This window comes from Streptomyces sp. CA-243310 (assembly GCF_050936775.1).
In the GTDB taxonomy this organism is placed as follows: Bacteria; Actinomycetota; Actinomycetes; order Streptomycetales; family Streptomycetaceae; genus Streptomyces.
In genome coordinates, this window is sequence record NZ_JBNJMF010000003.1 from 747803 (window position 1) to 861429 (window position 113627).

Consider the following 113627-nt stretch of genomic DNA (forward strand, 5'->3'; position numbering starts at 1 on the left):
GGCCCATTCGGGCGTCAGGAAGCCGTGGTTGGCGACGAACCGGCCGTCGTCGCGGGCCGTCGTCACGTACATGAGGTAGCCGTCGAAGGACCAGAAGTACCTGATGTGCGGGTTCGGGCTCCAGCCCGGCGGCGACGGGTACCGCGACAGGACTCTTGTCCGCTCCGCCGCCTGCTCGTGGGCCATCCACGACCGGACCCGCCCCGCGTCCTGGTACTCGTCCTCGGTGATCTGGACCCCGAATTCCCAGAGCCTGGGCAGCATCTCCCACTGGGCGGCCTCGTGGAGGTACTGCGCCCGGGTCCGGGCGTCCCCCCGGCGGCCGGCGGCATCCGCGTCCAGCCGACGGCTCACCAGCCCCTGCTCCTGGTCGTACTGCAGGATCCCCGCCCAATTGAGCTGTTCCCCGCCGGTCATGCGCGCCTCCCACCGGCCCCGTTGGAAACGGGCCCTCGGCGAACCCGGGCGCCGTTGCTCGGTCAACGGCCCCTTGCCCACCGAATGATCCCCGGCCCGCAGGGAACACACCAGGGGGCCCGGGCCTTCCCGCCACCGGCCGCCGCGGACCACGACGGCCGGTCCGCAGCCGTCCCGCCCGGGCAGCCCGGGAATCCGGCGCGGCCCCGGCATCAAGCCTGGCGGCCGGGACCGAACCGCGCTCGACCAGGGTGGCGGTGCTCTCGCTGGTTGCGTACAGACGACTGACGGGCCCCCGTCCCGATGGTTCGCTGGACGCCGGCTGGTCACGTACATGCCGATGGACGAACGCAGCCGCGCCCGCCCTGGACGGGTTGCCCGCCCTGGACCGGCTGCGCGCCCTCGCCCCGGCGGCCGGTCGAGCGCAGCGGGCCGGCGTCGTTCGGCCTTCCGGCGCAATCCTGGGCGCTCCCCCCGCACCTTCCCGTGAGGTGGGCGGTCCGGCGCCTAGGTTGGTCGGTCGAAGCAGAGCGTCGACCATCGGAGTCCTTGCATGAATGCGACCAGTACGTCGAACGGCATGCCCCGGCGTCAGTTCGTGGCGCTTTCCGGTGCCCTGGGTGCGGGTGCGCTGCTGGCCGGGGCAGGAGGCAGCGCGTCCGCGGCGGCGTGTCCGCCGCCCGGATCCGGCGGTTCGTCGTGCTGCCCCTGTCCGACGGATCCGCCGCCTCCCGGCGGCCCGAGCCCCTGCCCCCCGTCTCAGATGCAGGCCCTCTGCGGCAGTCCCGCGGACACCGACCCGCTGTGGCAGGACGTGCAGTACTGCACGCAGGGGATCGTCCCGCCCAGCGGGCACAAGGCGGACTGCCTCAAGACCACCCCCAACCATGTGGTGCTGCACGGCGAGCCCGTATCGACGCACAACTACCTGACCGTCCCGACCTGCCGGATCACTGGCATCGAGTGCCCGTTCCTCCTGACGCCCAACGTCGCGAACTACTGGCACGAGGCCTGGGAGAACGCCCGCAGTGGCGGCGACGTTCCCGTGCAATACCGCTACATCGGGCTGGGGATCAACTCGCAGGCCGCGCGGCAGCTCGACCAGCTGCACATCCACATGGCCGGCGTCCGAGACAGCACGCAGCTGCGGCTGCAGGCCCTGGACGCGGTGGGACGGGTCGCGACGAACCCGTCGCAGTGGGGGGACACCAAGTACCAGGCGCTGCTGACGGGAACGCAAGGGGACCGCACCTACCGGATCCTGCGGCTCCCGGCGTTGACGACAAACCTGTTCGCCCTGCTCAACACGAACGTGGTGCGGCGGTTCTCGCTCCAGATGGCGGGCCAGACTCTGGTCGTCGTGCCGAGGATGACCCCGACGGGCTTCGACGGCGCCTTCTACGTCCTCAACAGCGACGCCTCACTCCCCAGCGGCACCACCACCTGCGACCGCCTGCTCGTGTACTGACGCGGATGGCCTTGGACATCACCGGCATCACCGATATCACCGGCATCACCGGGATCGCCTTCGCCGACCTGGACCTCACCGGCGCCGGCCAGCCGTCCCCGACCGCCGACACCAACAGCACCGCCCCGGCCCGCGAGACCGCCCCGCTGCCACCGCCCTCGACACGAACACGCGGGTACATCCCGATGCGCTCGCCCACCTGGAGAGTGCTTCTTCCGTGCAGCCAACAGGACCTTATGCAGGTTCCATCGTTGCAGGTCAGAAGCACTCTCCGGCTATTTGATCAAGCCGTGGAGCCGCAGGCCGGGTGACTGCGAGCGGTCAGCCGGCGCTGCCGATCAGCTTCCAGGGCTCGTGGTCGGCGTCGGACCCGGTGCCCGGGGCACTGCCCCTCGTCTCCCACTTGGCCTTCCAGACCTTGCCGTTGTACTTGACCGTGGTCTGCTCGATCGGCCGGCCGGCCGGGGAGTAGATCTTGGTCGCGTCCCAGTTCCCGGCACTACAGCCACCGGCCGGCGGGGTCGCCGTGCCGAGTCCCTTGAGGTTGTCGTTCACCGGCGCGTACGCCGTACCGCCGATCGACAGACTCGTGTTCACCGGACCGGTGATCGGGAGGAAGTAGATGATCGGCAGATCGAGCGACTTCCCGGCCGGGATGATCTGGCAGTAGTCCAGCGTCGTGCTGACCCGGTGGAACGTCGTACCGGGCGTCAGCTTCCACTGGCCACCTTGGGCATCGGTCTGCCAGTTGGCGTCCTTGACCAGCGGTGACGTCGAGGCCGGAATGTCGAACGACAGCTTCGTGTCCTTGCCACCGCCGAGCGTGCGCCCGGTGTTGTTGGTGATCCGGACGGTCGGCTGCAACGGCCACAGGTTCGCCGTGGCGGTCGGGTAGTTGACCATTTCGACGCTCAGGTTGGCGGTCGCCGTCGGCGCGACGCCGCTGCTTCCGGTGCGCAGATTGTTGTCATAGGCGCCGATGTTGCCCAGCTTCTCGTTCAGTCGGGTGGTGAGCGTGTACCCCATCCCGCACGGGGTGTCCGGCTGGATGTCCGTCGGGCAGGAGTAGTCGCCGCCGAGCTCCCACATCATCACGCCGCCCGCACCGGTCGACTTGACCAGATCGGTGACCGCGTCGACGCCCTGTTCGTCCTCGGTCGACAGGAACACCTTCTTCTCGGCGTTCCACAGCCACGAGGTCTTCGTGGTGTCGTCCCAGTGCCGGGTGTATTGGCCCGTGCGCCGGTCGGTGACGTCGGTCTCCGGCTTCAGCCCGACACTGCGCGCATAGACCGGCGTGATGTTCTTCTCCAGGTTCTTGGTGTGCCACAGCGGGTTCGTCCCGGAGCCGAGCTCGCTGCCGTTGTTGGTCTCGTCGTGCCAGATGTTGTCGATGCCGAAGGCGCCGTCACCACAAGGCCGTTTGACGCCCGTACCCGGCTCGCAGCCGCTCGGCTTCCGCGAGGTGCCCCACAGACCGTTCGTACCGCCGGTGACGTTCTGCCAGCCGCGCGTGTAGTAGGGCAGACCGATGTTGACGCGCCCGGCCTGCATCGCGCCACGCATGTACTTCATCGCCCAATCGGTGTTGAAGTACCCGATCTTCCCGTACTCCGGAGTGGCGTACTGGTCGGCCAGTTCCGGGTCCTTGCCGTCGTCGAACAGCGCCGCGTTCGGACCCACGACGTCGTTCCAGGTGCCGTGGTAGTCGTAGGCCATCAGGTTGGTGAAGTCCTGGTGGTCCAGCGCGGTCTGGTTCGCCATCCCGCGGGCCAGGTAGCCGGAGGCCGACGACGCCGAGGTGAGCAGGTAGTACTTGTCGTCCGCGACCGAAGCCCGGTTCAGCGAGTCCCGCAGCGTCTTCATCAACGCGGCGTACGTCGTGGGCAGACCCTTGCGACGCGGGTTCGACACCGCCCAGTCGGTCGGATTGCCGGTGTCCTCGAGGACCGTGGGGTACTCGAAGTCGATGTCGACGCCGTCGAACCCGTAGGTCCGCAGGAAGTCCACGACCGAGCGCGAGAACGTGTCGATCCCGCCCTGGTTGACCGAGCCGTCGGCGTTGGTGGTCATCGCGTGGAAGCCACCGGAACCGGCCCAGCCACCGACCGAGATCAGCGTCTTCACCCGCGGATGCAGGCGTTTGTACTTCGTCAGCAGGTTGAAGTGTCCCTTGTAGGGCAGCGAGGGATCCATCTCGGCGCCGACCTCGCCGGGCCACTCCTTCCCGGTGGCGTTCGAATCGACCTTGATCTGGCTGTTCTCCACCGACGCGAACGCGTAGTTGAGGTGGGTCACCTTCGACCACGGGATGTTCTTCACCAGGTAGTGCGGCGTGCCGTCGGCGCCCGTGCGGCCACCGCTGAAGTAGCCCACGACCCGGCGGTCCCGGCCCTGACCGAGCCATTCCCGTCCGTCGCCCTGATAGACCTTGCAGTACGGCGTCTCCACGCCCGGCGTGGCCGCCAGACCGTCCGGCCGGCAGTCTCCGGACGCACCCGGCCGCGCACCGCCGTCGTCGCCACCGGGGTGCGGCTCCATCGGGTCACCGACCCCACCGTTGACACCGAGGTCACCGGCACCGCCGTCGCTGCGGCTGCCGTCGCCGTAGCTCGGCACCAGCCAGCCCTCGATGTCACCGGCGCCGCTCGCCGCGGCCGTCTTGACGGCGGACTTCGCCGTCGTACCGGAGCGGGTCATGGCGAAGTCCTCGATCCCGTCGCCGTCCAGGTCGGCGAAGGTCCCGATGGTGCCCTGGAACGGATCGTCGGCGCGGATCACGCCCAGCGACTTCCAGCCTGCCGTGACGCTCCACGGAGCGCCGGTGTTCTGCCAGGCCCGGACCTCACCGGTGGCGAACTCGACCCGGACCGTGTCGGCCTTGCCGTCACCGGTGACGTCGGCGAAGGCGACCTGCGCGCCGCGCGCCTGCCCCGGAGTGGCGAAACCCTCGACCTTCTCCCAGCCGCCCGGAGTCGGCATTCCCTTGCCCTTGTTCCGCCAGGCGGTCGGGAAGCTCATCCGGTCCAGCGTGATCAGGTCGTCGCGACCGTCACCGTCGATGTCGGTGAAGTACAGATCCGGCTCGTAGACGAGGTTGTTCGCGACGATCGTCGGGCTGTCCCAACTGATCCTGCCGCCGCTGCTGGTGTTCCGCGCCATCCGCATCGCGGGGATGCCGGTCGGCGAGTCGGGCGGCATCAGGATCCGGATGTAGTCGTCCTTGCCGTCACCGTCCAGGTCGGCGAAGTAGACCCGCTCCGGGGCGTTACCGCGGTCGGCCGGGCTGATGTCGCCCAGCGGGACCGCGGCCTTGCGCGGGTCGTCGTTGCGCCGGCCGGTGACCTTCCCGTCCGTACCGACCACCGCGTAGTCGGCCTTGCCATCGCCGTTCAGGTCGGGGAACGCGATCTTCGATCCGGCCGGGGCGGCGTCCCGGATCTTGCCGATCGGCTCCCAGGCGTACGAGCGGCCGCTGATCATGCGCTGCAGGACCGCGATCCGAGCGCCTTCGGCGAAGGCCTCCGCGATCTTCCGGTAGCCGGCGTCGGTCGGGTAGATCTCGTTGGTGATGTCCTGCGGGGTGACCGAGCCCAGCTCGACCAGCACCAGCCGTGCGCCGTCCTTGATCTTGGCGTAGGCGATCGTGCGGAGCGCGCTGTTGTAGGCGTCGATGCGGGCCTGGTAGGTCGGGTTCGTCGACGGCGGCAGTGTCCCGAGCAGGACCGTGGTCGTCGGCGAGGCCCGGTAGATCTCGTCCAGGAAGCCGCGCATCTTCCCGGCCGTCGCCGTACCGTCGCCACCGCCGGCCAGGTCGGCCGTGCCCGCGACCAGGGTCATCACGTTCGGCCGCAGCGTTCGCAGCGCGGGGATCGACTCGGCCTTGATGTCGTCGATGCCCTTGCCGTCGAACCCCATGTGGTCGGGATCGCCCCGTTTGCCGTTCTTCAGCTCACCGACGAAGTCCGTGCGCTTGAAGACGAGACCGGCCGCCGTGCCACCGACCACCGCGATGGCGGTCAGGCCCTTCAGGATGGTCTTCAGGTAGTCCCGGAAGCCACCGTCGTCGGTGCTGTGCACACCGGCCGTGATCCCGTCACCGGTCGGCATCACCCGGAGCTCATCGATCGACTGGTCGGCGCCGGGCGATGGCCTGGGACCGGGTGGCGGGCTGGTGCCGGCCGCATTGAGCTGCCCGGACTGGGTCGGCCGGTGGTCGGAGTTGCCCTCGGGCCGGACCGTGACCGTCAGCGCGTGGTCGAAGTGGGTGGTGGCGAAGTAGTCCAGCTCACCACCTTCCTGGTGGGTCGCCTGACCCGAGCTGTGAATCCGCATGGTCGGCGGGAAGCTGTCGCGCTCGGCGAGGTCGTCCGGGTCGACGTTGAAGTCGCCGCCGACCGTCGCGTTGTAGGTGACGCCGCGCTGGTTCCCAAGGGCCTCGATCTGGTCGTCGATGGCGTCCAGCAGCGTCCCGGAGTCACCGCCACCGCCGGACAGGCCGTGCACGGTGAAGTACCACTCGTTGCCGAACCGCGCACCGAGCGCGTTGCGGCCGGCGTCGACCGGGTTGCCGACGACGATCAGCTCGTCGGGCGCCTCGGTCAGGACGAGCGCGTTGTTGACCCGGCCGCCGATCCGGCGTGGGTTGGTCGCGTCGTCGGCGGTCTGCAGGAAGTAGACCTCACGGGTCGGGATGGTGCTGCGGTAACCGCTGTCGACCAGCCAGGTCCGGTGCAGCACGGTGAACTGATGCGCGCCGCCCAGGCTGTCGGTCGTGGTGAACGTCTGGTCAGGCTGTGCGGCACTGTTCTCGGGCGGGTGCGGGCCGACCTCCTGAAGCATCAGGATCGGCACCTGCAACGCCAGCCGCTGGACCGTGGTCCACTTGCTGCCGCTCTGTGCCCTGTTGTCGGCCCCTTGCATGTTCCAGGTGACCAGGGGCGTGGTGGCCGCAGGGAAATCGGCGGCGGCGGCCGGAACGACAACTGACGCTGCCAGCCCGGCCATCACCACCACCGCGGAGATTAATCGGCGGAACAAGAGTTCCCCCCTTCCTCACGTCCAACGACCCCGGAACAACCGAATCGTTGGAAGCTACATGGTTTCTCAACTGTAGCCTCGACCACCTGTGAGGCCCCGTCAGCTTGCCGACGACCCTCCGTGGCCTGGGTGGGTGACTGATTGCGGAGTCCGGGCAGGTTGAGCGCCCGTCTCTCGCGTCGATTGGGCGCGCGACGGCGGCCGGCGCCGAACTCCCGCCCGGAAAAGGGCCGGTGGCGGGCCCCGGCCGGACGGCCAGGCGGCACCCGTCGCTTCCCGCGCTCGGCTCGACCTGGAGAATGCCGGAGTATGAACTCTCCGTCACCCCGGGGCCCTGCGGGCAGACTTCTGCGCGCCGCGCGAGACTACCCGCGCCGCGCACCGCTCACCCTCACCTACGTCTGCCTGCTGCTGACCGCCCACGTCTGGATCGGCCACGGACTGTCCGCCGACCGGGCGGCCGCCGTGCTGGGCCACGTCAGTACCAACCTGGACAACCTGCAGGATCATCCGCTGTCCGCGCTGCTCGGCAGCGCGCTGTTCTTCGACGGCACGCTCACTGATGTCGCCTCGACCGAATTCGTCGGCACTTTCATCACCTTGGGCCTCGGTGTCTGCTGCTTCCTGGCCCGGGCGGAGCGCCGCTGGGGGAAGCTGCGCTCCGCAGCCGTGTTCCTCGGCGGGCACGTCGCGGCCACCCTGCTCACCGCCGCGGTGATCATCGTCGCGCTCCGTAACGGCTGGTATCCCGAGGACGTACGGCACACCCTGGACTACGGCGTCAGCTACGGGGCCCAGACGGTGCTGGCGATCAGCACGCCGGCCCTGCCCCGCCGCGCCCGCCTGCCCTGGGCCCTGTTCGTCCTCGCCTGGCCTCTCGGCGGCGCGGAGTGGAGCGGACCGCTACCGGACTTCACCACGGTCGGCCATCTCATTGCCGCGGCCATCGGCTTCGCACTGCCGGCCGTCCCCGGCTTCAGGCGGCCACGGGTCCGCGCCTCTGGGTTTCCCGCGGTCACAGCCGACGACGGTCATCACCGGGCCACTGTCGTGGAACCGGTGCCACCGGCAGCGGCAGCCGCATCACGGACACCGCCCAGCGGGTCGTGATCGTCAGTAACGGGGCAGAAGCAGGCGGGAGACGCGGGCAGCCGTGCTTCTCCCGCCGGAAGTCCGGTCAAGCGGGATACGACGCGCGGGCCTGAAGCCGGAACGTTCCCGCCAAGTCCCTGCCATCCCTGGTCGACCGGACCCTCAGGGAAGCCGAGCTCGGACGGCCCAGGCTCGTCGGCCCCGGCAAGGACGTCGACCTGCTGATCGTCCTCACCGAGGCCGCGCCGGAGCGCTACGGCCTCCCGGCCACCCCCATGCCGGCTCGTGCGGCGCCGGCGAACACGCAAGGCGTCAGATGCGGTGAACCGTGTGCAGCTTCTTCGCGTAGGTGCCGGTGCCGTCGAGGAGGGAAGCGCCTCCCAGGTCGGACATGGTGGGGCCGTTGCCGGTTTTGCGGCTGGAGAGGAAGCGGCGCTTGCCGGTGGTGTCGAGGCCGAGGTAGATGCCCACGTGGTCGACGGTGACCGTCGTCGTGTCGTCGCCGGAGTCGGCGTTGAACAGGACCAGGTCTCCGGGCTGCAGTTGCTGTGCGGCGGGCGGGTTCGTGCCGTCCGTCTGGTCGATCCGGGTGCCGGGGGTGTAGTCCACCATGTGGCGGGACTTGCGGGGGATGCGGGTCTTCGAGGTGTCCTCGCCGGCGGCCAGGGGCACGCCCATGTGATAGCCGTAGACCATGCGTGTGTAACCCGAGCAGTCGAGGTTGCCGACCTGCTTGCTCGAAGGCCCTGTTTGGGCGCCGTCGGGGAAGGTCCAGCCGAGGTTCATGTACTCGTGGAAGTCCGCTCCCTCGTAGCGGAATCCCTGCGGATCCAGGTAGCCGTAGCCGGCCTTGCCCATGACCTGTTTGCCCGTTGCGGGGGTGGCAGCGGTGGTGACCGCGGGTGCTCCCGCGAGGAACATGGCCGCGTGGGCCAGAACGTCGGGGGCCGGGGAACCGGCCCAGCCGCGGATGATCTGTTCCAGGGCAGCGGTCCAGGTCCCGTCGAAGGGCGCGGGGAGAACGCGTACCCAGGTGTCGTGGGTGACAGTCGGCGGTTGCTGCCAGGCCGCGGCGTCGACCTGGAAGCGGCTTACCAGCAGCTTGACGGGCAGGTTCGTGCAGCCCTGGTTGGCCAGGGCCCTCAGGCCCACCCGTCCCTTGGAGAAGGTGGAGTCCGTGACGTCCGCTGCCCAGCCGGTGGGCTCGGCGGTGTCCGTGCGCCAGGCCTTGACCTGGATGCGGGCGCCCTCGCGACGTACGCGGATCGTCCAGTTCGTGCCCGCCGGAACCGCGGTGGCGAGGGTGGTGGCCGTGGCCAACTGGGTGACGCTGTCCGTGACTTCCTTCTCGACGCGCAGTTCGACGGTGCCCGAGGTCAGGAAGGACAGCCTGGCCCGGTAGTTGTTGTGGGTGTCCTGGTAGCCGAAGGACAGGGCGTACGAACAGGCCTGGCCGGTCGGTACTTTGTCGAACCTCGCGACCGCGCGGACGTCCACGTCGGTGATCTCGTCGTCCCGGAGGGTGGCGTGGCGGCTCGCGAAGTCGGTGGTGAGCGCGATGGTGGCGCTGCCCGGCACCACTGAGTAATCGGTGTCGACGGGCCCCAGGGTGGACCAGCTGCCGCCGGCGGGGGACGTCCCCCAGTACTTGCGATCCGGGACAGGGAGCGCCTGGTCGGGGAGGGTGCGCTGAAAGTCGTCCGCGAAGGACTGCTTGTTCTCGATGAAGGTGCGCTGAGGTCCCGTCAGGACGACCGTGCGTGCGCCCTTGGTCAGGATGGCCACGCGCTGGGAGCCGGCGGTGACCTCCAGACGTTCCGGTGTTCCGGGCAGCACGCTCGTGGTGAAGGAGGCCAGGGAGACCTGCGTGAAGTAGGAGGGGTCCAGTGCGCCGATCGTGACGGAGGAGCGGGGCGAGGTGAGCGACCCGGGAGCCGCCGCGGCCACGGCCGAGCCTGCGCGGGAGGGAGCGGTCGGAACCGAGGCTCTGGGCGAGGCCGCGGCACTCAAGGTGCCGAGTGGAACGGAAGCGGCCGCGGTGGCGAAGACGGCGAGAACGTTGCGTCGAGAGGTATGTGACATGCGGTAATGATCCACTTGGGGTGTTCCTCAGTGACCACTGCCCCCTGGTGCCTTGAGTGACCACTGCTCCCCTGGGGCCTCGTTCGTCTGTCTCGGGCTGCGCTTGGCGGCGGCTCCCGCAGGTGTTCAGCCCGAGGCGGACTCCGCTGTCCAGGTGCAGGAGGACGCCCCTCCCCGCGGTGGGCTTCCGGAGCGTTCCGTGTCGCAGATGGTCAGGTCGGCGGTCGACCTCCCGTCGACACCATCAAGCCTCCCGTGCTTGCCGCTGTGGCGGTCCTGATCTGCGTCACGGGGACGCGGCCCCTGCCGCAGCAGCGGCCAAGCCCCCGCTGTGCCTGCCAGTGCTCCAGCAGCACCGGGTCCATGGACGGCGCCGCGTACAGCGGTCCGTGGCCCGACAACTGAGGCGTCACCATCTCCGTGCGCGAGCCCGCTCCGGGGGGTCCACCGTCTACTCCCACGCGTCGCGGGACACACCACGGCCGGTCAGGGAGCGATGATCACCTGGTAGGGCTCTCGGTTGAGGATGCGGGCAGACGTCGTGGCTGCGCCGACTTCGCTTCCCGCTTTCTCGTTCTGGGTCTCGGTGACGTGGGAACGCACACAGATGGCGGTGGCCTTGTTGCCCCGCATGACCTTGACGTTCGCGACATCCCACACTCCGCCAACCTGCTGAGGGAGGATGTCGACGCACATGGACCCGGGTTTGCCGCCCTCCTCGGAACTGGCGAATGGGTACTCGTCGCAACTGTCCTCCGGGACAAGGAAGTTGTCCTTCACGAACCTGGGGGCATTGTCGCAGGTGACAGTCCGCTTCTTCTCCGTATCGCCTGTTGCGTCACGGTGCAGTGGGCGTTCCTCGGTGCCGTAGTCGTTGGTGGGGTTGGTCAGGTTCTTCTGTGCCCATTCGTAGGTGACGGCGGCGGCCCCGTAGAGCGACTTGCGGATCGTCACGTCCGCCATGTGCCCTTCCACGATGCAGCCGGGCCATCGAAGGCCGTCCTGCGCGTCACAGCGCAGGGAGGGGCCGGGCCAGTCATCGTGCTTCGGCGGGAGAGGCACCCCGGCGCCGAGGATTTTTCCGTCGATATGGTACGAGGGCTGGATGTGCGGTGCCACGCCGCCCTTGCCGACCGGAGAGCTGTAGCCGAGTACCCCGTCGTGCCTGCCCATGCCGGCCTCACGCAATATCACGGCCGAGCCGCCCCAGGCGGGCCCCTCTGTCGTGCATATGCCGCTGCAGGTGGAGCTGACACCTATCGCCACGCCGTCAGGCATGTTCTCGATGTGGAGGGCATCGACCTGGACTGTCTCCTGCCAGGCTGCCTTCGGCGTCTCCTTGATGCCGGAACTGATGATGACCCCTACGACAGCGTGGCCCTTGACCTCGTTGCCCTCGAGGCGTGTGTATTCGGCGACACCACGCACGCAGTAGGCGAGGCGGTTGGAGACGATCGCGTCGGGGCGCTCGTCAGCACAGAGTTGTTCCGGGGTGCGGCCGTCGTGCTGGCCGCCGCCAAGAGCGGCGGCGCGGGTCGTGGGCGCGGCCGGCGCGGCCTGGCGGGCCATGCGGGAGACGACCCACGCGGGGGCGGGTCCCATCCTGAAGCAGGACCACACCAAGTCCCGGCCCTGGGGCACGGAGCCGGACGCGGGGGCCGTGCACGTGCCGTGGCCCTCGGGAGCGGCCCGGCTCGTGGCCGTGGCGGCGACGGCCGGAGAGCTGGTCAGGGCTAACACCGTCGCGGTCAGCGCGAGTGAGGCAAGCACTGCCAGGAGTGATCTCAGGCGTTTCAACGGGCTTTCCTTCAAGTCGGGTTGGCAAGCTTTGGTCCGGCTGGGGAGCAACGCGCACGCTACAGCGAGCCTCAAGAAGGCGGTCTCCCCTTCTGATCGCCACTGGCGCATTCTGCACTCCCGTCAATCCCGTTGTTGAAATAAGTTCAGTCGGGCCAGAGAGCGATCGACCACCGGTCGAATCGGGCCGACAACACAGGGGAAGACATCCATGCGCCGCAAAAGGCCAGTTGGCCGCTTACGCGGATCCATCACCGCCATCGTGAGCGCCGCCGCCGCGCTCACCACCGTGGGCCTCACCACCGCCCAGCCGGCCACCGCTGAAGCAGCCACCACCACCGCGGCCTCGGCTGTCAGCGCCGGACAGGCATGCACCGCGGCCGACCTCGGCAAGCGTCACCCCTTCATCAAGACCACCGAAGTCGTCCCCACAATCACCCACTTCAAGGGCTGGTACGTCACCCAGGGCACGACCGGAAGCCACACGGTCACCACCAGCACACAGACCACCATCTCGGTCTCGGTGGGCCTCAACGCCAACATCCAAGGCAGCTTCGCCGTCGAGACCCTCGGCGATGTGGGCGCGGCCCTGGGTCTGAACGTGCAGGTCGACTACTCCTCCACGTCCAGCGTGTCCGACACGGTGAACTGGAGCTTCTACCAGCCCGGCTACTACGGCGTGTACAAGGGCACCAAAAAGGTCACCGGCACCTACGGCAGCCTCCACTGCAACCGCGTGCAACAGGGCGACGGCAGTTGGGCGCTGAAGTGGATCGAAGGGGCCGACACCGGCAGCTACACCACCTACACCGCACTCGAAGAAGGCGCGGTGCGCTGCGAGGACAAGGTCCCCGCCGGCAGCATCATGCGCAAGGCTCAGGACCTCCTCGACTGCGGTTCCGCCACCGCCACCGCGGAGCACCCGGCCGGGTCGGTCCCTTCGGCAAAGGTTGACAAGGCCCGGCACGACGCCGAGAAGGCAGCCAAGGCCGAGAAAAGTGTGAAGGCCACCGCGAGCCCCGCCCCCGCCGGCACGCGGGCCGCCCTGAACTGCCAGTCTGATGTCTACAGGATCCACGTCCCCGGCAAGCCCCTGAACTGGAGCGCACCACTCCTTGCCAATGACGGCATCCGCCTGCGCACTTCCAACTTCACCAGCGCCCACCTGGACAACTGGCGGCTGTGCAACGTGACGGAACGCAATGGGGTTCTCGAGGCGACCCTGTGGAACTGGGGCAACGGCGGGTGCGCGACCATCCCTGCCGGCATCGCCAACCAGGAGCAGGCCTACCTGACGACGGCCACCTGCGGTGAGGACGACCTCCAGCGGTTCTACATCTACCGCGACGTGCCTGGCGGCTCGAGGATCGGCCTGCAGAACAAGTACACCGGCTCCATGCTGGGCCACGACCGGTACGCAGACGGTGAGCTGATCTGCCAGTACTCCAGCGGCAGGCAGGACGGTACGGGAACGTACGACCTGGTGAAGGTCTGACTCTCTCGTGCCTTGTCCACCTCGTCCTTGTCGCCCAGCTTCAGCTTCAGCTCACGCGAAGCGACGCCAGGACTTGTCCGGCCGATCATGGTTGTGGGCTGTCAGGCAGTGACGCCCGGGTGAGCACCATCGTGAAGCTCTTCGTGGCGCGGATGACACGTCGGCGGTCGAGACCCTCCGGACCGGACCGGACCGGGACGAGCATTCGAGTCGCCTCGTGTCATCGCCGGCCAGGACGATGACGGGTGCATCGTCTTCGGAGCTGTCGATGGGATGCGGACAGCGCCCGGCCGGTTCTGGTTGCGGCCAGTGACGGCCAGTCAAATGAATTACTGTCCAGTCGACTTCGAGCTATCTGGCTACTTCCTCGGAACGAGAGGGCGGACGGAGCGTGGCTATGATCAGATCATGGGACCCCTGAAACCGAATCTCATTGAGCTCATAGTCGGCCTGATCGCCTTCTGCCTGGTATTCGCCGTCCTGGCCAAGGTCCTGCTCCCCAGGATCGAGAAGACTCTCGCAGAGCGTGAAGAGGCCACCGAGGGCACGCTCGAGCGGGCCGAGGTGGTCCGGCGGGAGGCGCAGCGCATTCGCGCGGAGTACCAGGCAGAGTTGAGTGCCGCCCGTCACGAAGCCTCCCAGATTCGCCAGGCCGCACAGGAGGAGGGCGTCGCCCTCCTCGCCGCCGTTCGTGCGGAGGGGCAGACGGCGCGCGAGGAAATGATCGCTGCGGCCACCGTGCAGTTGAAGGCCGACCGGGTGATCGTCGAGGCCGAGTTGCGCGAGGACGTTCTCGGGCTGGCAACGGAGCTGGCTGGGCGTGTCATGGGTGAGCCGATCACCGACCTCGACCGTGCCCGCGTTGTCGCTGACGAGTTTTTCGCCGAGGAAGAATCCGTTGCCAAGAGCTGAGGTCACGTCAGCTGCAGCGAATCAGGGTTGATCGTTCAAGAAGTCATCATGGGGCGCATGCCGCCACATGAAGTTCTGGATTCTTCAAGGCAGGCCCGAATCCAATGGATTCGGGCCTGCCTCTTTGCGGCACCCACCGTGCGCGCACAGTTCAGCCCCAAGTTTCGGGCACCGGCCGGGATTTCAGTGCGTCGCGTTACCGGTCCTGAACCGGCGTGTTGCCGGTTCAGGGGGAGCCTGCTGCGCCAGCAGATGCCGCACGTGAATGCCGGCCCTCATGGCTGACTGCCTCCCAACCTCTGGACGGCACCCCCGACAGCCGGGGGGAGTCTGGGGAATCGTCGAGCTTACGGATGACTGGTAGCCATCCGCGGTCGGGTCCGCAGCGACCCGCACCGCGCCTTCCGGCTTGAGCACCGGGGTACGACAGCCAGAGCCCCGACGGCTTCGACCACGACATGGGGGCAGCACTCACCGCCTCCACAGACGCAACCGACGGGTCCGGGCTGGTCGGCAGCCCAAGTTCCCGGCTTCTAGGAGCCGACTGAAGAGGATGCCTGCTGGTAGGCAAGATCCGTCCGGTGCGCCGCCGCCCCCTGTCGGGAACTGCCGGTCGAACCGGGGGATGGGCCGGGGATCACACCACGGCAGTCGAGGAGGTGTCACGCGCCCCGTGCCGCCCCGACGCCGACCCGTCCGAATCATTGGACCGTCGGTCCGCGGCCGGCGACTCCGACCAGCTCGGCGCGCCCGATCCGCGGTCCGGCCCGACCGGTACCGCAGACCCGCTTCGACACACACCGTCCCGACACACACCGTCCCGGCGCACGGCGCCGTCATGATCAAGGTCGCCCCGGCCGACTGGAGGGAAGCGCAGGGGCGTTGGGCGCAGCTCGCCGCCGACGCCTGCCCAGGCGAAAACCCGACAGCGCTCCCCGAGGCGAGTTCGCGGGTGGTCAGCGCCGGGCGGTGGGTGTGATCCGTGCGTGCCCGATGATGTGGCCGGACATGGTGAAGGCCGCGACAGTGGGCGGGGTGGTCGCGGGCAGGCCGAGGGTCGGCACATCCAGCGCGTACACGTTGATCTCGTAGTGGTGCGTGATGTCGCCGCTCGGTGGGCAGGGCCCCAGATAGCCGGTCGTTCCGGAGTCCGAGGTGCCGGCCACCGCCCCCGCAGGCAGCCCGGTGTCCACGCCGGTTTGGTCGGCGGGGATGTCCCAGACGAGCCAGTGCCAGAATCCGGCTCCGGTGGGCGCGTCCGGATCGAACATGGTGATCGCAAAGCTGCGGGTGGTCCGCGGCGCGTCGCTCCACGAGAGCCGGATCTGCCGGTTGTCTCCCGTGCAGCCGAAAGCGTCGGCCCAGGTGTCGGCCGGGAACTCCGCACCGTCGCTCACATCGGGGCTCGTCACGGTGAAACGTTGCGCGGAATCGGGTACGCCCTTGCGGATCTCGGCGTAGCCATAGGCCGCCTGATCCGTCGGGGGTGCGGCCGGCTCGTGTCCTTCGGGCGCGGTCAGGGCCGCGCCTGCGGTGAGGGCGGCACCCGCGACGATGGCCGCGGCCGCACCGGTGAGCAGGGACTTCTTCATCGGATCCTCCTGGAGACAGTGAGCGGTGGATCGATGGTGCGCACCCGGGCGGGTACCCGAGAAGGCCCTGCGGATGGTGGTATGCGCGGTGCCATGCTCCGCTGTGGACAGCAGGCTGTGGTGCCGGGTGATGATGGGGTGTGGTGCATCGTCGAACAGAGCGGAACCAGGAGCTGGCGCAGTTCCTGCGTGCCATGCGGGCGCGGCTGCGGCCGGACGACGTGGGCCTGCCGAGCCTGGGGCGTCGCCGCACACCGGGGCTGCGGCGCCAGGAGGTCGCCCAGCTGGCAGCCGTCAGCGTGGAGTGGTACGTCCGGCTGGAGCAGGGGCGGGCGGGCGAGCCCGGCACGGCGGTGCTCGACGGCCTCGCGCAGGCACTGCGCCTGTCGCCCGCCGAACGCGAGCACCTGCACGTGATCGGCCGGGGCCGCCCACCGGTGCCCCGCCCCGTGTGCCTGCCGGTGAGCGAGTCCCTGCGCGTCCTGTTGGACGGGATCCCGCTCCTTCCCGCCTACCTCCTCGACTTCAGGCTCGACGTCCTGGCCCACAACAGCGCCGCCGCGGCGTTGTTCGGCGAGGACTTCGGGACCGGCGACGCGGACAACGTGGCCCGCATGCTCTTCCTGTCGCCCCGCGTCCGGGACATGCAGTTGGACTGGACTCATGTGGCCCGGGAGACGGTGGGCAATCTGCGAGCCACTCTCGCGCGCCACCTCGACGACCCCCGGCTCGTCGAGGTGATCGGGGAACTGCGGAGGGAAAGCGCCGAGTTCGCGCAGTGGTGGGACGATCACACGGTCAGGCAACGGGCCCACGGGACCAAGCGGATCAGACATCCCTCCGTCGGAGACCTGGCGGTCCGCTACGACACTCTGGCCACCCTGGACGGGGCCGAACAGGGCCTGGTCGTCGTCACACCGGCGGACGCGGCTGCCGAGCGATGCCTGCGCGCATTGATGGTCGATCGCGCCGGCTCCCTCAGCGGCCCGGGTCTGCGCACCCTCGCCGCACCGACTCAGAACCCCGAGGAGTCGCAGGGCAGCGTCCGGCCGGGGACGTCGCAACGCCTCCGGCCCGGCCGGCGGTGAACACGGTCCCCGCCGCCGGCGGCTGCCGCGGCCGGATCCCGCACCGCACATAGAGTGGCCTGATGGAGATCAGAGAGTTGCAGTGGTTCGTGGCTCTTGCCGAGTCGGAGCACGTGACCTCCGCGGCCGAGCGGCTCAACATCGCCCAGCCCACCCTGTCCCGTGCGCTCGCGCGTCTGGAGAAGCGGGTCGGTGTGCCGCTGTTCGACCGCCGCCAGAACCGGCTTCACCTGAACAAGTACGGCGAGGTGTTCCGGGCGCACGCCGTACGCGCCATCAGCGAGATCGACCGCGCCGAACAACGCATCGCCACTCTGATCGATCCCGACACCGGCACCATCGCCCTCGGCTTCCTTCACTCCTACGGCAGCTGGCTGATTCCCGGGCTGCTCGCCGGGTACCACCGGATCGCCCCCGCGACCACGTTCGAACTGAGAGGGAGCGCAGCGGACGCCGTCGTCGACGGGGTCCGGCGTGGCCGACTTGACCTGGGTGTCACCAGCCCGCGCCCCGCAGACGACGCGCTGCGCTGGACACCGCTCCGGGACGAGCAGCTGGTCCTCCTCGTGCCCGCCGAGCACCGGCTCGCATCCCGCGACCGGGTACAGGTGGCCGAGCTCGCCACCGAGTCGTTCCTCGCGCTGCAACCGGAGTTCGGCCTGCGCCAGGTGGCCGACCGGCTGTGCGAGGCGGCAGGTTTCACACCGCGGATCGTCATGGAGTCCACCGAACTCAGCACGCTGCGCTCACTTGTGGCCTCGGGGCTCGGGGTCGCCCTGGTGCCCGCCACGGGTGACGCGTCCGCTCACCACGGGCGCACCGTCTCCGTACCGCTCACCGACCCCGGCGCGTTCCGGACGATCGGAGTGATCGTGCCGGCAGGGGGGCCGCGTGCGGAGGTTGTGGCACGGTTCTACGACTACATCCGCTCCACCGCGGAGCACTCCGAGGAGTGAACCACTCGGCACCACCCCATCACCTGGGGTGATGCGTACCGCGCATGAGGTCGCCGGAAACGCGTCATTTCACAGGGGAGAGGCGGCGGCCGAGGATTGCGTCATGGGTACCAACACCGCCGTCGACGCTTCGCGATCCTGCGGGGACCGCCACCCGGCACCGGGTGCGGCTCTCCAGGCGGGCATTCCCGAGGCGGCCCGCACACCGACGTCCGCGCGCACCGCATCCCGTCAGGGTGTGGTCTGCGTGGCCGCCGAGAAGAACATGGTGTCCGAGGTGCGTCACTTTGCCTCGGCCCTGCTGGGCTTCTGGGGCGTGGCCGCCTCGGACCGCGAGTCCGCCGTCCTGATCATCGGTGAACTGGGCGCCAACGCAGCCCAGTACGGCCGTGCCGAGCTGGCCATGAGACTGTGCCTGGAGGGCATGACGCTCCGCATCGACGTATGCGACCTCGGCAGCCTCTCCGTCGTCCGACGGCCCGCCTCGGCGACCCGGCCGGCCGGGGAGGGCGGTCGGGGACTCGCGATCGTCGGCCGGCTCGCCGACCGGGTCGAGACCACGCTGTCCGAAGGACGGCACGCGGTCCGGGCCGATCTGCGCCTCACCACTCCCGGCACCCGCGGGGGGATGTGATGGCCCTCGGCCCCCGCCACGCCCGCTCGTGGCTGTTCACCCCGGCGGACCGGCCCGAGCGCTACCCGCGCCCGGACAGGCCCGGCGCGGACGCGGTCGTACTCGACCTCGAAGACGCCGTCGCCCCGGGCCGCAAGGCGCTCGCCCGCGACCACCTCACCCGGCGCGGCGCCGTCGGCACACCCGTATGGGTCAGGATCAACGACCGCAGCAGTGACCAGTGGCGTGACGATCTGGAGGCCGTCGCCGGCCTGCCCGCCCTGGCCGGAGTGATGCTGCCCAAGGCCCAGCACGCCGAACACGTCTCCGCGACAGCGGCCCTGCTCCCGGCGGGAACGCCCGTCGTCGCCCTTGTCGAGACCTCGCTCGGCATCGAGAACGCATTCGCCATCGCCCGGGAGCAGGCGACCTTCGCCCTCGCCTTCGGCACCGCCGACTTCCGCCGTGAGACCGGGATGGGCGACGCGCCCGAAGCGTGGGCCTACCCGCGTACCCGGCTGGTGATCGCCAGCCGGGCTGCGGGACTGCGCGGTCCCATCGACGGCCCCGCCATGCACCTGGACGACCTCGCCGCCGTTCGCGCCGAGGCGGACGCGAGCCGGGCGGGTGGATTCACCGGCAAGCTCTGCATCCACCCGGCGCAGACGGCCGCCGTGAACGCTGCCTACAGCCCCGTGCCGGAGCAGGTGGCCTGGGCCCGTAGGGTCCTCGACCAGGCCGCGCACAGCGAGGGCGCCGCGGTGCGCGTGGACGGAGAGATGATCGACCGGCCCCGTCTGGAGTATGCCCGCGACCTGTTGGAATTCGCCGAGGTGGCGGGCGCGTAGGGCGAGCGTTTCCCCGGAGCCCGCTGTGGGTGTGGCCGCGGATCGACGGTCGGTGCGTGGGGCGGGGGACCGCCGTTCCCTCCCTCGGGAACATCCGTGTGCTGGAGCTCCTGCAGGTGATCGCAGCCCCTGCGGGCCATCGACGCTGCGGGCCATCGACGCACATCGATCCCGCCACCAGGACACTCCTGCCGTGACCTACGACGCCGGCCATGCCGCCCGCGCGCAGGCGTGTACCGTCCGGCGCGCCGGACGGTACGAGGGCCGGACCGGCAGCCCGCCCCGCAACCGCGTCGGGCAGGTCAGCCGTCCAGGCCCGCCGCGGCTCTGGAGCGCTCGTCCCACACGGGCTGCACAGCATCGAACGAAGGCCCTTGACCACGCCGGTACACCATGAGCGTCCGCTCGAAGGTGATGACGATGACGCCGTCCTGGTTGAACCCGATCGTGCGAACGCGGACGATGCCGACATCCGGCCTGCTGGAAGAGGCCCGTGCGGACAGCACCTCCGACTGCGAATAGATCGTGTCGCCTTCGAACACCGGGTTGGGCAGGCGCACCCGGTCCCATCCCAGATTGGCCATCACGTGCTGGGAGACGTCGGTGACGCTCTGCCCGGTCACCAGGGCCAGCGTGAAGGTGGAGTCGACCAGAGGCCGGCCCCACACCGTCTGCGCGGAGTAGTGCCGGTCGAAGTGCAGCGGTGCCGTGTTCTGCGTGAGGAGCGTCATCCACGAGTTGTCCGTCTCCAGCACGGTCCGGCCGAGGGGGTGCCGGTACACGTCCCCGACCTCGAAGTCCTCGAAGAAGCGGCCCTGCCAGCCTCCTGCCGGGGCGCGGTACTGGTCGGGGCGGGGGAGATTCTCGTTCGTCATGCCCTCATCTTCGGAATGCCGGGCGGAGTTGTGAAATGACCGAATGCGCCATGTGCCATGCGTGGCGGGCATGACCGTGGCGCCGTCCCATCCCATGCACAGCACGTATGAGAGGGCGGTCATTTCGTCATTTCACACCGGTTCACGTACGGCGGACAGTTTCCCCACACATCCCGATTCCCCACACACCCGACCGCCCTCCGGAGGCACTTCATGCCCGAGCCGCATCCCCCGCACGGACTCGCCGGCGAACCTTGCGACGAACCGGAGGGCCGGCCACTCTGCGGCCTCGTCGTCGTCTCCCTCGAACAGGCGGTCGCCGCGCCGTTCGCGACCCGTCAGCTGGCCGACCTCGGCGCCCGGGTCATCAAGATCGAGCGACCCGGTACCGGAGACCTGGCCCGCGGTTACGACCGCACCGTGCGCGGCATGTCGAGCCATTTCGTGTGGCTCAACCGCGGCAAGGAGAGCGTCCAGCTCGACGTGCGCTCTCCCGAGGGGAACCGGCAACTGCGGGCGCTCGTCGACCGGGCCGACGTCCTCGTCCAGAACCTCGCTCCGGGAGCTGCCGCCCGTCTCGGCATCGGCAGCGCACAACTCGCCGCGAGCCACCCCGGGCTCATCACCTGCGACATCTCGGGATATGGCAGCACCGGCCCCCACCGCGAACGGAAGGCCTACGACCTGCTGATACAGGCGGAGGCCGGGCTGCTCTCCATCACGGGCACCCCGCAGAGCCCGTCCAAGGTCGGCCTGTCCATCGCCGACATCTGCGCGGGCATGTACGCCTACTCCGGCATCCTCACGGCGCTCTTGGAGCGCACGCGCACCGGCCTCGGCGCCACGCTGGAGGTCTCCATGCTGGAGGCACTCGGCGAATGGATGGGCTACGCCGAGTACTTCACCCGCTACGGCGGCACCGCCCCCGCCCGTACCGGAGCCGGCCACGCCACCATCGCCCCCTACGGCCCGTTCCCCACCAACGATGGGCAGAGCGTGATGCTCGGCCTCCAGAACGCCCACGAGTGGGAGGCCTTCTGCGCGATCGTGCTCCGCCGGCCCCGCCTGGCGGACGACCCCCGGTTCCTGGGCAACGCCGAACGCGTCGCCCACCGGGACGAACTCGACGGCATCGTACGGGACACCACCCTGGGCCTGAACGCCGTCGAACTCGTTGCCAGGCTGGACGAGGCACGCATCGCGCACGCGCGGCAGCGCACCATGAGCGAGTTCAGCGAGCACGCCCAACTCCGGGCGCGGGGCCGATGGGCCTCGTTCGACAGTCCGGTCGGGGAACTGACCGGGCTCGTTCCTCCCGTCACGGTCGCCGGACGCGTCCCCGCACGCCTGCGGTCCGTACCGGCACTGGGCGAGCACACCGCATCGGTTGCCGCCTGGATCGACACGCCCCTTGAGCGCTCACCCGAAGGAAGAACCTCATGTCCACGGAACTGACAGGCGTGCTGGTCCTGGCCGTCATCTTCGTCCTGGCCTCCGTCACCGGCCTCAACATGGGCGTTCTCGCACTGGCAGCCACCTTCCTGCTCGGAGTGGTGTGGCTCGGCCACCCGGCCAAGGAGGTGCTGGCGGGCTTTCCGGCGGAGATGTTCGTCGTGCTCGTCGCCGTCACCTTCCTGTTCGGCATCGCCCGCACGAACGGTACGGTGGACTGGCTGGTCCACTCCGCGGTCCGGGCCGCAGGCCACCGCGTCGCGGTGGTGCCATGGCTGCTGTTCCTGCTCGCCACACTGCTGTGCGCCACCGGTGCCGCCTCCCCGGCGGCGGTCGCGATCGTGGCACCCATCGGCATCACCTTCGCCGTGCGCAACGGCATGAGCCCCCTGTACGCCGGGCTGATGGCCGTCAACGGAGCCGCCGCGGGCAGCTTCGCGCCCACGGGGATCCTGGGCGGTATCGTCCACTCGTCCCTCGCCGCGAACCACCTGCACGTCGACGGCGCCGCACTGTTCGGGGGCACCTTCGCCATCAACCTGGCTGCCGCGCTCGTCACATGGCTCGTCTTCGGCCGCCGACGCGGGACGGCGCCCACCCGGGCGGAAGAGGCGGAATCCACCGCGGCACCCGACCCGGTACTCGGTGTCGAACAGGTGGCCACTCTGGTGGCGATGGTGCTGCTGGTCCTCGGCACCACCGTCCTCTCGCTGGACACGGGCCTGTTCGCGCTCACGCTGGCCGCGGCCCTGGCCGTCGTGTTCCGTACCACGGCCCAGCGGGCCGCGAAGGAGATCGCCTGGCCGGTCGTACTGCTGGTCTGCGGGATCGTCACGTACATCGCCCTGCTGCAGAAGCTCGGGGTCGTCGACTCCCTCGGCGAGACGATCGCCGCGGTCGGTGTCCCGCTGCTGGCGGCCCTGCTGATCTGCTACGTCGGAGGCGTGGTGTCGGCCTTCGCCTCCACCACCGGCATCCTCGGCGCACTGATGCCGCTCGCGGCCCCGTTCCTGGCCTCGGGATCCATCGCCACCACCGGCCTGGTCATCGCGCTCGCCTCGGCGTCCACCATCGTCGACGCGAGCCCCTTCTCCACCAACGGCGCCCTGGTGGTGGCCAATGCACCGGAGCCCATGCGGACGCAGACGTACCGCAGTCTGCTGCGCTGGGGCGCGGGTGTGTGCGTGATCGCTCCGGGCGCGGCCTGGCTCGCGTTCGTGGTGATCTGACCGAGGGCCCGAGCCGCTGCCCCGCGGCTCGGGCCCGCTGTTCACCCCACGAGATGACAACGGTGCAGCACCTCAGAGGGAATCCCTGACCTGCACCGACCCGTTTCGGATCATGGCGGGGCGGCGACGCTCGGCAGGGCCGTGCCGCAGAGCGAGGGGTGGGTGTGTGCGGCGCGCAGCACCCTGGCGGCCCCGCGGAGTGCGGCGGTGTGCGGTGCCGGGGCCACGCACAGGGGCGCCCGCAGCGTGTCGGCGAGCCGGTGGATGAGGTCGGGGATCAGTACGCCGCCGCCGGCCAGGAGGGCGCCTCGGTTCAGGGCGTCGTCTGCGAGTCCCGTGGAGTCCTGGTGGACCAATGAGGTGATCATGAGGGCGACCGTCTCGCTGATCTTCTGTGCGGCGTCGGTGCCGTGGGCATGGTCGGCGGTCCCCACGGCGGTGCAGCGGGCGTCGACGACGGAGCCCTCACCGAGGAGGACCACTTCGGTGAGGTGGGCGCCCATGTCCACCACGAGCAGCGGCCGCGCGAGGTCGGCGTCCGCGGCCAGGGCGATGGCGCGAGAGGTGGGCACGGTCAGGACGGCGCGCGGGCGCAGGGCCCGCACTGCGGTGCGGGCACGTTCCCGGTGGGCGGGGCCGTCCAGAACCGGTGTGGTGACCATGACCAGGGGGCGGGTGGAACGGGGCAGGCGGGGGCCGAGAAGCCGGTCCAGCATCCGGGCCGTACCGGCCACGTCCACGATCGCTCCGCGCCGCCGGCCGGGGTGGACCACCCCTGGCCCGGGAAAGGTGACGGTGGGCACGTCCAGGATCATCCCCTGTCCCGCGACCCAGGCGCGGGTGCGGGCGCTGCCCAGTTCCAGGGCCACGCCGCAGCACTGTCGGCACGGCGGCCGGGGCCGGTGACCGGCACGGGAGGGTGCGGCATCGGTGAAGGGACCGCCGGCGGTCATCGCCCGGCCTCCCGTACCTGCCGGCATCGGGCGCAGTGGCGTGCCTGCGGCACGATCATCAGGAGCTCGCGGCCGATGGGCCGCTGACACAGCTGGCATGCGCCGTAGCGGCCGTCCGCGATGCGCAGCAGTGCCGCCCGGACATCGACGAAGACCATGTACGCGTACGCGGAGGCGGCGAGCGCCGGACGCACCTCGGTCCGGTGGTCCTGAGCCGGTTCTGCGGCGGTGAGCCTGCGCAACTGTTCCTGGCGGAAGAGGAGCTGATCGCGCAGGTTCTCCCGCAGTGCGGCGATGTCCGCCGGCGACAGATCGGTGGTCTGCCGGGCGATGGTCTGGTGTTTCACGTTCTCACCCCTGGTGGGCAGGGCAGGGCGGGACGGGCGGCCGGGGCGGGGTCGGCATCAGGTGGTGGCGCGGTGCCGGCAGGGAACGCAGTACCGCGTGTAGGGGAGGATCTCCAGGCGTTCCGCGGAGATGAGCGCGGAGCAGGCCAGGCAGGTGCCGTAGGAGCCGTCCTCGATCCGGGCGACGGCGGCGTCGATCTCGGCGATGACCCGCTTGTTGGCCTCGGTCTGGGTGGCCACCAGGTGGCCTTCCCTGCTCGGGCCGCTGTCGAGGGCGCGCAGTTGCAGGGCGCGGCTGCTCCGGGCGTCTTCGAGGCGTTGGCGCGCGTCGGACGGGGTCAGTCGTGCGGAGCGCGGCCGGGCGTGGGATGCGGCCGGGGATGCGTCGGAGGGTACTGAGGAGGGCACTGGGGTTCCTTTCGTCGCCGCCGTCGGACGGGGCGGCTGCCCCATCTCGGTCAGCTCGACCCTGCCCGCCCCGCGATCGGAAGCCCATGGGTCGCATGCCCCATTTCCCCGTTTGCCGGGCCGCCACGGTCGATCAGGCTTCCGGCCTTCGATATGGGGTGCAACACCCATAGACAACCCGTCATATCGAAGACACAGTGAGCCGGATTGGGTGGCAATCCAAGATCGGAAGAGTGGGAGGGTTTCGTGTCGCTGTTCTGGCGAATCTTCGGGCTGAACGCCATGGTGCTGGGCATCGCGACGGCGCTGCTCCTCTGGGCGCCGGTGACCGTCTCTGTGCCGGTGCTGCTGACCGAGGCGGTCGTGCTGGTGGGCGGTCTCGCCGTCATGCTGGTCGCCAACGCCGCGCTGCTGCGCTGGGGCCTGGCTCCGCTCGGCAGGCTGGCCGGGCTGATGAGCACCGTCGACCTGCTGCATCCGGGACAGCGGCTGCCTCTACCCGGGTCCGGGTCCGGGTCCGGTGACGGAAGCACGAGCGGCGGCGGCGAGATGACCGAGCTGATCGGGACCTTCAACGCCATGCTGGACCGTCTGGAGCACGAACGCGCCACCTCAAGCGCTCGGGTGCTGCTCGCCCAGGAGGCGGAGCGCCGGCGCATGGCCCAAGAGCTGCACGACGAGGTCGGGCAGAGCTTGACCGCGGTCCTCCTGGTGCTGGGACGCGCGGCGAGTGCGGCGGACGCGCCGCTGCGCGAGGAACTGGAGCAGGCCCGGGAGGTGACCCGCGACAGCCTGGACGAAGTCCGCCGCCTGGTGCGCCGCCTGCGCCCCGGAGTCCTGGACGACCTGGGGCTGCTCAGCGCGCTGAGCTCCCTCACCCGGGACTTCGCCACCCACAGCGGCCTGAGCGTCGTGCGGCGTTTCGACAAGGACCTGCCCGGCCTGGAACGGGAGATCGAGCTCGTGCTGTACCGGGTGGCCCAGGAAAGCCTGACGAACGCGGTCCGTCACGCGGACGCCCGGCGCATCGAAGTGAGCCTGCTCCACGACGGCGAAACGGTGGTCCTGGAGGTCGCCGACGACGGCCGCGGGATCGCGGCCGCTCACGAGGGTGCCGGGATCCGCGGCATGCGCGAACGGGCCCTGCTCGCCGGAGCCGCCCTCCAGGTCATCTCCACGCCGGGCACGGGTACCCGGATCCGCCTTGCCACCCCGCTCGCCAGGGAGCCTTGACGATGCCCGACCCCGCCCCTCCTCCCGAACCCGTCTCGGCCCCCGCAGCGCCCTCCCCCCGCACCGGGCCGATCCGCATCCTGCTCGCCGACGACCACGCGCTCGTGCGCCGCGGCGTACGCCTGATCCTCGACCAGGAGCCCGACCTGCGGGTCGTCGCCGAAGCGGGGGACGGCGCGGAAGCCGTCCGCGCTGCCCGCACCGAGGACCTCGACCTCGCCGTCCTCGACATCTCCATGCCCCGGCTCACCGGACTCCAGGCAGCCCGCGAACTGGTCGTCCTCAAGCCGGACCTGCGGATCCTGATGCTCACCATGCACGACAACGAGCAGTACCTCGTCCAGTCGCTCAGGGCCGGCGCCTGCGGGTACGTACTGAAATCCGTCGCCGACCGCGATCTGGTGGGCGCGTGCCGGGCCGCGATGCGCAACGAGCCGTTCCTCTACCCCGCCGCGGCCGGCCCCCTGGTGCGCAGCCGTCTGGACCGAGCGGCGAGCGATGCGGGCGGCCCCGGGGATCTCCTCACGCCGCGCGAGGAGGAGGTGCTGAAGCTGGTCGCGGAGGGCCATTCGTCGAAGGACATCGCCCAGATCCTGTTCATCAGCGTCAAGACCGTGCACCGCCACCGGGAAAACCTGATGCACAAGCTCGGTCTGCGAGACCGGCTGGCACTGGCCCGGTACGCCATTCGCTCCGGACTCATCGAAGCCTGACCTCCGGCCGCTTGCCGCCCTCCCCACCCTCCCGCGTGCCTGCCCGCACCTGCTCGGTGATACCGCACATTTCCCTTGGCCATTTCGCACGTCGACACCCGGAAAGGGGCGGTACATGGATCCGGCACCCGGCGCCGCCCCGGCCGCTCCCCACCGGTTCGCGGCGGCGCCGGCGCTGCTCCTGGCCGTCCTGCTGACGGCGACCGCCACGGGGAGCGGGCCCGGCGTCCCAACGCCGGTGGCCCGTTCGACGGCAGCGGCCACGGCGACGACGCCCCCGGACCACGACCACGACCGTGAACGTGAACGTGCCCGTGATGCGGCCCGTCCCGGCTACGGGGAGCCCGTCGTCCGTCCGGCCCAGGCACGGCCCCGTCCCGCACACGTCGACGAGCGGCCCTCCCCGCCGGACCCCCGAACCGGGAACATGTGCGGTGCCGCCGCTCCGGCGATCACCGGCCCGCGCGTGCCGGTACCCACCCGCCCGCTTCTTTCGGACTGCTGCCCCGCCCAGGACAGTGGACGGTCACCTCCCGCGCCTCCAGGCACGTGACGACACCCCCTTCCCCCCGGCCGCGGCACCGGAAACAGCCGCCGCGACCTGCTTGCCTGGAGACAGACCTCTCGTGAAACGTCGCACACGTCGAGGCGGTACGTCGCGCCTGCGCACACTGCTCGCCCTCGCGATCATCGCCGGTTCGCTCGCCCTTGCCCTCACCACGCCGATCCGCCTGGGACTCGATCTGCGCGGAGGCACCCAGATCGTGTTGGAGACCCGCTCCACCCCCACCGCTCCCGCCGGCCGCGAAGCGACCGACCGCACCCTGGAGGTCTTGCGCGGCCGTATCGATGCGCTCGGCCTCGCCGAACCCACCCTCGTCCGCTCCGGCGACCACCGCATCATCGTGGAACTGCCCGGCGTCCAGGACCCGAAGAGAGCCGCGGACGTACTCGGCCGCACCGCACAACTCACCGTCCACGAGGTACTCGGCACGGCAGCCGATCCCTCCACCACCGACGCTCCACGCGCCGGGCCGGGCGCGGAAAGCGTTCTGCCCGACGACTCCGGGCAGTTCCTGCGGTTGAAGGCCGCCGGCCTGACGGGAACGGACGTCAAGGGCGCGGCTGCCCGGTTCGACCGGCAGGGCGGCGACGGGTGGCACATCACCATCGACTTCACCGACCAGGGCGGCGACGGGTGGATGCAGGCCACTGCCGCGGCCGCCTGCCACGGGGACGGCGACCCCCGGCGTCGTATCGCCATCGTCCTCGACGACCGGATCATCTCCTCGCCACAGGTCGGCCCGGCCGTCTCCTGCGCAGCAGGCATCTCCGGCGGATCCACCCGGATCACCGGTGCCTTCGGCGAATCCGAAGCCCGGGACCTCGCCCTCCTCATCTCCGGCGGAGCCCTCCCCGTGCCGGTCGAGACCATCGAACAGCGCACCATCGGCGCCGGCCTCGGCGATGCGGCGATCAGGGCCGCCGCTCTGGCCGCAGCCATCGGCAGCGCACTGACCGCGCTGTTCGTCATCGCCGTGTACCGCCTCATGGGCCTGCTCGCCACGATCGCCCTCGCCGGGTACGGCCTGATCTCCTACGCCGCCCTCGCCGCCCTCGACGCGACCCTGACCCTGCCCGGCCTCGCCGGATTCGTCCTGACCATCGGAATGGCTGTGGACGCCAACATCCTTGTCTTCGAACGCGCCCGCGAGGACTACGCAGCCCGCAGCCGCCCCAGTCCGCGCGCGGCCCTCACCGCAGGATTCCGCGGGGCGATGAGCGCCGTCGCCGACTCCAACATCACCACACTGATCGCCGCCGGCCTGCTGTTCACGTTCGCCTCCGGCCCCGTGCGCGGCTTCGGCATCACCCTCGGCATCGGTGTCCTGGCCTCCATGATCAGCGCCCTGCTGATCACCCGAGTACTGGCCGAATATGCGACGAACCGCCGTTGCGTACACCGTCGTCCCCGTATCACGGGGATCGCGGGAACCGGGTGGGTACGCGACCGCCTGCTGCGCCGCAGTCCCCACCTGATGCGGCGCCCGCGGCGCTGGCTGGCCGCCTCGGCCGTGCTCCTCGTCCTCAGCGCGTCCGGCATCCTCGTCCGCGGGCTCGACTTCGGTATCGAGTTCACCGGCGGCCGGCTCATCGCGTACGGCACCAGCCGTCCCGTCGATCCCGACCTGGCGCGCACCGCACTGGCCGACGCCGGGTTCCCCCGCGCGCTCGTCCAGTCCTCCGGTGCCACCGAGTTGGCGGTCCGGTCCGAGAACCTCACGGACGGCGAAGCGGCCACGGTCGCCTCGACCATCGGCCGGCTCGGCGGCGAAACCGAGGTGATCCGCGACGAGCTCATCGGGCCCACCCTCGGCGAAGAGCTGCGCCGCAACGCCATCGTGGCTCTCTGCCTCGCACTCGGCGCCCAACTCGTCTACCTTGCGATGCGGTTCCGCTGGATGTTCGCCACCGCAGCCGTCGGCGCGCTCGCCCACGACGTGCTCATCCTCATCGGTGTGTTCGCCTGGCTCGGCAAACCCGTCGACGGCGTCTTCCTGGCCGCCCTCCTGACCGTCATCGGCTATTCGGTCAACGACTCCGTCGTCCTCTTCGACCGCGTCCGCGAGCTCCTGGCAAGCGACCGCACCGGATCGCCGTCCCGCCTCACGAACCGGGCGATCCTCCAGACCCTGCCCCGCACCGTCAACACCGGGACGGGTGCGGCACTGGTCCTTCTGTCCCTCGCCCTGCTCACAGATGGCTCCCTCACCGATTTCGCCCTCGCCCTGCTCATCGGCCTCGCCGTCGGCACGTACTCCTCCGTTTTCATCGCGGCCCCCCTCACCGTCGAACTGGGCCCGTCCGAGAAGACGCGGAGGTCGCCGCGGCCCCGTCGGGGATCCCGCTCCTGACATCGCGCGGCGGCGCAGCGGGAGCCGTCGGTGCCGGCCGGTCGACACCTCACGGTCCCGGCACCGACGGGCTCCCGCCGTCCGCGGCGTGCTGACATCTGCGATCGAGGCGAGCCCAGTGCGGCAGCCGCCCTCGGATCGACGGGGCCGGCGTCACCTCGCAGACGGACGGCGGCGGTGGCGGGGGCGGCCCGGCCCGCGAGTTCAAGGCCGCAGGCGGAAGCTCCTCCGCCACCTTCCCCTCCACGGGAGGCCCGCCGGGGGCAAGAACGCGAAGTGCACCTTCACCAAGGGCGGTGACGACAACACGCAGGTCCCCGGCACCGCCGGACAGCCCGGCTCCGCACGCATCCCCTCGGGCGTCCGGGGCGGGCGGGCGTCAGGTGAGGGGGCCGGGCGGAACTTCTGGTTGGCGGTGTTGTGCCACTCCTGCGGGAGGACGGGTGCGTCGCTCCGGCTGCTCTGGCTGCCGATCTCCATGGCCTTGCCGCTGTGCCGGGACTCCAGGCGGGGCCGCGCGGGGACGGCGGTGTTCTCCTTCGTGTCCCAGACGATGTCGTTGCCGTCGACGTACAGGCCCCGGTACGGCACCTCGTAGAAGTACTTGAGCGTCCCGAACACGGCGAGGGGACCCAGAACAGGGAGCCCTCCTTGTGGAGGAAGCGTTCGTTGATCACTCGGCCGGTCTTACGCACGTGGCCGCGGTCCGCACGTGGCCGCGGTCCGCACGTGGCCGCGGGCCGCACACAAGGAAGCCCGACTTCAGCCACGGGCCCGCAAGGCCACGAAGTGACGCTCCCCTGCCGGTGACCCGTCGGTCCACTGCTCGACCGGTGTCCAGCCCGACTTCCTGCCGTGCACGATCAAGGCCCGGGATCCGACGGCCGCCCACGAGAAGACGGGGCCGGGCGTCATCTGCCCGGCATGGATCCGCACGCGGCGCCGCTCGTCGATGTCGGTGGGAGCGGTTTCCGCGATCAGCAGCCCCCTGAAGCGGACCAAACCGTGCACGCGTTCGAGCAGGCGACGAGGATCCCCGCCGATACCGATGTTCCCGTCGACCAGAAGTGCGGTGTCCCAGCCGCCTTCCCCGGGGAGCGAATCGAACACGGATCGACTGACCGCCGTGCCGCCTCGACAGACCGTGGAGATGATGGCCGTCGGACACACGTCGATTCCCAGGACACGCTGCCCGCGCCGGGCAAGCTCCTCGACCAGGCGTCCGGCCCCGCACCCGATGTCCAGCACACTGCCCACGCATCGGTCCACCACCGCCCGGTCAGCGGCATCAGCCTCCCCACACCAGCGGCGGATGTCCAGGGGCAGACACCAGCCCTCGGCATCCCGCAGCGTGACGGCGCCCGCCGATGAACAGAGAGCCTCGGCGTACGGGCCTCGCTGCCAGGGCTCTGGGCCGCCCATCGGCATCGAAGCGGCGGCGCTCACACACACTCCTGTCAGTCGTCGACTGCCGGCCCCATGACGATCGGGTGGGCGAACCGGTCATGTCGGTGCGGCAGCCATCGCAGGCTGTGGCGCCGGCTTCGGCTTGCCAGGTGCTGTCCCGGTCGACGTTAGGTCCGCCTGCCCGCGAATGCCTGCCGGGAGAACCGGACGGGCGACCGAGGGTGGGGACTGCGGGCGTTCGGGTGGCAGGCAGCGCGTTGCCAGTGCGGTGTCGCTTCGGACGCAAGCGCAGCGTGTCTTCTGGTGGAGCTCTGGTTGCCCCGGGATGGGTGGCTGTGGCTCATCACTGCCCGCCCCGGGGCCTGCCGTCACGTCGCCGGCCTCGGAGCGGGCAGTGCCCGGGCGCGCAAACACCGGCCGGGGCTCCGGATGGTCGTCGGCGTTGGCCGGGGTTCCGGGGACCGTCGAACAGGGGAGTGTCAACGTGAGTGACCGGCCCATCGGCGACTACGCGGTCCTTTCGGACTGCCGGTCCGCGGCGCTGGTGAGTTCGGGCGGGTCGGTGGACTGGCTGTGCTTCCCGCGGTTCGACGGCCCCGCGGTCTTCGCCCGGCTCCTCGATCAGGACGCGGGCCACTGGTCGATCCACCCGACGGGCCTGCCGGCCGAGGTGAGCCGCCGCTACCTGCCTCACACCCTGGTCGTGGAGACCACCTTCCGCACCCCCACCGGCATCGTGGTGCTCCGCGACGCGCTGGCCCTGGGCAGGCGTGAACGCGGACATGCCATGGGGGAGTCCTCGCCGGGAACCCTGCTGCGCCAGGTCACCTGCGCGAGCGGCCGGGTCGACATCGCCGTGGAGTACGCCCCGCGACCGGAGTTCGGATTGATCAAGCCGGTCTTCACCCGAGACCGCGGAGGACTGCTGGCCCGCGGAGGCGCCCAGGTCCTGATGCTCGCCACGGACCTCGCCTTCCGGCTGGAGGGATCGACAGCTCACGCCGAGGCCACCCTCAGGGCCGGGGACCGGCTCGGCTTCGCGCTCAGCGCCGAGTCGGCCTGGGGACCCGATCGCAAACCGTGGTCCCGACGCAGCATCCGCCGCCGGCTGGCCGACACCGAAGCGGGCTGGCGTTCCTGGTCCACGCTTCACTCCGCCTACACGGGCCCCTGGGAAGAAGAGGTCCGCCACAGCGGGCGGGTGCTGCGCGCCCTGACCTACACCCCGACCGGGGCGATCGTCGCCGCGGCGACGACCTCGCTCCCGGAGAGCGTCGGCGGCAGCCGCAACTGGGACTACCGCTACACCTGGGTGCGTGATGCCAGCCTCACCCTCCAAGCCCTGGCCACCGCCGCCTGCAAGCAGGAGAAGGCCGACTTCTTCGCCTTCCTCGCCCAGGCCGCCGCCACACAGTTGGAGCGCGGCGTCGACCTCCAGGTCATGTACGGCATCGGCGGGGAGCGCGACCTGAGCGAACGCACCCTGCCGCACCTGTCGGGCTGGCGGGACAGCAGCCCGGTACGCGTCGGCAACGACGCCTGGCGCCAGCGACAGCTCGACGTCTACGGAGAACTCCTCGACGCCGCTCACCAGACCCTGCCCCACGCCGAACTCCTGGACCCGCCGGTCCGCACCTTCCTGCGTCAGTGCGCCGAAGCCGCCGCCCGGCGCTGGGCCGATCCCGACCAGGGCATCTGGGAGGGACGCGGCCCAGCCCGTCACTTCCTGCACTCCAAACTCATGTGCTGGGTCGCCCTGGACCGAGCCATCGACCTCGCCCCCGCCCTCGGCGCCCAAGCCCGCGTCACCGACTGGCGGCACATCCGCCAACAGATCCGCGACACCATCGAGGAACAGGGCTACAACGCGCAGGCCGGCGCGTTCACCCAGGCCTTCGGCAGCCACCGCCTCGACGCCTCCGCACTGATGCTGTCCCTCACCGGCTTCCTCCCCGGCGACGATCCCCGCGTGCGCTCCACGATCGAGGCGATTGCCGGCGGGCTCACGGACTCCCGCGGTCTGGTGCGCCGCTACCTGAAGGACGACATCGACCACGACGAGGGCACCTTCCTGCTCTGCACGTTCTGGCTTGCCCAAGCCCTCGCCCTGGCCGGCCAGAACACACGCGCCCGCCAGATCTTCGACAACGCCCTCACCTACGCCAACGACCTCGGCCTCCTGCCCGAGGAAGTCGACACCCGCACCGGCGAAGCCCTCGGAAACTTCCCCCAGGCCTTCAGCCACATCGGCCTCATCAACGCGGCCCACGCGATCCGCGATGCCGAAGCCGCCCTCGAACAGCAAGCCGGCGCGGGCCTCGCCTGAGCGCGGATCGCCGAACCCTCAACCGCGGGGGTGGCGGGAACGCCAGTACGGGTTGTCGTGCGGCAGGGACCCGCTGACGCGCCCGTACATGCCGAAGGTCATCAGCAGCAGTCCGGTCACGAAGCTGAAGAAGACGTTCTGCAGGTGGAACGCGAAGACGTTGAAGCGGGTGTCCAGGACGGCGAGGCCGGCGAAGCCGGCCGCGAGGAAGGCGACGCCCAGGGTGATGTTGACGGTGGACGCGGTGTTGCCGCCGATCACCGCGCCGGCCAGCAGCAGTCCGCCCACGAGGAGGGAGGCCACGCTCAGCGCGCCGTTGCCGCCCAGGCCCATCACCATCCCCCCGCTGGTGCTGAAGAATCCGATCCGGTCGATCAGACCCAGAATTCCGAACATGATGAGGAACGCGCCCATGAGCCCCGCGCCACTACGGTAGACACGGCGCAACCGGTGATCGACCGGAAGATGGTCGTCGAGGACGACCCCCCGCCCGCGGCGGGCCTGGTTCTGCGTGACAGTGGCCATGACGATCGGGCCTCCTTCATCCCCCGTGTGTCGATGGCGCGGGCGGCGCCCACCGGTGGCGCTTGGCGTATCCGACGGCGACTGGTGGCGCGCACCGAAGTCCGCGAATCCTGAACCCGCCCAGCTCGTGCGCGGGTTGGGGTGTTCGAAGGTGGACTCCCTGGCGGCGCGGGCCTATTCGGGGTGGCTGTGGGTGGTGGAGCCGCCGTTGCCGTACCCGCCCATCTGGTGCGGGCGCAGACCGCCCTCGGGGAATCCCGGCGACTCGTGCTCCTCGCGCACTTCGTACACGGCCCCTCCGACGGGCAGGTGAGGCTGGCTGTCGAGACCGGGCGGCTGGGGTTCGTGTGCCCGGATCCGCCGGCCCAGCACAAACGAGCCGATCAGGAAGCCGACGACGAGAAGACCGACGATCAGGAACCAGGCGATGTTCGTCAGGGTCCGGTCCATTGCGAGGTCGTACAGGCCAGAGTCCATACCTCCACAATGGCCCACACACGCTCATTCGTGACGAAAATCTATGAGACGGAAGTATTACGGCACTTCGCTCCAGTGGAGTGACGATGAGACCCCCGGGGCACAGGAAGCCGACGTGGTGGCCACACCGTGGGAGGCCGGGTGCATGGCGCGCCCTCCCTGCCAGGAGCCCCCGATGAGTTCTGCCACTGCCCTGCCCGACCCGATCGGGTCCCGCCGGTGACCCGCCGTGCGACCGGCTGCCGGGTTTCACCGCTGTTCGTCATGGGCGCGGTCCTCCTGCCCGCAGGGGGATTCCCGTACTCGGTGCCCGGCGGGCACCAGGGCATCCTGGCCGCCGGGGCACTCGTCCTCGGGACCCTCGCCGCCTAGCCGTTGTATGTCTTGAAGCTGATGACGGCGTTCGCTTCACCCTGCCATGTGACCGAGACCTCCACGGTGTCGATCCGTCCGGCCGAGGGCGGCACGAAGAAGAAGGTCTGGGGGGCGGCTGCCTCGCTCAGGACGGGCGGTCCGTCCTGGCGGGACGGCAGGCCGGTGAGCCAGTCGCGGACATCGGCGCGAGGCATGTGGAACGTTCCGGTCCAGGCGGTCGCGTAGATGCTGCTGTCGATTTCCGTGCAGGCCTCCTCGTCCAGGTGTGCCGGAGGCTTCCAGCCGATGCTCTTCAGGGCCTTCGCGCATGCGGCCGGACGTCTTTCGATCACCTCGGGCTGTCCGAGCACGTAGAGCACCCACAGCGGCAATCCGATCGCCGCGACAGCGATCAGCGTCGTCAGGAACTTCCGCCATAGCGGCCACGGCGGGGCCGGTGGCGGCGGCCGCCACGGTCGCAGTTTCGGCGCCCCCACGTAATTGCTGAAGTCCACCACGTGCCGGCTGCCCCCTGATCGATTTGAATGCGTTCAAGTTGAATGTGTTCAAGATTCTTGCACAGGTGACGGCCGAGCAGATGATCAGGGTGTCGACCAACTCGTCCTGGCGGGACCTGCCCGACGAGCTCGGCTCCCCTCGGTCTCCTCGATGTACCGGGTACTCCCGGAAGCCGGGGCCGCCGGGGTGGACGACGGCCTGCCGCTGCGGCCCAAGCCCACCCGCATCCGCCGGCCCGAAGACCCCGCTCCCGGCAGGGCGACCAGCCGCTGATCAGCGCCGAGCTGGTCACCGTCCAGCAGCAGCTCCACAATCCCCGCTTGTGGTCGGTCGCGGCCCGCCTGATGGCCCTCACTCGGACTACGCCGGGTGGACGTTGTCGCGATCATGGAGGCGCCGGCTGACCAAGGCGCAACCGTGCTGTGCCTCGAAGCCTGCCTGCCTCGCCTGCGTGAACTGGGCTTCAACTCTCCCGAGTGACGAGGCATGCCGGCGGGAGCGGAGCGACAACTCGCCGTGTGTGGTCACCGGGGGCGTACCGGCTCCAGGTTCTGCGGGCCGCGATGGCCAGGCGGGGGGCGGTCTTGTCGTGGTGGTCGAGTGCTTTCGCGATGACGGGGGCCGGGGCTTGAATGCGGAGCAGGTAGCCCTGGCCGCGTCGTACGGTCACCCCGTGGTCGAGCGCCGCGCGCTCTGCGGTCTCCAGTTCGGTGGTGCTGAGGAAGGCGGCTACTTCGCCGGGCATGTCGAGGACAACGGGCAGCTCCAGAGCCGGGGCGTCTTCCGCGATGGCGATCCGGCCGGGCATGAAGCCGGCGACCGCCGTGCGGATCGCGCCGCGGCTGACCTGGTCGCATTCAACCCTGGCTGTCAGCAAACCCTGTCGTCATCCACCATCGGATCTGATGGGCCGACACTTGCCGGTCGCGGTGTCAGCGGGCAGGTCCGCCGGGCAGCGGCGAGTCCGTCAGCGGCTGACGAGAAGTCCGTCCACCAGGGCGCGGAGTCCTTCCTGGTAGGTGTCCTCAGCGGTCAGCGGCGCCCAGCGGTCCGCGGCCTGTGCCAACCGGGGTAGCTCGCTCGGGTCGAGATCGGCGAAGACTTGCTCCCGGTAGGTCGCACGTCCATCGTCTGCGCGCCGTCGGGCCGCTGTTGTCCTGACCACGATCTCTCCCGCGGTGTAGTACCAGATCGCACGGTAGCCGTGCACGGACCGGTCGAGTGAGAGGCCGCATTCGAGCAGACCGTCGACGATCTGCTCGACAAACCACAGCGCGGATGTGGACATCAGGTCGTCGGCGGTCAATACCTCGACGATCCAGGGACAGGCGGCGAGCGCCTCGTGGATTGCGGTGGCGGCAGCGACGATCCGCTCGCGAGGGTGGGCGGGCAGTTCGGATCGGCGCAGTGTGTGTGAGGCGTAGTCGTCCAGCAGCAGGACGAGCAGTTCTTCCTTGTCGCGCACGTGGTGGTAGAGGGCCATGGGCGTACTGCCGATCTCCGCGGCCAGCCGCCGCATGGTCAGCCGGTCCACTCCTCCCTCAGCCACGATCCGGCCGGCTGTCTCGATGATTTCCTCGCGAGAGATACGGGGAGGTCGGCCCATGGTTTTGCGCGGTGTGGACGGTTGCGGCATGACCCCATCATCCCCCAGGTGTCGACAACGGCCACCCTCTGACGCTAACTTTCCTTACATGTATAAAAACTCCGGAGAAAGGCCTGGCGTGGTGCTGGCGGCAGCCGCTGTCGCCCAGTTCGTCTTCGCCTTGGACATGTCCGTGGTCAACGTCGCGTTACCCGCGATCCGCACCGCCCTGCGGTTCGCGCCGCTCGACCTGTCGTGGGTCGTGCACGTGTACGCACTCACGTTCGGCGGGTTCCTGCTGCTGGGGGGACGGGCCTGCGACCTGTACGGCCGGCGCAGGATGTTCGCCTTGGGGCTGACCGTCTTCGGGCTGTGTTCGCTGGCGGGCGGACTGGCTCAGGTGCCTTGGCAACTGATCGCCGCCCGTGCCGGGCAGGGCCTGGGCGCCGCCGCAGCTGCGCCGGCCGCGCTGGCGATGCTCACCACCACGTTCACCGAAGGCCCCCAGCGCGTGCGCGCGCTCGGGGTGTGGAGTGCGGTGAACGCCGCAGGCGGCGCGCTGGGCGTGCTGGCAGGGGGACTGCTGACCGAGTACGCGGGTTGGCGCTGGGTCATGCTGATCAACCTGCCCATCGTCGTGGCGGCTCTCGCGCTCATCCCCGCAGGGGTGCCCGCCGGAGCATCACCTGCCCGGCGCGAGAGGCTGGACGCGCTGGGCGCCGTCCTGGCGACAGGCGGAGTCGGGCTGCTGGTGCTCGGTGTCGTCCGCACCGACGTCCTTGGCTGGGGCTCCCCGGTCACGTGGGCGTCCCTGCTCGCCGCGGCCGTGCTGCTGGCCGCCTTCGTCTTCGCCGAGTCAAGGGTCGCCGCACCGCTGCTGCGCCTCGGCCTGCTGCGCAGCCGTTGGGTCGCCGGAGCGAACGTACTGGTGTTCCTGGCCGCGGCCGGGCAGTTCACGGCGTTCTACTTCGTGTCCCTGTACATGCAGCAGGTTCTGGGCCTGGGTGCCGCAGCAACCGGCATCGCATTTCTGCCCTTCTCCCTGGGCCTGGTCGCGGGAACCATCGCCGCGACACGCTTCACCGCGGCACGCACCCCCCGTGTGTCCCTGGTGCCCGGCGCCCTGCTGGCCGCCGTGGGCCTGGCCTGGTTCGCCCTCATCAGCCCCGACGGCAGCTTCCTCACCGATGTGCTCGGCCCGTCCCTCGTCACCAGCGTCGGTGCCGGACTGGTCCTGGCCCCGGTCGCCGCCGCCGCGACCACCGGCGTTGCTCCGCGCGAGGCCGGCATGGCCTCCGGCCTCATGAACAGCTCCCGCCAACTCGGCGGCTCCGTCGGTCTGGCTGTCCTGGCCACCGTCGCCGCGCGCCGCACCGGCGCGACCACCGGCCCCACCGCACTCAATGACGGCTACGCCTTGGGCCTGGCCATCGCCGCCGCCATCTTCGTGCTCGCGGCGGTCGTGGCGATCGGCGTGCTGCCACGCCGCCGTACCGTCACACCCCCTCCGCGACCCACCGCCCCCACCGAGAACCAGTTGGAAGGAACACCTTCATGATGACGACCACCGCCGTCGACCTCTTCGCCTCGGCGCTGCATTTCCATCCCGACGGCGAAGTCCTGGCCGCCGAACGGCAGATGACACGCAGCGGCTCCGGCGCCTGGCAGATCGCCACGTTTCACGTCGAGACCGATGCTGACGTGCACGCCGACCACTGGGAGGTGCACCCGGAGGCCGAGGAAGCCGTGTGCTGCCTGACCGGCGGCGTTCGGCTCTACTTCCGTCCCGACAGGCCCGGAGGAGCCGAGGACATGGTGCAGTTGCAGGCAGGCACCGCCGTGATCGTCCCGCGCGGCCGCTGGCACCGCCTGGAGCTGGAGGCCCCCAGCGACCTCATGTCGATCACCCTTCGCAACGGCACTCGCCTCGAAAAGCGCACCGATAGCCTCTGAGTCGAAGTCGGCCGGACAAGAAGGTCCGTCACCCCGTGCGCGACGTCGCCCAGTGCCCTCCCGGTCGCGGCACAGGGCCTGTCGGCTTCGGAGTTCGCTCACTGACCGAACCGCGCCCCCGACGTGTATCGGGCTGGCTGACCGCCGAGTCGGCGAGGTGGGTGCCGAAACAGGTGGACAGATTCGTTCCGAGACGCGGTCTTTGAATGCCTATGCGAAGAATCGTGCGGAACGGCTGTTGCGGAATTCTCTGCTCCGGTGGGGTGGCGGGCCACGATGACGTGCAGTGTGTGTAGGGCGCAGGCGAGGGTGACGGAATGTTCAGGGTCGGTAATCGGCCTCGTCGGGGCTGTGACGCGCCCGATTGCGGGTCGAGAGTCTGTGCTCTCGGCCCCGGTGGGCCGGACATCGGTACCGATACAGGGTGTACCGGCGCCTCGACTCGATGTCGGGCAGCTCAGGCTGGGAGGTGAGCCATTGGAGCGTCTACGACGGCGCCGGCACCTACCTCACCCGCCCGAAAGCAGATGTACCGCGCGCGGAGTGCTCCTGCGGCTGGACCGGAACCCGGCACACCGTCGACTGGACGACAGCAGGGGAGGCCCCGTTCCACGAGAGCGGACTACCCACCGCGAAGCGGTGCGAGGACGACTGGGACACCCACATCCGCGACGTCGCCAACACCACGATCCCCCTCCCCGCAGAGCTGGAAGCCCTCTGCCAGACCGGGACCGCCGCGATCGAGACTCGCCCAGGACTCACCGACCGCAGCTGTCAAAGCCGCCCGCACCCTGGAACTCATCGTCCCACGCCCCGCGCATTGGTCGGCCCAGGACGCCCGCGACCAGGACCCGCAGAGGGTGGCCCGCCGATCTGGGCTTGTCGGTGGACGCGACCCGCAGCCTGTTGGCCCGCTTCGGGGGTTGACACTCCCACGGCTGACCGGCGGCCACCGGCCCACGCCCCGGGTCATGCCGTGGGTCCCGTCCCGTGGTTGTCGGCCGGGCGGCGAGCCCGTGATCCGCGGCGGAATCGGTCTAGCAACCGGCGGTGCGGATGTCCTCGACATGGGTCTCGCGCCCTGACGTCACGGGCACGCGTGCTTGGAGATCGAAGAGGCGCTCAAACGGCGGAACCGCCATCCGGGAGCTCAACACGGAGCGCCTCCCGCGCACTTGCCGGCGAACACCATCCGCCCCCTTGAACGGCCCCGACGGCTGCTATGGTTCCGCCGATCATCATCACCTGGGGGGCAACACATGGACATCGGTCTCTTCCTGCTGGCATTCGGTCTGGTCAGCGCCATATCCGGCGGCTGGGTCGCACTCAACGTGCGTGACTCGGCCACCGCTCTGAATCACTGGGCCCAGGCCAACGCGGAACTGCGCCGGCACGCCCAGGGGAATCTCGGCCCCGAGACCCGGAGCGCTTCGGCCACCATCTTCCGCTATCTCGGTACGGCGGTGGGCCTGAGTGGGACCGTTCTTGCCTTGGGAGGCCTGGCGATGGTCCTCTGACCACTTCAGGCTCCACGCCTACAACCTGGCCGACTTCGAGGTATCTGCCCGCGTACGTGTCGTGTTCGCAGGCTTCACGGCCGCCCGTGGGTTCCTGAGGCGGGTAGGGACGCCCTTCCCGTTCTGGCGGTCAGATCCACAGGGTTCAGCAGCTTCCATCACTGCCGTCCGAGCCGGATGTGCCGTGCTGGTTCGCCGCAATGCCTGCTACAGCCGTTCCGGCCTCGTCCTCGCGCACGCTCTCACCGAGACAGCCACTGCCCCGACGGTCAGGACTTCCTGCCCTCGCGGTCCTTCCTCCGTGCGGGGCACCCGGTCTAAACAGGAACCGGCGGCCGTCGCCGCCGTAGGCGGGAGGACAGATGCGCAGTCAACGTGAGTCGAACGTCGAAGGGCCGGCTGCCGGCCGGACGGAACGTCCGGGGTGGCTGTCCGCGCCCTCCTTCGCGCAGGCCGCGGCGCAGCGGGTGGCGGCGGGCGGGGCGCTGACGCCGCAGCAGGCGGCCGCCCTGCAGGGCGCTGCGGGCAACGCGGCCCTGGTGCAGCGGCTCGCGCGGGACCGGGAGGACCCGGGCGCGGAGGCCCATCGGCACGGCGACGGCTGCGGCCACGCGCCCCTCGTCCAGCGCAAGTCGGCGGTCCTGGACGTGCTGGACACTCCCGGCGTGCCCCTCGACGGCCCGCTGAAGACCGAGATGGAGGGCCGCTTCCAGCGGAACTTCTCCCATCTGCGGCTGCACACCGACACCCGGGCGCAGGACTCGGCGGCGGAGATCGGCGCCGAGGCGTACACCTCGGGCTCGCACATGGTCTTCACCCCGGCCGCGCTGCGCAACAAGCGCACCGTCGCGCACGAGATCGCGCACACCATCGACCAGGAGAACGGTTCCGTGCCCGGGACGCCCCAGGGTGACGGAACGCGGATGTCCGCTCCCGGTGACGCCGGGGAGCGCTCGGCCGAGGCCAAGGCGGACGAGGTGATGAGCAGGCCGGTCGTACCGTCCTCGTCCGCGGCCGGGCAGGCCGACGGCATCGCGGCCGAGGGGCCGGTGGGAGGCGGGCACGGCGCCGCGGCTCCGACCGGGGCCGTGCAACGGACCGTCAAGATCGTCCTGGCCGACGGCAACGCCACCGACATGCGCACCCGTGCGCAGAAGGACGGCGCCCAGACCGATGCCGACGGGCTGCTGGCCTTCCTCCTCCAACAGGTCGCCGGAGAGGGCACGCTCTCCTCCGACGAGACGGCCGCGCTGCGACGCCATCAGGACACCGTCAAGGAGCAGTTGCACAAGTGGGTCTCCGGCGTCCCCGGTACCCGTGGCCCCAAGTCCCACCCGGACTTCGGGTCGAAGCAGCAGGACCGTACCTACTCGGGGTACAGCGACCTGGCGCGGGCGCTCGTGGGCTGGGTGGAGGCGAAGGACAACCGCCACCGGGAGAAGGAGCTGGCCGAGGAGGTGAAGAACAACAGCGATGTCGAACTGCACCTGGAATCGCTGTTGTTGCGCGTCCGGAAGTGGGTCGACGAGCAGCAGAGGAACGCGCCCGCCGACGAGAGCGGGCGGTGGGACGACGTGCAGCAGCAACTGGACACGGGGCTGACCCCGGGACAGGGGCACGACGGACTGCACGAGTTCGGGCACTACCAGAAGTACTACGACCGGGTGATCCAGGCGAAGATGGACATCCCCGAGCCCGTCCGGCAGCGGCTGCGGACCGCCATCAACGGCGGTATGGGGAAGGTGCTGAACCAGCCGACGCGGTTCACCTTCCGCGACAAGATCATCGTCCTGCACGACCTCATGGAGTTCTTCGGCCCGCGCAAGCCGTGGAACGCCGAGACCGCCGGCAACGGCACGGTCCCGGACGAGGACGGGATGAACCTCACCACCACGGAGATCGACGCGGACGGGAAGCGGACCGGTACGACCGAGGACCGCGGGCAGATGGCCTTCCTGATCCCGGGCAACCGGGTCCGGCCCATTCCCTCGACCCGCGCGGAGTACGCCGACAGCACCAAACTGGCCCGGCGGCACCACCTGCCGGTGTGGGCCGGGTCCTCGTTCACCGCCATGCGGATGCTCGGCCTGACCAAGGCCGTCGGTGGCACCATCGCGGAACTCAGCGCGGTGGCCTGGGGCACGTTCGCCTTCTGGCGCCTGGACTACGACCACACCTCGAACCTCGCCTACCACCCCTTGCAGGAGGTGATGGACATCGCGCAGAACTACGGGGTCCCGTACAACATGCTCGACCCGGAGAAGGACCTCGACCGCCACCGGAAGGGCAACACCAAGCGGGACCTGATCGCCGGCATGGGCGCCCTCGACCGCGAGCTGACGGCCGCCGAGCAGGACGTGGCGGACCTGATCGCCCAGTTGAAGACCAGCGCCGACCAGGGCCCGGAGGCCGCCACCGCCATCGCTCAGGTCCTGGAACCGATCCGGCAGTACCACCGCGACATCCAGGCGATGCACGTCCGGGTACGCGGGTTCCTGGGAGAGGTCCGCGCACTGGACGAGGGGTCGGGACCGGATGCCCGCAGCACGCTGCTCACTCAGCTCCGCGAGTATCCCTCGATGACCCACGAACTCGGCCGCCTGCACGACGGGATCCTCGCCCTGCGCGCCCAGGTCATGCTCCACCTCGTGGAACCGGAGACCGCCGTGCCGGACGCCGCTCCGGAAGCCGGGCCCTCACGGCACGACTACGACCCGGCGATCGGCGTGGGCATGGAGCCGATCATGGTCAAGAGGCGCCCGAAGAAGGGCAGGAAGAAGCGCCCGTGACCCGGCACATCTGATCCCTCACCGCCCGCCAACAGGGCCGATGGAGCGCGTCGGCGGCCCCGGGCCCCAACAGGCTCCCAAGCGTTGCGCGCCTCCCGGGGCCCCCGCCCCTCCGGGGGCCCTACACCCCGCGATGCTCGGTGGCGGGCCGACATGCGGCAGCTGGTGCCCGAGCAGGCCCAGGCAAGGGACGCGCGGGACGAGCGAGAACTGGGCGAGCGCCACGGTGTCGCCCAGGCCGCGATGCGGGAGATCAGGAACTGGCGTGGCCACGCGGCTCTGGCGCAGGCAGAGCAGCAGCAGCGCCGGATCCTCGCCGAGACGCACCCCGAGCTCCACAAGGCCGAAGCTGCGGCCCGCATCTTCCACGCACGCCTGGTCGAAGCCCAGCCACAGCCACAGCCACAGCCACAGCCACAGCCACAGCCACAGCCACAGCAGCGGCGGCGGCAAGCGCCGCCGCCGGCTGCCGTGGTGACGTCATCGCAGCAGCGCGGGCCCCGGGCGAGGTACTGAGAACGGCTCCGGGCGCTACAGCGCGCAGAGCCGCAGCAGTTTCACCGATGGATCGTGCCGGGCCCGAGGCTGCGACGGCGCCCGTCTTGGCTTGTGCGCCCACCAACCACCAGTAAGGCCCGTGGGGACGGGCGCCGCGCACGAGGTCGGTGATCGTCACGGCGGGGGTTGAAAAACATCCCGGCAGGCTTCGGGCGGAGACGGCGCGGCACGGTCTCACCAGGGAATCGGACCGTCCTCGGCCGAGAAGGCGCCCGTCGGCCCGTCCTCGCCCGCCGTCGCCAGGTCAACCGCCACGGCCGCGCCCTCCTCCGCCGTGCGTATCCCGGAGTGGCGGTTGAGGTCGGTCGCGCAGTAGCCGGGACTCACCGCGTTGACCAGGATCCCTTCGGCGCGCAGTTCATTGGCGTAGAGCACGGTGATCGCGTTGAGCGCGCTCTTCGAGGTGCAGTAAGGGAGGAGGATCGAGGAGTAGGGGGACCACGGGCTGCCCGGGTCGGCCAGGTGGGCGAGGGAGCCGAGTTCGCTGGACATGTTGACGATGCGTGCGGCGGCGGAGCGGCGGAGCAGGGGGAGCATGGCGTGGGTCACCGCGATGACGCCGAACACGTTGGTCTCGTAGACCTGCCGGACGGTCGCGGCTGGGGTTTCACTCGGCTTTTGCGGTCCGGCGGCGACCGCGGCGTTGTTGACGAGGATGTCGAGGCGACCGAACGTGGCGTCGATGTGCCGGGCGGCGGCCTGGACCGAGGCCTCGTCGGTGACGTCCAGCGGAACGAACCGTACGTCCGCGCCGCCCGCGCGAAGCTCCTCGGCCGCCGCCTCGCCACGCTCGGCATTGCGGGCGCCGATCAGCACGGTGATGCCGAGGGCTGCCAGCCTGCGCGCCGTTTCCTTGCCGATGCCCTTGTTCGCACCGGTGATCAGAGCAGTCTTCTGCGAAGTCGTCATGGCACCCAGCCTCCCCTCACCCACGGGCGGCAGGGAAAGACCAGAAGACTCTGGATCTATAGTCCACGGATATGAGTGAGCTGGAGGTGCGGGAGCTGAGGTACTTCATCGCGGTCGCCGAGGAACTGAACTTCAGCCGGGCCGCGCAACGCCTGGGGATGGCACAGCCCCCGCTGTCGAAGACGATCGCTCAGATGGAGTCCCGGCTCGGGGTACGCCTGCTGGAGCGCACCACCCGGCAGGTGAGGCTGACCAACGCCGGTCAGGTGCTGCTCGAACAGGCCCGGATCGCGGTCGACGCGGTGCACGCGGCGGCCCGGCGAGCACGCCGGGCCGGTCAGCCGACACCCCGGCTCGTCGTGGCGGTCAAACCGGGAGGCGATGCCGGGTTGCTGCGCGAGATCCTCGACGCCTACCGGGGAACGGGTTCGCATCTGCCGCCGCCTGAAGTCGTCGTCGGCGGCAGCGGAGAGCCGATCGCCATGCTGCGGGACGGCCGTGCCGACGTGGCGCTGCTGCGCAGCCCGTTCGACGGTCAAGGGCTTGATTCCCAGACACTCGTGGTCGAACCGCGACTGGCCGTCCTCCCCGCCGCGCACCGCCTGGCCGGACGCCGGCGACTGCGACTGACCGACCTCGAGGGCGAACCGGTCCCGCGCTGGAAGGGGGCCGCGCCCTCCACCACCGCCTACTACACCGGATATGACGGCGCAGGAGCAGGCGAGGGCCACACAGGCTTGGCGCCGGCCGACGCTCCCGAGGGGCCGCTCGTGGCCAGCGTCGAGCAACTCCTGGAGGTGGTCGCGCTGGGACAGGCGGTGGCGTTCCTGTCACGCTCCACCACCGAACGGCACCAGCGCCCGGACATCGCATACCGGCCGGTCACCGGCCTCAGCCCCAGCGCGGTCATGGTCGCTTGGCCGGAGACCTCGCGATCCCCAGCCGTCGCCACCTTCGTCCAAGCCGCCCATGACGTCGCCGCCCACCACCCTGACCACGTGACCGCACTGGCCTGACCGGCGTACTCAACCCCCGGTCGCCCCGACCCGAGTGAAGCGAACCTGTCCATCGACCACCGGGCGGTACACCGGAACCTGTCGTGGGCGGCAGCGCACCGCCCTGCGGGGTCGTCGTCAGCTCTCCGGCTGGTGCGGGATTCGGGGAACGTCAGGCTGCTGCGGCTGTGCGTTCCGAGTCGGCGTGATCTGGGTGGCCTTCTGTGGTATTCGGGTGGCGCGGGCGGTCGCGAGACCGGCCAGGAGGCCCAGGGGGAGGGCGGAGAGCCATATCAGGGCCGGAGGTCCGATGCGGCCGAGGGCAAGTCCGGACATCGGGCCGATCGCGGAGCCGATGTCCTGTGTGGTGGACAGGGCGGCCTGGTAGGTGGCGCTGTGCCCCGTGGGGGCGTGGCGGCTGATGAACGCCGAGGTGGTGGGGCCGTAGATCATCATCCCGAAGGAGGTGATGAGAGCCGCCGCGACGAGGACGGGGTAGCCGAGGCCGGCGGCGGCGAATCCCGCAAGGCCCACGCCTTGGAGGGCTGCGCCCAGGAACAGCAGCCGGCCGGTGTCACGGCGACGGGCCCAGCGGCTGACCGGTAGCTGGAACAGGATGATGGCGAGGGCGTCGACGGCGAACAGGGCTGCGTAGGCGGTGGGGCTGATGGAGTCCACGCGGTTCAGGAGGACCAGACCGTCGGCTTCCCACCAGGTGAAGGTGATGGTCAGCAGGCTGCCGCCGAGTATCAGCAGAGCCAGCCTGCGGTCGCGCAGGATGTGGGTGAACGAGTTGTACACCTCCTTGGCCTCCCCGCCGATTCCCTCCGCCGGGGTTTCGGGGCCCAGGACGCGATCCGCGGGGACGGCCACGAACACGGCGACTGCGGCGCCGACGAGCAACACGCCCGCTGCCGCGAACACGCTCGACAACGAGAAGGTGACGGCGACCGCTCCCAGGATCGGGCCGATCACGCCGCCGATGCTGGAGACCACGCGGGTCAGTCCGTAGGCGTGGTGGAGGTCCTCCTCCGCGTGCAGGTCGCCGATGAGTGCCGCGATCGTCGGGTGGAAGGCCGACTCGAAGAGCCCTGCCGCCAGGAACAGCAGGACGGCGAACACCGCGTGGTGGACCAGGAAGAGACTGCCGTAGCCCAGAGCCATCCCCGTCGTGGAGAGCAGCAGCATGCGACGGTGCCCGATCCGGTCGGCCAGGGCGCCCCCGGCCAGGCCGCCGGTGAACTCGCCGACGGCCTGGACGAGGAAGAGGGCCCCGGCCGCCGCTCCGCTGAGCCCGCCGACGCGGTGCGCCCACAGGATGACGAACGGCAGCATGATGCCGTTGGCGAGCGCGCCGAGCAGCCGCACTGTGAGAAGTCCCCGAAACGCGAAGGTCACCTGACGTGGAGTCGGTCCGCCGCCGACCCCGGGCGCCGCGGCGCTCACGTGAGGTCCCCCTGAACGGCGGCCGGTCGACTGTCGGAGGTCGGGCGGGCCTGTGCGGGTCCGGCCGGGTTCAGGGCCTGCAGCGGCCTCGTGTGGTGCTGTGTGGAGTGCATGAGAGCTTCTTCCGCCATCGAGGGCAGTCGGGCATGACGCAACCGCCCATCCAATTACGTGACATGGTGTCTCGAAAAAGGCTAGCACCATTCCGAGGCACGGTGTCTTGATAAGCTGATCCCATGCAGAGCACCCCCCAAGAGCACGCTTCACCCGGGCGCCCCCGCAGTGAAGCGGCGCGGGTCGCCGTCCTCCACGCCGTCGACGACCTGCTCGTCGAGCAGGGATACGCGGCGATGACCATGAAGGGAATCGCCGAGCGGGCCGGCGTGGGACGCCAGACCGTCTACCGGTGGTGGTCCACCAAGGCCGAGATCCTGCTCGAAGCCAGCGCCTGCGACGCCGCGCACGAACTGGCCACGGAACCCCGGGCCCGTCCCACGGACGACCTCACCGCATTCCTCGAAGCGCTGACGTCCTTCCTCACCACCTCGCCCGCAGGCCTCGCCTACCGGGCCCTGCTGGGCGAAGCACAGCACGACAGCGCCGTACGCGACCTCGTCCGCACCGCCGACCTCCTCTCCACCGCAGCCCAGGCCGTGCTCGCCCGCATCGGCCCGCACGCCGCCCACATGCCCCCCGCGCCGCTGGCCGCGGCCCAGCTCACCGGGCCCCCCGTCACCGTCATCCTGGAGACCGGCAGCCCACTGTCACCCGCCCTCCTCGCGGACCACGCCGAAATCCTGTTCCGCGCCTGGACCGCGAAGCCGGCCCACTGACCCGCCCTGATCCGCCCCTGCCGTGCGCCCGGGCATCGCCGAATCCGCATCCCGGCTCGCGCCGGCGCCCGTGACCAGGGCCCGGCGTTCACACGGACTGCTCGCCGTCGCCAGGGTCCCGCAGGGACCGACGGCCCGGTTCCTGGGGCCGGAAGAAGGCGTAGCGGCCCAGACGGCAGCATCCCGTTCGCAAGCTGCCTCAATGCGGGCATCAGCGGCGGCGCGCCGGCCGGGCCCAGCCGGTCCAGGGACAGCTTCCCGTCCTTCACCGACACTGCGGTGTTCGTGGGGAGTCCGGCGATGCTCTGGTGGTCGGCGCCGTGCAGCGCGGAGGCGAGTTCGGCGAGGACGAGTTCGGCGTAGGCCTGTTCCGCCCAGTCGCGAGGACTGGTGTTCGCCGGTGTTCATCTTCGACCGGGCAAACCCCGGCGCGCACCGTTTCCGAGACCTTGGAACACGTCAACACCCACCAATATTCGAGAGATTGCCGTGACCGTCGCCGTCGTTCTGCTCACCACCGCACTCGTGACCGTCGTCGCTTTGCTGGCAGGAGGGTGAGCGCAGCCACGTTGGATGTTCCCGTGGGGCGGGCATGGCATGGCCGGCACCGGCGTGCACAGCATGGCGGGCTGACGGGGGAGGGCGTGGCCGGCCGGGTCCCGCGGGCTGCCGCGCTCTGAGGTGCGGTTCGGGGTCGGCGGTCACGGTGTTCGTCGCGCGGCATCCGCCGCCGCATCCGCCGGTGACCGGCTTCCCGAGGCGCTTGACTCCGCGGCGCATCCGCTCTCCGTGCGCGGCCGACACCCCGGCCTCGACGGCCGCCTCGCCCCGGGGAACTGGGCCTCCGGTTGCCCATGCCCCGCAGGCCCCCGACTCGGTGCGGACACGTCACGGGGCCGGACCCCCAGGAAGGTCCGGCCCCGGTTGGCGGGGGCGCGTCGCCCCCGCGGTTCATGTCGATGCCGCGCGGCTCACCGCCGCGTCACCATGCGAGCTGCCAACGGGCGCGATCTCCGATTCCGACTAGAAGTTGCGCACGTGCCACTTCTGGTACACGTTCTCGGCTTGAGCCGCGTCCTTGCTCCAGAGGGTGAGCCACACTCCGCTGTCGAGGGTGTTGCCCTTCGGCGTGATGGCCTTCCCGTAGGCGTTGAGGATCCTGCCGTCGCTCTGGGAGAACTTCTGGACGTCACTCGCCGGATCGCAGGTCCACAGGGTCAGCAGCGCGCCGTTGACGTTCGCACCGTTCCCCTGCGGGGTGAGGCACTTTCCGCTGGCCTTGTGGACGAGGAGGCCGTTGTCGAGCTTCCACCTCTGGGATTCCGAACCCGTGCACGGCCAGATCGTCACCGGGGTGCCGTTGTCGGTCTTGTCGCCCTGAGGCGTGGCGCAGATGAAGCCGGGCCGGTAGGGATCCACGAGCCAACCGAAGCCGGAGGAGTCGACCCGCCCCGCGTACGGTTCGAGCGAGTACACCACTCGTTGCCCGCCCAGGGCTTCATTGAGACCCCACAGACGTTGAGCCCGCCAGTCCCAGGAGAGGCCCTGGGGCAGCTTCGGCGTCTGGGAGATGACGCGCGGCGCCTCACCGGGCTTGGCCGTGTGAAGACAACCGTACTTGTCGTTGGTGTCGCCCATCGGGTATCCGGTGGCGGGACAGGCGCCCGTCATGAAGTAGTTGCCGGTCGCCCCGTCCCGGGCTATGCCGTTGATGCCCCAGACGGGGCTCGTCAGAATCTTCCCCGACGACACCACCAGGGGCGACTCCGGGCTTGCCGCGAGAGAGGGGAGGTCCCAGTTGACGATCCGCGCACCGCCCTTGTCGAGGGCTTCCACCGAGATCATCTTGTGCGTGTAGCGGTCGACGCTCAGGTTGCTGAGGCACAGCGGTCCGAGGGCGGGATTGCAGGCCCGATGCCCGCCCGAACCGAACGGTTGCGGGTCGGTGTCGATATCGGCGTTCTTCTTCGTCGTGTATCGGGCGACGAGGGGAAGTGCCCACCGGTGCCTGCGTGCCGAACTCTTACCGCCGGACAGACCGGTGGCGGTGCTGCTCGTATCGCTCATGCGCCAGAGGTTGCGCAGGTCGTAGACCTGAAGCTCCATGCCGTTGGCGACGAACAGTTTGTCCTGGTACCAGGCGATGCCATCCGCGTGGGAGAAGTACGTCAGCGGCTTGAAGCCGCCGTTGATCGGCTCGACGAGCGCGATGTGGCCGAAGGAGACCGAGTTGTTGAACGCCTGCGTGAGGGTGACCCGGCTGTACTCCTCGACGGTGGTCGGCGTTCTGCCCTTGACCCACGTCCCGAAGTACCAGGACGAGACGTTGAGGGAGGAGAGTCCCTGGTAGAGACCGTCGTCGGTGGCGGCGTGAGCCCCGGCGAAGCCCTGCGGCATCCAGCCGCCCGCCGCATTCGCGTAGTTGCTGTTGTCGAGCTCGGAATCCCAGCAGTACCCGTCGTAGCGCATGGTTCCGTTCAGGCCCGTGCCGTGGCACAGGCCGGGAACACCGTCATGTTCGCTCAGCACCTCGGACACCGAGGCCTGCTGCACGCCGGCCGCCACCGCCGAATCGATGAGGCTCTGTTTGTTGCCGCCTACGCGGGTGAGGGTGAACGACCCGTCGACCTCGGCCAGTGGAGTGGCCGCGGCTGCTTGTTGCATCGGTATGAGCAGGGTGGCGGCTATCGCCATCCCCAAAGACAGGCCAAACAGGCGCCGCACGCGCCCGAACACAAGTTTCATCACGAAAGACTATGAGGGCTCCCTCCATGCCCCTGACCTCCACCGTCTCACTCCCATAACGAAGTGGAGAAAAGATCCAGTGTGCTGACCCGATATCAGCCATCGCGGTGGAACTCGCCGCCGGACCGTTCGATCGTCGTCTCGGGTTCTTCGTTCCGAGGAAGGCCGGTTGACACGGGAAGGAACGCCCTTTCGGGCAGTGCGTCCCATCCCGCCTGGGTGGTCAGGTCGAACCCGGCAAACCCGCCGAATGCTCTCAGGCGCGCGATGGCGCGGAGCTGTTGGCGGGCTTCGTCGCGGTTCATCGAAGTCTTCTCGTTCGGTTTCGGGTGGAGGAGGCCCGCCCATGGCGTCCGCACGTCCGTCATTCCGCACCTCCGTCATGACGTCAATCGGGCCGTGGGACGGCCCCTGGCGAGCCGAAGGTCAGAGGATGCCGGCGTGCATGTGCTGCGCGAGGTTGTCGAGGGTCGCCCGGAGCAACGGGCCACGGACGGCCGGCAGGCGAACCAGGGTGTGCTGGAAGGTTCCCGGGCCGGCCCGGAAGAGGCGACGAGGGTGTGGCGCGGGTGGGTCGACGTCGTCGCGCGGTACGCCGTCGGGCAGACGGCCCGACGCGGGGACGGGCGGCTCGGGCTCGGGGAAGGCCGGCCGCAACCACATGCCGAGTGGCACCGGCACGCGGTACGCAGCCGGCCTGGCCCGGGGCCCACACCGCTCCCGTCTTTGGATGGGTCGGCACGAGGAGGACGTCGGAGCCTTCGATGGGAACCGGTCGTCCTGGTCCGGCCAAAACCGCGCGCCGCGCCTGCGGACCCGCCGGCAGCATGGTGTCGAGCGCGTGTCGGAACACTTCCCGGGCCAAGCCGTCCGGGACGGCGACCGGATGACCTTCCGAGGCTGCCATGAGTGGGCCAGGGCCTGGCCGGCCGCCGCCTCCCACTTTGGGCTCAACGACCACCAGTGGTTCTCCCAACTGCCCGACTCCAGGCGCGACCCCCACCGGGCGATCGGCTCGAAGGGGGGAGTGGCCTTCCCTTCGATCATCAGCTCCGCCCAGGAAAGCGGAGAGGCTCGGGTCCGCCCACGGGGAGACTGACTTTGTCCACGAGAACGAGTCCCGGCTCACCTCTGTGGTCCTGGTGTAGCGATTTTCGGTGCTGGAGAACGGCTCGCTGGACACAGGACGATCCTCTACCTTGAGCCGGAGCGGGATGGCGCGCATTCCCGCAGGCTGCGGTGCCGTGGCAGAGCGGCCCATTGCGATCGACGTGGGCGAGGTCCCCACTCACGTCGACTGACGGAGACGGGGCGGGCCTGCCTCCATCTGTCCGCGGGTTCAAATCCCGTCGGCACCGCAACCGACTGCGGGCTGGACCACCAGTGGTCCAGCCCGCGCAGCGAGCCCCATCTGCTGATCGGATCGATCGGGGGTGTGCCTTTCCCCCACCAACTGTGCCGCCCAGGAGACCATTACGGTGTCGGCGGGGAGGCGGTGTACGGCGTCCGGCGCGAGCCAGACCGCCTGCCAGAGCGAGCAGTCGTCGATCCGGATCGCCACGGGCAGGCCGCACGCCTCACAGGCCATGTTGGGGCCGTCACCCCAGTCGAGGCGGCAGCAGTAGCAGTAGCCGCCGCCTTCCTCCGGGATGAGCACGGTGCCGCGGGTATCTCCAGGTGCGACGACAACGGTGCCGGGTGCGGCGTCGGACAAGGCGTAGACCGGAGCGTGGATGCCTCGGGCCGCCGCTTCGTCGGGATCGATGTCCTCCCACATCCGCCACGGCGGCCCCCAGGGCTCCGGTTCCACGGCGAACGTGCCCGGCTCCATGAGTACCGGGAGCTGAATCCCGTTCCCGTACTTCTGATGGGCATGAACCGGCAGGGCCACCTGGGACAACGCGGTGGTCAGCTCAGCGCCGCACCCCGCACACACGAAAACGAACAAGCATCCTCCGTCTGGGAAACGGAGGCAACATCGCAGGTCGGCGACGGCCGGCCAATCCATTTCTCGGGGCGGGGGCGTCCGGGTGATGACGATCCGTCACGCCAACAGGTCGCCGCCCTCAGCGGGCACTGCCGAGAGGCACGGGTCTCCGGTCTCCCATCGACCCAGAAGGGGTGGATGTCCGTGGCGGTGATGGTGCATGTGGCCTGGCCTGGCCTGGCCGGTCGCGCCGTCGGTGTCGACGGTGAGTTCGCGCAGGTTCTTGTCGCCTTCGCCGACGATCAGGTGGGTGACGGCGCGGCCTGCGGTTTTGCCGGTTTCGGGATCGGTGGCCAGGACTTGCTCGCCGACCCGGATGTCCTGGATGGGTTTGTTCGTACGGTCGCCAATGAGGATCGGAGTGCCGGGTACGAAGCTGTGCTTCTTGCCGGTCAGGCACGGCGGGTTCTTCTTGCGGAGCTTCTCGAGGACCTCCTCACCCTTGGCCAACAGTTTCTTGGCTTCGGCGGATTCGTCGAGGAAGTCGTTGAGGCCGGTGACGATGCGCTTGAGGGTTTTGTCGATCGCCGGTATTTCCTTGATGATCTTGACGGCCTTGCCCCAGGGAAGGGCGCCGACCGCGGCCCAGAAGCAGCTCTCGAAGTCGCCTTCTTTGAAGCAATTCTTGATGTCTTCGAAGAGGAGGTCGACGATGATCTGACCGCCGTTCTCGACGAGGAGGTCGAGGAAGCCCTTCTTGTCCAGCTGGCGGGCCGCCTCCCACTGTTCCGGCGTGATGCCGGCCGCCTTCAGCGCCGCGATCTCCGCTTCGGTCAGCTTCGGGTGCTGGTCGCCGCCCTCCTTGACCTCTTTCGCTGCCGCTTCGCGGGTTTGCCTTGCTGTTCGAGCTCGTACTCCTCGGCCTTCTTCGCCGCTTCGTCCGCTTCGTCCGCCTCGTGGGCGTACGTGTTGGCGTTCTTGGCCGCGGCTTCCGGGGACTTGGCGTGGCCCTCGGCCGACTCCGCGAACTTGTTGGCGTCCGCGGCGGCCTTCTCCGCCTGGGCGGCGGCGCCCTGGGCGACGCCGGCCTCGTGCTCGGCAGGTTGGCGGCGCTGTTCGCGGCGACCGCGTGGCTGTCGGCCTCGGGGGCGGCGCCCCGGGCGCGGGAGGCTTCCGCTTCCGCCTGGTTGGCGGCGTTCGGTGAGGTGGTCGATGACGAAGGCGTACGCGCCGTCGACGTCCGAGACGGCGATGTGCGGGTGGAGGTCGTGCGTGCCGGAAGCGACGAGGGATTCTTTGAGAAACTCCTCTCCGACTTCGTCCAAAGCGAGTTCTCTTGGCCTCACTTGCTGCGACCGGCCCATGGGGGGCGGTCGTAAGGAGAACCAACATGACGAGCTTCACCCTGCGGGCCACGCCCTGCCTCAACTGCGCGACGCCGGTGGACCTCCTGGACGTGCCGGTCGCCGTCGAGACCGAGGACGTCCCGGTGTACAGGGACGCGACCCGTTGGTGCGGTCCCTGCATGCGCTACATGGACGACTGGGAGCGGTTCTACCTGCTCTACCAGCCGCGTGTGCACCGGTTCTGCCTGGCTCTGCTCAAGGGGATCCTGCCGGACAACGAGGACTACACGCAGGCCGCGGACGACATCGCGCAGGAAACGATGATCATTGCTTACGCGCACTTTCAGGACTGGGACAAGCCCGAGCGGGCCCTGTGGCGGACGGCGCGACGCAAGATCTACAAGAAGTGCGCGACCTACCGCTTCTTCACGAAGGACGGCTTCCCCGTCACCGTCCGGTACAGCGCGAACCCGATCGAGGACGATCTCGCCGCCACCGTGACATCAGATCCGACCGAGGCCGTCATCGACAGGGTGGTGCTGTACTCGGCCCTCGCCGGGCTGCCCATCGGGCCGCAGGAGTCCCTCATCGCGCACAAGGCCTTCGACCTTCCCGCGGCCGAGGCGGCCCGGGCACTCGACCGACCTGCGACCACCGTCAAGTCCCAGGCGAAACGCGGTCTGGAACTCCTTCGAGAAGCCGCCGCCAAGGGCGCCTTCATCCTCCTCCCGCCCGCCGGCGTCTACGGACTGTTCAAGGCCCTTGAACAGATCCCTCTCGACACGGTCGCCAACGGCGCGCTCGATGTCCTTGCCCAGCCCCACATCTACGTGATGGCCGTCGGCGCCGGAATGAAGTACGGCTACGCCTACCTTCGCGACGTACGCGACCGCCGGAACAACCGCCGTAGGCACTCCGAGCCGGGACGCAAGCACGACCTGAGCTAGCTAGGCCGGCGGCGCCCCGCGGAGGTGACGCAGGAGCTGCTCCAAGGCGGACCAGCTCTCAGCGGTCTCGCCATCGCCGAGAGCGTAGTAGAAGCCCGGACGGGCGCTCGACCCCAGTGGCATCGGACGGTCCTTGAGCGGCGTCCTGCTCGCGGTGTCACGCCCCGCCTCCTGGACCTCCGCGGGGCCCAGCACGAAGGCGTAGGGCAGCGGAGGGCGTTCGAAGTGCGGCGGAGCGCTCAGGTCCCGGCGCGCCTCGCGCAACTGACACAGCATGGTCGTGAGTCCGTGCCGGGTCACCAGCTCGTCGGCCAGTTCCGGCAGCGCTTCCAGGGGGAGCTCCTCATCGGGGCCGTAGCCCAGGGCGAGGGTGACGTCCTCCTCCACACCCTCCGGGGTGCGGATCACGCGCAGGGTGGCGCCGGCGGGCCGGTCCGGGTTGCCGACGACCACTGTCCAGGTGGATCGGGGGGCGCGCTCGTAGGCCAGCTCGGTCAGCTGCCGTCGCGACCAGGTCAGCCCGGCCGGCTCCGAGGTTCCCCAGCCGGCCGGCGGCCCACCGGTCAGTGTCTGCCACGCCGCTTCCAGCGCGCCGCCGAGAACGAGGTCCGCCACGGGGCGGTGCAGAGTGCGGAAGGAGAGGATGAGCTGACGCTCGTCGGTGGGCCCGTTCTCCGTGAAGGTGTCCGCCACCGGACTCTCGCCGCTCTCGTCCCGGGCCGGGGTGAAGGCGTCGTCCTGCCAGGTCAGTACCGCGCCCGTCAGTCCGTCGTAGTAGCCGCACCGCTCGTCCTGCACCACCCAGCGCGAGGGCAGGGATTGCAGCAGCATGTGGGTGGGCGGGGAGAGACGGCAGTGCGGCGGGGTGACGATCTGCAAGGACCGGTCACTTTCCACGGTGGCCCGCAGTACCTCGGAGAGCCAGCTCGTCATGGGGACCACCGGGCGGTCCTGGAGTACGACCGCGGCCGCGTCGGTGAGCATGTCGACGGACGGCTGGGCGGCGGCGGGGGCAGGTACGGCGGTGATGCCCGAGACGTCGACCGGGCGGGCCGAACCGACGGTGCCGGGGGCGTCCGGCGGCCAGACCCTGCCGCCCAAGAGCATGGTCATACGTGCGGCGAACGCACCCGCGAGCTGCTCCGCCTGGGAACGCCCGCGGCGGCGCGGGCCTCGACCCACCATGCCGGGCCGTCGCCCGATGGCTCGGCGCCGGGCCCCAGCAGCCGGGCCGCCTCGCCGGGCACCTGGAGCATCAGCGGCACCTCGATCGAGACGAGCGGCCGTCCCTCGGCGTCGCACAGTTGGACCACGGCGCCCTCGCCGGCGGTCTCGACCCGCAGGTCCGGCCCGCCCGCGTGCAGCCCGCCAGGACGGCCGGCGCGTCCGGCATGCGCTCGGTGAGCGCGATCACGTCCTTGGTCATGCCACATCCCCCTGCTCATACGCCCACGTCGCTTGAATTTTCGACGCCCGGCTCTCTGACGCAGCCGGCTGGATTTCCCCAACCGCGGCCTTCAACAGCGACCTTGACGCTGTCGGTTGCCTAACCCCACGCCGTATCAGTGAGGTCCGGTCCAAGCCCGTCAATGATGTCGGGAGCCTGGAGTCCGTAGCCCTCCGCCAGCCCGTAGTACGTCGGCTCACCAGGTTCCGCCGGGATTCCGAGCACCCGTTCAAGTTCCTGGATTGCCGAAGCGAGCCGCGGTGCATTGTTGGCCTGGATGGCAGGGTGGGGTTCGCCTCGGAAATCGCACTGCCCCCAAATATCGTGGTGTACGGACAATTCAATCCAGAGGTCCGTCTCTTGAGGGGCCACGATGAGTTCCACGAGACGGTACTCACTGTGTCGTTCTCCGTCCGCGTCGAACCAAGCGCCCGGCCCAAGCACGAGGATTCCACCGATCTCTGCCTGCGGGTGACCGGTCGGTCGACAGGCGCGGATTGCGTCGGGCAGTGCGGGTGCGTCGAGTGAACGCGTGGTCAGGCGGCTGTGAACGCCGAGGCCGCCCCTACCGGTCTGGAACCAGTCCCACTCAAGTGAAGCCGGCACCAGCAAGGCGTGCTTCTCCAGCACCGCACACATGCGCGACGCGGTCATGAGCGCGAACTCGAGACCGGGCTCTTCGACGTCCTCCAGGTTCCAGGACCACGAGCCGCTCTCTTTGGGTGCGCGCATCAGCATGGTCGGCAAACTCCTCAAGGTTTGACTGCATTGGTCGGATAGATGGTGACAGACCCGTCATCGAAGCCTGATGCACAGCCGGGATCATGTTTTTCTGCTTCACCTGGAAAAGGAGACCCTCAGGTTTCTTGAACCCCGGGATATCAGAAGATCAGCCGCTGGAAATGTACTCCGCAACGGTACTCCGCAACGGCCGCCCTGTGTTCGGACTTCTTCAGCTGCGTCAGCATACGGCCCTGATCCACTGGCGGAACTTTGAGGTCAGTGAGAGCGGCAGCAACGGTGGCCTCGTGCGCAGGGTCCATGGGTCCACTGGGCTGCTGGCCTATCCGGTCGCGTTCCAGAACGACCCCGGGCTGCAGCTCCGGTATGTCAAGGCCGCTGCCCGGGCCGTCGCCGGTACCGCCCCCGTCACCCGAGGACGGGCCGTCGGCACCTCCGGTGGCGCTCGGCGGCTTCCCGCCGTCGCCGTGGCCGTCCGCGGCGTGACCGGAGTGTCCCGGGGCGTCGGGGCCGCCTTCGCCGGGGGTGTGCGAGCCACCATTTCCGCCTGATGGGCGAGGCGAGTCCGCACCGCTGCACGCGGCGGGCCTTGCGCTGGGCCGGCCGGTACCGCGGGGATGCCCCGGGCGCCGTCGAGCGATCGGCAGCGGGCGAGGAACTGGTGGTGGACTGCGGGGACGGTGGTCACGCGCAGGGTGTAGCCCTGGCCGCGCCGTACGGTCATGCCTTGGTCGAGCGCGGCCTGCTCGGCGGGCTCCAGGTCGGTGGTGCGGGAGGTGGTCGGCGACCTTGCCCGGCATGTCGAGGGTGACCGGCAGCTCCGCCTGTCTGTCGTCAAACCCCGTCAGCACGAGCACGCGTGGGAGATCCGGGACGCGTACGAATACCACGAGTACGACGACGCGGAGTGGGGGCGGAAGTTCCGGACATTCCTGCACGGCCGGGCCCGGACGCGCAGGGGGCCGGCCAGGGCGGTGATGAACTCGCGGGCCCTCGTAGAGGTCAGCCGCTTCGGGGCCCCGTCGCGCACCGCTTCCGGGGAGTGCACTGGGCGGTGGAACCGGATGCCCGGCACGAGAACGGATCGGCCCTGCGGTCAGGATCGGGCTGGGTGTCTCGCGCGCTCAGCCCGATCCCAACGCTCTATGAGGCTCTTGCGGTAGTCAGGAGGAACGGGTCGTATTCGTCCACCTGCGACGGTCGAAACGACATGGGGACCGAGCTCTCCGCAGCGGGCTGGAAGCAGGTGACGGCAAAGTCGATGTCCTTGGCGGTACCCAAACGGGATTCGGCCGGGTTGCCAGTGTCTGCAAAGGAGACCCTGCCCAGGTCAACCGGGATGTTGTCCCACGAACCGCCTCCCGGCGAGACATCGCAGGAGGTGTTGGTGAGTTCGCCGGTGAACAGCGTGCCGCCGTCCGCTGCCTGAGCGCAGGGCGCCACGACCAACACGGTGCCGAGGGCGAGAAGAGCCGGTGCCAGGATTCTTGTGATCACGGATTGACCAACGAGTCTCCCCACCGGGCGTCACTCACCGCCACCAGCCAACCTCTGCGGGCGCTTTGCTGCGGCATTCGAGCTCGCCGGCGGTTCCCGAAGTCGGCACTGGCAAGAAGTGCAGAATCCTGCGCAGCATCTTGGCTGCCACGGACGGTCACCGAGCTCTTTCAGAGTGGCCAATGATCGGGTGACGGGCCAGCGTCCCGCAACTAACAAGGCTCCGGTGCCGTTGAGAGAGATGCTCGACGTCTCAACTCAACAGCTCAGAAGCCTCGTTGGTTGCCCGACCTGCCGCACTCGACCTGCCTCATGCTCTGGTCGAGTGGGTATCGATGCTCATCGTCACCCGTGAGGGTGACCGACGCTGCAAGCTCCCGCCCCACCAGCGCGCCCTCGTCGGCCTGGTCTCAGGTCGTGGCCGACCCCACCGGCAAGCTGCTGTGGATCTCACCCGCGCTGCCCGGTCGCACCCACGACCTGACCGCGGCCCGCACCCACCGCATCATCCGGATCTGCGAACGCCAGGGCGTCCCCGTGCTCGCCGCCCGCGTTTACCCCAACCGGATGACAACCATCGCCGCGGCCATCCTCACCCTGGAACGTCAACGCTCATGAATCTCATGGCCGTTCCAGAGTGAGGACGGATCGGCAATGGTCGTCATCCGGTTGGGAACCGTCTCACGACCAGACAAGTCGACCTTCGGTGAACCGACAGACCGGGTAGCTGCCATCGGCGATCCTCGTCAGCGTCTCCGCTACGGAGTCGAAGTAGTGGGCCATCGATTCGTACTCGCCCGTGACCGTGATCTCACCCACGAACCAACGGCCGACGCGCCCGTCCCGCGCATCGATGAACTTTCCCGTCCAGCCGTCCTGGTCCGACAGGAACGGGATCCACTCGTTACGCCAGAACGGATTGTCCGGCTGGTCCGGAGGGTCGAATCCACCGGGCATGGAGCGGTTCGCGTAGAGCCTCTCCATCGCCCGGATGCCCAGAAAGAAGCTTCCCTCGTCGGGGAACCCGTCGAAGCCGCAGCATGCCACTTCGTCGTCGACGTCTTCCTCCGGCAGATCCAGATTGTTCTGCAACAGCCACGTCCGCAGGTCCCCATGCAGGGAGATCCCCATCCGTTCCTCGGCTGCCGCGAGCATCTGCTCCGTAGCGGGCCCTGGCAGATCTGCGTGATCGGCCGGCGCGTGCTCCCGAAGAAGGCTCATCACACGCGACCAACTCTCAGCCACACTCATCGCCCTCTGCCCTCCGTCCTCTCTACAGGGATGTCTCCGTCCGACTACGCGCGCCACTGCGGAGGTTGGAAGTATCGGCCGGAGTACCTTGCAGGGATGGTACTTCGAGCGTGTGTTCCATCCCTCCCCACGATCATCTTCCGCCCCGAAGCGCAGGGGCGGCCACTCAGCGAAGTGACCGCCCGCAACCTTTCACAGACAACCCACTGTGCCCGGCGGGCCCAGCCGAGGAGCTCCCAGGACTCACACGAGGGTCACGGCATCACCCTGGGGTGGCGAAGCTGAAGACGCTCACTCTCATAGATGTTCATCCGTGAGAGTTCTGCGAGAGCCCCCGAAGTGATCACGTTTCTGCAGGTCGTCGTTCGTTGAAGCCTCTCGGAAGCTGCATGTTGTGCGAGGCACTGCTGAGAGGATTCCCGGATGGATCTCGCACCCGATCGGGCCGCATTGGCGGTATGACGTCACGAATGCCCGAACTGCGACGCGCCCGCCGGCTCCGCCTGCCGCACCCGCGGCGGGAAGGCGGGAAGACTGCCGTCGAGGACCACACTCGAACTTCGATGTCACACGTTCAAGAATCGATGACACAGAAGACTCGCCGGGTCGTTCACGGGCCGCCTCCTGTCGCCTGGCGCTCCGGGCTCGGTCCTGACCTGTCTTCGGGGGTGAACTCCATCAGGAGCAGGGCGGAGTCGTCGTCGTGCGGCGCACCCGTGAAGGCGGCCACGTCGGCCCGCAGCCGGCCCAGGGCCGCCTCGGGGTCTGCTTCCTTGAGTACCGGCCCCGCTCGCTCACTCACCGGGTAGAAGTGTCCCGCACTGTCCCGTGCCTCGCTCAGGCCGTCGGTGTAGAAGAGGATCCGGTCCCCGGCGTGCAGGGTCAGCTGTGTGACGCTGTCCTGCTGATCGCCGGGTTCCGTCAGCGCGGAGAGTCCGAACGGTGGCAGCGGGACGGCCGATTCGAGGAGCGTGATCCTGCCGTCGGAAGTGAGCAGCAGCGGTGCGGGATGACCGTGGTTCAACACGACGAGGTCTCCGACGGGGCTGATCTGAGCGATGAGGCCGGTAACGAAACGCTCGCCGTCGGTCCTGCGCTCCAGAGCCCCTTCGATGCGGCGGCCGACGTCCGACAGGTCGACGAGCTCGGGCGCGGCCTCCCGGAACGCGGCCAGAACCACGGCGGCGCAACGTACGGTGCCGAGTCCCTTGCCCTGGACGTCGGCGATGACGAGGCGGACGCCGTGCGGGGAGGGCACCGCCTCGTACAAATCCCCTCCGACACGGGTGGCGTGACTGGCCGAGACGTACGAGGCGGCCAGACGAACGGGACCCATCGTCGGCGGGACGGGGACGAAGAGCACGTCCTCCAGCGTCTTCGCCACTTCCTGCACGTCCACGAGGCGCCGTTCGGTCCGCAGCCTGGACCGCGCCGCGTAGGCAGCTGCCAGTGTGACGTAGGCGATGGCCACCAGTGCGACATGCATCCGCAAGGCGCCGAACCGGTCCGCCTTCGCCGCGAAAGCGAGGCACAGAGCGATGGCCACGCCCCCCATGGCGAGGACGTTTCGTACGGTTCCCCGCGCGGCCGTGATCGCCGGCCCCGCGGCGTACACCGGCAGCAGGTTGTACTCCGGACCCGTGACCGCGTCCACGACAGCGACGCCCAGCATGGTCGCCAGCGGCAGCGCGATCGGTGAAGCAACCGCCGCCCTCATCCGGCGCAGCACCACAGCCGTACCTCCCGGGCTCACCCGCCTGTGGCTTCCGCTGTCCGCCCAGCCCGGGAGGACACCAGAGGGGCGGGGCCGCGCGGCCGCCTGCCGACCTGCCTGCCGGCTTCAGCATACGAAGGGCATCACGAATACATGGTGAGGAACCGGGCGCGCCGGGGTGTCGTCGTGGTGGCCGAGCATGCGGGCGATCACGGGTGCGCGGGCCTGGAGAACGCGGTGGCGGATGGCCGCCGCGCGTCCTCGCCGGGTGGGGGAGCCCAGGTGGTGTTGGACGACTCTCTGCGTGAGCACGTACGTGGGGGTTCGCGACGCTCTCGGGACGTGCTGCTGGTGGAGCGTCAGCTTCAGCGAGGTCGGCTCGCTTGTCCGGTCTGTGGTGCGGTCCTGGCGCCGTAGGAGCACGGCCGGGCCCGGGAAGTACGGGGTGATCTGGGGGCGAGGCTGTTTCTGCGGCCTCGCCGTACGCGTTGCTCGGGCTGCGGCGTCACGCACGTGCTGCCGACTCCCACACCGGTCGACTCGAGTGGGCCGAAGCCCGCATCGAGGCCCTCGAACTCCACGCACACGACACCCTCAAGCCCGCGACCGCGCTCTACAGCGCAGCACTCACCGAGGCACCGCCGGCTCGGCCACCAGATGATGAGGATCGTGGCCTGGACCCGGCCCGGGCGGCCCAACTGGATCTGCTGGGCGGGCGACTGCCGGGCGTACGGAGTTGATCCGCAGACGGGGGTGCCGACCGCGTGCACGAGCGACCGCACCACGGCCACCTGCCTGGTGAGCAAGCGGGTCGACCCTCAGGCCGCCGCGCCGTTCGCGTCCCGGATCCGCACCTCGCCGGCCGATGCCACCCCCAGGGCGATGGACCAGCTGTACGTTCCCGCCGGGCACCTCGTGATCCTCACGTCCGACGGCGTACACGACCAGGTCGCCGCAGACGCAAGAGAAAGCCTGGTACGGGAACACCAGCATGATCCACGGGCCCTGGTCGTCTCGCTGGTGGCCGCGGCCGCGCCCGACGAAGAGGGGTACCACGACGATGCGACCGCTGTAGTCCTGGCACCGGCGTGACGTCCATCGGCGTTGGCTTCCGCCTTGATGGGGATCCTTGAGAATCTTCAACCCCTGCTCGGCGTGCCATCAGACCTGATCGACGGATCTCCCCGGCCATTCCGAGCCTGTCTTGGGACGGGGCACCCAGGGCAAGGGACCGCCCGATGGCCCGTCAGGGTCCGGGTGGTGTAGTTGCACATGCCGTAGCGGCATGTGGTGTCGTCGAGGGCACCACAGCACGAAAGGCCCTGTCTGCGATGTACCCCTCCGCCACGCCTCCCCGCGAGGTCAAGATCGGCGATGCCGCCGCCTTCGCCGGAACCACCCCGCGCGCCATTCGCCACTACCACCAGATCGGTCTGCTGCCGGAGCCCGAGCGAGGCGGAGACGGACGCCGCCGCTACGGCTACGACGACATGATCCGCCTGCTGTGGATCCGCAAGATGTCCGAAGCCGGCATCAGCCTGGACGACATGCGCGCCGCCTTCGACGAAGCCCGGGACGTCGAGGATGTCCTGGGCCGGCTGGAGGAGACCCTGGCCGCCCAGGAGGCCGACATCAAGCGTCAGCGCGCGGCAGTCCAGCGCCTGCGCGCCGTGGGCAGCCCACTGGGCCTGCTCTCCCCGTTGGTCACGGACCGGCTCAGCCACCTGCCTGCCGGCGCACTGCGCCCCTCCGACCTGGACACCCTGCTGGTCACGGAACGGATCTTCGGGCCGCTGGGAGCCGCAATCCAGGCCAGCGTGTTCATCACCCTGGCCACCCATCCCGACCTACGGGCCGAGGCAGACCGCCTCGACGCGGCCGACGCCGCCCTCGACGACACCGTCGACCCCCACGACCCGCGGGTCGATGAACTCGCCGCGCAGCACTGCGCCCACCACGAGGCCCTGCACCAGGCCATTGAAGCGGCCGGACTGGAGGTGGCCGAGGAGAAGCTCTTCGATATCTACGACGCCGAGGCGAGCGGGGAGGACGACGTCGAGATGAGTGCCTTCGAAGCGGTGACCAAGATGCCCTACGGCTTCTCCCCGGCCCGGACGCGGTGCATGGAACTCACGGCACGACTCCTTTACGGGGACCTCTCCGCAGGCAGCTGAGCGAGGTCAACCTCGACATGGCTGCCCGCCTCAACCTCTCGCAGACCGCGCTGCCCGGCCCCCGCACTGCGGGCGAGGGAGAACGCCGGGCTCATCGACCTGCCCCTGACCCGGTCGACCAGCGAGCTGGGGTCCCCAAGAACTCGTAACACGATCATGATCGCGCGCTCTTGAGGTGTCTGAAGCGGATGAGGCTGCAGGCGAGGGGGATGAAGGCGTCGTGGAGTTCGGTGCGGCGTTCCCAGCGGACGGCGAGGCGTTTGAAGTGGTGGGGGGAGGGCGAAGGTCTGCTCGACGACGTAGCGGAGTTTGCCCAGGCCCTTGATGTTCGGGCAGCCCCTCCGCGAGATGACGGGTAGGATCCTGCGCTTGCGCAGTGCGTCGCGGTTCGGGTTGGAGTTGTAGCCCTTGTCGCCGAGCAGGGCTTCGGGCCGTCTGCGGGGCCGGCCGGGGCGGCCTGCGACGGGTGGGATGCCGTCGATCAGGGCGAGGGTTTGGGTGACGTCGTTGACGTTCGCCGCAGTCGTGATGACCTTGAGCGGGGTGCCGCGTCCGTCGCAGATCAGGTGGTGTTTGCTGCCCGGTTTCCGCCGGTCGACCGGCGACGGACCGGTGTCGGCGCCCCCTTCTTCGCGCGGACATGAGAACCGTCCACGCACGCGTGACCAGTCGAGCTCCCCGGCCGCGTTCAGCTCCGCGAGCAGGACCCGGTGCAACTGGTCGAAGACCCCCGCCTTCTGCTCAGCGAGTGGGGACAGGTGTCCGCGATGAGGTCCTCGCCACCGGCATTCTCGACCGCCTCCTCCACCACTGCGACGTGATCTCCATCAACGGACCCAGCTACCGGCTCAGGAACCGGCTCAAGGCCATCGAACAGGACACCGACGTGGCCTGGACAGGCCGCGTCGACTCGGCGGCCGGGGCACGATCAGTCGTCTTCGAGTCGCTGGAAGACCGTGGAGAACTCGTCGTTCTCGATCAGTCCAGCAATCACCTGGGTCATGCTGTCGATGCCGGGATCCCGGACGATCAGGCCGTCCGACACCCAGAAGTAGCGGCCGCCGAGAGCCTCGTCGGTTCCTGCCCAGGTCTGCATCAAGCGTTCGACCTCAGCCACCGTGAAGACGGTCGCACTCCACCGGGAGCCGTCCTCGAGGTCCACGAAGACATCGACGTTGCACACCAAGTCCAAGTTCTCACCTGTGCTGGGCAGGAACGAGGCCTCGAAGACCTCCGCGCGAACCCGGTACCACGGACCGTCCCAACCTCGTCTGACCGAACCAGGTGATGCGCTGTGACTCATCGTGCGAGTGTCTCCGGCCGGCCTGCCGATCTCAACCAGGTTCCTCAGCCGTGCTCCTGCCCGCGACACAACTGGAAACGTTCATCCGTACGCGACTGGGGAGCTTAGGTCGTACGCCGACAACAGTCTTCGCGCCATCGCACGTGACCTTAAGCTCAGCCGCGGAACGGTCAACCGCTTCGCAATCGCCGCGGACGTCGATGAACTCCTCATCGCAGCCATCCACCGGCCCACCCTGATCGACGATTACCGCCTCTACCCGCACCATCGCTGGTTGGAGGGCTGCACCAACGCCTCCGCGCTCACACGGGAAATCCAGCGGCTGGGCCCGCAGCGACGTCACCACCGTCCGCCGGCGCCTGAATCCTTACCGCAACGGCGCGATCCCGGCGACCGCTCCCTCGCCACACCTGACCGTCCGCAGGATCACCGACTGGATCATGCGCCGCCCCGAGCACCTCACCGATCTTGAGCAAAAGAGTCTCGACGAGCTGTGCGAGCGCAACCGCGCGCTGGCGACGACCGTCGAGTACGCACGCCGCCTGGCGCGGATGATCCGCACCCGCCGCAGCGAACACCTCGCCCTCGACGTCCGGATCGCCGATGTCCGCCTCGACGGCCAACGCGAACTCCGAACCCTGGCCAACGACATGCGACGCGACCGCGCAGCCATCAAGGCCGCCCTCGCCACGACCTACACGTCGGGAGCAGTCGAGGGCAACGTCACCAGGATCAAGCTAGCGGCAGCGTCTGGCCGTCCCGCTCGCGTTGGACGTGATTGTTCGGCAACGAGTTTGCCGTGGAGGTGGGTGACGCTGGTGCATCCTTCGGCGAATCGGCGCTCCAGGTAGGGCTTGTAGGGGTCCAGCCTGTTGTGACGGGGCCGGTTCTCACGGATGGTGTCCTGCCAGCATGCGGCCTTCGCACACCTGAGTACGGTGTTGAGGCCCCAGCCCAGGTGCCGGGCAATCACCCGGCGTGAGAACCGGAGCGCCGACCCCTCTCATCAAATCGAGCAGTTTTACGATGCAGGGGTGACCGGCGAGAGCACTTTCCCCGACGACCTCCTCCAGCTCCAGGAGCGCCCACGCCGAACACCGCGCCCACCTCGCCGACCTGCCCTGGAGCTTGGAACCCATCGCGGGTTGGACGCGCGGCGAAAGGTTCTCCCACCGCGGCGACGTCCCCGACAACCTCGGCTGGCCGAGGCGGCGTAAACGACATGCAGGACCCCCTGCTGCCCGTGCCCCCGGCCCTGGACCAGCTCCTGGTCATACGCCGCTGGCTGGAGCTCACCCTTGCCCGCGTCGACGAACGGATCACCGCGGTTCGCACCGTCGACGAACAGCGCGCCCACCGCCTACCGCCACCGGAACCGCCCCGCTGGTGGATCGAATACGGCATCGGCGCCGACCGACGGTCCGACCGCGTCCACACCGGCGCCTGCAATGTCACCAGCCGCGGCCGCTCCGCCACCCGCGACATGATCCTGGAGGTACTGCTCCACCGACCGGTCGATCTGGCGGATCGCCGGCGCGAGGGGAATGGTCTGCTCGAAGTGCTCGCGGCCCTGCTGGCCGCGTTCGACCTGAGTGTGGTTGACCTGGTGGTTTATGCGAATCGCCGAGCGTCACGCTTGTCACCAAGCAGTTGCGCGGGCAGTGGATCACCACGCGTGGCGTCGAGGCCGTCGCGACTGCTTGGTGTCGGCGATGGATGCCCCTGAACGTCATGGCGACCTGATTCCGCTGGGGCCGTGGGGTGAGCGCGGACGGGTCCGGGGCTCGCGGATTGCGGTCGCTTACCCCGCTCCGGCGCATGCCTCCGCCTCTGCCAGGTACCGCGCCACCGGGCCCAGGGTCAGCATTCCGCTGGCGGCGCCGGCGTGTTCTGCGGAGGCATCACGCAGGGCAGCCGCAGCGTGGGCGGCGATTCCGCGTTCTCCGAGGCGTACGGCGGCGCGGGCGGTCAGGCACCACATGGCTTCCTGCATGTGGTCACGCGGTGGTTCGGGCGCCGCGGTGAGGGCGGTACGGGCCTGCTCGCCCCGGTTCTGGGCGAGCAGCACGAGGGGTCGCGTCCAGGGCCTGTACGGGCCCCAGTCGAGGTGCGGGTCGGTGGGCGCGGGCCGGTCGTGCAGCAGGCGCAGTCCCAATAGGGCGAGCGGGAAAAGGCCGCGGTGCAGCCCCGGCATTCCGGCCGTCCGGAGGGTGTCCTCGGCAGTGCGGTAGTGCGCTGCTGCCGTGGCGGCGGTCGGCCCGCCGGGTTCGGTGCTGCGGGCGGCCGTGGCCCGGGCTCTGAACCAAGCGGTGAGGACGGGGACGAGGGGCGCTTCGGTGGTGGCGGCGAGCTGGTCGGCTGCATTGGCGTGCGAGGTCGCGGCGTCGAGGTTGCCGAGGGCCGAGGCGGATTGTAGGCGGACGAGTCGGCCGAGTACGGCGAAGTTCGGCAGCTCGTGCCGGGTCGCCAGGTCGAGGATCTCGGCGCCGATCCGGTCCCGTGCCGCGGCGAGCCCGGGGCGGGTGAAGGACTGAAGGAACATCCCGTTGAGGGCGAAGGCCAGCAGGGCCGGATCGGCCAGATCCCGTGCCAGCTCCTCGGCCTGACGCGCCGCCTGCTGCGCGTGCTCCAGCTCGGTCCCGGACAGATCGGCGCTGCGGCTCTCGACGGCGACCGTGGCCAGGAGGCGGGAACGCAGTTCGGCGGGGCCCTCTGCGCCGAGCCCGGTGAGGGTGCGCTCGGCAGCCGCGACGACGGCGCGGGACTGTTCGGGGTCGTCGGCCCGGCTCCAGATGGCGGGGACGTCGTAGGCGCCGATGATCCGGGCGGTCAGGCAGAGGTCTCCCGTGCGTTCCGCAGCCTGGATGGCGACGAGGCGGTCGCGCCGCGAGTGGACGAGGGCGTCGCCGCCCGCCAGTGCGAGGGTGCGGGCCAGATCCACGGTGGTGCGCGGGCCGAGCCGGACACCAGGGCCGGTCCACGAGGTCCGTGCGTCTTCGGGAGGCGCGGTCCCGTTGAGGATGTCCGTCTCCAGGCGCTGGAGGTCGGCACTGGGGTCGAGTCCGAGTTGGTCGACGAGCATCGTGCGGGCGCGGCGGAGGGTGGCAAGCGCGCCGGCCTGGCGGCCCGCGCGGTACAGCGCGCGGGCAAGGAGCCCCCAGGCCGGCTCGCGCCACGGGTGTTCGGCGACATGGGCACCCAGTTCGGCGACGAGATCCGCCCCTTCCCCGGAGTCGAGGAGGATGCGGGCGCCCAGTTCCACCCCCTCCAACCTCAATTCCTCCAGCCTGGTCCGCTCGCGCTGCGCCCATGCGGACCCGGTCACATCGGCGTAGGCGGGTCCGCGCCAGGCCGCGAGTGCCGCGCCGAGGTCGGTCACCGCGGCGGGGTTGCGGCGGGCTCGGGCCAGGGTGTCCTGGAACCGGTGGACGTCCACGTCCTCGCGCGGCAGACGCAGCGCGTAGCCGGGACCTTCGGTGACGATGACGCGCGGCGGATTGCGGGGCGGTCGGTCGGGTTCGAGGGCGCGGCGCAGCGCGGCGACGAAGGTACGCAAAGCGCCAACGGCGCGGGCAGGCGGATCGGTCCACAGGTCATTGACGAGGGTGTCGGTGGGGACCATCCGTCCCTCGGCCGCGACGAGCCGGGCGAGTACCTCACGATGGCGGGGTCCGCCCAGGTCAACCGGGCTGCCGTCTTCGCGGAGGGCCCGCACCACACCGAGCACATCGATTCGCATGACCCCATCCTCAGTGCCAGGGGCCGGCTGCGCCCAACCGTACTGATCGGTTGCTGATCGCCGTCGCCCAAGCTGATCCGGTCAAGTCCCCGACCCGCAAGGATGGTCCCTCATGACGCTCACCATTCCCGGCTTCGATCACATCCGCCTGCCCGGCGCGGACGGTGTGGAGCTGGCTGCAGCTGTCGGCGGCAGCGGCAGCCCGGTCGTGCTGTTGCACGGATTTCCCCAGACCCACCTGATGTGGCGACACGTCGCCGAGCGGCTCGCCGACGAGCACACGGTGATCTGTCCTGACCTGCGGGGCTACGGCGCCAGCGACAAGCCCGCGGCCACCGACCCCGATGTGTACGCCAAGCGCACCATGGCCGCCGACGTCGTGACCCTGGCGGCGGCGCTCGGCCACGAGCGCTTCGCCCTCGTCGGCCACGACCGGGGCGCCCTGGTCGCCTTCCGGGCAGGGTTGGACCACCCGGAGACCATCACGCACCTGGGCATCCTCGACATCGTGCCGACGCTCGACATGTGGAACGTCCTGCATGGCACCTCGGCGGCGGTCGGATACCACCTCTTCTTGATGGCGCAGCCGCCGGGCCTGCCGGAGGCGATGATCGCAGGCAGTGCGGACGCGTTCTTCGGCTCCTTCCTCGACGCCTGGGCCAACGACCCGACGGCCATGCCCGAAGAGGTGCGTGCCGAATACCTGAGCGCGAGCGCCGCGGCAGTGGCGTCGATCGTCGCGGACTACCGGGCCTCGGCGGACATCGACGTCACGCACGACCAGGCGGACCTGGACGCCGGGTCGCAGCTGGCCATGCCCGTGACGGTCGTCCAGCAGGACTGGGGCGCGCAGCTCGGCTACGACGCTGCCGGTGTGTGGAAGGCGTGGGCGCCGGACCTGGACCACCGGCTGACCCGCGCCGGGCACTTCATGGCCGAAGAGGCACCCGACGAGATCGCGGCGGCGATCCGGGGCCTGCTGGCCCGATGAGCCTCCTGCTCTCGACTCGTCGGCTGGGCCACGGTCGGTCGGCGAGCGTGTCGATGACCAGGCTCCAGCGGGCGGGGCTGGTGCTGTGGGCGGTGAGATACGCGGCGCGGCGATGGTCGGTGGCGACACCAAGCAGGCCGGCTACAGCAGCGGCAGCGCTTGCCGATCACGGTCACGGCGGGCAGAAAGCGTGATGAGGTGCTGCACAGCGCCAGCCGCCAGGCACCGAGCAGGGCGCCCAGCACGGGGATGATCGCAGTTGTCGCAGGATCCCCCTTGCTGGCCTCCTTCGGAACTACCGGATGAGTGCTCTGCCCGAGGCCGGTGTTATCAAACCGGATCAAAAACCCAGGCTCCGGTCGCGCGCCGCGGTTCCGAAGCCAGCCCGACGGTTCCCCGGCTTCGGGGCCAATTGGGAATCACACACGCCGCTGACCTGCGAGCTTCTCGCAGCCGCTGGTCAACTCGTGGATCGTAGACACAGACCATCGACAGGGCCCGCGCAGACCTGCACGTACGCGGACTCTGTCCACAAGTCGGGGCTCAGAGAGTGCTGTCGTGACGAGCAACGACACACAGCAGCCGGCCCCGGACCGCGGCAAGGTCCCGGCGGCCCTCGCACGGGCGGAACGCGAGGTCTCTACTCGGCCCGCACCGAAATCCGCAAAGGCTCAGATGGAGTTCCTCCTCATGCGCGCGAAGGGCTCGACCAAGGCCCTGGCCGAGCGTCTGGGCGTCTCGCGTCCACGGTGGAGCGCTACCGCGCCGGGACCCTGACGACCCCGCAGAAGCGTCTCCAGGCCGCCCTGGTGGAGGAGACCGAATCCGAGCGGCAACCGCAGGTCAGGGCCCAGTTACGCGAACAGGCATCCACCGCCAGCGGCATGATGGTGGACGTCACGGCGCACTTCGGATTCGTCGGCAAGGGCAGCTCGGACGACGAGCGCGAGCGCTCCATCACCACGGACATCTCACCCACCTACGCCAAGCAGATCCTGGAGCTCCAGGCGGCCGGAGCGACGGACGAGGGCCTGCATCCGCTCGTCGAGGCCATCACCGATATTGTGCCGACGCACGGTATTCGTCACACAGGCGCGCTTGTTGTTACCGGCGTAGGGAGTACGTGCGGTGCGACTGTTCGGCTTACCAAGCAGACCGGCGTGTGTCCCTCGGCGTAGCCCGCCCGAGACGCACTGCCGGGCCGCTCTGGTCGCCCCCCTGTTTCAGTTGTGAATTGTGGCGAGCCAGTCGGTCAGCAGGCTGTTGACCTCGTCGGGGCGCTCCTGCTGGATCCAGTGGCCGCAGCCTTTCAGGATGTGGGAGGCCGACAGACGGGGGAGGGTGGTGGGGTAGGCGTCGATGGCGTCGGACATCCAGGTGGTGGAGGCGTCCAAGGCACCACCGATGAACAGGGACGGCTGCGTGAGCGGGGCTCCGCGGTGCGGGGCGAGGTCTTCCCAGTCGCGGTCCATGTTGCGGTAGCGGTTGAGGGCGCCGGTCAGGCCGGTGCGCTCGAACTCCCCGGCGTAGATGTCAAGGTCGTCCTTGCTCAACCATGCCGGGAGCGGGCCGGTGGGGAACCGGTCGTGCAGCCGGCCTCCGCGGGCGACGAAGTGCGGGTCCGGGTCGTCCTCGGCGGGCATGGTGTCGGCGGACAGGGCCGTGTAGAAGCCCGCGAGCCAGTTCCGGACGTCGGGCTCGATCTCCGCCTCGGCGCGGCCGGGCTCCTGGAAGTAGGAGACGTAGAACTCCTGCTCGGGGCCGCCGATCTGGCCGAAGACGTCGGTGGGGCGGGGGCCGCCGGGCGGCGCGTAGGGGACGCTCAGCAGGCCGACGGCGCGGAAGATTCCGGGGTGGAGCAGTGCGGAGGTGGCGGCGATGTTGGAGCCCCAGTCGTGGCCGACGACCACCGCGTTCTCCTCGCCGAGGGCGTGCACGACGGCGACGTTGTCCTCCACCAGGTCGAGCATGCGGTACGCGTCGGTCGCGGCGGGCTGGGAGGAGCGACCGTAGCCGCGCACGTCGATCGCCACTGCCCGGTACCCGGCCGCGGCGAGGGCCGGGAGTTGGCGGCGCCAGGAGTACCAGGACTCGGGGAATCCGTGTACGAGCAGGACCAACGGGCCGGTGCCCTGCTCTACCAGGTGCAGGCGCCCGGCTGGGGACTCGACGGTGCGGTGGCGGAGTGCAGCGGTCTGCTCGGATCGCATGGGGACTTCTCCTCGGTTCGCGGGCGGTCGGCGGAACCCATCGATCATGCGGCGCCGCGGCCAGTCGACGCGATCGGTGTTGCCATTCTGGCAAGATGGCAGGACAGGGCGGTGAAGCGGTACGACGGGAAGGAACGGGGACGGTGGCAGGTGACGACGTGACCCGCATGTTGGCGGCGATGGGTCCGCGGCTGCGGGTCGTGCGCGAGCGCCGTGGCGTCACACTCGCCGATGTCAGCCGCGCGACCGGCATCTCGCCCAGCACGCTGTCGCGGATCGAGACCGGCCGGCGCAAGCCCACCCTGGAGGTGGTGCTGCATCTGGCGAAGGAATACGCAGTCGCCCTGGACGAGCTGACCGGCACCGCACCCGCCCGCGCCCCCGCCCCCGCCCCCGCGGCCGAGCCCCGCAGCACGTCGCCGCACAGGCTAGGCGACGACAAAACGGTGCTGCCGCTGACCCCGTACGTCGGCGGCCTGCACGCCCACAAGCACGTCCTGCCTGCCGCCGCAGAGTCACCCGGACGGCCCCGACAGGTGTCCCACGAGGGCTACGAGTGGCTGTGCGTCCTGTACGGGCGGCTGCGGCTCGCCCTCGGCAACCAGGACCTCGTCCTGACTGCCGGAGACGTCGTCGAGTTCGACACCCGTACCCCCCACGGAGTCGCAAACGCCGGATCCACCGGACCGGTCGAGTATCTGATCATGTTCGGGCCCCAAGGAGAACGTCCACGGCTACGCACCCCTCCAGCCGCCGCCCGCGGGACCGGTGACAGGCAGATTGCTGAATGAACAGTTGTGACAAGCCGCGTGCCTCGTCGGTGACAACCACGCTGCCTCGTTGGCGTCAGCGAGGCGGAGGCTATAGCGGACGTCGTCGGCCAGGACGGCGGTGCCGTCGTCGGCGCGGACCAAGAGCCCGACGCCGAGCAGGCCCGCGACGGTGCCCGCGGTCGGCTCCTCGGGGTCGGCGGAGACGGACCCCTCGTAGGACGCCTCGAACAGCACAGCCGCGTCCTCATCGCTGAGCACGTCGTGCCGGAGCGGCCGGTGGTGCGCGTCGTGTGGGTTGCGCCAGACGTCGGTTGCCCGGAAACGTCTGATCAGCCGCACTGCCGGTCACTGGACGACCGACGCTGGCGAGGCCCGCTCCCCGCACTACGCCGAGCCCAGGGAGTGGAAGCCGCGTGGAGGCTATTTCTTGGCCTCCACCTGCCGGTCGGCGGCGGACAGGATGCCGTTGACGACGCTGTCCACGTTCTCCATGGCAGGAGTGATGGGCGCGACACCGAAGATGATGCCGGTACCGCGCTTGCCGGGGTCGTTCGGATGCTTCGGGTGTTCGATCTCGTGGAGACCCCGAGCTTCGACGTATCGCCGGATGGCTTGCTGCGCCCCGGTCAGTGCCGCGCCCACCGCACTCGGTGTCGCATCGCGTCCCACGAGGACGAAGCTGAACTCATCGCCGCCGTGGCGGAAGCGGGAGACGTCGGCGTCCAGGCCCAGCACCGCCTGCTCGGCCATCGTCGACATCGCCGCGTACACCTCGTCGGCCCGCTGCCTGCCCCGCTCCTTCGTCAGTCCGCCCAGATTGCGCAGGTCGACCTCGACATAGACGCCCCTGGCACCGGTCTTGGCCAGGTGTCGGACGGCATTGCTCAGCGTGAGGCGCCGATCGGCCGCCTTGTCGAACCCGGTGAGCTCGTCGACCTCGTCCGCGCCGCTGCCGGCCAGCAGCTCGGCGGCGCCGTCCGGAGAGAGCCCGTAGGTGTCCACAGCCGTCCTGAGGAAGTTCTCCTTGCGTTCCTGGGCGGAACTCTTGAAGGCGGTTCCCCGGCCGTGGCTCGGCGTGGCAGGTGCCTCTCGTTCCTCGTCGGCAGGAACGTCGGCGGACTTGATCGGACGGATGTCGTAGCGGATTCCGCTCCCCTTCTCGGCGAGGTCGCGCTGGTACTTCGGGTGTGCGACCTCGTCGAGACCGCCGACCGTGGCCTGCCTCTGGATCTCTGCCTGAGCGGCCATCAACCGTGCCTCGATGTGGCTGCGCCGCACCTCGTCGCCGACAACGACGAACTCCAGGTTGGGACCGAATCGGAATTTCGAGACGCTTCCGCCGACCTCGTCCATGGCCGACGAAACACAGCGCGTGAAGGTGTCGAGCACGCTGTCGGCGCCGTTGTGTCCCATCAGCGCGTTCAGGCCGCCGAGGTTGCGCACCGACACACTCACCGTGAACGCGCCGGCCGTGCGCTCGGACGTCCCGCGCACCCGCAAAGCCTCCGCCGCTCGCACCTGCTCGGCGGCGCGTCGCATGGTCGCGTCGTAGTCGGAGGGCTTCTCGAAGTCGCTCTGCAAGCCGCCGACCGCGGTGACATGGAGGTCGTGTGCCTGAGCAGGGGACAGATTGTTCCGATCCCCGGTGGCCAGCCGGTGGAACTCCTCCTGTCGCACCTCCGACTCTTTCGGAAAGGGCTTGTCCCGGGCCTGACCGACCATGCGCGCCACAGCGGTGTTACCCGCCGCGCGCTGCAGCGCCAGGATTCCGGCAGCGGGCCCCGGCAGTCGGGGACGCTGCAGGTGCTCAGGGCCGTCGGCCCTGTCTCTCTCTTCTTTTCGCACGTGCAAGAGCACTCCCGTGATGGTCGACACCACATCACTACCGATGGACGCCGTCCCAGGGGAAGGACCGGGAAGGCACCCATGAGAGCAGCAAGGGCACGCTTTTCCATCACCGCAGCCCCGCAACCCCGAGGATGTGAGGCGCGCGGGGCTGCGGTGATACGGGGCTCCAGGGAGTGTGCCGATCGGCAAAAATCTCGGGAGAGGGCGGCGTGACCCAGTCACTCGTCCGGCGGGCTGGGTTGAGAGGACCTGTGTCGTTAGGGAGGCCCTTGCGTGATACCCCCAACGATCACAGATGGTGATGGCGAACCGATGCTTGCTCAGGAATAGGTGACAGTCGATTACGCGATCACACCAGGACCGAAGTCGTAAGACCCGCCTTCGCGTCGTACGAGCCGCCGACACTGGGACCTTCTGCTCGCGGTCCTTAGCCGACGGGGCGGAGCGGTACTGGTCGGCCGCGACCTCTACAAGGAGGCCCACCCCCAGTACGACGCCCTCATGCGCGAGAACGACCTCACGTCCGGTGTCCGGGCACGTCCCGACGTCCTGCGATGGGAGGCCGAGGTCGAGGCGCACGTACGCCTCAACCGCTTCGACGCGGTCCTGGAAGCCCCCATCGCCGACCTGGCCGAGGCCATCGCGACGGTCCGCGTCTGGCGCGCGGCGGCAGAGGGTTGTCCCGTAACCGATCTTTGGCAGCGCGAGAGTGGCTGGCCGGGATCGCATCCCAGGTTCCCTTTGGGGAGGCACTGACCTCGGTTCACCCCTGCGACCGCACGACACGGCAGCGGGTGGCAGACACCTCCTCCCGACAACGTGCGGACCTCCCGACCTGGGGAGATGAGCCGGGCCCCTGTTATCGTGCGCCGATGTCAACGATCAAACAGTTCCAAGTGACCTTCGACTGCGCGGAGCCTGCGCGCCTCGCCGCCTTCTGGTGCGAGGTGCTGGGGTACGTCGTACCGACGGTCCCGGAGGGCTTTGCCACGTGGGAGGAGTACCACCGCTCGCTGCCGCCCGAGGATGAGATCTACTTCGCGTGCACTGATCCCTCGGGTGTGAGCCCACGCTTGCTCTTCCAGCGAGTTCCCGAAGGCAAGGTCGTCAAGAACCGGGTGCATCTCGATGTGCGGGCCGGCGCCGGGCTCGTGGGTGAGGAGCGCCTGGCCACACTCGAGGCCGAATGCGCGCGGCTGATGGCGCTCGGCGCGAAACACGTGCTGACGCAGCGCGCCGATGGCGTCAACGAGTCGTGCATCACGATGCAGGACATCGAGGGCAACGAGTTCTGCCTCGCCTGATTCTCCTCCGAGACTGCGAGGTGGGGAGCCGTCTCCGGCCTTGGGGAACAGCGGGGCAGCCGATATCGGCTGCCCCGCTGTTCCCCAAGGCCGGTCTCCCGCGGGCCTCTCAGGTCCCGCATGCGGCGGGAGTCATCCCGTGAGGGCGAGGTTGTGCAGGCGGGCAACCGTGCATCGCGTGGCGTACACCGTCGCCTCTCAAGCAGCAGTCGCGCAGGATCTTCCAGGTCTTCATACGGGCGAAGGCGTGCTCGACGCGGGCGCGAATCCGTTTGCGGCTCTTGTTGTGGGCCTCCTTCCAGTCGGGCAGTTCCTCGCCCTTGCGTCGGCGGTGCGGCATGATCAGCCCGGTGCCCAGGTAGCCGCCGTCCGCGATCGTCGTAGTGTTGCCGACCGCCCGCTTGGCATCGGACTCGACCCAGGCCAGGCAGTCGTTGCGGTTCCCCGGCAGCGGCCGGCCGACCACCACGACCAAGCGGGTGTCGGCGTCGATGACCACCTGGTGGTTCGTCGAGTAGCGATAGTTCTTCGACTGCTCGGCGGCCTGGTGGTCGCGGGTGGGTACCAGCGTCCCGTCCACGATCAGCACCGCGTCCTTGGCGAAGCGCCTGCGCGAGCCTGGGGCCGAGGTGGTCGATGACGCGATCGGCGGTGGACTCGGACACTTCGAAGAGCGGCGCGAGTTGGCGCAGGGTCAAGTTGCTGTGCCACTACGCGGCCACCCCCTGGACGGCGAGTTGCTCGTCCGGGAGCCGGAGGCGGGCCGGCTCGGCTTCGAGGCGTTGCAGCGCCGGGCCGCCGCCCGCGCCCGCAACGTCGCAACCCTGGCCGCCCGGACACCGGCCTGCTTCGTGGCGTTCGACATCCTCCAGGCCGATGGCGTCGAACTGCTCGCGCTGCCGTACCGGGAGCGCCGCCGGCGCCTGGAAGTCCTCTTCGCGGCCTGTGCTCTGACCGCTCCATGGACGCTGTGCCCGATGACCACCGATGCGGTCAAGGCCCGGGAATGGCTGGAGACCTGGACCGAGCTGTCAGGCGTCGAGGGCCTGGTGATCAAGGGGATGAGTCAGCGCTACCTGACCGGTTCCCGGAGCGGGCGGCCATGACCAACCCGTGTCCCGGAGGGCACCAGCCGCCCGGGACACACCCCTGCCCTTCGTAGTCCAGGCGAGAGGGCAGCCGCCGACTTTGACGACGCGTCGGGCGCCCGATGAGACCCCCGCCGCGCTCTACGACCCTCTCGGCCTGATCGAGCAGAAAGTCGCTGCAGCATCTGCCGGCTTCCGTGTACGAAGGACCCGTACGGGCAGGCACGAAAGGGGCCACAAAGGGAATGGGTGTCGCCGACGCTGGTCTTTGACACCGAGACAGTGGCGGGATCGGTCGGTCGCGCGGGAGGATGCTGACCATGACGATGGACAATCAGAGTCGCCCCTGCGGCTGCCGGTGCGGGGGCGTGCCGGCTGGCGGAAAGTTCTTGCCGGGCCACGACTCGAAGATCGTGCCTCAACTTGAAGCAGACCACGGGAGCCTGATCGACTTCTGGGCTTGGTACGAGAAAGCGATGGTCGGCATATCGCCCGAGCCGCCCGCCAGCTGAACAGCGGTCGTCGACGCATGTACCCCTGTCCGGCGCTGACCTGCGACGGTCCAACTGCGCTGTCAGAAACGACGCAGTGGTCCAGGGTCAGTGGCAATCGGTCCAGGTTTGCTGTCACAGGTCACCAGTGAGCCTTTTCCATCCTCCCGAGGAGGCGAGCCGAAGAACGAGGATGGCCGTGGTGATGCTGTACCCCCAACCGGGGTCAGGGCGACACGCGTCGCTGCGACACAGGCCTTCCAGTCGATGAACGCCTCCCACGATGTACGGGAAAGCGGAGTGATCGCCCTGGTTCCTGCGACCCGGCACAGCAGAACGCCCACGCCGAAGGCGTGGGCAAAGGGAACTCCCGAACCACGACAGCTGACGCAGACGCTACAGGCCGGCACGCTCCGTCACCACGGGAAACGCCCCCCGGACCGCACCACGACATCGGTACGCGAACCCGCCGGTATCCGGCGGGCACATACCGTCTCAGTCCGCCGGCGGCGGGTCCGTCACCGGCGCGGCGGCAGCGCGATATTCGGCGTTGAGGCGCTGCGCTTCTTCGAGCTGATCCTCGAGGATGACGATGCGGCAGGCGGCCTCGATGGGGGTGCCCTGGTCGACGAGTTCCCTGGCGCGGGCCGCGATCCGCAGCTGGTAGCGGGAGTAGCGGCGGTGTCCACCCGCGGAGCGGAGCGGTGTGATCAGGCGGGCGTCTCCGATGGCGCGAAGGAAGCCCTGGGTGGTGCCGAGCATCTCGGCCGCCCGACCCATCGTGTAGGCGGGATAGTCATCGTCGTCCAGGTGACCGCCCAGCGGGCCGGTCGGGGTCTCTGCCGTCATTGCACCTCTCTGTGAAACGCGTTGAGGGGCCCCGGCGCCTATGGCACCGGGGCCCCGAAGGAACTGTTACACCATCTGCCGACCCTGATACCGCGTCGGCCTTCTGTTTCCGCATGCCCGACCTGAGCTTCGTCGGGGGTGCGGGGATCGCGGTTGCTTGACCGGAGACCACCTCACTATCGATGTCCTGCGGTACCCGGACTCGACAATCCGTCCGGGCGATCCTGATGGCGCCAATTCCTCCGTTCATCCCTCGGGATCAACTGCTTACCAAATGGGGACTACATACTGCTGGAACTGCTGGTGCTGCTCCACTCGATACTGCTGGTACTGCGAACTGCGTGTACTGCATGTGGCCTCACCGAGCGCCACTCTTCGGCAGCCAGCCCCGTCGCCCATCGTGCGTCTGCTCTGGCTTGGAACCCCACTGCCGAACCTCCCGGTGCGCGCCCGCAGCCGACGCCTTCACCGAGGTACCACTCACTTCACTGCCGGGTACTGCCACCGCGTCAACTGCTGTCGGCGGCCCCTGATGACTGCGGGCCACCCGGTCCGGTCGCCAGTCCCGTCGCCGTCCTGCAACCGCTCTGGCTTCGAAACTCCGCCACCGCACCGTCCTGCGTACTGCGACTACTGGTACTGCTGCCCGGCAGTTCGTCTCTGCCGGGCCTTGCGGTCTCTCTGGGCTACGAGAGAAACCATAACCACAGCCACCACCCAATGTCTACCCCAGCCAGCGCAGGTTTTCGCGCGTCCGATGGAGAGGTAATCAGCCCCCGTCGGGAGGTCTGCACGTCGGGCATGACGCTCGGCCTCGTGCGGCGCGTGGGCAGGCATGCGCCGGACCGTTACGGAAACCGAGCCGCATGCGCCTTGACGGGCTTCAGCTAATGCCGTTAGCTGTTAGCTAACAACATTAGCCATGGAGGATGTCATGACCGAGCACCTGAATATCGCCGGCAACACGCTCGCCTACGACGTGACCGGGCAGGGCCCGCTGGTTGTCCTGGCGCACGGCATGGGCGACAGCCGGCACTCCTACCGGTTCCTCGTACCGGCCCTGGCCGACGCCGGATACCGGGTCGCCAACGTCGACATCCGCGGCTGCGGTGACTCCAGCCTCGACTGGGACGGCTACAGCCGCACCGACATCGCCGGCGACCTCGTCACCCTCGTGCGCCACCTCGGCGGCCCGGCCGTGATCATCGGCCAGTCGATCAGCGGCGGTGCCGCGACCATAGCGGCCGCCACCGCGCCCGAGGCGATCACCGGCGTCATCGAGCTGGCGCCGTTCACCCGCGCACAGTCTTTCGACCTCGGCGGGCTGATCAAGGTGAAGCGCTTCCGAGCCGGTTACCTCCAACTGGCGCAGGTCATCATGCGGGGAAGTCTGGCGAACTGGAAGAAGTACCTCGACGTGGCGTTCCCCACCAAGCCCGCCGACTGGGACAGTGAGCTTGCGCGCATCGTGGCCAAGATGAGCGAACCCGGCCGGATGGAGGTCCTGCAAGCCATGTCCAAGTCCAACCCGAGCGACGCAGGTGCGCAGCTGCCCAACGTCACCTGCCCGGTGCTGGTGATCGAAGGGAGCGCCGACCCGGACTGGGCCGTCCCGCGAGCGGAGGGCGAGCGCATCATCGCCGACCTGCCCCGGGGCCTCGGTGAGCTGGTTGTCATCGACGGCGCGGGCCACTACCCGCACACACAGACGCCCGACAAGGTCCTCGACCTGGCCCTGCCCTTCCTCGCCAAGACCCTGGCCAATGCCTAGGGCCCGCCTCACCCCGGTATTGGTCACCGAGGCCGCCGCCGCGCTGGTCGACGAGGTCGGCTTCGATCATTTGAGCATGAGCCTGCTCGCCGAGCGGCTCGGGATCAAGACTCCCTCGCTCTACAAGCACGTCACCAGCCAGGCCGACGTGGCTCATCGGATCGCCGTTCTGGCCATGACGGAGCTCAGTGATGCCATCCGGGACGCCACCCAGGGCCGGGCGGCCAGTGATGCCCTCGCCGCCGGCTCGCAGGCCATGCGGACTTACGTGCGCGAACATCCCGGCCGGTACGCGGCGGGCAACGCCGCCCGCCCGACCGGCCCCGACGACCCGCTCATCCCGGCCGTCCAGCAAGTGCTCGCCTCCTGGGCGGCCATGCTGCGCGGATACCGGCTGGATCCCGGCCAGGAGATCCACGCCATGCGGATGCTGCGCAGCGTCCTGCACGGCTTCGCGACCCTGGAGGCCGCCGCCGGGTTCCAGATCGACGCGTCCGTCGACGACAGTTTCACCTGGATGGTCACCTTTATCGATCACGGCCTGCTCGCCCTCACCACCAGCCGGCCCAGCCCAGATCGCGGCCCCCGGGACAACACCCTGACATAGGCACATGGCCGTCTCCGCCGCCGGTAGCCACTGGCTCGCTGAACCGCCAACCCTTTGAGGGCGGCTTCGGTCTTCTGGCGGTGGGCTGCCACCGCGAGTTCGGAATCATCAAGTCCGACCTCACCGCGGCACGCCTCCAGATCGCAACCTCGACCAGAAGGGTGAGGACCTGGACGAGGAGTTCGACCGGAGCCAGGCCCAGTTCATCGCGCTGCTCACCCAGCTTGTCGGACAGCGCCCCAACCGCGGCTGACCATCACCGGCCGAGCCCCGCCTCTTCTGCGGCTCCGAACCTGCGCTCTGGTTCGGGGCCGCTGTACGTCCACGGTCAGCGGCCGGGGTACTGCTGTTCCTGTCGGGCCCGGCGAAGGGTCTGCCGGCCGGCGCGGGCCTTGTATTCGCCTCCGATCCACCGAACGGTCGATCGTCCGGCAGGAGGCAGGTCTGCCATGTGGTGGGCGATGTCGACGTAGAACCGGTAGTCGCCACCCACAGTCAGGACTCGGAGGCGATCGATGGTGGCGGTGACCGAGTCGGTGTCGCCCCGGACCGCGTGGTGGAAGACACTCCGTCAACGCAAGGCCTCCGAGCCGATCACTGGGAAAACGTTCCCCGGTCAGCGCGACCGCCGCGCCCAGAAGTCGGCGAATACAGAAAGCGGGCCGCCCCCGGCTGAGGGCGGCCCGCACTTCCATGAAGGGGGTACAGCATCACCACGGTCGTCCAGGCCATCCTCGTTCTTCGGCACGCCTCCGCAGGAGGATGGAGAAGGCTCAGTCACTTCGGCAGATCGGCGGAGAGGAAGGGGGCAAGGAGCGCGAACAATGCGTCGGGGCGGTCGAGGGGGATGATGTGGCCGCAGTCCTGGAGATGGTGTCCGACCAGGTCATCGGCGATGGGGCGGAGTTGGCGTTCGAGCCCGGTGCCGACGGGGTGAGAGCCGACGGCCATGGTGGGCATGGTCAGTCGAGCCGTCGCGACGGTGTCCTGGAGTTGCTGTGCGCTGGTGGGCAGGGCCCGGTAGTAGGAGAACGCGCAGCGAAGAGCCTCGCTCCCGGTGTACGCGTGGACGAAGGCCGCGCGGATGTCGTCGGGTACTCCTCGCCCGAGCGTCCCCGAGTCGAGGAAGAAGTCGACGTACGGGGCCTCGTTGCCGGCCAGGGCGGTCTCGGCGAGGCCGGGGACTGCGTGGAAGCCGAACCACCACGGGGCGGCGCCCGCGACGCTGTGTTCTGCTCCGGGCAGGCGGCCGAGCAGTGCTTCCATCACGACCAGGCGCCGGACGAGGCCGGGTCGGCGCAGCGCGAGCAGGACGGCGGGGGCGGTGCCCGCGTCGATGCCGACCACTGCTGCGGAGGGCTCGCCGAGTGCGTCGAGCAGCCCTTCGGCGTCGGCTGCGAGGGTGCCTGCGTCGTAACCCTCGACGGCACGTGCACTGGCACCAAGGCCTCGCAGGTCCGGGGCGATGACCCGGTACCGTCCGGCCAGTCGGCCCATGATGCCGCTCCAGAGTTGCCAGGTGTGCGGGAAGCCGTGCAGCAGGAGAACTGCGGGTCCGTCCCCTGCGATTGCGACGTTGAGTTGGACGCCGTTCGTCGTGATGCGGCGCAGTTGGTGTGTGGTGGGGACGGGCATGGCGGCGGCTCCTGCGACTGGTTACCATTGGTGACCACAGAACGATAGGTAACCGTCCGATCGCTTGCTAGACGGCACCTTCAGGGAAGGTGGTGAGCCACAGGTGACCACGCCGGGAGCCCGGGCCGCCGGTCGTGGGGTACGCGGTGATCTGTTCGATCCCCGGTGCCCGACGCGGCAGTTGCTGGACCGCATCGGTACGAAGTGGACGTCCATGGCCGTCAAGACGCTCGCTGATGCCGCACCGGACGAGGTGCGCTTCGCGGAGCTGAGACGCCGGATGCCCGGCGTCTCGCAGAAGATGCTGTCCGTGACGCTGCGAAGCCTGACCCGCGACGGGCTGGTGTCGCGCCGGGTCGAACCGACCGTACCGCCCCGGGTCTTCTACCGACTCACCAGACTCGGGCTGTCCCTTGAAGCCGCGCTGGCGGGGCTTCGGACCTGGGCGGAGGAGCACATGGCCGAGATCGACCGCGCCAACGATGCAGACGACCGGGAGATCGATGAGGGGTAGGCAGGCCGGTTCCGCGCTCAGTACTGGTTGGCTTGGGTACTCGATGTAGCCGGCGTCGCCGCCCTGCCCCCTTCGGTGCGTCGTACCATCCCTGGCCTGCGGCCGGCCGTGCGGCGCCGCCTCACCGAGGAGATCTACGCCCGGGCTGGCCGTGGCCACCACACCATCCGTGACGCGTACGCCGCAGCTGTTGCCTACGCCGTGGAACACGCCGGACTGCCCGCCCCCAAACTCCTGGTCCGACGGCGGCGAGCTACGCCAGATCGTCATCACGGCGAGCAGCTGCTGATCCTGTGGGACGACGAATGCGCCTGGCAGTACGCCGCAGTGCCCCCGACGGCTCCAACAACCCTGCCGAGCCGCTCGGGGCGGCCCGCTGGACCTGCCGGAGACGGTGGCCGAGACCGTCCGTATCCACCTGCGCCGCGACCCGATTCTCCCGCTGCCCGGCCCCGACTGGCATCCGCCGGTCGGCTACGACCCGACTCCCGCCCGTACGACCTCTGCGCCGACGTCAGGCCGCGCGCGGCGAACAGCACCCTCCAACCTTCGGCGACGCTCCCGATAGGGCAGGTGCAACAGCTCGGTGCCGTCGGCTTGGAGAAGAGCGAAAACGGAGCAGGCGGGGGTTCGAGTCGCCAGGGCGGCGGCGCCGCGGGCGCGGGCGGGCGGCGCTGGAGCGCCTCGAAGGACGGCCGGCCTTCCGCCGGATCCCAGACGAGGAGCCCACCGTCCAGGACCAGACCGTGGGGAAGCTGCTCGATGGCGGCCGCGACGAGGTCGGGGAACGGGTCCTGGACTAGCGAGCCCCGTCTCGTTCGGCCATGGCCTGGGTGTTGAGCTTCCCGAAGCGCTCCGTATTCCTTTGCCGAAGAAATCGAGCAGGAGGCGCGGGAAGTTGGTTCTCGCGCGGCCAGGAGGTTGGGAGCGGTCAAGCGCCGTGGCACCTGACCGTACCGGCGAGGCCCAGAAGGTCACGCGGGCAATCGGGCTCTGTCCCGGCAGCAAGTACGATAGTTCGTCGGCGTGTTGCGGTCGGTGTGTCGCGTTGCGGGAGTCGCTGAAAGGCGCGGATTGTACTCCGCCCGTGATACCCGATGATCCGGTGTGTGACTGCACACATTTCCCTTACATCTCTCCTGCGGTGGTGCGGCTGAGGCGGTCCGGAAGCGTTGGGAGCGCCGCGGCCCTTGTGCCATCAGGGCGCGGGGACCGGGGGAGTGTCGCGTGGCGACTCGGTCCGTGTAGTCCTTCGCGTGGAATCAACCTTTCCGGTGTCCGGTTGGAGCGCTCGCTAATCCAGGCAAGCCGACTTGTGGTCGAAGTTTGGCGGAAAGTAACGCATGGATGTGCAAATGTGTTTCCTGATCGGACAGGAATCAGCAAATCCGTTTTGACGGTCTCTTTGCGATCTTCAAGACTGCCCCTCCGGCCGCCCCGCGCCCTCAGTAACTGTGTGCGGGAGCTAACAGGGGGATCCGAAAACAGTATGAAGAAGCACCACTCGAACTCCGCCCGCGTGCGGATGGCGGTCACCCGAGGACTGGTGACCGCAACAGCTCTGGCCTCCGTCACCGGCATGGCCGCGCCCCTCGCCGTCGCGGCTCCGTCGGGCACCGTGTCCGCGGCCGTCGGGATCGGCACCACCGAGAAGCAGCGGGTGGACGCCGCCTCCGTGGTGCGCCTCGAACCCGGCCCGGACGTACTGCTGCTCAGCGACAACGACTTCATCCACGCGCTCTGGCAGAAGGCCCGGGACGGCGGGGAGAACTTCGAGTCCGTACGACTGGCAGCCGAGGCCGCCATGATGAGCGAGGTGGCCGAGGATCACATCCGGTTCATCTCCACCGGCATCCACGCCGCGTACGCCGTCGACAAGCAGCGCGAGAAGGACAAGGCCGACACCGCCCGCGCGGCCCGCCTCGCCAAGTCCCAGGCACTGATCGCGGTCGGCATCCCGAACGGCCCCGACCTGCTCGAACTGAGCGACGACAACTTCATCCGCGCCGTCATGCGCCACGAAGCCGCCGGGCCCGAGGTCCGCGCCGCCGCCGCGCGGGCCCTGGCCGGTGACGCCGCCGCCTGGCAGGAGTTCATCATCAACGGCGCCCGTGAGGCCCACCGACGCGACGTGGCCAACGAGCTGAAGGAACTGGAGGCGAAGAACCGCGCCGAGGCCGAGCGTCGCAGGGAGCTCGCCGCACGTATCGACAGCGCCGCCCTGTTCCGCCTCACGCCGTCCGAGGCCATGCTCGCCCTCGGCGACGACAACTTCATCCGCGAACTCCTGCGCACCGCACCGGCCGACTTCAAGGACAGCGAGCTCTTCGCGGCGGCGCAGCGCGCGGTCCTCAGCCCGGATCCGGCCGTGTGGAGGCAGTTCATCCACACTGGCGCCGAAGAGGCGTACAGGAAGGACGCCGAGGCGCGTCGCAAGACCGTCGCCGCCGCGAACCGCCGGCTCGCGCTGCAGGTCCAGACCGCCGCCGAGAAGACCGGGATGAACCCCAACCTGGTCGCGGTCGCGAAGAAGGCGTTGGCTGGCAGCGACGAGGAGGTCGCGCGGTTCCTCAAGGAAGACAGCCTGTACCGGGCAAAGCGGCAGTCTCTGCAGCCGGCGAGCGGCAAGCCGGTCGGCTACATCGTCCGGCAGTCCGGCGTGGATGCCGGCGAGGCGTTCCTCGCCCCGGTGTCGGTGAGTTCCCAGCAGGCCGACCGTGAGGACGCCACCTGGATCGTGGTGTCCGCGCTGGGGGGCCAGCCGGGCTGCTACTCCTTCGAGTCGGCCCGCAAGCCCGGTTACTACCTGGCCGAACAGGACCTGCGGGTCAAGATGATCGCGAACGACGACAGCGTGCAGTTCAGCAAGGACGCCACTTGGTGTGCCAAGAAGGGTCTGAGCGGCTCCGGCACGTCCTTCGAGTCGGCGAGCCGGCCGGGCCGCTTCCTGCGGCAGTACTGGGGCGACCTGTACGCGGCCAACAAGGCGGGCGGCAAGAACCGCTACGACGCGGAGAAGGACTTCACCCAGGACGCGTCCTGGAAGCTCACCACCCCGCTCGCGCCCTGATCGCAGTCGGCCGATTCCTTTCCTGCAGACCTGAGTAGAACGGAAACCCTCCATGTCTCGGATCGTCCGATCCGTCCTGGCCGTCGGGGCCAGTGTCGCCGTGCTCGCCGGCGGTGTGACCGCTGCCGTCGCCGACGAGCAGCCCACCCCGGTCGCCGCGATCGCCGCGGCCCCGCCGGCCGTACAGCTCAAGGTCGAGCACACCGGTCAATGTCTCGCCATCCCCGCCGTCAGCCTGCGCAACGGTGCCAAGGCCGTCCAGTCCGCGTGTGCCGACGGCGCCGACAACCAGCGGTTCGACCTCGTGCCCACCGGCGCCGGCACCTTTGAGCTGCGGGCCGTGCACAGCGGCAAGTGTCTGGAGGCCGAGAACTCCGGCACGAGCGCCGGCACGCTCGTCCAGCAGTGGTGGTGCGTGGAGGCGCCGCAGCAGCGCTGGCGCCTGGCCATGGTCGACATCGCCAAAGAGCTGTACGAGCTGCGACCCGCCCACACCCCGCCGAACGTGAACCGCTGCCTGGACATCGCTGCCTCCGGCAAGGAGGACGGTGCGAGCGCGCAGTTGTCGGCCTGCAACGGCAAGGCCTCCCAGAAGTGGCGCCTCCAGCCGATCACGGCCGCCTGAGCACCCTGAACACGCGAAAGGAAACAGATCCCAACATGTCTCGGATCATTCGGACCATCAGGGCCGCCCTGGCCGTGAGCGCCACCGTCGCCGTGCTCGCCGGCACCGCGACCGACGTGTATGCCGAAGGAAGCCCCGACGGCCGCACCGCCGCGGGCGAGGCCGCCGCGGCGGCGCGCGAGGCCGCCCTCAACGCGGCCGCCGCGGCGCAGGAGGCCAAGTCCCGCGTCGGCATGCCGCAGACGGTCATCCAACTCACGGCCGCCCACAGCGGCAAGTGCCTGGACATCGAAGCCGGCAAGACCACCAACGGCATCCACGTCCAGCAGCACACCTGCGGCGGCACCACCGCCCAGCAGTGGACCGCCGTCGCCACGGCGGGCGGGAGCTTCGAACTGCGCTCCGTCCTCAGCGGCAAGTGCCTCGAAGTGGAGAACGGCGGCACCAAGCCCGGCTCCGTCATCCAGCAGTGGGCGTGCGCGGGCAAGGAGCATCAGCGCTGGCAGCTGATGCTGGTCGACCCCGTCCGCAAGCTGTACGAGCTGCAGCCGGCGCACGCCGACGGCATGTGCCTGGACGTCCCCGGCGCCAAGGAAGACGACGGCGTCGACACGCAGCTGTACACGTGCAACCGAACGGCCGCCCAGCTGTGGCAGGTCCAGCAGGTCACGTGAGTCTCGGCTCGGGGCGCGTGAGCGCGTCCACCGAGCTTCGTGGAGGGGGCGGGGCCGGCTGTGTCGCCCTGCCCCTCCACTGCTGAGAACACGTTGAACACGTTTCTGGTTTTCCCAAGGGGGGTTCTGAGTTGAGTGGTCAGTGGTGGGGCACGCGGGCGCTGGGCGTCGCTGTGTTGGCCGGCGGGATCGCGATCGCGGGCGTGGGGCCCGCGTGGGCCGATGCCCGCACCGGAACGGTCACCGCGCCGTTGCCCGTCGTCGCAGGCAAGTCCGCCGTCTTCACGGTGCCGGCCGGCGCAGACGGGCAGGCACTCTCGCCCGAGCTGACCGCCGCCATCGAGGAGGCGCGCCGACAGGTGACGTCGATGGCGAAGACGCACCCGGCCGCCGAGGTACGCACATCGGCGTGGAACGCGCTCCGCAGCTCCCGCGGGGATGAGGCACTCCTGGAGTGGTTCGCACCCGGTGCCGGCTTCGACTACGCGAAGCAGCGGGCGCGGGAGACCCGTGCCCGCAACAAGGCGTTCTGCGAGCGGGTGGCCGCCACGCACACGGTGGGGTTCTCCCCCGAGGTGCGGGCAGCCGCGACGCGGGCGTTGAAGGGCAGCGCCGCCGAGCAGGCGGCGTTCGTGACGACGGGATACGCGCAGGCACAGCAGCTCGACCGGGCGGCGCGCGAGTCCGGGGAGCGGCAGCGGCTGGAAGTCACCTCCAAGGAAAAGGACTTCGTACGCGACCGCGCTGATCAGGATGCGGGCGAGCAGGTACGGGTCGCAGCGCGGTGGGCACTGCGGCCGGGCGCCGCGGACACGGACGTCGCGGAGTTCTTCGGCTACGGCTGGGCGACCGGCGCCGCGCTGGACCTGGAGGCCTACCGGACGCGGGTCGCCGATACGGAAGCGGTCCGACAGAACACACTGACGCGCCTGGTCAGGGAGGCCACGGACGCCGAGGCCGCCGTGCGGGGCGCGGCGGACGGGGCCAAGGCCCGCGCCGATGCGGAACGCGCCTGGAAGGCACTGTCCGAGCACTCCGATGCGGCACGGCGCGCATGGCTCACAGAGCAGGCCGCCGCGACCGCCCAGGCGGAGAACTGGCGGGCCGTCGCGGCCCTGTCACGCGAGTCGGCGCAGGAGCTCTGGAAGTCGATCTCGGCCACCGCGGAGACCAACGAGAAAGCCTGGTCCAGCGAACAGAGCCGGGCGCAGGAGGCGGCGGCGTTCTGGCAGACCATGCACGACCGGGCCCAGGACGGCGAGAACCGCACCCGCGGCTGACCCGAGAACGCGTGGCCGGCCTGGGGCCGGCCACGCCGCCCTGTACCAAGCCGACCATCCCCATCCCGTCCTGACCAGGGCGGGCAAGGGCTGCACGGCATTCGACCATTCCGCCCCTGACCAGGGTGGGCAATTTCCTGATTCATTCGTCTAGGGGGTTTTCCCGTGTGGGGAAGTTTCCGGCCCAGGGCCGGAAGGCCACGCCTCGGCGTGGCCGCGAACGTACGAAGAGGCGTGTCCATAGCGGTCGCCTTGGCGGTGCTGGGCACCGTCACCGGCGAGGCCGCTGCCGCGACCGCCGCACGCGACGAGAAGCCGTCGCTGACGCGGACGGTGCAGTCGTTGGACCAGCTGGTGGCGGGGCTGAAGCCGAAGACCGTCGCCGCGCCGTCGGCCGTCGGAAAGTCGCAACTCGACCGGATGAGCGACGAGCGGGACCGCCAGCTCGTCGAGGACTTCGTCGAGTTCGACGAGGACGAAGAGGTCCGCGAGGCCGCCAAGAAGGCCCTCGCCAGTTCCGACCCGAACGCGATCCGGGACTTCCTGCAACATGGTGTGGCCGAGGCCCGCCAGCGCGCCAAGGACAAGAAGGCCGGAGCCGACGTCGAGACCCGCCGGCAGATCGAGGCGCTGCGCGGCACCGGTGGCTCGTTCTTCAACACCGAGGTCGAGCGGGTGCTGAAGGGCACGCCGCAGGACCGCTCCGACTTCCTGGCCTTCGGCGCGGAGATCGCCAAGCAGCGTGACGAGGCACAGAACCAGAACGCCGCCAAGCGCGCGGAGGAGTTGCGCAAGCGCGTCCAGATGCTGGCGTCGGTGGGCGGCCCCGCGGTGAAGCGGGCCGCGCAGGCCGCGCTGGACGCCAAAACCGACGCGGCGATCACGGAATTCCTGGAGAAGGGCTACCAAGCCGCGTCGCAGCAGGACGCCGACGACCAGGCCGCGCACCTGAAGGCGCTGAAGGAGGCCACGGAGGCCGCGGAGAAGCTGCGGGATCTCGCCCGCAGAACCGCTGTCGCCGCCGAGGCCCGTACCAAGCTGATCGCCGTGCACGGCGACGCCGTCAGGGCGCTGGAAGACGCTTCCAACGCCATGTCGTCGGCGGCATCCGCCTCCCGCGAGGCGGACCGGATGCTGGCGGCCGACCGGGCGGGCAAGCGGCTGTCGAACTACGACAAGGTCAAGGCCGAGGTCGCGCGTCAGGTCGGGTACGCCCAGGACGCCGCCAAGGCGGCGCAGGTCGCGGCCCTGCGGGCCAAGGTGCAGGCCGATGTCCTGGTGCAGACCGGCCTGGAGCACGGCGTCCAGTGGTCCGAGGTCGCCTCGGGCATCGCCGCCGCGGCGGACGCCGCGTGGAAGGCCGGTCAGACGGCTCAGCACGCGGTGGACGCCACCGCCGCCACCGCCGCCGGCCTGAACGCCAAGAACCAGGCCGAACTGCGCCAGCAGCAGGCCAAGTTGTGGCGGGCGAACGCCGAGGAGCACGCTCGGGCCGGGGCCCGGATGGCCGAGGCCGCAGACAAGCAGGCGAAGATCGCCGCGACCGCCGCGGCGCGCGCCAAGGACGCGCGCGTGGCGGCCGAGCAGGCGGAACGCGAGGCGTGGGAGCACGCCCGCAAGACCCGCGAGAACCGCATCGAGGCGGAGCGTCAGGCGGTGATCGCGGCCGAGCAGCGCAAGATCGCCGAGCGCGAGCGCGACCTCGCCGCGGCGGCCCGGGCCCGAGCCGAGCACGAGCGGGACATCGCCGCGGCGGCCCGTGCCCGCGCCGAGGCCGAGGCCCGTACGGCCTCCGCCGCCCGTGCGCAGGCACAGGCCGCCGCCGCGACGGCGGCGTCCGCGCGGGCGGACGCCGCCCGCCAGGACGGCATCGCCGCCGAGTCGGACCGCCAGGCACGGACGGAGGAGACCAACGCCCGCAACGCCCGTGACGCCGCGCGCGCGGCCGAGCAGCGACACCAGGCACAGGAATCCCGTGCCCGGGCGACCGAGTCGATGGCCGCCTCCGGCCGCGGCACGATCCACGCCGCCGAGGCCCGGGCCGCCGCAGACGCGGCGCGCGCCGACGCCGACACGGCCGGAACGGCGGCCGGTGAGGCCCGTGGCGCCGCCGACACCGCGAGCGGTGCGGCCATTCGGTCGCGCTCCGCGGCGACGGAGGCCGCCGGTGCGGCCGCCCGGGCACGGGCTGCGGCGGCCGAGGCCACCGCACACGCCGCGCGGGCCAACGCCGCTGCCAACAAGGCCGAAGCCGCAGCATCCGCGGCGAACGCGGCGGCCAACAAGGCCGAAGCGCAAGCCGCGGCCACGCACGCCGCGGCCCAGCGCGCCAACCAGAAGGCCGCGGAGGCCACGGCCCAGGAGGCCCGCGCCGGCATCGCCGCGCACGAGGCCGGCCGGCTCGCCGGCCTGGCAGCCATGGCGGCGAACAACTCCTACCAGGCCGCGAACCGCACCAAGGAAGAGGCGGAGGGCGCCGTCCGCGAGGCGGCCATGGCGCGTCTTCAGTCGACCATCGCCGTCAGGGCGTCGGCCGCGGCACGCAGCACCGCCGCCGGCATCGCCGACCCCGCCAACACCGCGATCGCGCTGACCGCGCCGTTCGCGGGGAAGGACGTCGACGCCGACTTCGCCGCCGAAGTAGCCGCCGCCGCGCAGCAGATGGGCACCGAGCAGGTCACCGCGGCCGAGGCGAAGGCCACGGAAGCCGTGAAGGCCGCCGAGGCTGCCGAGGCCGCGGCCAAGGGGGCCAACGCCCAGGTCGCTCCGGCCTTCAAGGCCGCGGCGGACGCGGCGCGTTCGTCCGCGAACGCCGCGCGTTCCGCCGCCGCGGCCATGAGGTCCGCGGCGCAGGCCGCCGAGGACGGCGCCAAGGCCCGCACGGCCGCCGCGCGCGCCAACCAGGCCGACGCCCAGGCCCAGGCCGACGCGAAACTCGCCCGCGAGGCCGCCAACAGGGCCTTCGCGGACGCGACGGCGGCCCGCAACGCCGCCAACCAGGCGGAAGCGGAAGCCTCCCGCGCCCGGGGCGCCGCCGCCGAGGCCGACAGCCACGCGGTCGCCGCGAACAGCGCCGCCAACCTGGCCGAGCACGAGGCGAGCGTCGCCCAGGGCGCCGCCGCCCAGGCGGAGAAGGACGCCGCGGACGCCAACAAGTTCGCGGAGTCGGCCGAGGGCCACGCCAAGTCCGCCGAGGCCGCGGCCAAGAACGCCAACACGTACGCCCACGAGGCGGACGAGGCGGCGAAGAAGGCCGAGGAGTATGAACTCGAACAGCAACGAAAGGCCCGCGAAGCGGCGGCCAAGGAGGTCAAGGAGGGCGGCGACCAGCACCCGAAGCTGACCGAAGCGGAGATCGCGGCGCTGAAGGCGGCCGGCATCACGCCGGAACAGTGGGAGGCGGCCCGCCAGCTGGACAAGAAGGGCTTCCTCGACTTCCTCGTCGAGAACGGCGGTCAGATCGTCGTCGACCTCCTCTTCGAAGACATCAAGAATTGCTTCGAGAAGCCCAACTTCGAGGACTGCTTCTGGGCCGCGGTCGGCGCCCTTCCCTGGGGCAAGGCCCTCAAGATCATCAAAGAAATGCCGGCGATCGCCAAAGCCCTCAAGCGCATCGTCACCGGCCTCAACGACTTCCTCGACAAATCCGCCGAAGCCAAGAAACTGTTGGCCAAGGGCGAGGAAGTCCTCGAAAAGCTCCGCAAGAAGGATCCGCCGTGTGTGCCCGGCAAGAAGCACAGCTTCGCGCCCGGCACTCCGGTCCTCATGGCCGACGGCACCAATAAGCCGATCCAGGACATCCAAGTCGGAGAGCAAGTCCTGGCCACCGACCCCGAAACCGGCACAACCGCAGGCCGCACCGTCACCCACCTGATCGTCGGCGAAGGCGACAAGAACCTGCGCGAACTCACCATCGACACCGACGGCGCAGCCGGCCAAGCCACAGGCACCGTCACCGCCACCGACATCCACCCCTTCTGGGTCGACAACCGGCACGCCTGGGTGGACGCCGCAGACCTGAAGACCGGCGACCGACTGCGCACCCCCGAAGGCGAACTCAAGGAACTCATCAACATTCGCGCATGGAACCAACGATTGCGCGTCCACAACCTCACAGTCGATGACCTCCACACCTACTACGTAATGGCTGGCGAGACCTCGATCCTCGTCCACAACGCTGACTGCGGGCCTGACCTGGGTGACTCCTGGACAGCCAAGAAGCCCAAGGATCTTCCCAGCGACAAGGGCGGCTGTGAAGACTGTGCTATGAAAATTATTGAGCTTCTCGGAGGGGGTGAAGTACGGCGGATAGTCCCCAAGAATGCTCCGGGTCTGTGGAGATATAGAGGTCATGACGTGTCCTGGGGAGATCATTATGTGGTGTTCAAAGATGGGCACATCTTTGACGGTTGGACAGGCCGTCGAGGGCAAAGCGAGAAAGACTACATGGCCGAGTGGGAAGATTTCGAAGAGCTCTATGAAATGGAAAAGGGTACGTTGACGCCAATCCCCGGTAGTAGTCGTTACAAGTGGACGCGGAAGTAGATTTGAGGCAGCGTAATGCGTGAAGAAATCGAGGCTGCTCGACTAAGGCCTTCAATGTGGGGGCTGGATGGCTCATTCTCGGAGTATGTGGCATTCCTGATTGGCCTCAATGCGGGCGTGAATGGAACCCTACTTGATGGGTTCGGAGAATGGGTCGCTGGTCGATCAAAGAAGGGCGGAGCTACGCTATTGTGGCCGATTCTCGTATTGAGAGAGTCGAGCGCGAAGGAATTGCAGTCCAATGACTGGCATAACCTGGAAGCCGCTGACGATGCGCGCGCGGTGGAAGTTCTGTTTCATCTGCTGACCGAGTTCGAGGCAGACGTGGCAGGGTGATGGTGGTGGGCTCCATTTACTGGAGCCCACCGCTGGTCTTCGCCTGACCCGTGGTGGCAAGAAGCTGGCCAGGCCACAGGCGCCTCCTTCGAGAATCTTGAGAAGAACAAGAGGAACAACTGGTGGATAGGTGCCAAGATCTATGCGCCGGATCCCGATAACAATGACTATCGCATTCTTGAGAAGGGCGGCCAGTTCCAATGGGTGGGCCCGAAGTGGAATGGGAAGGGTGCAGGTCATTACTGCGGGGTAAGCTCATGGATATTCCAAGGTGTTGAGGGGTGAGGGGGCGGCGGTCGTGGATACTGAGATCCTGGCGCAGGCAATGAAGGATTGCGGTCTGAGATTTCTGGGATTCATGCGCGGAACGGGAATCCCTCCCTATCTCGCGGGGATGGTTACGTCCTGCGGTACTGAGCCTTTTCCAACCTCAGGTTGAGGCGTGGTGGAGGACGAGGACTGCCTTCACGATGTCGGTGATCCGGTTGGTGCTGCAGCGGAGCTTCCGCAGGAGGCGCCAACCCTTCAGCACGGCCATGGCCTGCTCGCCGACGCACCGGATCTTGGCGTGACTGCTGTTGTGCCGTCGCTTCCAGCGCCCCAGCCGGCGGCCCGGGAAGGGGACTCGAATGTGCCGACCGGCGCCTTGGTAGGCCTTGTCCGCCCAGCACTTCAGGCCCACAGCGGCGAGCGCGTCGACGATGCCATGGCTTCGGGCCGCGGTCAGGTCGTGAGTGGCTCCGGGCAGGGCTGGTGACGCCCAGAGCAGTCGGCCGAACGGGTCGGTGAGGACCTGGACGTTCATGCCGTGCCGCTTGTGGTTTCCCGAGTAGTAAGGGGTGTCGGCGGCGATCCGGTCGATCGGCAACAACGTGCCGTCCAGGATCACGAACGCTTTCGTCCGGGCCGTCTCCATCGCCGTGGCCAAGGTCGGTGCGCGAGCGGCCAGGACATCGATGGCCTCGCGTATGTACCGGTAGACGGTCGCGACGCCGATTCCGAACCCGGCGGCGAGCCGGGCATAGGTGTCGCCGCACCGAAGGTGGGCCAGGGCGAGCAGGGCCTGACGGCCGACGGGCAGTCGCCGCCACCGCGTACCGATCTCCCGTTGCCGAACTGCGAGCTGCTCGGTCAGGTGCCGCAGGGTACTGCTGGAAAGATCGATCGACGACGGGTAGACAAGCACGCGAAGCTCCTGGCGGCACGGGTGATCTTGGTCGAGAACCCGTCTACCAGGAGCTTCGTCGTTCCGTACAGCTCACACCGACCAACACCACAGCCCCACCGTCAGGTTGAAAAGGGCTCAGTGAAATAGGCGCCGGTCCACAGAACAGCCGGCCCGCTACTGACCTTGTAGTCGTGGTGTCGTAAGGATGAGGCCGGTGCCGGTGAGGCATCCATCGATGATGTCGCTGCGGTAAATTGGATCTGGCGGAGGCCGTGTCGTAGTTGGCGGATGAGGTGGTCCGGATCGGTGAAGGCGGTGTTGGCCTGGCTGGTCCGGCGGAGGACCGACCAGATGCCTTCCACTGGGTTGAGGTCGGGTGCGTAGGGCGGCAGGTGGTAGGCGGTGATCCAGTCCTGTGCGTCGATGAAGGCCCGCATGCGGCGGTCTTTGTGGACGTTCAGGTTGTCCCAGATGAGGACGATGGGTCCGTCGAGTTGCTGGTGGGCGGCGATGAGGAGGTCGCGGTACTCGGTCCAGGCGAAGCTCTTGCGGCCACCGCTCTTGTGATCGGTATGTCGTTTGGGCCGGTAGATCAGGCGGGAGCGTTCGCCGGGTTTGTAGCAGCACAGGGCGGCGATGGAGAAGCGGCGCTGGGAGCGTCCGCGGACCCGGATGACCGGTGTGGTTCCGCGTCTGGCCCAGGTGCGGGAGGTCGGCGGCGTCATCGAGAATCCTGCTTCGTCCTCGAAGACGAGCCAGGCCCCGAGCGCCGCCGCGGTGGTTCCACGTGCGGCCACACGTCCTTCACCCAGCCGGCCACCGCCGCCTCGTCGCGCTCGACGGCACGACGGGCCGGAACCTGATGACTCCAGCCGTGCCGACGCGGCATCTGGGAGATGCCCGACAGTGTCATGGACTTGTGGAACCGCCGCCCGATCAACGTCTTGATCCGGGACAGCGTCCATCTCTGATCAGACCAGCCATGCGCGACCGGACCCTTCGCCAACTCCTCCTCGAGCACGGCGAACAGCCGGTCATTCAACTTCGGACAGGACGCCGGGCCACGGGAACGCACCCCGCCTTGACCGGCCGCCCGCCAGGCTTGCCGCCATCGCTGGACGGACCGGACGCTGACCCGTAACTCGCTCGCGATCTCCGTACTGCCTCGCCCCTCGGCGAACATCGCGACCGCTTCCATCCGGACCCGCTCACGGAACGCCTGCCTCTCCGCGGTCAGACCCCCACCCTGCGGATACCTCATACACCCGGCATACCGCGACGATCACCGATCGTCAGCCCCTACGACAAGACAACTTCAAGGTCAGTAACTGTGTCCGGCTCACGATCCAACATCGCGGTAAGCGCCTCGCGCTCATCCAGCTTCGGGTTCGCAAGGGACCACAAGATCGGCATACCGGTTGGGGTGCACACCAGGTATAGCCGCAGGTCACAGAAGAATCGGGAATGGCTGGCGCAGTATCCGTATCCGGCCGCGTCGACAGGGGCTGGGGTGTCCTCTCGGGGAGTGCCACCGCCCGACGAAGGTGATGCCTGGGCCGATGAGCCGCCAGGGGCCGGCCAGCGCGGCGACCTACACCTGTCGCTGGAGCAGGAGTTCCAGTCCACGTAGTCGGCCTGGGAAACGCCGCCGGTGGTCTGGGTGCACAGCACCGGGGTCAGTCCCTGTTGCGCCAGCGCACCCCCGATGGCCTCGGCGAAGGCCGGGAAACTGGGGTTCTGGAGGTCCGGCTGCACCAATCCGACCAGCCGGGCGCGTTCGCCGCGCAACTGGGTGGGCGCTCGTAGCCGAGCACGTAGAGAGCGGTGCAGCAGAGCGGTCGCGCCGGCAGCCGTGACCGCACCCTGGGTTCGCGCGGTGCAACCCAGCCTCCAGGTGGCAGAGGCAACGAGGGAGCCGGTGAGCAGTGCCTCGGGTGCTGCGCCCTCTTCGATGAGCGCCAGAACGCGGCCGAGGAGACCGGAGTCGGCACCGGTCGGCGGTGGCAGCATGGAGCCGACCATCAGGAGGGCCGCCAGGCCCGCGCCCAGCACGACAAGGGTGCCCAGTCCCGCCACGACGCCGAGGCGGGTCTGGCCCGCACGGATGTTACCCACCGTCAGCTGCCACCGTGCACCGTCTCGATCGCCGTGCGTCGAAAGGGCGCGTCGAGCTTTCGCCGCAGGGTACTGACGCTCTCCGGCGAGATCGCGACGGACTGGCTGCCGGAGTGGAACCGGGAATCCATCCGCTGGAGCTCCTGTAAGCATCGCCGCGGCCAAGGACCGTCGCCTGTGCACCTCAAGGCCCGTCCGACGCGCCGCGGGGCCATCCGCTGGAGAGCCTCGCTCAAGTCGTCATTCGGGGACCCGGTGCTGTTGACCCATCGCGGTGACGAGGGTGGAGGAGATGTGGGCCAGGGCGGGGTCCGCAGCGATGAAGACAGTTTCGATGCCGACCAGTTCGTGGTTCATGTGGGCCATCGGCATCTCGTACTCCAGGTCGGTAACACCGCGGACTCCGCGAATGACGACGTCGACTCCGACTCGGCGGCAGTAGTCGACCAGCAAGCCACCGGTGTGGGAGTCGACTGTGACGTTGCTCAAGTCGGTTGCTGCCGAGCGGAGTCGGTCCAGCCGTTCCGTGATGGGCAAGCGGCCGGTCTTGTTCGGATTGAACATCACGCACACGACGACCTCGTCGAACATGAGGGCAGCACGCCGAAGTATGTCCTGGTGTCCTTGAGTGATCGGGTCGAAGGATCCTGGGAAGAGGGCTCGCATGATCGGAAAGAGTAACAAGTGGGCCGCGCCGGTAGTGCAGGGCCAGGGCAGCCAAAGCGCCAAGGCAAGCGTGACAGGGAGAACGTCCAGCGGGACGGGACAACCGCACCTGGCCATGGCCGCCCACGCCTGCCTCAGCGTCCTGCGGGCCCGCGAAATCAACACCGGGAAAGCAGAAACGGATCCTCCCAGCTCATCCCCCTCACCCTCCCCGAACTCCGACGCCTGATCAGCGGGCTCATCCGGCCCCGCTCGAGCATCGACCACGTCCTGCACTGGTCCCACTGGCGCCGACGACGACAGTTCCAGGCACGGGTCAGCCACTACAAACGCCGTGGCCACACGCCACCAGAAGCTGCCCAACCATCACAGCAAGCACCGTTGCAGTACTAGGGCGTGTATCGGAAGCGGATCATGCACGTAGGGTGTCGGCATGTCGCTGAGCCACATAGCCCTCTCATCCGGTCGTTCGATCGAGCTCACCGAGCTGCGGATGTCTACGACCTATGGGGGGATGCTGGAGGGCTATCCGTGTCAGCGCATCAACGACATGCAGGTCAGCGGCCTCCTGCGACGGGCCGAGCATGCGTTCTCCTTCGCGCCGGTTCATCTCGTTCCGCCCTCCCGCGAGTACCCGGACCAGTCAGCTGGCGCCTTCGGCCCCGTTGAGGTGCTGCCGTCTGTGGCTTGCATCGGTGTTTTCGGCTCTACAGCGGTCGATCCTGAACTCGACGCAGTGCTGCACCGATCCGCTCTCATCGTGGCCTGGTTTCAGGTCACCCCGGATGTCCCGTCGGGCGAGAATGCTGATCTTGCTCTTCGCGGCATTCGCTGGGAAGAGCTGGCCCAGGACTACGAGCTCTAGGGACACGTGCTGATCACAACCACTCGTTGATGGCCGCTACGAGGACGGTGGCCTCATAGCGGACCGCGAGCTTGTCGTAGCGGGTGGCCACGGCCCGGTGCCTCTTGAGTCGGTTGATCCCGCACTCGACCGCGTGGCGCTCGCGGTAGTCGGCCGGGTCGAAGTGCGGTGGCCGGCCGCCGCGGGAGCCGAACTTCTGGCGGTTGCGTGCCTGGTCGGCCTTGTCGGGGATGGTGCAGCGGATTCCGCGGCGGCGCAGGTAGGCGCGGTTTCTGTAGGAGGCGTACGCCTTGTCCGCGCGGACTCGGTTGGGGCGGACGCGTGGCCGTCCCGGCCCGATGCGGGGCACCCGGACCTTCTCCAGTACAGGTTCGAACTGCGGCGAGTCCCCGCTCTGCCCGGCCGTAATCACGATCGACATGGGCCGCTGACCTTGCTCGACGGCCAGGTGCAGCTTGGTGGTGAACCCGCCGCGCGAGCGTCCCAGTCCGTGATCTCCGGGCTCGGTGAACACACCTCCCGGCGGTTCCTTCTGCAGGTCACCCTGTTTGCGGGCCCCAGCCGCGTGCTGATGAGCGCGGCAGACCGTGGAGTCGACGCTCAGGTCCCACGTGATCGTACCCTTCGCGTCCGCCAGAGCCTGGAGCCGCGTGAAGATCCTGTGCCAGATGCCGTCCCGCTGCCACCGGCGGAACAGGTCATAGATCCGGCCCCACGGTCCGTACTCGATGGGCACGTCCCGCCACGGAACACCGGTCCGAACCCGGAACCGTATGCCGTCGATCAGCTGCCGCCGGGTCCAGACGGGCGGCCGCCCCGGCTTCTTCCCCTTCGGCAACAACGGCGCCAGCACCGCCCATTCTTCGTCCGTGAGATCTCCCCGCCCCATGAACCGTGATCATCCACGCTCAAGATCCACTTTGGACACACGGCCTAGGAGTTGTCTTCAAATGTCACGCCCACATCAGGAGCGAGGCGAGGGTGACGGCTGCCTGGTAGGACTCGGCGGTCTTGTCGTAGCGGGTCGCGATGCCGCGCCACTGCTTGAGGCGGTTGAAGCACCGTTCTACGACGTTGCGCCGCTTGTAGAGCTGTTTGTCGAACGTCGGCGGGCGCCCGCCCCGGCTGCCGCGCCGGAGCCGGTTGCGGACCTGGTCGGCTCGCTCGGGAATCGTGTGGCCGATGCCGCGGCGCCGCAGCCAGGTGCGGATGGCCCGGGAGCTGTAGCCCTTGTCGCCCAGCACGTGGACGGGCCGCACTCGGGGGCGGCCCGGGCCGATGCGGGGCACCCGGATCGCCTCCATCACGGTGGTGAACTGGGTGCAGTCGTTGATGTTGCCGCCCGTGACCACGGAGGCGAGCGGACGACCGTAGGCATCGCAGGCCAGGTGAATCTTGCTGGTCAGACCACCTCGGGAGCGTCCGAGGCCGGGACTGCGGAGCCCCCTTTTCGGGCCCCGGCGGCATGCTGGTGGGCTCGCACGACGGTCGAGTCGACCGACACCAGCCAGTCGATGTCGCCGGCCGCATCCGCCCGGGCCTGCGCGGCCCGGAGCATCCGCTCGAAGGTGCCGTCCAGAGCCCACCGGCGAAACCGGGTATGCAGCGTGGCCCACGGGCCATACCGCTCAGGCACATCCCGCCAGGCCGTGCCCGTCCGGAACTTCCACACGATCCCGTTCAGCACGGTCCGGTCGTCCAACCGCTTCCGCCCGAGCAAGGACTCAGGCAGCAGCGGCCGGACGAACTCCCACTCCTCATCAGACAGTTCATGGCGACGTATCACCCAACCATGATCCACCACTCAAGATCTTTTGAAGACACGACCTAGGAAGCCCCCGAAACGCATGACCTCCTTCAGGAGGCCGCATCGTCGTCCAGTCTCACGAGGACAGCGCGCAGTGTCCGGGCGCGGTCGCTGTCTTCTGGCAACCGTGGCATACACGAGCGGAGACGACGCGCTGTCGCCAGTTCGACCCTGTCCGCGCCGAAGGTGTCGATGGCCACGCCGACCGCGTGGAGGGCCCAGTACTGGTTGAAGTGGATGTTCTCCTCGACGGCCGCGTCCACCAGTGCCCTGAGGCACTGCTCCTCCGGCGCCGCGTACAGGCGCGCGTATGCGGTTAGTACTGCAATCACACTTATGAGTGTGATTGGGTGGACTTTGGGGTGGGTCGTGTTGAGGCCTGGCGTGGTGTCGTGTCTGGGTTACATGCGCGCTTCGCGGGGCGTTTTGGCAGGTCGGAGCCTCGTGGGCGGGCGTTGGCGTATGTGCTTGGGTTGATCTCGCCGTTGGAGCGGAAGAACGGTTGGTCGCTGGCCGAGCGGGCCGGTAAGGGGCGCCCGATCGGGATGCAACGCCTGCGCGGTGAGGCGAGCTGGGACGCGGACGGCGTCCGGGATGACGTTCGGGACTTCGTGGTCGAGACGATCGGCGCCAGGGACGCGGTGCTGATCGGGGACGACACCAGCTTCTTGAAGAAGGGCGTCAAGTCCGCCAGCGTGCAACGTCAATACTCCGGGACCGCGGGCCGCACGGAGAATTGCCAGGTCGGAACGCTTTTGGCCTACGCATCCGAACGGGGGCGGGCGTTGATCGACCGGGAACTGTATCTGCCCGCTTCCTGGACGGAGGACCGTGAGCGCTGCCGGGCCGCCAGCATCGGGGACGAGGTTCTGTTCGCGACGAAGATCGAACACTTCAAGATGATGCTTCAACGGGCTCTGTACGCTGAGGTTCCCTTCGCGTGGGTGACCGCGGACGAGGCATACGGGCAGTCCAAGGGGCTTCGATACTGGCTCGAACAGCGCGGTGTGGCACATGTGTTGGCCACGCGGGTCAGTGACACCGTCATCACGACCGCCGGCGGCGAGTCACGGGTTGACGTCCTGGTGGCGGGGCTGCCCCGCCAGGCGTGGAAGCGGCTTTCGGCCAGCGCGGGCTCCCACGGACAGCGGCTCTATGACTGGGCACGTGTTTCGATCCGTATCTGGTGGGAGGACGGCGTCGGTCACTGGGTCCTGGCCCGCCGCAGCCTGCGCGATCCCAAGGAGATCCCCCACTACGTCTGCTTCGGCCCGACCGGCACCCGTTTGAAGGACCTGGTCAGGGTGGCCGGGGCGAGGTGGGCCGTGGAGGAGTGCTTCCAGGCTGCCAAGCAGGAATGCGGCCTGGACGACTATCAAGTCCGTCGCTACGACGCCTGGTACCGACACATCACCCTCGGCATGGCCGCCCTCACCGCCGTCCGCGCTGCCGAACTGCCAAAAGGGGAACAAGCGGTGGCCTGATACCACTGTCCGTGGCAGAGATACGCCGCCTCATCGGCTACCTCCTCCACCCACACCACCTCACCACCCAACACCATCTCCGCTTGTCACACTGGCGACGACCCATCTGTGGCGACCGAGCCGCTGTGAGGACTCGAAGCCTCGGCGGGCGATGCGGTGCTTGATGCCGCGTTCGCGTAACCATTTCCGCAGGTGGGCGTAGTCGTAGCCCTTGTCCGCGTGGAGCTCGGCGGGCTTGCGCCGTCGGCGGCCGCGGCGGGATCGGATGGGCGGTAGGCCGCGGACGAGGGGTTCGAGGGCCTGACTGTCGTGCAGATTCGCGCCCGAGATTCCGACGGAAAGGGGCAGACCGGTCCGCTCAGTGAGCAAATGGATCTTCGACCCGAACTTGCCCCTGTCGACAGGATTCGGACCTGTCAGGCCCCCCTTTTCAAGGCCCTCATGTTCACCGAGTCGATCGCGCAGCGGGACCAGTCCAGCTCGCCGCGGACGCCGAGTTCGTCGAGGACCAGGCGGTGAAGCTTCGCCCACACCCGGGCCTTGCTCCACTCCGAGAAGCGGCGGTGGGCTGTCGCCCCGGACGGTCCGAAGGAGGCCGCTGGCAGCTGCTGCCAGGTACAACCCGACGTGGCCACGAACACGATCGCGGCAAGCACCTCCCGGTCACCGTGTCTGCGCCGCCCTCCACCTTGAGGCCGCGACGGCGCCTCCGGAACCACCCGCTGAAACAACTCCCACAACTCATCCGGCACCAGCCGCTCAACGATCCCCACCATGACCGACAGCCTACCCGCGAGGGCCAAATGAGATGACTTCTAACCCCCGCGCACGGCATACCCGTTGCGCCGCTGGGCCCCGACCTACTCCCCCAGGTCGGGGCCCAGCCACGTTCACCGTCGACCACGAAGCCCGTCCTCGAACCCCACCGCCCCGACGCCCTCAACCGGAGTCACGGCTCAACGCGCGCGGAAGGCGGAAGCAGGTGTGTGCCGGGAGGCTGGCGGGCCACCCGGCACACGGTCGTCACGGCCCCGGCCGCCGCCCGTTCACAGGCGGCCAGCCGAGAGCCTGGTCAGCGGCGGCGGCCCCAGGACTCGGTGTCCGCCGTCCGGTTACGGTCGTCGCGCAGGGTGGCGGTGTCGGAGCGGTTGTCCCAGACGTGGTCACGCTTGCCCTGGAACAGATCGGTGCGGGAGTCGCGGCCGGACCCGGTGTGGATCCGGATGGTGGCACGGCCGCCGATGCGGACGTCGTTGAAGCGGTACCGGTTGCCATCGGAGTTCCCCAGCGTCCAACCACGCAGGTTGACGGCCTGGCGGGTGGTGTTGCGGATCTCGACCCACTCACTGTTCAGGGAACGGGGCGAAGTGCGCGCGGACGGCATGCTCGACCGGCGGGGTAACCCGCCGGTCGGGTGGAGGGTGGAAGCGGCATAAGTTCCGCGAATAAGCGGACCACTGCCGCTTCTCACCTGTCTGCGGTTCTTCACAGGAATACTCGACCTTAACTCAGATCGACCTGACTGTGAGCCCTACATTCCCTGTGTTCGATTAGAAGGATGCCTCATGAGCGATAGCCTCGCAATTGCTCCGGCAGGGCCCTCTGTGCCGTCGCCGCTCATCCCGGCTGCCGCCATTCATCCATCTCACCACGAAGGCGCTGCACGGACGGGTTGAATTCAAGGGAAGGATACTTGGAAAGGAGGTATCCTATCCCGTCGGTCGCGAAATCGAGCGAAGACCGAACGAACTCGCCAATCAGACACTGCGCCGCAGCGCCACCCATGCCTTCGAGTCTGAGATGGTCGCCACTCAACGAGATTCTAATCTCGCCTGAGTGCTCGGTGAAGGTGATGGAAGACGAACCTCCAGTCCGGACTTCACGGATCGCCCAGGCCAGGGCTAGCATGAAATCTAGGAGAGGGACATAAGATCGTTCAAGGAGCGTGACGTCACCTGCCGAGAAGGTCACCCAGCAGTTGAAATACTTGTATCTGAGGTCAATTTCCTCTTCGTTGGACAGATCAAATCTGTTGCGACAAGTGTCCGGGATTTCGCTTTTATCGTTGGGAATGAAGGCGATTGAGACCACTTATTTGCACCTCGCTCTGACGGCCGGGTGCGGAAAATCGCCGCACCCGGCACGGTCTAACTAGATCGGGTGTGCCGTCACTACGAACCCGGTCACCTCGTCCAGCACCACTCTAATCCCGGTCGCTGTGCGATTTCCATACTTCGCACCCATTTTTCCGAGATCCCTAAAGTGATTGAGTTCGTAGACAATCCCCGGGCGGCCGCCGGTATTCGGCGATGCCTTACCTTCGTCGATCGTCTTCTGGATCGCAGCCATGAGCTTGTTGTCGCCCTTGACATACTTCCCCTCGAACACCCCGGCATCGGGATCAAGCTTATTCTCCGCCCCTCCCGAACGGTGGCGGCTGTTAACATGCTTGATAGCATCGTCGCCGTTCTTGGGGTTGATCCAAACCGCCCTGGGGCGAGCGCTGCGCGCACTGACGGCCAGCCACTCGACCGAATTGCTGCCCCAGGTAAGAGCGGCGGCGCCCCTGTCGCTGGCCAAGAGGCCGGTGCGGAGAGCCTTCCCGAAGAAGCTCGCAGCCTTCCCCACCGGCAACGGAGCAAACGCCACAACCGCCATTGCGCAGGTCTTTATGTTCAGGGTGTTGTAGCAGTCGATGCCGTCCCTGATACCGAAGCCGACGAGTACTCCCTCGCGGTAGGCGTCATAGGAGACCTGCTTGTCGTGCATCCCTGCATAGATTGCGCACGAAGTGGCGTACTTGGGGTCGCACTGCATGGTGTTGGCTTTTTTGGCCTTCTCTGCCTCCTTTCGGAGACGCTCCTCCTCAGCCCCGAGACGGGCCTCGTACTCCCGTCGGTAGAGCGTGAGGTAGGAGTCATACGCTCGCTTCTTGGCGGCATCGGCCGCCGTCGCCTGCTCTCCGGCCGATATGGCCGCCTTGTAGGCGTCGTCAGCGTATTTGTTGGCCATCGCGGCCGAGCCCTGTGCCCAGGAGAAGGACTGCGCGGCGAGCTGGGCGGATATCTCGGCGTTGACGGCATCGCGTGCCGCAGCGTCTGCCGCGCCGCGTGCCGCCTTGGCCGAGGCATCGGCCTTGATTGCAGAGTTGGCAGCTGCCTGGGCCGAGGCCTTGGCTGACTGCGCGAAACCGGCGGCGGAATCGGCAGACTTCTGGGCGGCTGTCGCAGCTTCCCGCGCGGCCTGTTCCTGGGAGTTGGCCACGGCCGCAGCCTGGGCAGCCTTGAAGGCGTTGCTCTGAGCGATGGACGCGACGCCTGCTGCATCCGAGATCAGGCGTTCGATCTCCTTGTTGTGGGTGTTAGCCAGGTCGTCCTTGTACTGGGCGGTGAAGCGGCCCTCCTGCACGAAGTCGTGGACGAGTGCAGGGGTGCCGGACAGGGCGATTTGAGCTTCGGCCTTGACCTCGGGTCCACTGGTGCTCAGCAGACTCATGGCGAGGACTCGGTCGTCGGTGGCCCTGGCTTCGTACTGTCCCCGGTTAAGGAAGCCCAGGAGCGATTCTGCGGTGTCCTTCTCCAGCGCCGATTTGCCAGCCTCCTTGACAGTCGCCCCGCCGAGCGACATAACCTGCAGGACCTTCACACGGTTGTCGGTGCGGGCGGCCTCAAACTGACCGACGCGCAGGAACTCGTGGATCTGCTCGGGGCTCTTGGTGAGGGCCGTGATGGCCGCGGTGCGGACGGCTTCGGGCTGATTGGAGTCGGTGAGACCCTCGACCAGAGTGCGGTCGTCATCCTGCGAAGCGCGCTTCCATCTGGTCCTCAGGTAGTCGCGGACTTCCTCGTCGCTGCCACCCAGCACTTCCAGCGCGGCCTGCTTGGCCCAGGGGCCGCGGGACTGTGCCGTGGCCAGGGCGAGCTTGCGGCCCGCGCCAGCGAGCTCCTTGACATCGACGTCCGCCTTGGCCGCTTCCAGACTCAAACGGGCGGCCTCCGCGTCGACCTTGCCCCGGTTGTCGATCATCTGGTTGGCGGTGATCTGTAGCGCATCGGTCTTCTGCTTGAAGTCCTTGGCTACCTCGATGGCCTCGGCGGTGCGGCCGGCGCGGTCCTCGACTTCGGTGGCCAGGACGATCTGGTGGGCCTCGGTGGCCTGGTTCACTGCGTTCGTCGCCGTGTCGGCCGCCGTCTTGGCGTCGGCAGCGTGTTTCGTCGACTCGGCTGCCGCTTGTGCGGCCTGTCCAGCGTGATCTGCGGCGCGGCGTGCCTCCGTGGCGGCATTCCGCGCATGGATCGCGGCGGACTCGGCGGCCTTACCCGCCTTCTGCGCCGCTTCCCTGGCCCTGCGGGCCAGGGAAGCGGCGGAATCGGCCGCGCGCTTGGCCTCGTTGGCGTGGCGTCGGGCCTGATCGGCTGCCTGTCGTGCCTCGTGGGAATTCACGCCGGCGGCTGCGGCGAAGTCATCCGCATCGTCTGCGGCGTCTGCCGCTTCCAGGGCGTTCCCTGCAGCCCCGTAGGCTGCTTTGGCGGCATTCTCCGATGCGTTGGAAGCGTCGGTGGCGCGGCGGAGGGCCTCAGCTGACATTTCGGCCGCGGCGGCGGCACGATCCGCCTCGTCGGCGAACTTGCGCGCGTCGGAGGCCTTGCCCTCGTTGCCCCAGGCGTCCTGGGCCGCACCGTAGGCACGGGTCGCGGCGTTGGACGCGCCGATCGCCGCCGCAGAAGCCTGCGAGGCCGCGCTGGCCGCGATTCGGGCCGCGAGGTTCGCCGCCTTGGCTGAGCTGATGGCCGTTTGGGCCGCCTTGGCTGCCTGGCGCGCGGCCTCGGCAGCCGTCGCCGCCGCGCTCGCGGCCTTGAGGGAATCGTTACGCGCGGCCTCGGTCTCCTTTGCCGCGCGTTGCGCGGCTTCCCGGGCCTCCTTCGCGTGCTCGACCGCGCTCTTCGAGCTCTCCTCCGCCAGCTTCGTGGACCGCTCCGCCTGCGCGCCAGCCTCCTTGGCCTGCTGGGCAAGTTGGGTAACGGTCGAGTGTTCCTGGTCGCGGTTGCGGGCGACGTACTGCCCGAAGTCCAAGAATTCCTGGACGTCTTCTGGGGTGCCCTTGAGCGCGATCTTGGCTGCGGCCTGGACGTTGGGACCGCCGGTGCTCAACACGGACATCACCGTCACACGGTTGTCCGTATGGCGGGCGGCGTGTTGCGTGTCCTCCAAGAACGTGCGGACCTCGTCCGGGGTTCCCTCAAGCGCCTTCTTGCCAGCCTCGTACACGCCGGGGCCGCTGGTGCTCATGATGGAGAGCGCCTCGACCCGCCGGTCCTGCGCGAGCGGCGCCTGCCAACCCTGAAGCAGGAACGTGCGGACGGTTTCGGGGTTGTTCGCCGCCAAGGCGGTGCGGGCCGCTTCCCTAACCCCCGTGCCGCCGACGCTGAGGATGCCGAAGGCATCGACTCGGTCGTCTAGCGCCCTCAGCGTCTCCTCCATGCCCAGAAGGCGGCTGATGTCCTCATCGTTGCCGGTCAGTGCGGCCTCGGCTGCGGCCTTGACTCCGGGGCCGCCTACGCTCCACAACTCCACGACCTGAGCCCGAGGTGTCAGCGCCGGCAGTTCGCCGTCGTCCTCGGCCGCCGCAGACGACGCGGTGACCAGGCCCGTCAGGAGGGCCAGTGGCAGTGTCAACGCTGTCGCCGCGCGCGCCCGGCCCATCCACGCTCCACCGGGTTTTGGTCGCCTTGCGCCAGTTTGGCGCAGAACCATTCTCATACACATGCCCTTTACATTCATTGTTTCGAACAGCACTACGGTGCGGTGAAACGATCGCGTTCACGTTGGCCGTCTACGACAGCGGCCAGGAGTGCCCCGATGACGGTCCAGAGCGACAGTGAAGATCGACTGTCTTTGCAGGTGGCGGCAAGTCTGCAGAGCGGACTGCCGCATGGTCTAAGTCAGTTGACAAGGCCGCCGCTTCGCTGGAGCGACGCCCCCTGGGCCGCGAAGCAAGATCGTACTGGTAGATTCGCGCAGCACTTTACTTCCCCCTTACCCAGCCGATTTCGGTCGGGTCCACTCTCACGAGGAACAACACCTGTGATAATCCGCGCCCGTCGGGCCCTGCTCAGAACTGCCTTGATACTGGGCATCGTTGGCGCCGGGGCCGCAGCGCTCGCCGTGGCCCAGCCCATCACCGTCGCCACTGCGGCTGCCAGCGATCCTCAGGCCATGCCCTATGCAGTCGAGGACTTCGCCTACCCCGGCGCCGCCCAGATCGAGCAGCAGCAGGGCATCAAGGTCGATCGAGGCAATGGCCAACTGGTCTTGGTCGACTGCGCACAGCCTTGGGATGTCATGGTCGAGACCCGCGTCTCGGGCGGCCGCAACTACTGCTTCGACGCCTTGGGCGCGAACGGCTACCTCACCGTGGAGATCCCCAGCGCCTTCGGCATCTGGACCGAGAGCAACGCCGTCCAGGCCAAGCTGACTGCCGAGGGTAAGACGACCACCGTCGAGGTTCCCAAGAACAGCGTCAAGCCCGTCGGTGAGGGTGACGGCACCACCGGCAACAAGCCGTCCATCCTGGTCGAGCTCCGCATCACCGGGTAACGCCACAGACTGGACCTCTCCACGCCGCGACGCACCACCGCATCAGCCGTTCCTCATCATTCTCAAGGAAGACCCATGTCTGCTCAGCGACCACGCCCCGCGTGGATAACCACCAGCCTCGTCGTCGGACTCAGTCTCCTGTCTGCCGGGTCGGCTCAGGCCGTCAGCGGTACCCCCGGGGCTGACGGTCAGCACGCCTACACCGTGAGGCTGAACGTGGGCGACGAAGCCAACAGCCGTGCCTGTAGCGGCACGTTGGTCGATGCCTCCTGGGTCCTGACCGCCGCGAGCTGCTTCGCCGCCACCCCCGGTGTAACGGTCCCGGCGGGCCCGCCGGCACTGAAGAGCACCGCGACCCTGAGTGACGGCAAGACCGTCGACGTGGCCGAGCTCACACCTCGTGGTGACCGTGACGTCGTCCTCGCTCGCCTGGCGAGCCCCTCCAGCGGCATCCAGGGCGTCAAGCGGGCCGGTTCCGTCACTCCGACCGGCGCGGAACTGACCGCGGCCGGGTTCGGGCGTACCAAGACCGCGTGGGTCCCTGACAAGCTCCACACTGGCAAGTTCACCCTCGACACCACCGACGCCACATCCTTGGCCCTCACCGGCAAGGGCACCGACACCCTGTGCAAGGGCGACACCGGCGGCCCCCTCCTGAACGCTGCCGGCGAACTCGTCGGCGTCAGCAGCCGCTCCTGGCAAGGCGGCTGCCTCGGCACCGACCCCACCGAAGCCCGCACCGGTGCCATCGCCGCCCGCACCGACAACCTCGGGGGGTGGATCGACGAGATCCGCGCCAAGGCGCCCGGCTGGAAGACCCAGGCTCTGGTTCAGTCCGGCAGCAGCCTCTACCAGGCCACGCGCCTCAACGACGGCTCCTGGACCGGTTTCCAGGACGTGCAGGGCAAGGCCTCCTCCCTCGGTGGGATTCGCGCCTCGGGGGCCACGGGCATGAACGGTGACACCCACGTCGTCGCGATGAGCAACAACGCACGGCTGTTCCACACCGTCCGCAAGCAGGACGGCACCTGGACCCCCTTCGGGGACGTGTTCACCGTCGCCGGTGAACTCGGCAACCTGACCGGTGTCACCACCGCCAACATCGGCTGGGACCTCCACGTCATGGCCATCGCCGACGGGAAGGCACTGCACACCGTCCGCAAGCAGGACGGCAACTGGACGCCCTTCCGTGACGTCTCAGGCGGCCGCACCAACATCACCGCCGCCGCCATCACCGGCGTCCGCGGCGAACTCGAAGCCGTCATCGTCAGCAACGGCAAGCCCTTCCACAGTGTCCGCAAGGCCAACGACACCTGGGGCACCTGGGGCGACGTCACCGGTCAGGCTGGCCCCGTGGGACCCATCACCTCCATCAGCGCCGCCACCGGCAACGACGACGCCCACTTCGTCATCGCCACAGACAACGGCACCCGCCAGTACCACACCATCCGCAGCGCCAACGGCCAATGGGCACCCTTCGGTGACCTCAAGTCCGTCCTGGGCACCGTGACCGCCAAGTCCGTCGCGGCCACCCACGTCAACGGCGAGGTACAGCTGGCCGTCACCACCAACGACAACAAGCTCCTCCACACCATCCGCCACACCGACCGCACCTGGGACAACCCCGTCACCGTCGCTCTCCAGGGCCTGCCCGGCGGCCCCAGCCAGCTCGCCATCACCGCCACCTGGAACGGCTGATCCAGCCACAACCAAACACCCCGGCCCAGCGGCTGGCCCCCGCATCCCCTGAGCAACCCAGACGCTGCCAGCTCCGCACGGCCTTCGTGCGGAGCTGGCAGCCGACGGACGCAGCACGGCAGCTGCGATTGCGACGTCCGCAGATCGCAAACCGGATCGGTCGAGGTCAAGGACGGTTGGCGTAACCCGCAGTCTCGATCGAAACCCACCCGTTCCCCCGCGCCGACGCATCAAAGTCAACGGGGAGGCGAAGACACCGCATGATGCGACCCGGCCCGCCCCAGTACAGAGGGCGGGCCGGGTCGCATCCCTTTCCCCCCTTCACCAGTCGCCCGCTTCAAGGAGTACGTGTGATCCACCGCGCCCGCAAAACCCTCGCCGCGCTCGCCGCGCTCGCCGCGCTCGCCTTCATGGGTGTCGGCGCGAGCGCCTACGCCACCCAGTCCGCAGAAACGGCCGACGGTGAGAACACCATGCCCTACGCGGTCGAGGACTTCCCCCCGAGCCTTCAAGTCCTGTCGTGGAACATGTGCGGCCCCCAGAGGGCGACGTGGAACTGTTCGGGGACCGGGACGCCCGAGGACAAGGTCGGCGTGATCACCCGCCAGGTCGCGGTCAATCGCGTGGAGGCCGCTCTTCTCCAAGAGGTCTGCGAAGACGACCTCACCCTCCTCATGAGCCGCCTCGGTACAGGCTGGAACAAGACGTTCGCGCCCTACCAGTGGTCACAGGAGGGGAAGAAGTCGAACAGCCGCTGCGGAGAGGACACCGGACGCGCCGACCGCATCGGCACGGCCATCGTCGTCAAGGGCCAGATCAGTGACGCCAACACCTACCCCCTCACCCAGCCGACCACCGGACTCCAGTCACCCTTCCAATGCGCGACGGCGACGGCGTCGAACACACGCCTGTGCAGCGTCCACGCCTCCAGGCGGGGTGTGAACCCCGACCATCCCGACTGGGACTACCGCGACGACCAACTCGCCGAGATCAAAGCCGTCGTCAACGGCCACCCCCGCGTCGTCTTCGGCGGCGACTTCAACGCGCTGCCCCCACACGACCCCGACAACACCACCGCCTGGGTATGGCCCGCCGGCCTCTACCCGAACGCCGCGGGGGCCCCCGGATACGAGGAATGCGACCAGAACAACGCCACCGGCACGACCCGCCCCACCCACGCATCCGGCGCGAAGATCGACTACATCTTCACCAGCCTCCCCAAGAACTGGTGCACCGTCACCACAACCCCCCACTCCGACCACCGCGTTCTCATCGAGAGCATCAAGACAAGCTGACCCCGGCCACCACGGCACCGCCAGTCGTCGTCAAGCGTGCTGCCACCAAGCACCGGACCCGGCGCGGACGGACCTACGGCGCGGCCACCCTCCTGAGTACCAGAGAGGGCGGCCCGTCCGGATCGGCCTGGAAGAAGGCCACATCCCGGCTCTTCGTATAGAGCTGAATACCGGCAAGCATGCCGAGTCCACCGTCCTTGACCGTCAACCGTATCCGCTCGGCAGGTGGCTGTCCGACCAGCGCCGCACCCTGCGCGCCGGCTCGATGCTCGCCGAGCGGGCCGCCGACCTCGACGCCCTCGGGATCGTCTGGGACCCCGCCGACGCCGCGTGGGAAGAGAACCTCGGCGCGGCCCGCGCCTACCACGCCCTGACCGGCACCCTCGCAGCTCCCGTCACCGCGACCATGCTGGAGAAGCCCGTCGGTCAGTGGCTCGCCAACGCCCGAAAGGCCGGCTACGACAAGGAGTCCGACCGCGCCAAGGCGCTCGCCGCGATCGACCCGGATTGGCGGCCGGCGTGGCCGATCGACTGGCAGCGCCGCCACGCCGCCCTGCGCGGCCTCGTGGAGGCCGGGACGGCGCTGGACGCCGTGATGCCCGGCGTGACGGTCCACGGTGACGACGTCGGCCAATGGCTGGCCACCCAACGCCGGGACTGGGAACGGCTGAGCGTCGAGCAGCGCGAGCGCCTGGCCGCCCTCGGCGTCACCGCCGCCCCCCGACCCGTCGAGCCGGCCCGACCGCGCCGGTCCACGGGCAACGCGTTCGACCGGGGCGTCGAGGCCCCCGCCCAGTACGCCGCCCGAGAGGGACGCGTCGTCGTCCCCCGGGCCCACACCGAGGTACTGCCGGACGGGACGGCGGTCCGACTGGGGGGGGTGGCTGTCCAATACCCGCAGCCGGCGCGACGGGCTGAGTGCCGAGCAGCGCGAGCGCTTGGCCGTGCTGGGGGTGGACTGGGCCTGTCCGCTTCTTGAAGGGGCGCCGGGCTGGGTCGGTCCGCCTCACGACGTACCGCCCGACCCGGCAGGGCAGTACCCATTTCCACAAGCTCACAAGTCCCGGCCGTGGAACGCGGCCTGTCGCCCCGTCCGCGTCTTCGAGGTGGGCGGGGCGACGTACGGGATCGACCTCTTGCCGGGGGCCGCAGCGCTCCGGCCAGCGGTGTTCCGTACACGGCATTGACGTTTCACTCAAAGCGGGACTCCGCGACACCCACCGGCGGGTGTCGATGTGTCAGCTTATGGGCGTTTCCGGTAAGTGAGACATGCGTCTCTTCCGCTCAACTGGTGCGCCGCAAACCTCGTGTCGCACGGACAGGTTCCTGACCTGCGGCTACTCGTCTCGGCAACGCGCAAGTAGCCGTGCTTTTAACCGAGGCGCTGGAGGTCCAATCAGGCACTACGGCGGCCCCAATGTTCAGTACCGGTGCGGGTGCCCGGCCCGTCGGTGGGCCGAGGACCCAAACTCTCGACCCGACACGTGGCCGACAACAGCCCACGACGAGGCCGGTTACCCACCCCGGACATTTCCGTCACACACGCCTGCGCACTACACGTACACCATGTGATCGTGGCCCTGACATTCACTGACCGCTACACCCACCCGGCCCGCGCACGGCACAGTCGATCACCGCGCACCGGCGCACCACCAGGCGCACTTGATCACCCCATCACCTAACCGGAGCAGCACAGTCCGTAACAGCCGTTCTGCACGATTCTTCGCACAGAATCAAGAAAACCGAAGAGCAGTCCGAATCCGCGCACCCGGCCAATCCCTGCTGCTCTTCGACGCGTACAAAGGCCCCCTGTCGAGGCGTCAGGGCGCGTTGTCAGGTGGTGGGGAATCCTCGACGGGCGGGGGTGATGAGGGGGGTGTAGCGGCGGGGGGCGCGTATCGGAAGTCCGGACCCGGTGCGGCCGGCGGGTGGCAGGGGTGGGAGGGGGCCGCGCATGAATCGGGGAGGCGGTTCAGGGGGTGTGGGGGGGTGCTGTGGTAGACGGGCACGATGTCGCTCTTCTCCGTCGTGGCGACGACGTAGAAGTTGATGAAGTCGGTGAAGGCCTGGTGCTGTGTGCGCGGGTGTCCGCGGCCGGTGGGGGTCGGTCCGATGACACCTGGCAGGTCCGAGCCCGTGCCCAGGTGTCGGTCGGTGCGTTGTCGCGGCAAGGCGGGGGCTTCGGCCCCCGCCTCCCCGATGATGCGGTCCCAGGCCTTGCCCCACTCCTCTGTCTTGCGGCGGGACATCCCCAGGGCGTGTGCGAAGGCGACGACGTGGCCGCGGGTGGGAACGGCGTCGCCGCGCAGGACGGCGCCGAGGCTGCTCTTGGGCAGCCGGTGTCTGCCGTCCTGGTTCTGGCCGGCTCGCTGTTGCAGTTGGGCGAGGGAGGGCTGGCCGTCGCGTGCCCTGAGGTGGACCATCGCGCGGCGTAGTTCTCCCACGGTCTCGATGACCTTGGGGTGGGAGTAGACCTGGACGACTTTGTCGGCCAGGTCCTCGAACTCTCCCGCTCGCCTGCGGCGGGTGTGTTCGGCGGCGCGGGCGGCCTTCCACAGGCGTCGCCCCTCGGCCGCATCCCCCTGGCAGGCGCGGGCGAAGGCCTCGACAACCTGCCACGTGGGCACGGTCTTTCCGCCGGCCGCGCGGGAGAGCATCGAGGCGGTGAAGTCGTAGTTGATGTGCTGGGCCATTGCCGCGTAGGTGAGCGCCGCGCGCCGGCGCTGGGCACGAAGCCACAGCGCCAGCGCTTCCATCTGGCGGGTGTCGGCG

General features: G+C 69.1%; 95 protein-coding genes, 1 tRNA gene and 10 pseudogenes (2 of these 106 running past the window's edge). 56 read left to right on the forward strand and 50 right to left on the reverse strand.

Going from position 1 to position 113627, the window contains the following annotated elements; translation table 11 throughout:
* Positions 1-417: the 5' portion of a hypothetical protein gene (locus ACQEVM_RS36550; RefSeq protein WP_433086674.1), read on the reverse strand. It extends 213 nt beyond the left edge of the window; the window shows 417 of its 630 coding nt (coding positions 1-417); its start codon is at positions 415-417; its stop codon lies beyond the left edge, outside the window.
* A gap of 763 nt (positions 418-1180) precedes the next feature.
* On the opposite strand from ACQEVM_RS36550, the gene ACQEVM_RS36555 reads away from it, so the two are divergent.
* The gene (locus ACQEVM_RS36555) at positions 1181-1885 is read left to right on the forward strand and encodes a CDP-diacylglycerol diphosphatase (protein ID WP_433086676.1); all 705 of its coding nucleotides are present in this window, start codon (positions 1181-1183) and stop codon (positions 1883-1885) included.
* 5 nt (positions 1886-1890) lie between these two features.
* Entirely contained in the window at positions 1891-2196 is a 306-nt protein-coding gene (locus tag ACQEVM_RS36560; RefSeq protein WP_433086992.1) for a hypothetical protein, read from the forward strand.
* A 10-nt stretch (positions 2197-2206) separates the two neighbouring features.
* Here ACQEVM_RS36560 and ACQEVM_RS36565 read toward each other — a convergent pair whose 3' ends face one another.
* Entirely contained in the window at positions 2207-6925 is a 4719-nt protein-coding gene (locus ACQEVM_RS36565; RefSeq protein WP_433086678.1) for a glycosyl hydrolase family 18 protein, read from the reverse strand.
* Positions 6926-7234: 309 nt separating this feature from the next.
* Between ACQEVM_RS36565 and ACQEVM_RS36570 the strand changes: the two genes are divergently transcribed.
* The gene (locus ACQEVM_RS36570) at positions 7235-8035 is read left to right on the forward strand and encodes a rhomboid-like protein (protein ID WP_433086680.1); all 801 of its coding nucleotides are present in this window, start codon (positions 7235-7237) and stop codon (positions 8033-8035) included.
* A 294-nt stretch (positions 8036-8329) separates the two neighbouring features.
* Here the strand turns inward: ACQEVM_RS36570 and ACQEVM_RS36575 are convergent, their stop codons facing one another.
* A complete protein-coding gene (locus tag ACQEVM_RS36575) occupies positions 8330-10099 on the reverse strand; it encodes an NlpC/P60 family protein (protein ID WP_433086682.1) in 1770 nt (589 codons plus the stop codon).
* A gap of 486 nt (positions 10100-10585) precedes the next feature.
* Positions 10586-11668, reverse strand: a complete 1083-nt coding sequence (locus ACQEVM_RS36580) for a NucA/NucB deoxyribonuclease domain-containing protein (protein WP_433086684.1) — start codon at positions 11666-11668, stop codon at positions 10586-10588.
* Positions 11669-12107: 439 nt separating this feature from the next.
* On the opposite strand from ACQEVM_RS36580, the gene ACQEVM_RS36585 reads away from it, so the two are divergent.
* Positions 12108-13391: a hypothetical protein gene (locus ACQEVM_RS36585; RefSeq protein ID WP_433086686.1), complete on the forward strand. Its 1284-nt coding sequence runs from the start codon at positions 12108-12110 to the stop codon at positions 13389-13391.
* A gap of 408 nt (positions 13392-13799) precedes the next feature.
* Positions 13800-14303, forward strand: coding sequence for a F0F1 ATP synthase subunit B (gene atpF, locus ACQEVM_RS36590; protein WP_433086688.1), 504 nt, complete (start codon positions 13800-13802; stop codon positions 14301-14303).
* Positions 14304-15259: 956 nt separating this feature from the next.
* Here the strand turns inward: atpF and ACQEVM_RS36595 are convergent.
* Entirely contained in the window at positions 15260-15895 is a 636-nt protein-coding gene (locus ACQEVM_RS36595; RefSeq protein ID WP_433086690.1) for a YbhB/YbcL family Raf kinase inhibitor-like protein, read from the reverse strand.
* A gap of 143 nt (positions 15896-16038) precedes the next feature.
* Here ACQEVM_RS36595 and ACQEVM_RS36600 point away from each other — a divergent pair, with 143 nt between their 5' ends.
* The 4 genes from ACQEVM_RS36600 to ACQEVM_RS36615 all read left to right on the forward strand — a co-directional run bounded on the left by ACQEVM_RS36600 (position 16039) and on the right by ACQEVM_RS36615 (position 19400).
* On the forward strand, positions 16039-16983 hold the full coding sequence (locus tag ACQEVM_RS36600; protein WP_433086692.1) for a helix-turn-helix transcriptional regulator: 945 nt from the start codon (positions 16039-16041) through the stop codon (positions 16981-16983).
* A gap of 62 nt (positions 16984-17045) precedes the next feature.
* The gene (locus tag ACQEVM_RS36605; RefSeq protein WP_433086694.1) at positions 17046-17939 is read left to right on the forward strand and encodes a LysR family transcriptional regulator; all 894 of its coding nucleotides are present in this window, start codon (positions 17046-17048) and stop codon (positions 17937-17939) included.
* 103 nt (positions 17940-18042) lie between these two features.
* Positions 18043-18573 (forward strand): ATP-binding protein, encoded by a 531-nt coding sequence (locus ACQEVM_RS36610; protein ID WP_433086696.1) that lies wholly within the window; start codon positions 18043-18045, stop codon positions 18571-18573.
* A complete protein-coding gene (locus ACQEVM_RS36615) occupies positions 18573-19400 on the forward strand; it encodes an HpcH/HpaI aldolase/citrate lyase family protein (protein ID WP_433086698.1) in 828 nt (275 codons plus the stop codon). The genes ACQEVM_RS36610 and ACQEVM_RS36615 overlap by 1 nt, the downstream gene beginning before the upstream one ends.
* A gap of 302 nt (positions 19401-19702) precedes the next feature.
* Here ACQEVM_RS36615 and ACQEVM_RS36620 read toward each other — a convergent pair whose 3' ends face one another.
* Positions 19703-20275, reverse strand: coding sequence for a MaoC family dehydratase (locus tag ACQEVM_RS36620; RefSeq protein ID WP_433086700.1), 573 nt, complete (start codon positions 20273-20275; stop codon positions 19703-19705).
* A gap of 213 nt (positions 20276-20488) precedes the next feature.
* On the opposite strand from ACQEVM_RS36620, the gene ACQEVM_RS36625 reads away from it, so the two are divergent.
* Positions 20489-21730, forward strand: a complete 1242-nt coding sequence (locus ACQEVM_RS36625) for a CaiB/BaiF CoA transferase family protein (protein WP_433086702.1) — start codon at positions 20489-20491, stop codon at positions 21728-21730.
* Positions 21715-22956: an SLC13 family permease gene (locus ACQEVM_RS36630; RefSeq protein WP_433086704.1), complete on the forward strand. Its 1242-nt coding sequence runs from the start codon at positions 21715-21717 to the stop codon at positions 22954-22956. Before ACQEVM_RS36625 ends, ACQEVM_RS36630 begins: the two co-directional genes overlap by 16 nt.
* A 110-nt stretch (positions 22957-23066) precedes the next feature.
* Here ACQEVM_RS36630 and ACQEVM_RS36635 read toward each other — a convergent pair whose 3' ends face one another.
* Genes ACQEVM_RS36635 through ACQEVM_RS36645 form a run of 3 tightly spaced genes read right to left on the reverse strand, consistent with a single transcriptional unit; the run spans position 23067 to position 24664 of the window.
* The gene (locus ACQEVM_RS36635; protein WP_433086706.1) at positions 23067-23909 is read right to left on the reverse strand and encodes a rod shape-determining protein; all 843 of its coding nucleotides are present in this window, start codon (positions 23907-23909) and stop codon (positions 23067-23069) included.
* Complete coding sequence (locus tag ACQEVM_RS36640; protein ID WP_433086708.1) at positions 23906-24256, reverse strand: TraR/DksA family transcriptional regulator; 351 nt, start codon at positions 24254-24256, stop codon at positions 23906-23908. Before ACQEVM_RS36640 ends, ACQEVM_RS36635 begins: the two co-directional genes overlap by 4 nt.
* Before the next feature lie 57 nt (positions 24257-24313).
* A complete protein-coding gene (locus ACQEVM_RS36645) occupies positions 24314-24664 on the reverse strand; it encodes a TraR/DksA family transcriptional regulator (RefSeq protein ID WP_433086710.1) in 351 nt (116 codons plus the stop codon).
* Between the two features lie 246 nt (positions 24665-24910).
* Between ACQEVM_RS36645 and ACQEVM_RS36650 the strand changes: the two genes are divergently transcribed.
* The 3 genes from ACQEVM_RS36650 to secD all read left to right on the forward strand — a co-directional run bounded on the left by ACQEVM_RS36650 (position 24911) and on the right by secD (position 29525).
* Complete coding sequence (locus ACQEVM_RS36650; protein ID WP_433086712.1) at positions 24911-25897, forward strand: sensor histidine kinase; 987 nt, start codon at positions 24911-24913, stop codon at positions 25895-25897.
* 2 nt (positions 25898-25899) lie between these two features.
* Positions 25900-26610 carry a response regulator gene (locus tag ACQEVM_RS36655; RefSeq protein WP_433086714.1) on the forward strand — a complete coding sequence of 237 codons (711 nt, stop codon included), beginning with the start codon at positions 25900-25902 and terminating at the stop codon, positions 26608-26610.
* Positions 26611-27236: 626 nt separating this feature from the next.
* Positions 27237-29525: a protein translocase subunit SecD gene (gene secD, locus ACQEVM_RS36660; protein WP_433086716.1), complete on the forward strand. Its 2289-nt coding sequence runs from the start codon at positions 27237-27239 to the stop codon at positions 29523-29525.
* Between the two features lie 204 nt (positions 29526-29729).
* Here secD and ACQEVM_RS36665 read toward each other — a convergent pair whose 3' ends face one another.
* A complete protein-coding gene (locus ACQEVM_RS36665) occupies positions 29730-30146 on the reverse strand; it encodes a hypothetical protein (protein ID WP_433086718.1) in 417 nt (138 codons plus the stop codon).
* A gap of 141 nt (positions 30147-30287) precedes the next feature.
* Positions 30288-30971, reverse strand: a complete 684-nt coding sequence (locus ACQEVM_RS36670) for a class I SAM-dependent methyltransferase (protein WP_433086720.1) — start codon at positions 30969-30971, stop codon at positions 30288-30290.
* A 445-nt stretch (positions 30972-31416) separates the two neighbouring features.
* On the opposite strand from ACQEVM_RS36670, the gene ACQEVM_RS36675 reads away from it, so the two are divergent.
* Positions 31417-33258 carry a glycoside hydrolase family 15 protein gene (locus ACQEVM_RS36675; RefSeq protein WP_433086722.1) on the forward strand — a complete coding sequence of 614 codons (1842 nt, stop codon included), beginning with the start codon at positions 31417-31419 and terminating at the stop codon, positions 33256-33258.
* Positions 33259-33276: 18 nt separating this feature from the next.
* On the opposite strand, the gene ACQEVM_RS36680 is transcribed toward ACQEVM_RS36675, so the two are convergent.
* Both ACQEVM_RS36680 and ACQEVM_RS36685 read right to left on the reverse strand, forming a co-directional pair.
* The gene (locus ACQEVM_RS36680; protein WP_433086724.1) at positions 33277-33783 is read right to left on the reverse strand and encodes a DUF4383 domain-containing protein; all 507 of its coding nucleotides are present in this window, start codon (positions 33781-33783) and stop codon (positions 33277-33279) included.
* A gap of 174 nt (positions 33784-33957) precedes the next feature.
* Positions 33958-34260 carry a DUF6479 family protein gene (locus tag ACQEVM_RS36685; RefSeq protein ID WP_433086726.1) on the reverse strand — a complete coding sequence of 101 codons (303 nt, stop codon included), beginning with the start codon at positions 34258-34260 and terminating at the stop codon, positions 33958-33960.
* Positions 34261-34479: 219 nt separating this feature from the next.
* Between ACQEVM_RS36685 and ACQEVM_RS36690 the strand changes: the two genes are divergently transcribed.
* Positions 34480-34632, forward strand: a complete 153-nt coding sequence (locus ACQEVM_RS36690) for a hypothetical protein (RefSeq protein WP_433086728.1) — start codon at positions 34480-34482, stop codon at positions 34630-34632.
* Here ACQEVM_RS36690 and ACQEVM_RS36695 read toward each other — a convergent pair.
* Positions 34629-35132 carry a hypothetical protein gene (locus tag ACQEVM_RS36695; RefSeq protein WP_433086730.1) on the reverse strand — a complete coding sequence of 168 codons (504 nt, stop codon included), beginning with the start codon at positions 35130-35132 and terminating at the stop codon, positions 34629-34631. The two genes, ACQEVM_RS36690 and ACQEVM_RS36695, sit on opposite strands and share 4 nt — an antisense overlap.
* Positions 35133-35283: 151 nt before the next feature.
* Here ACQEVM_RS36695 and ACQEVM_RS36700 point away from each other — a divergent pair, with 151 nt between their 5' ends.
* Positions 35284-35406, forward strand: coding sequence for a hypothetical protein (locus tag ACQEVM_RS36700; RefSeq protein ID WP_433086732.1), 123 nt, complete (start codon positions 35284-35286; stop codon positions 35404-35406).
* Between the two features lie 190 nt (positions 35407-35596).
* On the opposite strand, the gene ACQEVM_RS36705 is transcribed toward ACQEVM_RS36700, so the two are convergent.
* Both ACQEVM_RS36705 and ACQEVM_RS36710 read right to left on the reverse strand, forming a co-directional pair.
* On the reverse strand, positions 35597-36010 hold the full coding sequence (locus ACQEVM_RS36705) for a hypothetical protein (RefSeq protein ID WP_433086734.1): 414 nt from the start codon (positions 36008-36010) through the stop codon (positions 35597-35599).
* 90 nt (positions 36011-36100) lie between these two features.
* Complete coding sequence (locus ACQEVM_RS36710; RefSeq protein WP_433086736.1) at positions 36101-36769, reverse strand: TetR/AcrR family transcriptional regulator; 669 nt, start codon at positions 36767-36769, stop codon at positions 36101-36103.
* A 58-nt stretch (positions 36770-36827) separates the two neighbouring features.
* Here ACQEVM_RS36710 and ACQEVM_RS36715 point away from each other — a divergent pair, with 58 nt between their 5' ends.
* The 5 genes from ACQEVM_RS36715 to ACQEVM_RS36735 all read left to right on the forward strand — a co-directional run bounded on the left by ACQEVM_RS36715 (position 36828) and on the right by ACQEVM_RS36735 (position 43455).
* Entirely contained in the window at positions 36828-38276 is a 1449-nt protein-coding gene (locus tag ACQEVM_RS36715) for an MFS transporter (protein ID WP_433086738.1), read from the forward strand.
* Positions 38276-38671 carry a cupin gene (locus ACQEVM_RS36720; RefSeq protein ID WP_433086980.1) on the forward strand — a complete coding sequence of 132 codons (396 nt, stop codon included), beginning with the start codon at positions 38276-38278 and terminating at the stop codon, positions 38669-38671. Before ACQEVM_RS36715 ends, ACQEVM_RS36720 begins: the two co-directional genes overlap by 1 nt.
* A gap of 1259 nt (positions 38672-39930) precedes the next feature.
* Positions 39931-40188, forward strand: a complete 258-nt coding sequence (locus ACQEVM_RS36725) for a hypothetical protein (RefSeq protein ID WP_433086740.1) — start codon at positions 39931-39933, stop codon at positions 40186-40188.
* A 362-nt stretch (positions 40189-40550) separates the two neighbouring features.
* Complete coding sequence (locus tag ACQEVM_RS36730) at positions 40551-42977, forward strand: eCIS core domain-containing protein (protein ID WP_433086742.1); 2427 nt, start codon at positions 40551-40553, stop codon at positions 42975-42977.
* Between the two features lie 265 nt (positions 42978-43242).
* Positions 43243-43455, forward strand: a complete 213-nt coding sequence (locus ACQEVM_RS36735) for a hypothetical protein (RefSeq protein WP_433086744.1) — start codon at positions 43243-43245, stop codon at positions 43453-43455.
* 254 nt (positions 43456-43709) lie between these two features.
* On the opposite strand, the gene ACQEVM_RS36740 is transcribed toward ACQEVM_RS36735, so the two are convergent.
* Positions 43710-44444: an SDR family oxidoreductase gene (locus ACQEVM_RS36740; RefSeq protein WP_433086746.1), complete on the reverse strand. Its 735-nt coding sequence runs from the start codon at positions 44442-44444 to the stop codon at positions 43710-43712.
* 71 nt (positions 44445-44515) lie between these two features.
* Here ACQEVM_RS36740 and ACQEVM_RS36745 point away from each other — a divergent pair, with 71 nt between their 5' ends.
* Positions 44516-45460 (forward strand): LysR family transcriptional regulator, encoded by a 945-nt coding sequence (locus ACQEVM_RS36745; protein ID WP_433086748.1) that lies wholly within the window; start codon positions 44516-44518, stop codon positions 45458-45460.
* Between the two features lie 117 nt (positions 45461-45577).
* On the opposite strand, the gene ACQEVM_RS36750 is transcribed toward ACQEVM_RS36745, so the two are convergent.
* Positions 45578-46837: an MFS transporter gene (locus tag ACQEVM_RS36750; protein ID WP_433086750.1), complete on the reverse strand. Its 1260-nt coding sequence runs from the start codon at positions 46835-46837 to the stop codon at positions 45578-45580.
* A 284-nt stretch (positions 46838-47121) separates the two neighbouring features.
* Between ACQEVM_RS36750 and ACQEVM_RS36755 the strand changes: the two genes are divergently transcribed.
* On the forward strand, positions 47122-47718 hold the full coding sequence (locus ACQEVM_RS36755; RefSeq protein ID WP_433086752.1) for a TetR/AcrR family transcriptional regulator: 597 nt from the start codon (positions 47122-47124) through the stop codon (positions 47716-47718).
* Between the two features lie 1023 nt (positions 47719-48741).
* On the opposite strand, the gene ACQEVM_RS36760 is transcribed toward ACQEVM_RS36755, so the two are convergent.
* The 3 genes from ACQEVM_RS36760 to ACQEVM_RS36770 all read right to left on the reverse strand — a co-directional run bounded on the left by ACQEVM_RS36760 (position 48742) and on the right by ACQEVM_RS36770 (position 51138).
* Positions 48742-50382: an RICIN domain-containing protein gene (locus tag ACQEVM_RS36760; RefSeq protein WP_433086754.1), complete on the reverse strand. Its 1641-nt coding sequence runs from the start codon at positions 50380-50382 to the stop codon at positions 48742-48744.
* Between the two features lie 176 nt (positions 50383-50558).
* Positions 50559-50768, reverse strand: a complete 210-nt coding sequence (locus ACQEVM_RS36765) for a hypothetical protein (protein ID WP_433086756.1) — start codon at positions 50766-50768, stop codon at positions 50559-50561.
* Positions 50769-50889: 121 nt separating this feature from the next.
* Positions 50890-51138: a hypothetical protein gene (locus ACQEVM_RS36770; protein ID WP_433086758.1), complete on the reverse strand. Its 249-nt coding sequence runs from the start codon at positions 51136-51138 to the stop codon at positions 50890-50892.
* Positions 51139-51701: 563 nt separating this feature from the next.
* Between ACQEVM_RS36770 and ACQEVM_RS36775 the strand changes: the two genes are divergently transcribed.
* Positions 51702-51821: transfer RNA gene (locus tag ACQEVM_RS36775), tRNA-Arg, on the forward strand.
* Here ACQEVM_RS36775 and ACQEVM_RS36780 read toward each other — a convergent pair.
* The 3 genes from ACQEVM_RS36780 to ACQEVM_RS36790 form a co-directional block, all read right to left on the reverse strand.
* On the reverse strand, positions 51803-52411 hold the full coding sequence (locus ACQEVM_RS36780) for a hypothetical protein (RefSeq protein ID WP_433086760.1): 609 nt from the start codon (positions 52409-52411) through the stop codon (positions 51803-51805). The genes ACQEVM_RS36775 and ACQEVM_RS36780 overlap by 19 nt on opposite strands.
* Before the next feature lie 96 nt (positions 52412-52507).
* On the reverse strand, positions 52508-52900 hold the full coding sequence (locus ACQEVM_RS36785) for a hypothetical protein (protein WP_433086762.1): 393 nt from the start codon (positions 52898-52900) through the stop codon (positions 52508-52510).
* A gap of 323 nt (positions 52901-53223) precedes the next feature.
* Positions 53224-53715, reverse strand: coding sequence for a hypothetical protein (locus ACQEVM_RS36790; RefSeq protein ID WP_433086763.1), 492 nt, complete (start codon positions 53713-53715; stop codon positions 53224-53226).
* A 65-nt stretch (positions 53716-53780) separates the two neighbouring features.
* On the opposite strand from ACQEVM_RS36790, the gene ACQEVM_RS36795 reads away from it, so the two are divergent.
* Positions 53781-54683: an RNA polymerase sigma factor gene (locus ACQEVM_RS36795; RefSeq protein ID WP_433086765.1), complete on the forward strand. Its 903-nt coding sequence runs from the start codon at positions 53781-53783 to the stop codon at positions 54681-54683.
* Here ACQEVM_RS36795 and ACQEVM_RS36800 read toward each other — a convergent pair.
* Together ACQEVM_RS36800 and ACQEVM_RS36805 are read right to left on the reverse strand one after the other, a co-directional pair.
* A pseudogene (locus tag ACQEVM_RS36800) lies at positions 54684-56109 on the reverse strand (DUF6177 family protein).
* 120 nt (positions 56110-56229) lie between these two features.
* Positions 56230-56868, reverse strand: coding sequence for a hypothetical protein (locus ACQEVM_RS36805; protein ID WP_433086767.1), 639 nt, complete (start codon positions 56866-56868; stop codon positions 56230-56232).
* A gap of 290 nt (positions 56869-57158) precedes the next feature.
* Between ACQEVM_RS36805 and ACQEVM_RS36810 the strand changes: the two genes are divergently transcribed.
* Positions 57159-57422: a hypothetical protein gene (locus ACQEVM_RS36810; protein ID WP_433086769.1), complete on the forward strand. Its 264-nt coding sequence runs from the start codon at positions 57159-57161 to the stop codon at positions 57420-57422.
* A gap of 592 nt (positions 57423-58014) precedes the next feature.
* Here ACQEVM_RS36810 and ACQEVM_RS36815 read toward each other — a convergent pair.
* Positions 58015-58368 (reverse strand): hypothetical protein, encoded by a 354-nt coding sequence (locus tag ACQEVM_RS36815; protein ID WP_433086771.1) that lies wholly within the window; start codon positions 58366-58368, stop codon positions 58015-58017.
* Between the two features lie 411 nt (positions 58369-58779).
* Between ACQEVM_RS36815 and ACQEVM_RS36820 the strand changes: the two are divergent.
* Positions 58780-58876, forward strand: a pseudogene (locus ACQEVM_RS36820) (IS5/IS1182 family transposase); the annotation flags it as partial.
* A 173-nt stretch (positions 58877-59049) separates the two neighbouring features.
* On the opposite strand, the gene ACQEVM_RS36825 reads toward ACQEVM_RS36820, so the two are convergent.
* Positions 59050-59619, reverse strand: coding sequence for an SMI1/KNR4 family protein (locus tag ACQEVM_RS36825; protein WP_433086773.1), 570 nt, complete (start codon positions 59617-59619; stop codon positions 59050-59052).
* A gap of 474 nt (positions 59620-60093) precedes the next feature.
* On the opposite strand from ACQEVM_RS36825, the pseudogene ACQEVM_RS36830 reads away from it, so the two are divergent.
* Positions 60094-60207, forward strand: a pseudogene (locus ACQEVM_RS36830) (zinc finger domain-containing protein); the annotation flags it as partial.
* Between the two features lie 22 nt (positions 60208-60229).
* Here the strand turns inward: ACQEVM_RS36830 and ACQEVM_RS36835 are convergent.
* Positions 60230-61351: a PP2C family protein-serine/threonine phosphatase gene (locus tag ACQEVM_RS36835; RefSeq protein WP_433086775.1), complete on the reverse strand. Its 1122-nt coding sequence runs from the start codon at positions 61349-61351 to the stop codon at positions 60230-60232.
* A 651-nt stretch (positions 61352-62002) separates the two neighbouring features.
* Between ACQEVM_RS36835 and ACQEVM_RS36840 the strand changes: the two genes are divergently transcribed.
* Positions 62003-62425 (forward strand): PP2C family serine/threonine-protein phosphatase, encoded by a 423-nt coding sequence (locus tag ACQEVM_RS36840; RefSeq protein WP_433086777.1) that lies wholly within the window; start codon positions 62003-62005, stop codon positions 62423-62425.
* Positions 62426-62664: 239 nt separating this feature from the next.
* Positions 62665-63507: a MerR family transcriptional regulator gene (locus ACQEVM_RS36845; RefSeq protein ID WP_433086779.1), complete on the forward strand. Its 843-nt coding sequence runs from the start codon at positions 62665-62667 to the stop codon at positions 63505-63507.
* On the opposite strand, the gene ACQEVM_RS36850 is transcribed toward ACQEVM_RS36845, so the two are convergent.
* A complete protein-coding gene (locus tag ACQEVM_RS36850) occupies positions 63480-64223 on the reverse strand; it encodes a transposase (protein ID WP_433086982.1) in 744 nt (247 codons plus the stop codon). The genes ACQEVM_RS36845 and ACQEVM_RS36850 overlap by 28 nt on opposite strands.
* 27 nt (positions 64224-64250) lie before the next feature.
* Between ACQEVM_RS36850 and ACQEVM_RS36855 the strand changes: the two are divergent.
* Positions 64251-64399: pseudogene (locus ACQEVM_RS36855) on the forward strand (ATP-binding protein); the annotation flags it as partial.
* Positions 64400-64435: 36 nt separating this feature from the next.
* On the opposite strand, the gene ACQEVM_RS36860 reads toward ACQEVM_RS36855, so the two are convergent.
* A complete protein-coding gene (locus ACQEVM_RS36860) occupies positions 64436-64810 on the reverse strand; it encodes a hypothetical protein (RefSeq protein WP_433086781.1) in 375 nt (124 codons plus the stop codon).
* A gap of 266 nt (positions 64811-65076) precedes the next feature.
* Here ACQEVM_RS36860 and ACQEVM_RS36865 point away from each other — a divergent pair, with 266 nt between their 5' ends.
* Together ACQEVM_RS36865 and ACQEVM_RS36870 are read left to right on the forward strand one after the other, a co-directional pair.
* Positions 65077-65661 (forward strand): transposase, encoded by a 585-nt coding sequence (locus ACQEVM_RS36865; protein ID WP_433086984.1) that lies wholly within the window; start codon positions 65077-65079, stop codon positions 65659-65661.
* A gap of 371 nt (positions 65662-66032) precedes the next feature.
* A complete protein-coding gene (locus ACQEVM_RS36870) occupies positions 66033-66536 on the forward strand; it encodes a hypothetical protein (protein WP_433086783.1) in 504 nt (167 codons plus the stop codon).
* Between the two features lie 75 nt (positions 66537-66611).
* Here the strand turns inward: ACQEVM_RS36870 and ACQEVM_RS36875 are convergent, their stop codons facing one another.
* Entirely contained in the window at positions 66612-68549 is a 1938-nt protein-coding gene (locus ACQEVM_RS36875) for an AfsR/SARP family transcriptional regulator (protein WP_433086785.1), read from the reverse strand.
* Positions 68550-68661: 112 nt separating this feature from the next.
* Here ACQEVM_RS36875 and ACQEVM_RS36880 point away from each other — a divergent pair, with 112 nt between their 5' ends.
* Together ACQEVM_RS36880 and ACQEVM_RS36885 are read left to right on the forward strand one after the other, a co-directional pair.
* Entirely contained in the window at positions 68662-69540 is an 879-nt protein-coding gene (locus ACQEVM_RS36880; RefSeq protein ID WP_433086787.1) for an alpha/beta fold hydrolase, read from the forward strand.
* A gap of 749 nt (positions 69541-70289) precedes the next feature.
* Positions 70290-70718, forward strand: coding sequence for a hypothetical protein (locus tag ACQEVM_RS36885; protein WP_433086789.1), 429 nt, complete (start codon positions 70290-70292; stop codon positions 70716-70718).
* 45 nt (positions 70719-70763) lie between these two features.
* On the opposite strand, the gene ACQEVM_RS36890 is transcribed toward ACQEVM_RS36885, so the two are convergent.
* Positions 70764-71750: an alpha/beta fold hydrolase gene (locus ACQEVM_RS36890; RefSeq protein ID WP_433086791.1), complete on the reverse strand. Its 987-nt coding sequence runs from the start codon at positions 71748-71750 to the stop codon at positions 70764-70766.
* A gap of 143 nt (positions 71751-71893) precedes the next feature.
* Between ACQEVM_RS36890 and ACQEVM_RS36895 the strand changes: the two genes are divergently transcribed.
* On the forward strand, positions 71894-72541 hold the full coding sequence (locus ACQEVM_RS36895) for a helix-turn-helix domain-containing protein (protein WP_433086793.1): 648 nt from the start codon (positions 71894-71896) through the stop codon (positions 72539-72541).
* A 402-nt stretch (positions 72542-72943) separates the two neighbouring features.
* On the opposite strand, the gene ACQEVM_RS36900 is transcribed toward ACQEVM_RS36895, so the two are convergent.
* Entirely contained in the window at positions 72944-74398 is a 1455-nt protein-coding gene (locus ACQEVM_RS36900; protein WP_433086795.1) for a hypothetical protein, read from the reverse strand.
* A gap of 387 nt (positions 74399-74785) precedes the next feature.
* Between ACQEVM_RS36900 and ACQEVM_RS36905 the strand changes: the two genes are divergently transcribed.
* Together ACQEVM_RS36905 and ACQEVM_RS36910 are read left to right on the forward strand one after the other, a co-directional pair.
* Positions 74786-75127 (forward strand): zeta toxin family protein, encoded by a 342-nt coding sequence (locus ACQEVM_RS36905; protein ID WP_433086986.1) that lies wholly within the window; start codon positions 74786-74788, stop codon positions 75125-75127.
* 116 nt (positions 75128-75243) lie between these two features.
* Positions 75244-75675 carry a VOC family protein gene (locus ACQEVM_RS36910; protein WP_433086797.1) on the forward strand — a complete coding sequence of 144 codons (432 nt, stop codon included), beginning with the start codon at positions 75244-75246 and terminating at the stop codon, positions 75673-75675.
* 132 nt (positions 75676-75807) lie between these two features.
* Here the strand turns inward: ACQEVM_RS36910 and ACQEVM_RS36915 are convergent.
* Positions 75808-76385, reverse strand: a pseudogene (locus tag ACQEVM_RS36915) (transposase); the annotation flags it as partial.
* Between ACQEVM_RS36915 and ACQEVM_RS36920 the strand changes: the two are divergent.
* Both ACQEVM_RS36920 and ACQEVM_RS36925 read left to right on the forward strand, forming a co-directional pair.
* Positions 76380-76781 (forward strand): hypothetical protein, encoded by a 402-nt coding sequence (locus ACQEVM_RS36920; RefSeq protein ID WP_433086799.1) that lies wholly within the window; start codon positions 76380-76382, stop codon positions 76779-76781. The pseudogene ACQEVM_RS36915 and the gene ACQEVM_RS36920 sit on opposite strands and share 6 nt — an antisense overlap.
* Before the next feature lie 302 nt (positions 76782-77083).
* Positions 77084-77275, forward strand: a complete 192-nt coding sequence (locus ACQEVM_RS36925; RefSeq protein WP_433086801.1) for a hypothetical protein — start codon at positions 77084-77086, stop codon at positions 77273-77275.
* Positions 77276-77749: 474 nt separating this feature from the next.
* Here the strand turns inward: ACQEVM_RS36925 and ACQEVM_RS36930 are convergent, their stop codons facing one another.
* Entirely contained in the window at positions 77750-78103 is a 354-nt protein-coding gene (locus ACQEVM_RS36930) for a MerR family transcriptional regulator (protein WP_433086802.1), read from the reverse strand.
* 934 nt (positions 78104-79037) lie between these two features.
* Between ACQEVM_RS36930 and ACQEVM_RS36935 the strand changes: the two genes are divergently transcribed.
* Together ACQEVM_RS36935 and ACQEVM_RS36940 are read left to right on the forward strand one after the other, a co-directional pair.
* Positions 79038-79874: an alpha/beta fold hydrolase gene (locus ACQEVM_RS36935; protein WP_433086804.1), complete on the forward strand. Its 837-nt coding sequence runs from the start codon at positions 79038-79040 to the stop codon at positions 79872-79874.
* Positions 79867-80481 (forward strand): TetR/AcrR family transcriptional regulator, encoded by a 615-nt coding sequence (locus ACQEVM_RS36940; protein WP_433086806.1) that lies wholly within the window; start codon positions 79867-79869, stop codon positions 80479-80481. Before ACQEVM_RS36935 ends, ACQEVM_RS36940 begins: the two co-directional genes overlap by 8 nt.
* Positions 80482-81258: 777 nt before the next feature.
* Here ACQEVM_RS36940 and ACQEVM_RS36945 read toward each other — a convergent pair.
* Entirely contained in the window at positions 81259-82116 is an 858-nt protein-coding gene (locus tag ACQEVM_RS36945) for an alpha/beta fold hydrolase (protein ID WP_433086808.1), read from the reverse strand.
* 103 nt (positions 82117-82219) lie between these two features.
* Here ACQEVM_RS36945 and ACQEVM_RS36950 point away from each other — a divergent pair, with 103 nt between their 5' ends.
* The 7 genes from ACQEVM_RS36950 to ACQEVM_RS36980 all read left to right on the forward strand — a co-directional run bounded on the left by ACQEVM_RS36950 (position 82220) and on the right by ACQEVM_RS36980 (position 93160).
* Complete coding sequence (locus ACQEVM_RS36950) at positions 82220-82630, forward strand: winged helix-turn-helix transcriptional regulator (protein ID WP_433086810.1); 411 nt, start codon at positions 82220-82222, stop codon at positions 82628-82630.
* 1489 nt (positions 82631-84119) lie between these two features.
* Positions 84120-85700: an AbfB domain-containing protein gene (locus ACQEVM_RS36955; RefSeq protein ID WP_433086812.1), complete on the forward strand. Its 1581-nt coding sequence runs from the start codon at positions 84120-84122 to the stop codon at positions 85698-85700.
* Between the two features lie 52 nt (positions 85701-85752).
* Positions 85753-86325 carry an RICIN domain-containing protein gene (locus tag ACQEVM_RS36960; RefSeq protein ID WP_433086814.1) on the forward strand — a complete coding sequence of 191 codons (573 nt, stop codon included), beginning with the start codon at positions 85753-85755 and terminating at the stop codon, positions 86323-86325.
* Positions 86326-86360: 35 nt separating this feature from the next.
* Positions 86361-86999 carry an RICIN domain-containing protein gene (locus ACQEVM_RS36965; RefSeq protein ID WP_433086816.1) on the forward strand — a complete coding sequence of 213 codons (639 nt, stop codon included), beginning with the start codon at positions 86361-86363 and terminating at the stop codon, positions 86997-86999.
* A gap of 131 nt (positions 87000-87130) precedes the next feature.
* Positions 87131-88279 (forward strand): hypothetical protein, encoded by a 1149-nt coding sequence (locus ACQEVM_RS36970; protein ID WP_433086818.1) that lies wholly within the window; start codon positions 87131-87133, stop codon positions 88277-88279.
* Positions 88280-88513: 234 nt separating this feature from the next.
* Positions 88514-92824, forward strand: coding sequence for a polymorphic toxin-type HINT domain-containing protein (locus ACQEVM_RS36975; protein WP_433086820.1), 4311 nt, complete (start codon positions 88514-88516; stop codon positions 92822-92824).
* A 15-nt stretch (positions 92825-92839) separates the two neighbouring features.
* Positions 92840-93160: a hypothetical protein gene (locus ACQEVM_RS36980; protein WP_351921958.1), complete on the forward strand. Its 321-nt coding sequence runs from the start codon at positions 92840-92842 to the stop codon at positions 93158-93160.
* Positions 93161-93590: 430 nt separating this feature from the next.
* Here ACQEVM_RS36980 and ACQEVM_RS36985 read toward each other — a convergent pair whose 3' ends face one another.
* From ACQEVM_RS36985 to coaD, 5 genes and pseudogenes are all read right to left on the reverse strand, one after another.
* Positions 93591-94346: a transposase family protein gene (locus tag ACQEVM_RS36985; protein WP_433086822.1), complete on the reverse strand. Its 756-nt coding sequence runs from the start codon at positions 94344-94346 to the stop codon at positions 93591-93593.
* A 156-nt stretch (positions 94347-94502) separates the two neighbouring features.
* Positions 94503-95589 (reverse strand): annotated as a pseudogene (locus tag ACQEVM_RS36990) (IS630 family transposase).
* A gap of 41 nt (positions 95590-95630) precedes the next feature.
* A pseudogene (locus ACQEVM_RS36995) lies at positions 95631-95828 on the reverse strand (IS982 family transposase); the annotation flags it as partial.
* A gap of 120 nt (positions 95829-95948) precedes the next feature.
* Positions 95949-96154, reverse strand: a pseudogene (locus tag ACQEVM_RS37000) (LacI family transcriptional regulator); the annotation flags it as partial.
* A gap of 529 nt (positions 96155-96683) precedes the next feature.
* Complete coding sequence (gene coaD / locus ACQEVM_RS37005; RefSeq protein ID WP_433086824.1) at positions 96684-97226, reverse strand: pantetheine-phosphate adenylyltransferase; 543 nt, start codon at positions 97224-97226, stop codon at positions 96684-96686.
* A gap of 316 nt (positions 97227-97542) precedes the next feature.
* Between coaD and ACQEVM_RS37010 the strand changes: the two genes are divergently transcribed.
* A complete protein-coding gene (locus ACQEVM_RS37010; protein ID WP_433086826.1) occupies positions 97543-97974 on the forward strand; it encodes a hypothetical protein in 432 nt (143 codons plus the stop codon).
* A 13-nt stretch (positions 97975-97987) separates the two neighbouring features.
* On the opposite strand, the gene ACQEVM_RS37015 is transcribed toward ACQEVM_RS37010, so the two are convergent.
* The 3 genes and pseudogenes from ACQEVM_RS37015 to ACQEVM_RS37025 form a co-directional block, all read right to left on the reverse strand.
* On the reverse strand, positions 97988-98863 hold the full coding sequence (locus tag ACQEVM_RS37015; RefSeq protein ID WP_433086828.1) for an IS5 family transposase: 876 nt from the start codon (positions 98861-98863) through the stop codon (positions 97988-97990).
* Between the two features lie 64 nt (positions 98864-98927).
* Positions 98928-99757 (reverse strand): annotated as a pseudogene (locus ACQEVM_RS37020) (IS5 family transposase).
* Positions 99758-99831: 74 nt separating this feature from the next.
* Positions 99832-100113, reverse strand: a complete 282-nt coding sequence (locus ACQEVM_RS37025) for a hypothetical protein (protein WP_433086830.1) — start codon at positions 100111-100113, stop codon at positions 99832-99834.
* 30 nt (positions 100114-100143) lie between these two features.
* On the opposite strand from ACQEVM_RS37025, the gene ACQEVM_RS37030 reads away from it, so the two are divergent.
* Complete coding sequence (locus ACQEVM_RS37030) at positions 100144-101265, forward strand: IS701 family transposase (RefSeq protein WP_433086988.1); 1122 nt, start codon at positions 100144-100146, stop codon at positions 101263-101265.
* A gap of 81 nt (positions 101266-101346) precedes the next feature.
* Here the strand turns inward: ACQEVM_RS37030 and ACQEVM_RS37035 are convergent.
* The 4 genes and pseudogenes from ACQEVM_RS37035 to ACQEVM_RS37050 form a co-directional block, all read right to left on the reverse strand.
* A pseudogene (locus ACQEVM_RS37035) lies at positions 101347-102041 on the reverse strand (IS5 family transposase); the annotation flags it as partial.
* 296 nt (positions 102042-102337) lie between these two features.
* Positions 102338-102649: a lamin tail domain-containing protein gene (locus ACQEVM_RS37040; protein WP_433086832.1), complete on the reverse strand. Its 312-nt coding sequence runs from the start codon at positions 102647-102649 to the stop codon at positions 102338-102340.
* 233 nt (positions 102650-102882) lie between these two features.
* Entirely contained in the window at positions 102883-103356 is a 474-nt protein-coding gene (locus tag ACQEVM_RS37045; RefSeq protein ID WP_433086834.1) for a hypothetical protein, read from the reverse strand.
* 60 nt (positions 103357-103416) lie between these two features.
* A complete protein-coding gene (locus ACQEVM_RS37050) occupies positions 103417-106968 on the reverse strand; it encodes an ALF repeat-containing protein (protein WP_433086836.1) in 3552 nt (1183 codons plus the stop codon).
* Positions 106969-107481: 513 nt separating this feature from the next.
* Here ACQEVM_RS37050 and ACQEVM_RS37055 point away from each other — a divergent pair.
* The 4 genes from ACQEVM_RS37055 (at position 107482) to ACQEVM_RS37070 (ending at position 111834) form a co-directional block, all read left to right on the forward strand.
* Positions 107482-107862, forward strand: a complete 381-nt coding sequence (locus tag ACQEVM_RS37055) for a hypothetical protein (RefSeq protein WP_433086838.1) — start codon at positions 107482-107484, stop codon at positions 107860-107862.
* Positions 107863-107937: 75 nt separating this feature from the next.
* Positions 107938-109560 (forward strand): S1 family peptidase, encoded by a 1623-nt coding sequence (locus tag ACQEVM_RS37060; protein WP_433086840.1) that lies wholly within the window; start codon positions 107938-107940, stop codon positions 109558-109560.
* A gap of 350 nt (positions 109561-109910) precedes the next feature.
* Positions 109911-110855, forward strand: a complete 945-nt coding sequence (locus tag ACQEVM_RS37065) for an endonuclease/exonuclease/phosphatase family protein (protein WP_433086842.1) — start codon at positions 109911-109913, stop codon at positions 110853-110855.
* A gap of 265 nt (positions 110856-111120) precedes the next feature.
* Positions 111121-111834, forward strand: coding sequence for a helicase associated domain-containing protein (locus tag ACQEVM_RS37070; protein ID WP_433086844.1), 714 nt, complete (start codon positions 111121-111123; stop codon positions 111832-111834).
* 841 nt (positions 111835-112675) lie between these two features.
* Here ACQEVM_RS37070 and ACQEVM_RS37075 read toward each other — a convergent pair.
* Positions 112676-113627: the 3' portion of a helix-turn-helix domain-containing protein gene (locus tag ACQEVM_RS37075; protein WP_433086846.1), read on the reverse strand. It continues 26 nt past the right edge of the window; only the last 952 of its 978 coding nucleotides appear in the window; its start codon lies beyond the right edge, outside the window; it ends in the stop codon at positions 112676-112678.

Bases quoted from the DNA above. Each gene is read 5' to 3' on its own strand.
- ACQEVM_RS36960 (WP_433086814.1), top strand. From the start codon at position 85,753: ATGTCTCGGATCGTCCGATCCGTCCTGGCCGTCGGGGCCAGTGTCGCC.
- atpF (WP_433086688.1), top strand. From the start codon at position 13,800: ATGGGACCCCTGAAACCGAATCTCATTGAGCTCATAGTCGGCCTGATC.
- ACQEVM_RS36615 (WP_433086698.1), top strand. From the start codon at position 18,573: ATGGCCCTCGGCCCCCGCCACGCCCGCTCGTGGCTGTTCACCCCGGCG.
- ACQEVM_RS36575 (WP_433086682.1), bottom strand. From the start codon at position 10,099: ATGTCACATACCTCTCGACGCAACGTTCTCGCCGTCTTCGCCACCGCG.
- ACQEVM_RS36910 (WP_433086797.1), top strand. From the start codon at position 75,244: ATGTCAACGATCAAACAGTTCCAAGTGACCTTCGACTGCGCGGAGCCT.
- ACQEVM_RS36795 (WP_433086765.1), top strand. From the start codon at position 53,781: ATGACGAGCTTCACCCTGCGGGCCACGCCCTGCCTCAACTGCGCGACG.
- ACQEVM_RS36620 (WP_433086700.1), bottom strand. From the start codon at position 20,275: ATGACGAACGAGAATCTCCCCCGCCCCGACCAGTACCGCGCCCCGGCA.
- ACQEVM_RS36585 (WP_433086686.1), top strand. From the start codon at position 12,108: ATGCGCCGCAAAAGGCCAGTTGGCCGCTTACGCGGATCCATCACCGCC.
- ACQEVM_RS36570 (WP_433086680.1), top strand. From the start codon at position 7,235: ATGAACTCTCCGTCACCCCGGGGCCCTGCGGGCAGACTTCTGCGCGCC.
- ACQEVM_RS36845 (WP_433086779.1), top strand. From the start codon at position 62,665: ATGTACCCCTCCGCCACGCCTCCCCGCGAGGTCAAGATCGGCGATGCC.
- ACQEVM_RS36945 (WP_433086808.1), bottom strand. From the start codon at position 82,116: ATGCCCGTCCCCACCACACACCAACTGCGCCGCATCACGACGAACGGC.
- ACQEVM_RS36805 (WP_433086767.1), bottom strand. From the start codon at position 56,868: ATGCTGATGCGCGCACCCAAAGAGAGCGGCTCGTGGTCCTGGAACCTG.
- ACQEVM_RS36870 (WP_433086783.1), top strand. From the start codon at position 66,033: ATGCAGGACCCCCTGCTGCCCGTGCCCCCGGCCCTGGACCAGCTCCTG.
- ACQEVM_RS37070 (WP_433086844.1), top strand. From the start codon at position 111,121: ATGCTCGCCGAGCGGGCCGCCGACCTCGACGCCCTCGGGATCGTCTGG.
- ACQEVM_RS37010 (WP_433086826.1), top strand. From the start codon at position 97,543: ATGTCGCTGAGCCACATAGCCCTCTCATCCGGTCGTTCGATCGAGCTC.
- ACQEVM_RS36825 (WP_433086773.1), bottom strand. From the start codon at position 59,619: ATGAGTGTGGCTGAGAGTTGGTCGCGTGTGATGAGCCTTCTTCGGGAG.
- ACQEVM_RS36955 (WP_433086812.1), top strand. From the start codon at position 84,120: ATGAAGAAGCACCACTCGAACTCCGCCCGCGTGCGGATGGCGGTCACC.
- ACQEVM_RS36940 (WP_433086806.1), top strand. From the start codon at position 79,867: ATGCCTAGGGCCCGCCTCACCCCGGTATTGGTCACCGAGGCCGCCGCC.
- ACQEVM_RS36980 (WP_351921958.1), top strand. From the start codon at position 92,840: ATGCGTGAAGAAATCGAGGCTGCTCGACTAAGGCCTTCAATGTGGGGG.
- ACQEVM_RS37060 (WP_433086840.1), top strand. From the start codon at position 107,938: ATGTCTGCTCAGCGACCACGCCCCGCGTGGATAACCACCAGCCTCGTC.
- ACQEVM_RS36655 (WP_433086714.1), top strand. From the start codon at position 25,900: ATGCCCGACCCCGCCCCTCCTCCCGAACCCGTCTCGGCCCCCGCAGCG.
- coaD (WP_433086824.1), bottom strand. From the start codon at position 97,226: ATGGCCAGGTGCGGTTGTCCCGTCCCGCTGGACGTTCTCCCTGTCACG.
- ACQEVM_RS36765 (WP_433086756.1), bottom strand. From the start codon at position 50,768: ATGAACCGCGACGAAGCCCGCCAACAGCTCCGCGCCATCGCGCGCCTG.
- ACQEVM_RS37040 (WP_433086832.1), bottom strand. From the start codon at position 102,649: ATGCCGTCCGCGCGCACTTCGCCCCGTTCCCTGAACAGTGAGTGGGTC.
- ACQEVM_RS37055 (WP_433086838.1), top strand. From the start codon at position 107,482: ATGCCCTATGCAGTCGAGGACTTCGCCTACCCCGGCGCCGCCCAGATC.
- ACQEVM_RS36715 (WP_433086738.1), top strand. From the start codon at position 36,828: ATGTATAAAAACTCCGGAGAAAGGCCTGGCGTGGTGCTGGCGGCAGCC.
- ACQEVM_RS36720 (WP_433086980.1), top strand. From the start codon at position 38,276: ATGACGACCACCGCCGTCGACCTCTTCGCCTCGGCGCTGCATTTCCAT.
- ACQEVM_RS36880 (WP_433086787.1), top strand. From the start codon at position 68,662: ATGACGCTCACCATTCCCGGCTTCGATCACATCCGCCTGCCCGGCGCG.
- ACQEVM_RS36745 (WP_433086748.1), top strand. From the start codon at position 44,516: ATGAGTGAGCTGGAGGTGCGGGAGCTGAGGTACTTCATCGCGGTCGCC.
- ACQEVM_RS36595 (WP_433086690.1), bottom strand. From the start codon at position 15,895: ATGAAGAAGTCCCTGCTCACCGGTGCGGCCGCGGCCATCGTCGCGGGT.
- ACQEVM_RS36730 (WP_433086742.1), top strand. From the start codon at position 40,551: ATGCGCAGTCAACGTGAGTCGAACGTCGAAGGGCCGGCTGCCGGCCGG.
- ACQEVM_RS36605 (WP_433086694.1), top strand. From the start codon at position 17,046: ATGGAGATCAGAGAGTTGCAGTGGTTCGTGGCTCTTGCCGAGTCGGAG.
- ACQEVM_RS36890 (WP_433086791.1), bottom strand. From the start codon at position 71,750: ATGCGATCCGAGCAGACCGCTGCACTCCGCCACCGCACCGTCGAGTCC.
- ACQEVM_RS36700 (WP_433086732.1), top strand. From the start codon at position 35,284: ATGTACCGGGTACTCCCGGAAGCCGGGGCCGCCGGGGTGGACGACGGC.
- ACQEVM_RS36710 (WP_433086736.1), bottom strand. From the start codon at position 36,769: ATGCCGCAACCGTCCACACCGCGCAAAACCATGGGCCGACCTCCCCGT.
- ACQEVM_RS36580 (WP_433086684.1), bottom strand. From the start codon at position 11,668: ATGGCCCGCCAGGCCGCGCCGGCCGCGCCCACGACCCGCGCCGCCGCT.
- ACQEVM_RS36740 (WP_433086746.1), bottom strand. From the start codon at position 44,444: ATGACGACTTCGCAGAAGACTGCTCTGATCACCGGTGCGAACAAGGGC.
- ACQEVM_RS36925 (WP_433086801.1), top strand. From the start codon at position 77,084: ATGACGATGGACAATCAGAGTCGCCCCTGCGGCTGCCGGTGCGGGGGC.
- ACQEVM_RS36965 (WP_433086816.1), top strand. From the start codon at position 86,361: ATGTCTCGGATCATTCGGACCATCAGGGCCGCCCTGGCCGTGAGCGCC.
- ACQEVM_RS36755 (WP_433086752.1), top strand. From the start codon at position 47,122: ATGCAGAGCACCCCCCAAGAGCACGCTTCACCCGGGCGCCCCCGCAGT.
- ACQEVM_RS36625 (WP_433086702.1), top strand. From the start codon at position 20,489: ATGCCCGAGCCGCATCCCCCGCACGGACTCGCCGGCGAACCTTGCGAC.
- ACQEVM_RS36680 (WP_433086724.1), bottom strand. From the start codon at position 33,783: ATGGCCACTGTCACGCAGAACCAGGCCCGCCGCGGGCGGGGGGTCGTC.
- ACQEVM_RS36875 (WP_433086785.1), bottom strand. From the start codon at position 68,549: ATGCGAATCGATGTGCTCGGTGTGGTGCGGGCCCTCCGCGAAGACGGC.
- ACQEVM_RS37050 (WP_433086836.1), bottom strand. From the start codon at position 106,968: ATGGGCCGGGCGCGCGCGGCGACAGCGTTGACACTGCCACTGGCCCTC.
- ACQEVM_RS36930 (WP_433086802.1), bottom strand. From the start codon at position 78,103: ATGACGGCAGAGACCCCGACCGGCCCGCTGGGCGGTCACCTGGACGAC.
- ACQEVM_RS36555 (WP_433086676.1), top strand. From the start codon at position 1,181: ATGCAGGCCCTCTGCGGCAGTCCCGCGGACACCGACCCGCTGTGGCAG.
- ACQEVM_RS36760 (WP_433086754.1), bottom strand. From the start codon at position 50,382: ATGCAACAAGCAGCCGCGGCCACTCCACTGGCCGAGGTCGACGGGTCG.
- ACQEVM_RS36560 (WP_433086992.1), top strand. From the start codon at position 1,891: ATGGCCTTGGACATCACCGGCATCACCGATATCACCGGCATCACCGGG.
- ACQEVM_RS36610 (WP_433086696.1), top strand. From the start codon at position 18,043: ATGGGTACCAACACCGCCGTCGACGCTTCGCGATCCTGCGGGGACCGC.
- ACQEVM_RS36935 (WP_433086804.1), top strand. From the start codon at position 79,038: ATGACCGAGCACCTGAATATCGCCGGCAACACGCTCGCCTACGACGTG.
- ACQEVM_RS36725 (WP_433086740.1), top strand. From the start codon at position 39,931: ATGGACATCGGTCTCTTCCTGCTGGCATTCGGTCTGGTCAGCGCCATA.
- ACQEVM_RS36860 (WP_433086781.1), bottom strand. From the start codon at position 64,810: ATGAGTCACAGCGCATCACCTGGTTCGGTCAGACGAGGTTGGGACGGT.
- ACQEVM_RS36635 (WP_433086706.1), bottom strand. From the start codon at position 23,909: ATGACCGCCGGCGGTCCCTTCACCGATGCCGCACCCTCCCGTGCCGGT.
- ACQEVM_RS36630 (WP_433086704.1), top strand. From the start codon at position 21,715: ATGTCCACGGAACTGACAGGCGTGCTGGTCCTGGCCGTCATCTTCGTC.
- ACQEVM_RS37015 (WP_433086828.1), bottom strand. From the start codon at position 98,863: ATGGGGCGGGGAGATCTCACGGACGAAGAATGGGCGGTGCTGGCGCCG.
- ACQEVM_RS36685 (WP_433086726.1), bottom strand. From the start codon at position 34,260: ATGGACTCTGGCCTGTACGACCTCGCAATGGACCGGACCCTGACGAAC.